Source organism: Sediminibacillus sp. JSM 1682029 (genome assembly GCF_041366435.1).
In the GTDB taxonomy this organism is placed as follows: Bacteria; Bacillota; Bacilli; order Bacillales; family Amphibacillaceae; genus Sediminibacillus; species Sediminibacillus terrae.
In genome coordinates this window covers 1-115,343 of record NZ_JBEWYY010000008.1, presented here as the reverse complement: position 1 = coordinate 115,343, position 115,343 = coordinate 1, and the positions used below count along the sequence as shown (strand labels likewise).

Genomic DNA, 115,343 nt, shown 5'->3' with positions numbered 1-115,343 from the left:
CATAAAGGGTAATATAGCTGTTACTGCTGCTTATAAAGCTATTTTGAAACATAGACACTATACGGACGAGGACAGACTGGAGTGAAACGATGTTACTCAGATTCGGCTACGTCTCAACTGCACTTTCTTTATGGGAAGCTTCTCCTTCCCGGGCCTTAACGTTCACCAATTGGAAAAAACAAGACACAGATGGCAGGAAAGAAAAGCTTCACCATCTTACCGAGGAGAATTTAATCAATACGCTTCGAGCCCTTCATTACAATATTGCCCATGGAATCGACATTTACCGTATGTCGTCTTCCCTTGTGCCGCTTGCCACCCACCCGGAGGTGAAATGGGATTTTGTCACCCCTTTCCGGCCTCTTTTCGAAGAGATTGGAGCGCTGGTTAAAAAGCATGCGTTGCGTGTCAGTTTTCATCCGAACCAATTCACCTTGTTCACCAGCCCGCAGGACCATGTGACGGACAACGCGATCATTGATATGAGCTATCATTATGAGATGCTGGAAGCGATGGGATTACATAAGGAAGCCACGATGAATATCCATGTTGGCGGTGCATATGGCAATAAACAGGGAGCCATCGAACGCTTTGACCAAAATTTCATCAAGCTTCAGCAACCTATCCGCCGGCAAACGACGCTCGAAAACGATGATAAGACGTACACCGCAGAAGAGACCTTGCAAATTTGTGAAAAGCACGGAGTTCCTTTTGTGTTCGATTATCACCATCATTGGGCGAACCCGGGAGAGGAAGATTTCCGGGAGCTTCTGCCCAGAATTTTCGCTACATGGGATGGAACGGGTAAGTCTCCCAAATTCCACTTATCCTCCCCGAAATCGGAAAAACTGTACCGGGCACATGCTGATTACGTGGAGAAAGATTTTGCGATGGATTTCATCAAGGCTTTAAAGGATTACGGAAAATCCGCAGATATCATGATCGAAGCAAAAGCGAAAGACAAAGCGAAAGACAAAGCAGCTTTGAATCTGGTGGAAGAATTAAAAAAAGTACGTGGGTTTAAGCGGGTGAAAGGAGCAGCGATAGAGATATAAACCATGTAATAAATTCCATACAGAGTGCGATCATTGGGTTACGCAATCGTTTCCGGGGAAAGTTTTTTAAAGAAAGGCCCCCTTAGTGAAATAGGATAACTATCCGGTCAATTTTCATCACTCGTTCAAGTCAATCGTTAACGAGTTTGTATCTTCTTCGGGTGTAATGTTGAGTGTTTTCAGTAGCGTTGTTGCGCTCTTTTCAGATCCGCTTAACCTATTCAAGGCCGGTTCATCTGTGTCATTGAACTCGGTCCCGAATACGTTAATTGTATATTTGGTTAGGGTATGTAGAACTTCTTTTTCTTCATCTTTCTCGTCCATCACGAAGGATTTATCTTGTGGAAACACAGCGAGATTCCCATGTTGGCTCCCGTCAGTTACAATATGGATTAAATAATGCTGCCCTTCCTTCCCGCCCTCGATTTTTAGTGATACTACCACTCCTTTGTATACAACGGTTTGTTTGTGATGACTTTCTGGAGCAGAACTGCTTAGCAAAATGGCTGTCAAGCACCAACAAATAAACAAGCTGACAAACAGTTTGATGAGGTCCACTTCCCTTTCCTTTTTCTAGCTAGTAAACAATTACTAGACAAAGCGTGCATTTTCCTCTATCCAAAGGGAAAAGTAGTATTCTTTTGTTCTGGTTCTGAACTGGGCGTATTGACTTCGCTTCGATTTCCGTGAATGATAAGGGGAGAAATGGACGAGGTGAAGAAAATGAATGATTCAACCAACATATTGGTCATAGAAGATGATGAAGATATCAATCGTCTGCTTTGTGGTATTATCCGGAAAAGCGGATATACAGCGAAATCTGCTTATTCCGGAACGGAAGCGGTCATTTATTTGGATAATCAAAAATGGGACTTGGTCCTGCTGGACTTGATGCTGCCCGGCAAGTCTGGGGAAGAAATACTGGATAAAGTAGCGCAAGAAAGTAATGTTCCGGTCATCATCATTTCCGCAAAACTGGAGAAGCAGGTGAAAATCGATGCGCTGCGGACAGGAGCAGACGATTACATAGCGAAGCCGTTCGATAATGAGGAGGTCTCCGCCCGGATCGATTCGTGTCTGAGAAGGTATCGGCGGATGGTGGATAAACCTATTGTCCAAGAGCTCCGCCATAAAGACCTTGTACTCGATACGGAGGCAAAAACAGCGTCCGTGAGCGGACACGCTTTAAAGCTGACCGCAAGGGAGTATCAGATATTGTACCTTTTGCTATCCTCTCCGAACAAAGTGTATACCAAGGCGAATTTATTTAAGAGCGTATGGAATGAGGAATATTATGGTGATGATAATACCATCAACGTCCATATGAGCAATATAAGAAGCAAGCTGTCCCAGGTGAATCCGGCCGAAGAATATATCGAAACCATTTGGGGGATGGGGTATCGGCTGAAAACTTAAGGTTTTCTTAAGATTTTCCTTAAGCCTTTCTTATGTTTTCCTCCTTATAGTAAAAGCGTGATCATGAACAGGAAAAGATAGGGAGGAAAACCGGATGAGTGACTATATATTGAAAACCAATCATTTATCAAAAAAATACCACGGCAAAATGGCACTCGACAAAGTGGATATGGCGATTGCCAAAGGATCGATTTATGGATTTATCGGGCAAAATGGAGCAGGGAAATCAACGTTTATTCGCCTGATAACAGGGCTGGCCAGTCCTACTGCGGGATCGTTCGAGTTGTTTGGCGAAAATAGTGAACAAGAGCTGATCCAAGCGAGGAAACGGATCGGCACCATCATTGAGGGACCTGCTTTGTATCCGCATATGACAGCAGCCGAAAACCTTGAAGCACACAGACTGTTGAAAGGCATCCCTGGTAAGGAATGCATCGACCAAAGCCTCAAGTTGGTAGGCTTGCAGGATACCGGCAGAAAGAAAGCCAAAAACTTCTCGTTAGGGATGAAGCAGCGTCTCGGACTGGCCATTGCTTTATTGGGCGATCCCGAGTTTTTGATTCTCGACGAACCGATTAACGGACTCGACCCAATGGGCGTCATCGAAATCAGGGAACTGTTGAAAAAACTCAACCAGGAACAGGAAATCACCATGCTGATTTCCAGCCATATTTTGAGCGAGCTTCATTTATTGGCAACCCATTATGGCATTATCCACGAGGGGAAATTACTGGAGCAGTTATCGGCAAAAGAATTGAATGAAAAATGCCAACAATACCTGCACATAAAGGTCGACCAACCGGATAAAGCGGCAACCGTGCTGGAGAACGAGCTGGGAACAAGTGAATTTGAAGTGGTTGCAGACGGATCCATCAAGCTGTTTGCTTACACGGAGATGCCAGGAAAAGTATCCAAAACACTGACAGACGAAGGACTGATTTTGGAACGGTTCATGCCAATGGGAGAAGAATTGGAAGAATACTTTACGCATCGCATCGGGGGTGTGCAGCATGGATAACTTGATGAAGACCGAGTGGTTCAAGTTGAGGAATGACCGTTCCTTATGGGTGCTTACCGGGATAATCTTTGCGTATGCTGTTCTCCAGACAATGATGGACCGCTTGGATGGAGGAGAACTAACTCCTCTGAATGATTATTATCAATATTATGCACTAAGCTTCAATGAGCAAATCGTTTCCTACATCCCTTGTATTCTAGCCGGATTTTTTATCACGAGCGAGTACTCGAGGGGAACGATGAAGTCCCTCGCATCTTCGGGAAATAACCGGATCAGGATTTACTTTGCCAAGCTGGTCATGTTCGCGGCCGGAGCGATTATCATCTCGCTCACCATGCCGGTGTTTATGACTGTCATCAGTGCCATCGTCGGTTTTCCCGGCAGTTTAGACTGGCCTTATTATCTCCAGACAATAGGACTCACAATCCTTTATGCGGCAGCTTTTGCCTCGATTATGGCGTTATTTTCCATCATGTTTACCGACAGCGGAAAGACCGTTGGATTCCTACTGCTGTTTTTCATGCTGGCAGATACCATGTTGGGGATGATCAGTTCCAAGCTGACGTTCTTGAAGCCTGTCCATGACAATTCTGTTTTTCAATTGTCAAAAAAAATCATAGAGATCAACCAAGTAGGTGGTACGGAAATGATCAAGATGATCGTGATTCCCATCGGGACATTCCTGGTATTCGGGATTGTGGGCAGCCTTATTTTTAAACATAAAGAAATCAAGTAAGAAAGGTGGCGGGTGAGTATATGTTGTATGGTGCGATCATCCTGATGGGATTGTTTGTTGTGTACCTGCTCGCCCGTCAGTACATGGTAAAAAAGGAAATCAAACGGATAGCCGGCCAGCTGCGTAAAGTCAATGAACGGGTTACGGAAAAGAAAGTGGACATCCGTTTTTTTGACAACGATGTAGAAAACCTTGCAAAGGAAATCAACCAGCAAATCGACCGGACAAAACAGGCCAATGCGGATAAGCGAAAGACGGAAAATGAGTTGAAGCAGGCTGTATCCTATATTTCGCATGACATCCGCACCCCGATGACGACGATATCGGGATATCTTCAGTTTTTGGAATCCGAACAATTAAGCGCCGAGGAAAGAAAGGAATACATCGAGACCCTCAAGAAAGGTGTAAAAAGATTGAAGGTCCTGCTGGAAGACTTTTTCGAGCTTTCTGTCATCGAACAAGCGGATTATCCGATAAAACCGGAAAGAGTAAAATTGAATCCGCTTCTTACCGAAGTATTGGTAGGTTTTTATGAAGAATTTAGTAAAAGAAAGATAGAGCCGAAAATTGAAAGGACGGGAGAAGAAGTTATGGTAATGGCAGATCCGTCTGCTATTACACGGGTGCTGGAAAACTTGGTGATCAATGCGATCAGGCATTCGAGCGGGGAGGTGGCTGTCCAACTTGAACAGACCCCTTCATCCGTCCGTTTGACTGTCAGCAATTCGGTCGACGGTTTAAGCGAAGCGGATTTGGCCCATTTATTCGACCGTTTTTATAAAGCGGACCAGACAAGAACGGGAAAAGGTACAGGGCTGGGACTGCCGATTGCCAAGAGCCTGATGGAAAAGATGAATGGCAGCCTGACTGCTGAATTAGTTGGAAAACAATTATTGATGACGTGTGAATGGGAAAGGTTGAATTGAATACATCATAAGTTTTTTTGGTATTGAAAAATCCCCTCCGAATAAAAAGGAAGGGATTTTTTGCATGTCTGTAATCATGTTTAGCTTTCTGCCATTTCTGCCTCCGGCGCTTGTTTGACACGCTTTATCCAAAAGGACAGGACAAGGCTGATCACCCCGAAGAGAAGCATAACGAAGTAGGCGTCACTGATTCCCTGGATAGAAGCTTCCATGGTCATGTGTGCCTGTGTTTCGCCGTTAGCCGCACCTTGGGCCGCAATATCCTGTAGATGGGTTTTCGTTCTGCTCGTCATAATCGTGACGATCAAGGAAGTACCGATCGCACCGGCCACTTGCCGTGCCGTATTGGAGATAGCCGTTCCGTGTGCATTCAGCCTTGACGGCAGCTGGTTCAATCCAGCCGTTTGCAGCGGCATTAAAAATAATGCCATCCCGATCCGGCGTCCTGTGTACATCAAAATGAGGAATGTATAGCTTGTTGAGTCACTCAGATTGGCGAAGCTGTAGGTGGTTGCGAGAATGATCGCTATCCCGATGATGGCCAGCCATTTCACCCCGTAGCGGTCGAAAAGCTTCCCGACAGCAGGGCTCAACAATCCCATCAAAAGCGCGCCTGGAAACATGAGCGCGCCTGCTTCCAAAGCGGTGAAGCCCCGGGCGTTTTGCAAATAAAGCGGTAGCAAAATCATATCGGCATACATCACGACCGTGATGACGCAGTTAATGATTGTCGTCAGAGAAAACATATTGTAACGGAACGCTTTTAAATCAAGGAAAGGTTTCTCTGAAATCAACTGCCGCCACGTGAATAATCCGATCGTAAGCGCGCCGACAGTAATCGAAATGATTACTTCTATATTGGACCAGCCTTCGTTTCCCGCCTCACTGAAGCCATACAATAGAGCGCCGAATCCGATGGTGGAAAGAATCAGACTCACCAAGTCAATCTTGCCCTTTTTGGTTTCCGAGACGTTTTTCAAAAAGATGAAGCCGCAAATGATGATTATCACCACAAATGGCACCATGCCGTAAAACAAGACCTGCCATGGAAAAGCATCGAGTATATAACCGGTAAGCGTCGGCCCGATGGCAGGGGCGAAAATAATCGCAAGCCCGACTGTACCCATTGCGGCTCCCCGTCTTTCCGGAGGGAAAAGCGACAGAACGACGTTCATCAACAAAGGCATCATAATTCCGGTGGATGCTGCCTGGATGAGCCGCCCGGTGAGCAGGACAGGGAAGTTCATGGCCATGGCGGAGACAAGCGTCCCGGTTAGGAAAATGATCATCGCGGTCTGGAACAGCTGGCGGGTCGAAAAACGCAGCATCAAAAATCCCGTGACTGGAATCAAGACGCCATTCACCAACATATATCCTGTCGTCAGCCATTGTCCGGTTGCTGCTTCAATGTTGAATTCTTCCATCAATGTCGGAAGTGCCACCGTCATGGTCGTTTGGTTGAAAATAGCAAAGAAAGCGCCCAAAATCATGATCGTCAAGACCGGACCCTTTCTGATTGGAATGCTGTCTGTTGTGTCGTTGGAAGTCAATGATTGTCATCCTTTCTTAGGTGTTTCAGTAATTTTATAAATTGTAGTATAATTTACAACATATAAATTAAATTATAGATAGGAAAATAGGCGGGTTCAACATACAATTTTTCGTGATCTGTCTATTAATTTACAAGTATTGATGTATTGTAGCTTAAAGCTGGGAAACTCAGCAGATTTTGAAAAATTGTTGTATAGAAAGAAAGGGGAAAAGGAGATGGAGGAAAAGAAAAAAACGGATCCACGGATCGTTCGGACACGTCGGTTGTTGAAGGATGCGTTTGTCGAACTGATTCAGGAAATCGATATCGAAAAACTGTCGGTAAACCGTCTGGCAGAACGGGCGACGATCAACCGGGTCACCTTTTACCTGCATTACCGCGATATACCGGATATGCTGGAAAAGATGGCTGATGAAATGATGAGTAATCTCATTGAAGTATGGAAGGAAGCGAAAGCAGAGCGAAACTCGGCTGAAGAAACCGAAAAGTGGCACGTAATGGAGAGCGTGCTGCATCATATAGCCGACAATGCAGCGTTTTACAAAATCGTTTTCACCTCTAAGCGGATTCCGATTTTCAGAGACAGGCTGTTGGCATTTTTGACAGAGCGGATCATATCCAGGGTGGAACGGAAAGGAGAAGAGTCCACTGTACATAAAGACATTGTGATTTGGTATGATTCCGCAGCCTACATGGGTACGATCGTGGCCTGGCTGCAAAATGATATGCCGTATACGCCGTCTTATATGGCGAAACAGATTTATCAGCTTCGCCACAGAGAGTTGGAGGAGAGATAGACGGATTAGATGTTTTTGGTAAAAAAGACGATTCCCTTTATTTGAGAATCGTCTTTTTAGTGGCTTGATCAAGTTATCTATTCGAAAAACCTATCGGCTCTTCTGCCGGCTCTTTCATTTTTCTGAACTGCGAAGGCGTGCACTTTTTATAACGTTTAAACGTACGGATGAAATAACTCTGGTTGTCGAACCCGACGTCCAACGCGATGGTCAAGATTTTTCGGCTAGTTTCCCGCAGTAATTTCGCTGCATGATTGATACGGATGGTATTGGTATATTCAATCGGGGTCATCCGGACAATGGATTTAAAGAATCGATTGAAATGCCCCTCACTCATTTGCACAAGGCAGGCTAAGTCTTTGATCTTTATTTTTTCGTGGAAATGGTCCTCTATATATAAGAGGACTTTTTTAATTTGGTCCGTTTTTTCGTTATGAACCGTTTTTTCAGGTATAGGATAGTTCCCCAACCATTCTGCCATCACCTCGAACAATAACCCTTTGATCGCCAATTCATAGGCTGGCGGCCTGTTTTGGGCATAGTGGATGATACGGGAAAGGGAGTGTAAAATTGATTGCTCCCAGTCAGTGTTCGGTTTGATGATGAGAGGCTGGGACGTTTCCAGCTGTTCCAACCGGTCCACATAATGGGACTCTATTTGGTCATACGCAAAGCTGCGGAGGAAATTAAGGTGAAAGACAATAGCGGTAATCTGAAAAGCGTTTTGTTGCAAAGGATAGGCTGCATGAAGCTGGCCGCTCGGAATCAGGACAGCTTCACCAGGCTCTAGGATGACACTGGAGGAACCAATTTGAAAAATGGCCGGTCCTTTTTCCAGCAGCGTAAATTCCATTTCATAATGCCAGTGCAAGCCAAAAATAACACCATTGGAATCAAGTTTATTTTCCGTATAGGTTCTTAAAGGAAACATTGGATCTCCATGATTTCTGTCTTCCATCAACCGATTTTTATCCATTTGTGATTCCCCCCTTATCTCTCAATATATCAGAATTGTGTTATAAATTGCGAGAATTAATAAAGAAAACGCTTTCTATTATCACTATTATTTTAATTAAGCATTTGATTCTCCCTTATTAGGCAGCTCGACAAATCAAACGCGTTCAAACCGCCAATGGACAGGGGTCTTATTTTTTTATCAAATAGTGAAAGCGATTAACTAAGTCTTGCTGCATGAGCAAAATGGGAGAGTGCTGATCTTACAAGAAAAGAAGGGGTGTTGTTGTTGAAGAAAGGATGGCTGTTGTCTTTTACTAGTTTGCTGCTTCTCTTCATGCTGAGCGCTTGCGGAGGTGGTTCCAGTATCACAGAAGAATCCGGGACGGACACGGAAACCGCGGATGGAAAACAGGAAATTCTTTTGTGGCACTATTATACCGGATCGGAGGAGTACCTGACGGAACTGTTGGACAATTTCAATCAGTCACAGGATGAAATACACGTGAAGAGTGAATACGTGCCGTTCAGCGATATTAAAAAGCAATTATCCATCGGCTCTGCCGGAGGCAATCTTCCTGACATTATTATATCGGATACTGTCGATAACGCTTCTTTGGCATCGATGGGCGTGCTGGCCGACATTACCGACAAAGTGGAGAACTGGGAGGAGACGGAAAACTTTTTAGAATCTCCTTTGCAGTCGACAGTCTATGAAGGAAAAAACTACGGCATGCCTCTGACAAGTAACGCGTTGGGTCTGTTTTACAACAAAGGCATGTTCGAGGAGGCAGGAATGGAGCCGCCTGAAACATGGGGCGAGCTGAAGGAAACTGCTGCAGAATTGACGACCGATGACCAGAAAGGACTTGGTGTCTCCGCTGTCAAATCAGAAGAAGCCACTTTTCAATTTTACCCGTTCCTTTATTCGGCGGGAGGAGATTACCAACATTTAGATTCGGCAGAAGCAAATAAAGCATTATTGCTTATCAAAGACATGCTGGACGCTGGATCGATGAGCGAGGATATACTTAGTTCGACCCAGGATGATCTAGCAACGAAATTTTCCTCTGAGCAATTGGCGATGATGGTCAACGGCCCCTGGATGATCGAACGCCTGCAGGAAGCCAACCCGGACATGGACTTTGGCATCGTGCCGATTCCGCAAGACAAACAAGTTTCCTCCGTACTTGGCGGCGACAATATCGAAATTACCAAGGAGGCCAATGTGGATGCGGCCTGGGAGTTTCTGAAGTGGCTGCTGGCTCCTGAGCAAATCGAAGGCTTTACCAAGAACACAGGGTATTTTCCGCCAAGACAGGATGTTTTGAATGAGTCGGACTACTGGAAAAACGATGACTATTTACAGGCTTTCATCCCGATTATGGAAGTGGCAGAAGCGCGCGGACCGTCACCGGATTGGCCGAAAATTTCCGAAGCGATTCAAATCGCCATCCAGGAATCACTGACCGATTCAAAATCAGTGGACGAAGCATTGTCCGATGCGGCCGCTAAGGTAGAGGAAGTAGAATAACCGATTACTGCTGAGTTGGAGGGTGCAGGAGATATGAACGATGTTTTCAGTAAACAAGGCAGCTGCCTGATAAGAGAATACGATAGTGAAAAACTTTGGATAGAACCGTGGGGAGAAAACAGCTTGCGTGTCCGCTCGACATTTCATGCTGAAATGGAGCCGCAGGATTGGGCCCTGCTTGAACCGGAAGAGGGAACAGCCGAAATTACGATCGGCGAGGAAAAAGCCGTCATTCAAAATGGCAAGATCCGGGCCGAGCTGACAAGTGCCGGCAAGCTTACTTTCTATAACCAAAAGAACGAGATACTACTGGAAGAGTATGTCCGAAACCGCAAGAACATCAAAGCGTTTTGCAGTGCGTTGAAAATCGATGCGCGTGAGTTTCAGCCCCACTTGGGCGGAGATTATCAACTGACGTTAAGATTTGAATCCAACCCGGAGGAAAAGCTTTACGGGATGGGGCAATACCAGCAGCCGATATTGGATTTGAAAAACTGCACGCTCGAACTTGCCCAGCGAAATTCACAGGCCACCGTGCCATTCGCACTATCCAGTCTCGGCTATGGATTTCTCTGGAACAATCCAGCTGTGGGGCAAGTGACGTTCGGAAAAAACATCACCGAATGGAAAGCAGAGTCGACCAAGCAGCTGGACTATTGGATAACGGCCGGTGACAATCCTGCAGAAATCGAAGAAGCCTATGCCAAAGCGACCGGGACGGTGCCGATGATGCCGGATTATGGAATGGGTTTTTGGCAGTGCAAGCTGCGCTACCAGACACAGGAGGAATTGCTGGAGGTCGCAAGGGAATATAAACGTCGCGAACTCCCGATTTCGGTGATTGTCATCGATTATTTCCATTGGCCGAAACAAGGGGATTGGCGGTTTGATAAAGATTACTGGCCAGATCCGGAAGCGATGGTCAAGGAACTGAAAGACATGGGAATCGAGCTGATGGTGTCGATTTGGCCGACTGTCGATAAGCAAAGCGAAAACTATGAAGAAATGTTGCGAAAAGGCTACTTGACGAGAACGGATCGCGGCATCCGTATAAATCACGACTTTCTGGGCAACACGCTTTATTTTGACGCCACCCATCCAGGGGCTAGAGAGTATGTCTGGAACAAAGCAAAACACAACTATTATGACTATGGGATCAAAACCTTTTGGCTTGATGAGGCAGAGCCGGAGTACAACGTCTACGATTTTGACAATTTCCGCTACCATATCGGGCCGAATCTCCAGGTCGGAAATATTTATCCAGCCATGTATTCAAAAGCATTTTACGATGGCATGACCGCCGAAGGACAGGAGAACGTGGTCAATCTTGTCCGCTGTGCCTGGGCCGGCAGCCAGCGGTACGGCGCGCTCGTATGGTCGGGAGATATCGACTCCAGTTTTGCTTCACTGCGCAATCAGTTTGCCATTGGCTTGAACATGGGACTTGCCGGCATACCATGGTGGACAACGGATATCGGCGGTTTTCATGGCGGCAATCCGGATGACCCGGCGTTCCGAGAATGCATGGTCCGCTGGTTCCAATATGGTGCGTTTTGTCCCGTTTTTCGTCTTCATGGCGATCGGGAACCACACCAGGAACCGTTGGGAACAAGCGGTGGCGGTTTATGCCCAAGCGGCGCGGACAATGAGGTGTGGAGCTACGGAGAGGAAGCTTATAAGATTTTTAAAAAATATATGGGAATACGTGAACGGCTTCGTCCGTATATAACCGAATTGATGGAAGCGGCGCACGCAAAAGGGACTCCGCCGATGCGCCCATTGTTCTACGACTTCCCGCAAGACCAGGAAGCCTGGAATGTAGAGGATGCTTATATGTTCGGACCGGACCTGCTAGTGGCACCAATATTGTATGAAGGTACGGCACGCCGTACGGTCTACCTGCCTCAAGGGGAGACTTGGAAGGATGCAAACAACGGCAACGTCTACGAAGGCGGACAGCGGATTACCTGCGAAACACCGCTTGATACCATGCCGCTGTTTGTAAGAGGAGACGCGGAACTGCCTTTATAGGGTCTGTCTATTTATCTTTTATCCGTGTAAAGTTGATGATGTTCTAACAAAAAATTGTGTTTATTTTAGGAGGACAAAAAGTGAAAAGGATTAGTGGTTTAGTATTGGCAGTCATTTCATTGGTACTCGTGTTATCTGCATGCAGTGGCGGAACTTCCATCACCGATGACGAGCAATCTGGTGGTGAGGGAGAAGCAGCGGAAGCTTCCAAGGATGTTACCATCTGGTTCCATTACACCGGAAAACAGCAGGAAGAGTTTTTAAGTCTGATAGATGAGTATAACGAGTCGCAGGATCAGTATGAGGTGGAAGGAGAATACGTTCCGTTTGCTGACGTGAAAAAGCAGCTTTCTGTCGGTGTGGCCGGCGGTACGCTGCCTGACATGGCTTTGATGGATGTAGTCGATAATGCCGCCTTTGCTGAGCAGGGGGTTTTGGAAGATATCACTTCGAAGGTTGAAGAGTGGGGTGAAATCGATAACTTTTACGAAGGGCCCGTGGAATCGGCCACATATGATGACAAATATTATGGTTTGCCTGTCGGCAGTAATGCGCTTGGACTTTTTTACAACGAAGATTTACTGAAGGAAGCTGGCATCGAAGAGCCGCCAACTACCTGGGATGAATTGAAGGAAGACGCAAAGTCGCTGACAAACGATGATACGAAAGGCTTTGCGGTTTCTGCTGTCAAATCGGAAGAAGGCGCTTTCCAATTCTATCCTTTCCTGCGTTCGGCAGGGGCTGACTATGATTCGCTCGATTCGGAAGGCGCTGTGGGAGCGATGACGCTCTTGACCGACATGATAGACGATGGTTCGATGGGCAGCGATGTGGTCAATGCAACCCAGGATGACCTGGCAAGACAATTTGCCGCAGGGAAACTGGCCATGATGGTCAACGGTCCTTGGAATATCGAGCGCCTGAAGGAAGAAAGCCCGGACATGAATTTCTCCATCAGCCAGATTCCCAAGGATGAACAATTTGCTTCCGTCTTAGGTGGGGAGAACCTGACGATTATCAAAGACGGAAATGTCGATGGCGCATTTGATTTCTTGACCTGGTTCCTGGAGCCGGATCGTCACGAAACGTTTACGTACGAAACGGGTGTCTTCCCGGCAAGAAAAGATGTGTTGGAAAATTCGGACCACTGGACGGAGGATCCGTATTTGAGCGGTTTTGTGCCGATCATGGATGGAGCCGTACCGAGAGGACCTTCTCCGCAATGGCCGGAAATTTCCGAGTCGATCCAAATTGCGATACAGGAATCGTTGACCGGAACAAAATCACCAGAAGAAGCATTGAACAAGGCAGCAGAGTCCGTCAGCGAAACGGTTGACCAGTAATGAGCAAAGCCCCTTGGCATGAGGGGCTTTGCCTTTAAACCGCAATCAAGAATACAGGGAAAAAGGAGACAATTCGGTATGAAAAAAGGCAGATGGGGAGAATATTTGTTTATTTACCCGGCAGTGATTTTCATGCTGCTGTTAATCGGATATCCCCTGATTTACAACATCATTTTAAGTTTCCAAGACGTAGACCTTAACAGCCTGGCCACCGGTGAAAAGCATTTTGTCTGGTTCGATAATTATAAAGCGTTGGCCAATCAGGACGGATTCGGGATTTCGGTCTGGAACACGATTGTGTACACGCTCGGAAGTGTCGTGTTCCAGGTCGTGATCGGCTTTTTACTTGCTTTGTTTTTCAGCATGAAATTCAAGCTTGCTTCTTTCCTGCGAGGTGTCGTGATGATCAGCTGGCTGATTCCGCTCACCATTACCGCCCTGCTTTATAAATTTATGATGGGCTCCGGAGAAGGGATCTTCAACCAGATGTTAATGGGAATCGGCTTTATCGATGATCCGATTCAATGGCTTTCCAATCCGGACATTGCCTTGTGGAGTGTCATCATCGCCAATATCTGGGTCGGAATCCCGTTCAACATGCTGCTATTGTCGACCGGATTGAGCAACCTGCCGGAGGATGTCTACGAAAGTGCCAGTCTGGATGGTGCAAATTGGTTCCAGAAACTGTTCAAAATAACGATTCCGTTATTGCGTCCGGTACTCCTCGTTGTGTTGATGCTTGGATTTATTTATACATTCAAAGTGTTCGACTTGGTGTTTGTCATGACAGGAGGCGGACCGATCAATTCGACCGAAGTGTTGTCCACCATTGCTTACCGGCTTTCCTTCAATGAGTTCCAATTCAGCCTGGGGGCCGCGGCAGCAAACATTTTGTTTATCATTTTACTGGTTGTCAGTGTCATCTACCTGTTCATGATTAACAAGGATGAGGAGGCGTAAGCATGCAAAAGCGAAAAGAATGGATGTTGAATAGTTTAGGGATCCTTTTCGTCTTGATCTTTTTATTTCCCGTTTATTGGATGATCATCACGGCTTTTAAGAGTCAATCCGAAATCTTTCAATCTACGCCGACGTTTTGGCCGAAAGACTTTCAGTTCAGCAGTTTCATCGATATTTTCAAGGACAATGTCGGTCAGTATTTCCTTAACAGCTTCATGATCGCCGGTTTGGCCACGATTCTGGTATTGGTGCTGGCGGTACCTTCGGCGTATGGATTGGCTCGTTTTAAAGTGAAAGGGAAAAATCCCATGATTCTGTTGTTCCTTGTCACGCAAATGCTGCCGGCGACCGTCATTTTGACACCGTTGTTCATCGTTTTTAACAACCTGAGTCTTCTGAACACGTATTGGGGACCGGTGCTTACATGTGCCACCTTAGGTGTGCCGTTTTCTGTCTTGATTTTGCGGACTTTTTTCCTGGGTATTCCCAAAGAACTGGAGGAAGCGGCAAGCATTGATGGCTGCGGTCGGTTCAGAACCTTTATACGTGTAATTGTGCCGATATCGTATCCAAGCATCGTAGTATGTGCTGCCATTTCCTTCTTCTTTTCCTGGGGGGATTTGATCTTCAGCATGACGTTCAACCGGAACCAGGACTTATGGCCGCTGACGGCAGGGATATACAACGCAATCGGGCGTTATGGAATCGAGTGGAATGACTTGATGGCTTTTGCTACCGTATCGGTACTGCCGGTCATCGTGATTTTTGTCATCTTGCAGAAACAACTTGTGAAAGGCTTGGTCAGCGGCTCGATTAAATAGAGCAATCAATGCAGTAAGGAGTGTAGTAACAGATGAAGTTTACCAATGGATTTTGGCTTACCAGAGAAGGGTACGACATCAACTTTCCCAGAATGGTACGTGACGTAAAAATCGAGGATGAAAGAGTGACTCTTTTTGCACCTTGCAAGGATATCAACCACCGTGGGGATACATTGAATATTCCTTCGCTGACAATCGAGTTGACCGCGCCAGTCGAAAACGTCATCCGTGTAAAAGCGTGGCATCATAAAGGAGAAGTGCATCGGGGACCCGATTTTGACGTACCCCCTGAAGAAGTATCTTTGAATACAGAATCGACCCAGGAGGAACTCCTTGTTTCCAACGGTTCCCTGCAAGTAAGGATCCAGCGCAACCCATTCCGCGTCCAATTTTTGCACGGTGATACGATGCTGACGCATATGGAATCGAAGGGGCTTGCCTGGATCCAAGGGCCGGAAAAGGAAAGCTATATGCGCGCCCAGTTAAATCTTGGTGTCGGGGAAAGTTTGTATGGGCTGGGTGAACGGTTCACGCCATTTGTGAAAAACGGGCAGGTTGTTGAAACGTGGAACAAGGATGGGGGAACCAGTTCGGAGCAGTCGTATAAAAACGTTCCATTTTACCTAAGCAGCCGCGGTTATGGCGTGTTTGTCAATCACCCGGAAAATGTCAGCTTTGAACTAGGTTCCGAAGCGGTGTCCAAAACCCAATTTAGTGTGGAAGGAGAGCTGATGGATTACTACGTGATCGACGGCCCAACACCGAAAGAAGCCCTTGGCCGTTATACTGAACTGACTGGAAAACCGGCACTGCCCCCAGCCTGGTCGTTCGGCTTATGGCTGACTACCTCGTTTACGACTGATTATAACGAGGAAACGGTCAATCATTTTGTAGACGGGATGGCAGAACGTGGTATTCCATTAAGCGTGTTCCACTTCGACTGCTTTTGGATGAAAGAATTTGAATGGTGCAATTTTGAATGGGATCGGGATTGTTTTCCGGAACCCGAGGCCATGCTGCAGCGCTTGAAAGCAAAAGGGCTGAAAATATGTGTGTGGATCAATCCGTATATTGCAGAGAAGTCTCCTTTATTCGATGAAGCGGCCGCCAATGGTTACTTGCTTAAAAAGAAGAACGGCGATGTCTGGCAATGGGATTTATGGCAGGCGGGAATGGGGATTGTCGATTTCACCAATCCGGATGCTTGTGAATGGTACTCAAGTAAATTGAAATCCTTGCTGGATATGGGAGTCGACACTTTCAAGACGGATTTCGGCGAGCGTATACCGACCGATGTGGTGTATTTTGATGGTTCAGATCCAGAGCGCATGCACAATTACTATGCATTCAAGTTCAATCAGGTGGTCTTCGATTTACTGAAACAGGAAAGAGGGGAAGGCGAGGCGGTTGTTTTTGCACGAGCAGCGACTGCCGGCGGTCAGCAATTCCCCGTCCATTGGGGCGGAGACTGTGATGCCACGTACGAATCGATGGCAGAAAGCTTGCGAGGAGGTCTTTCACTTACCCTTTCCGGCTTTGGTTACTGGAGCCATGATATCGGCGGCTTCGAAAACACGGCCACACCTGATTTGTTTAAACGCTGGACGGCATTCGGCTTGTTATCCAGCCACAGCCGCCTGCACGGCAGCAAGTCCTATCGGGTGCCATGGCTTTTTGATGAAGAAGCGGTGGAAGTGACCAGGCATTTTTCACAGTTGAAAAACCGCTTGATGCCGTATTTGTTCGCGAAAGCAGTAGAAAATCGTCAGACCGGGGTTCCGGTGATGCGGCCGATGCTGCTCGAATTTCCCGATGACCGCAACAGCCATGTGCTCGATCAGCAGTACATGCTGGGGGATTCCCTGCTTGTAGCTCCGATTTTTAATGAAGAGGGAATTGGCTCCTACTACTTGCCACATGGCAAGTGGACCCATTTGCTGACAGGTGAAGTAGTCGAGGGAGGTTCCTGGCATCAGAAACACTATGACTATATGAGCCTGCCGCTGTTCGTAAAGGAAAACACCATCCTGGCGATGGGGAAAACCAACGACCGTCCCGATTATGACTATGCGGACGATGTATCCTTTGCCATTTATCAGCTGAACGACGGGCAGAAAGCAAATGCTGCCGTTACAGATTCAACTGGCAGAAGCAAAGGGAAAATCGAGGCAACCCGTAAAGGGAGCCAAATAACCATCACAACAGACATGGAGTCACTTTCCTATTCCGTTGTCTTAAAAGGAATGGACTCTTTAACATCCGTTTCTTCTGGTGATTTGGAAAAACTAGCGGACGGTATGTGCATCCGCCTGAAAGATTCAAAGGAGGTGGTGCTCACTCTCTAATGAATGCTGAACGATCTTTATCTGACAAGAGCTAGACAACAAGAATAGCTGGCCACCGTTTTCAACGAATAAAAGACCCCCTCTTTTAGAAAATTGGAAACGGTGGTTTCTTTATTACTTTTTTTGGTAGGAAAGTAGTGTTTTGTGGAAGAAAAAGAGAGTTCTGATAAGAAATAACTGAGGAAAAGTAAAGTGATATAGTAAGAGAGTGTTAAGTTCCGATTGCAGTATCCGAATGAAAAAGCCTGATTTTTTTATAATCAGGCTTTTATGTTAGGATGGTTCAGTCTATTGTGCTGTCAATCCGCCATCGATCACAAACTCAGCACCGGTACTATAACTTGATTCCTCTGAAGCGAGGTATAGTACAAGGTTTGATACTTCCTCCGGTTTGGCAATCCTTCGATTAGGTATATGCTTAGAAAACTCTTTTATCGCATCCTTTGAATCTTCTTGTGCAATCATCGGCGTTTCAATAACACCAGGATGGACAGAATTTACACGGATTCCATAAGGAGATAATTCCAATGCTGCCGCTTTCGTCATTCCCCTGACAGCGAATTTTGTGTCCGTATACCCGATAGCTCCTCCGACCAGGCCGTTAATAGACGAGATATTTATGATGGAGCCGCTGTTACCCTTTTTCATAGCTGGGGCAACAGTTTTCATGCCCAGGAAAACGGACACCTGGTTAATATCCACAATTTTTCTGTATTCATCTTCCGAAATTTCTTCCAACGATTTATTCATCGTGATTCCTGCATTGTTCACTAATACATCAATGTGTCCAAACGTTTTTTCTGTCTCAGAGACAACGTTTTCCCAGTCTGCAGCTTTGGTGACATCAAGTCTGACAAACTTTGCATGATTCCCGAGTTCAGCTGCCAACGCTTGCCCTTCTTGTTCAAGAATATCTGCAATCACCACTTTGGCACCTTCGCTTTCGAGCAACCTTGCGTGAGCTGCGCCCATTCCCCGTGCTCCTCCTGTAATAATCGCAACCTTTCCGTTTACTCTCCCCATATGTATTTCCTCCTTATGATTGTTTTTGTTCTTTTATCCCTGTTAATAGTTTCTCCTGGATCTCCAAGTATTGAGTGATTTCCTTTTCATCCAGAACGTTAAAATGTTGTAAAAATAATTCTTGGCCAATTCCCTGGGCTTCCTCTAGAGCCTTTTCCCCTTCAGAAGTAATCTTCAACTGTGTAATCCGTCGGTCATTTAAGACGTTTACCTTCTTTGCCAGCTTTAAATTAACCAATTTAGTAGCGATGTTGGTCATTGCCCCTTTGGTATAGCCTAGTGTAGTTGCTAAATCTACTTGTTTTAGAGGACCTTTCGATTTTAATTCTGATAAAACTAGAATAGGGGAAATCCCAAGCGGATAGGAGAATGCTTTGGTGAACCGGATAATATTCTCATTGTTGATTTCCTGTATAGTGTGAATTAGTTTGAAAATATTTTTTTGTTCCAAAAATCTTCCTCCCTTAAGCGGATTTATTTTCGAAAATAGTTTAATGTTAAACTATTTTTAGTTTAGCATTAAACTATTGATATGTACAGACTTACTGCAAATTGGTTCGTCTTCTTTTTTCAATTTCTCAAGAGGTCGTGATATAGAAAAGCCTGATCCATTACAGATCAGGCTTTTTAAAGTGTTGCTAGTGTATCTTTCAGATATCCCTATCCATTCGCTTTGGGATTACCTGCTTTCATGGAATTTATGTCCACCAAAACCGAGCTTTCCTTCTTCCCGTGCATGAAATAATAAATCGCCGTCGTCACAATCACCAACAATCCCATCATAATATACAGGTTGCGGTAGCCGGATAATGGGATGATCAAACCGAGAACATACGGCCCGAAACCGAGCCCTGCATCGAGTGCGATATAGTAGGTGGAAGTCGCCAATCCGATCCGGTGTGTCGGCGTTACTTTCACTGCGATGGCTTGGGTTGTCGATTGCATGTTACCAAAGCCAAGACCGATCAGAACACCGGCCAATAGTAAAATAAAACTGTTACCTGCCGTGCTTAATAGAAGCAGTCCTGCGGCAAATAAAGCGAACGTCGGGTACATGACCCAATTGGCGCCTTTCACGTCCATCAAGCGTCCGGTGAAAGGACGGGATACCAGGATAGCCACAGCGTAAACAACAAAAAACAGACTGGCTACTTGTACCAGATCGATTTCAATCGCATAGAAATTGATGAAAGACAGCACACTGGAATAGCCAAGCGATAATAACAGTACCACCAGTGCAATCGGCAATGCTTTTGGCTCGATGAAATGCGACAGTTTGAAGCCGGTTTTTTCAGCCGTTTTTTCCGGTTTTTTCACTACCGGTACACGGACAAACAGGGCAATCAGGAAACTGATGATCCCCAGTGCGAGACAAAAACCGAATATGGTTTGGAAGCTTGTATGTTCACTCATATACAAGCCGATAAAAGGGCCGATTGCTGTTGCAAGGGTGATACTCATGCTGTAAAAACCGATTCCTTCGCCTTTGCGCTCCTTCGGAATGACCTCTGCGACGATTGTACCGGTCGCGGTGCTCGCCATTCCCAAGGCAATTCCGTGCAGCAAGCGAGTGATGAGCAGAAAGGTAATGCCGATATCAATAAAGTACAAGGCAGAAGTCAAAATAAAGAAAATCAGCCCGGCATACAACATCTTTTTGTTGCCGATTTTGGTGATCATTCTTCCTAAAAACAGCCGGCCGATCAGCGTTCCGATGATAAATACGCCGGTTACGAGCCCTGCCTGGCTTTCCGAGACGCCAAATTGTTCGACCGCATAAACAGCCATAGTCACCAATAATAAATAAAAGACTAAATATAAGAAAAAGTTAGCAGAGGATACAATGGTAAAATCTTTCGTCCATAATTTTGCTTTTGATTGAGTCACGAATTTCTATCTCCTTATTTCAACATGTTGTTTCGTATTTGTTCCATGATACGGATGGTCTCCTGTTGTTCTTCTTCAGAAATACCTTCTAAAACTTCCTGTTCAAATTGATCGATGGTGACCCGGACTTCTTCATACACACGAGTGCCCAGCTCCGTCAACTGCATGGGCTTTTCGCGTTTATCTTTGCCGGCAACCTGCTCGATATATCCTGATTCTTCCAGCCGGGCGATCGTTCTCGTCACCGTGGGTTTCTCCACGCCTTGATAGTGGGAAATCTCGACAGCGGTCGATGCGCCGTGATTGTATAAGTAGTACAATATCGTCCATTGGGACCGATGCAGCTGATGTTTGCTGAGCTGCACGTTCAATTGATTTTCAAAAGGGCGGTACAACAAAATCAGTTGATGAAAGAACTTTTGGGCAGACTTAATGGGAAAACACCTCTTTTTGAATAGTTACCAAGGGTAATGGTTATCGAGAGTAACTATATTATAATACCAAATGTTAAAAGTGCTGTCCACTGGTTATGAAATAGGGGCGAAATCCCGGCTATAGAGGGAAAGACAAAAAATGAGAAGAATACTGGTATTCTTCTCAATGCAAACATGCTAATTGATTTTTCTTGTTTCTTCGGGAAACTCTGTGAACACCAGCCCGCCCAGGCTAATAATAAGTTTATCCATTGCCTGATTACGTATTGTAAAAAGCGCTTTATCGTTATAGCCAATTTCCATGGCGGACTTATCGATCGACCAATTGTTGAAATAACGGTATTGAATGAATTCCTTTTCAATAGAGGACAACTCCGCTATTGCCCGTTCTATCGATTCCATTAATACTTCCAATTCCGTTAATTCATCCTCTAATTTTTCAAGGCGGTCGGTGGAAAAGCCGATTTTTGTGCCTTCCATACTTCTTTGTGATGATGACAAACGCTCTATCTGTTTTTTTATGTTGACGGCTGCCACCTTATAATTATGGTAGTTCTTTAGGTGTTTTTCGATGATTTTGATCATTTTTTTGCGTTCTTGTTTGTCCAAATTAATAAAAAACATTTAAAATCCCCTTTCCTTCACCCTGTTTTTGGTATATATAAATTAAAGAAGTAAGTTGTTTAATTTTGTAAACTATTTTGTGGATTTTTTTCGATAATTTTGGATATGCTTACATTAATTGTTATAGTCAAACGGAATGAAAGAGACCAAAATGAAGTATACGGTCCTACCATCTCCTTCTCCGTCTAAATGGTAATTTAAGTAATTCTGCTTATAGCTTTCTCCCCTACTTAATTGGTAAACTAAAGATATAGCAAAAATCGACCTATTCTGCAGGTAATAGAATGTTTACGACTTGCGAATAGATAGAATACCTTGGTTTATTAGGCTAGGGGACATGGGATGGGAGGAAAAATACATAATGAATAAAATGAAGTTCTCTCTGGGGATTATGATGGCAGTACTATTGCTGATTTCACTAGGAGCTTGTTCCAAAGCAAATGATGAAACATCGTCAACCCCTGATACATCCACGAAGGAAGAAAGTGTGGATTCTTCGAATTCACCTGATGAGGATTCAAATGAACAGGACAGCAAGAAACAAGAAGAGGAAGACGAACCGGACTCCGAGGTTGAAAAAAATCAAAACACCTCAGAGGCTGATCATGAGTCAGACACTGAAACTCCAGACGAACAAACGGAAGCAAATATGGATGAGTCAGATAGTAATAGAGAAGATATTGAAAATTATCTAAATGAAAAATATGCTATTGAAAACACGCATTATACAACAGAAACCTGGCAAAATGAAGACACCGGAAAAACAGAGTATATGGTTAAAATACTTCCGGATACCAAAGAAAGTGATGAAGAAATCACAGGAGCTCTTAAAAATGGGGAGACCGATGAAAGAATTGATAGGATGATGGATCTGGCAGAAAAGATAATGGATGATTTGACCGAAAAAAATAACAATATTCATGTCGATTCTGTTAATTATGTATCTTATGATGGAGAATATAGTTTGACTTTAATCCAAGACTATAAGTAACGAAGGAAGAAACAAGGACAAAAAGTGCTATGTCCTTGTTTCTTTTTTCCTGCCATTAAAGGAGAGAGTCGGCGAGATTTCTTCGTTCATCCATGGGGGTTTAACCACTAAAATCCGAACTGATGGTGAGTTAATCGGGAATATTTCCGGGATTTTTTCAAGAGAAATGTATTAGTTTATCGCGATTTTTTCCACTAATGCCCAATGTAAGATGGATTTGTAAAAGCTTTTACAAAACTATTTTACAAGGAGTGTTATGGACTATGGTAAGTATTACTAGACAAATTTCGGAGTACAATTTTTCCAGTCGTAATGGGAGCACAGTAGATTATATCGTCGTTCACGATGTGGGAATACCGGGGCAGACGGCCAAAAACAATGCAGATTACTTCGGTGGAGGTGATAGACAATCATCGGCGCACTATTTTGTCGACAGAACATCTATTTACCAAGTAGTAGAAGAATCTAATAGCGCGTGGCACTGCGGAGATGGGAACGGTATTTACGGAATTACCAATGCCAATTCCATCGGGGTCGAAATGATTGTCGAAAGCGGAGAGTATATTCATGAAGAAACCATTAGCAATGCAATTGGTCTAATCCTAGAGCTTCAGGCTAAATATAATGTGTCGTTCGACAATATAGTTCGCCATTATGATGCAAGTCGTAAAAATTGCCCGCAATTTTTGAATAAAGATGGCAACTGGACTGGTTGGTACCGTTTTAGAGAACAATTGGCTGAAGGAACTGCACCCCAGCCAAATGAACCTGCCTATCCTTCAAGAAATGGCTATACGGAAGAACAAATTGATAATGTGGAAATTATTACAGAGTATTTTAAGGAGAAGGGGTGGACCATTGCAGCAATTTCCGGTTTGCTCGGAAACATGGAACAAGAATCATATATCATGCCGGATATTTCTGAAATTTCCAATGGCCGTGGTTATGGATTGGTTCAATGGACAAGTAGTGAGGATCGATCTGAATTAGGAGTTGACTATATTCAACGACTGCTTCAAGATGCAGGGATAGAAGGCGATTACCGCAGTATTCATACGCAATTGGAGCTCCTTAATTGGCAGATGTACAGCGGTACCCAGTACTTTGAAAAACCGGAGTATCCATATTCACCGGAGGAATTCACGCAGTTGCAAGATCCTGCTTTAGCGGCAAGAGCATTTGAAAGAAACTTTGAACGACCGAGAGATCTCCATCCGGAGCGTGCTGATATGGCCATAGGTTGGTATAACTATTTAACCGGTAATGGAAATGAGGACGGCAATCCCGGTGATTCAGACGGCGGCGGTTCTAGCACTTATACGGTACAGGCTGGAGACAATCTAAGTTCGATCGCCTTGAGATTTGGCGTGACGGTCGCACAATTGCAGGAATGGAACAATATCAGCGATCCAGATGCGATTCAAATCGGGCAGGTATTACGGGTGAAAGCCCCGGCAGACGGGGGAGGCAGCGGTTCGAGTACTTATACCGTGCAGGCCGGAGACAACCTAAGTTCGATCGCCTTGAGATTTGGCGTGACAGTCGCACAATTGCAGGAATGGAACAACATCAGCGATCCAGATGCGATTCAAATCGGGCAGGTATTACGGGTGAAAGCCCCGACAGACGGGGGAGGCAGCGGTTCGAGCACCTATACCGTGCAGGCCGGAGACAACCTGAGTTCGATCGCCTTGAGATTTGGTGTGACAGTCGCGCAATTACAGGAATGGAACAACATCAGCGATCCAAATGCGATTCAGATCGGCCAAGTATTAATAGTCGGTTAAATCATAAAAAAGGAAAAAGTTTTTAATACAAGTAAAAGGCATCTCTTGCAGGTGCCTTTTTTCTATCTGTCCAGGGACTGATGTTTTTATTCAATATAACTTCACCAATTTAGTGCTAATAAAAATTCATGATGAATGAATCTCACAAATATTGACACCATTTAGGAGATGTGATATTTATTTGTTAGGCGTTAGCACTCTAATACGTCGAGTGCTAAAATAAATGAATCCATGCTAAAAATTGATCGAAAAGGGGCTGTAGAAATGGGAAAAAGAAAATTCAAGGCAGAATCCAAACGGTTGCTAGACTTAATGATTAACTCTATCTACTCGCAGCGGGAAGTGTTTTTGCGAGAGTTGATTTCCAATGCCAGCGATGCCATTGATAAAATTTACTACAAGGCGCTGACTGATGAAAATCTGTCCTTTAACCAAAGCGATTACTACATAAAAATCGAAGCGGATAAGGATGCCCGTACCTTGACGATCACCGATACAGGGATCGGCATGACCCAGGAAGAACTGGAGAAAAACTTGGGGACGATTGCGAAAAGCGGCTCGTTGAATTTCAAAAATGAAAATGAAGTGAAAGATGGCCATGATATCATCGGTCAATTCGGGGTAGGGTTTTACGCGGCATTCATGGTGGCAGATGTGGTGACCGTGACGAGTAAGGCGCTTGGCAGTGACGAAGCCTTCAAATGGGAATCAAAAGGGTCCGACGGCTATACCATTGAACCGGTGGCCAAAGAATCAACTGGCACGGTGATTACCTTGAAGCTGAAGGAGAACACAGAAGAGGAAAACTATGATGAATTCTTGGAAGAATACCGCTTAAAAGAAATCGTCAAAAAGTACTCTGATTTCATCCGCTACCCAATTAAAATGGATGTAACGAAGAGCAAAAAAGAAGATGACGGCAATGAGTATGTCGAGTATAAAGAAGAAGAAACCATCAACAGCATGGTGCCGATTTGGAAAAAGAATAAAAACGAGCTAAGTGATGAAGATTATGAGAATTTCTACCGGGAAAAGCGTTATGGATTCGACAAGCCGCTGAAGCACATCCATTTGAGTGTGGACGGTACAATCCGTTACAATGCGATGCTGTTCATTCCGGAAAATCGTCCGTTCGATTACTACACGCAAGAGTATCAAAAAGGGCTGGAGCTGTACTCAAACGGTGTGCTGATCATGGAAAAATGTGCCGACCTGATTCCGGATCATTTCAGCTTCGTCAAAGGGCTGGTGGATTCTGAAGATCTTTCGCTGAACATCTCCCGGGAAATGCTGCAGCATGACAGACAGTTGAAGCTGATTGCCAAAAACATCAACAAAAAGATCAAGTCTCAGCTTCTCACCCTGCAAAAAGACGACCGGGAGCAGTACGAGAAATTTTATAATGCCTTCGGCCGTCAGATTAAGTTTGGCGTTTATAACGAATTCGGCGCCAACAAAGATGTGCTGAAAGACCTGCTGTTGTTCTATTCTTCGAAAGAGAAGAAACTCGTTACATTGGCTGAATATGTATCGAGAATGCCGGAAGACCAAAAGTACATTTATTATGCAACCGGTGAATCAATCGACCGCATCGATAAGCTGCCGCAAACAGAGCTTGTGGCCGACAAGGGATACGAAATCCTTTACTTCACCGAAGAAATTGATGAATTCGCCATCCGCATGCTGGCAAGCTATGAAGAAAAAGAATTCAAGTCTGTTTCCAGCAATGATTTAGGATTAGAGGATGAGGAAGAAAAGACGCAAGACGATGAAAAAGAACACCAAGAACTGTTTGATTATATGAAAGAGCAGCTGAACGGGAAAATTAAACAAGTGCGGGTATCCAAGCGCTTGAAAACCCACCCGGTTTGTTTGACGGCAGACGGCGAGATTTCTATTGAAATGGAAAAAGTCATCAACGCCATGCCGGACAATCAGCATATTTCTGCGGACAAAGTGCTGGAAATCAATCCGACCCATGAGGTTTTCGAGATTCTGAAGGGTGCCTTCGACAACGATAAAGAGAAATTGAACTTGTACACCAATATTTTATATAACCAAGCCCTGTTAATCGAAGGATTGCCGGTCGATGATCCGGTTGAGTTCTCGAATAACATGTGCAAAGTGATGGTGACGGCTTAAATAATCGTGTGGTCAGAATGTGAATATGGGAAGATGCGAAACTGTGAGGTGGAATCCGTTTGGTCTCTGCTTCGCAGTTTTCGTAGTTTATTGGTAGAATGAAAGGAAACTATTGTGGAATTCGAAAAAGATAGTAAAAAGGGGGGAGTATACGATGGAAAAAAGGGAAACCAAAATCGCCAAATCACTTTTTAATTACCAACGGGCCAGAATTCTTCAAGTGGTAAAGGGGAAAGAAAAAACGGTGAAGCAAATTGCAGAAGCACTGAATGAGAAGCCATCCAGGCTATACTATCATATCAACCAGTTAGAAGAACTAGGGCTGTTAAAGATCACCAGCGAAAAACAGATAAATAATTTAACCCAAAAGTATTATACCGCCGCAAATACTGGTGCAATGTTAAACGAATACACGTTTACCGGAAAAGAAGCATCCAAAAATGCCGAATTCATCACTTCCCAGTTATACGCCTTCACAGAAGAGGCGATTACAAGAATTCAGACAGATCTTAGTATAGGGAATGAGACGGATATATCTTCGGAGGCAAGCATCATCAATGCCCATCTAACGAAAGAAGAGTGGAAAGAAGTCAACCAAAAAGTAAGAGAGATTGTTTCGAAGCGTGAAGACAAAAATGAGGACGGGAAAGGGTATGAAGCTACCTATATTTTCATGAGCTATCTAAATGAACCCGACAACCAATAACTATTCGGAAGCGAGGCGAGCATTACGCCTGCTTCGCTTCGAATAGCGTTTCCGCTTCAAATGAACTAGGAGATGGCATATTTCTCAATGTAGGAATGACTATCCAATAAAAAGAGACGAACATCGTTGCTGCGCTTCCTCCCATAAATATCATCCAGCTTCCTGTCACGGTAGCTGTCGCCCCGCCTATTAACGCCCCTAAGGGAGTGGCAAGTGCGGTTGCTCCTGCTACAAAAGAAAAAACTCTTCCAAGGTAATCAGACGGTACCACTTTTTGCAATGAAGAAAGAAACAAGACATTCGTCATTCCGATAGCAATATAACTGAAGCCATACAAGAAAACGGAAAGCAATGTAATATTCGTTATACCCGCAATCAACCAGCTAATTCCCGAAATAAAAAATCCCACAATTGTCACCCTGCCAAGAGAAATCTTATCAAAGAAACTGCTTATCAAGGAACCGACCAATAAACCTCCCGACATTGCACCTAAATACCATCCATACACATTGCTTCCTCCACGCTCGGCAGAATACTCAGGAAGGATCGCCGATACTGCCCCTATAATGAAATTGGCTAAAATCGCGGCCAGTAAAAATTTCGGAATGAAGGAGTTTTTTATAAAACGGTAACCATCCGTTAAATCGGTTTTGTAGCTTTTCCATTTGTCACTCAATGTTAGGTCGGAATCGTTTTCCGTTTCATTGAATTCTGTCTTTGGGACCTTAAGGTAAAAAAACAGCGTCATCGCCATTAAGAAAGTCGCCGAGTTTAATGTGTAAACCGATACAGCCCCCATGGCTGCGATGATAATTCCGGAAACTCCAAGCAAAATCACATCAAGTAATTGATAGGTAGCGGACATCACCGAGTTTGCTTTGGTTATATGTTCTTTATCGACAATGCTTGGCAATAAGGCTGCCTGGGTTGGATAGACAAATTGCTGAATGATCGAAACGACGGGATTAATGATCAATACAATCCACACGGAAAGAAAACCGAAAAAATAGGCCAAAGGAATGAACATTAGCAAAATAGCCTGAATCATCTGCGAATAAATAAGGATGGACTTATACTTGGCTTGATTAATGAGCGGGCCGATAAAAAATTGAAGGGCGATTGGAGCAGAAGTCAAAAAGCCTGCCAAGCCAGTGAAAAAACTATTGTGAGTAAGGTCGTAAATCAACCACATAGATGCCACAGCGTACAGACTGTCACCGATGTTCGTCAGAACCCTGCCAGAAATCAAAAACGTAAAATTTTTGTTTATCACCTTAACACCTCCATTAAAATTATTTTAACGTTAAATAAAATAAAACGCAATATTTTAATTTTTATAATATTGACATAATTTTGAAAACAGGGTAAATTATATGTAACAGAAAAATAATTAAACCGATAAAATAATTTTAATGAAAGGTGGTGAGTAATATGGCAGATAAACCAGTAACTGTTAATGTATTTTGCTAACCTTTGATTACTTATCATCCGGGGTTGTCCTGTTTTAGGACAACCTCATTGTTTAGGAGGGAAAAAATGTTTAACAGGGATTCCAAAAAAGTGAACAAAATGAAAGAATTACGCTTAAAGCCTTCAAGATTTAACGTGTTCAGTAATGGAGAAGACCATGTGAAACTGTTTAATAGCTATACAGGTGAAATCGTTAGATTTAATGGAGAGCATAAGGATTCTTTACTTAAAACTTTAAGAACGAAGGAAATTTCCTATAAAGAAAATAATCGGCTAGTAGATTTTTTGGTTGATAATAAATTCCTGGTAAATAGTGAAACGGATGAATTCAGAAAAGCCACTGCACAAAAAGTCGCTTCATTGAATAAGGATCGGACACTGAATTTAATCATCATGCCTAATGAAGACTGTAACTTCAGGTGTGTATATTGTTATGAAAGTTTCGAGAAACAAGAGATGAGTAACCATACTAAAAAAGGAATAATTAATTATTTGAAAGCCAATTTACAACGTTACGATACTTTGCTAATCTCGTGGTTTGGCGGCGAGCCATTGATATCTTTTAATGTTATACGCGAATTATCCAAAGAAATGATGAAATTATGTGAGGAATACAATGTAAGCTATCTGGCAGGTATCACTACAAATGGGTACAACTTGACTCCAGAGGTATTTAAAGAGTTGCTAAGTTATCAGGTGGTCGGATATCAAATAACATTAGACGGCACAAAAGAAACCCATGATCAATCGAGAATAGGCAAGCATGGAGAAGAAACGTATGAAACAATCATGGAAAACCTGATCAAAATGAAAGAAGTAGACAATGAAAATTTTCAGGTGATTCTACGATCGAACTTAAGCCAGGAAACCTTTCCTGTCATGTATGATTTTATTGATAACATGAAGACTCACTTTGTAGAGGATCCGCGCTTCAGTCTGCATTTTGTTTCTGTGTTGAATTTGAAAGGTGAACAAAATGCAAATATCCACTTATGTAATACGAAAGAATTGTTCCCATTTTATAATTACGCTCAAAACCAAGGGTTTAATTTTGATTTCTATAAGCAAAACTTGCAGCCCGGCGGCTCGGAGTGTTATGCATCCAATCCCAACTCCTTCGTTATAGGCTCAGATGGAATGATTTATAAATGTACCGTTGCTTTTGATAATCCATATAACCATGTCGGCGATTTAACGGAAGATGGAGAAATGAATCTTTATCACGATCGTCTCTATTTATGGTTGTCAGGTGGAGAGAACGAGGATTCATCTTGTACAAGATGCTACTTTAGACCATCCTGTCGGGGGAATGCATGTCCATTGGAAAGAATTGAATCGAATCAGACGCCATGTCCACCAATTAAAACAAATATTAAGCGATATTTAGATATCGTGGAGGAGGATATGGTCTATGAAGGATAAAAAGAAAATCCTGTTCGGTGTGACGGGAGCTATTGGTTCTATCAATGCCCCTGCGTATATTCAGCAATTGATTACGGACTTTGAAGTGGATGTGGTTTTCACAAAATCAGCAGGTTTTTTTATAAACCCTGAGGGGATGAAGCCTATTGCGAATGGGGTTTATACCGAGGCTTTTGATTTAAGCGAAAAGAAAGTCCCACACGCTAATTTACCGAAAGAAGCTGATGCATTTGTCATTCTCCCCACTTCTGCAAATTTTTTATCTAAGCTGGCAAATGGCATTGCAGATGATTTACTATCTTTATGCGCACTAAACTATGAAAAGCCTATTTTCCTGGCGCCGAATATGAATAAGGTGATGTGGGAAAAGAAGAGTGTGCAACGTAATGTGGAATTATTGAAAAATGATGGGCACATATTCATTAATGAATCCTCAGAAGGATATGAGGCTTCTACCGGAAAAAGAATCATATCTGAAGCTGCTTTACCTGCTCCAAGAACTCTCCAATATTACTTATCCCAAGAAGTTTTTGTCTGAATGATTATTTTGAATGAGAAATGGATGGTTTTCTTCCGTAATGTTGTAACCTGGTTTTCTTATTAATGAAATCCAGGTTATTTTATGTCTTTAATCAATGAATATAATGAGCCTAACAATCTTTGGAGCGAGGAGCATACTTAGTATAGTATAAAAAACGGCTGTACTATAAATAGGATATAAAACCTCAGCATTGAAAATGTCCCGAAGGAAACGGGGGTGTCCCCTGCTTACGTATGTTAAAATGTGAGTAATATTGCCTCTTCAAGGTGACGGTTTTGCCACAGAAGGCGGGGATCCGGTTTCTTTTGTAGTGGCGAGAGGGACAGCTGCTTTTGAGTTTATCCATAATCAGCGCAAGGATGACGTGGTGGTATTCATTCATTATACATATTCGCACACTTCTGCTGGAGAAAAAACAGCTGAAGAAAACGCCTGAGTGACTATCGAATGGTTATCCGGATAAAGGAATCGGCCTCATACAACATCACATTTGATAGAGCGGGAAAAACCAACATGCCAGGGAAAAAATCATAATCAAGTAGTCGGAGCCAATGCATTGTTTGATGCCATAAAGTCGTTTGACGGGGAACGTGGGGCTTTTACCTAAGAGAATTTCCATGGCATACATTTTGAAACTGTAAACACTATAGAAACGGGGCATCAGCATGAGTACGTTGAAAAAACAAAAACGCAACAAACTATTCACTCTATTAAGAGGATTAGCAGTAATCGTGGGTGGATTTATCGCAGCATACGGATTGGAAGCGGTATTGATTCCAAACAATGTTTCGGACGGGGGAGTTACGGGGCTAAGCATCGTCGGTTCGCAGCTGTTCGGAATGCCGTTGGGAATTCTCATTGGCATTTTCAATATCCCTTTCATTTGGCTGGGATACAAACAAATCGGCAAAAGCTTTGCCATCTTTTCGATTATCGGGATTGTTTCTCTGGCTGTCGGCACCAGTCTCATGCATCACATCCCGGCGATCATCGAGGGAGACACGCTATTAATCACCGTAGTCGGCGGGATTATCCTCGGGTTTGGAATGGGGCTCGCACTGCGTAACGGCGGAGCTCTGGATGGCATTGATATGCTGGCGGTGCTTTTATCGCGGAAGTTGCCGTTTGGGACCAGTGACTTTATCCTGTTCCTGAATTTATTTGTATTCATTTTCGTGTCGTTTGTATTTGGACTGCAAGGTGCAATTTTGTCTGCGATTGCTTACTTTATCGCTTCGAAAGTGATCCATATCGTCGAAGAAGGATTGAGCGGGTCCAAGACCTTCAAGATTATTACGACAGAGCCGAAAACAATGGTCGAAACGATACGGGATCGTCTGGGAAGGAGTGCCACGTACAAGGAAGCATATGGCGGTTACTCCCATGAAAAATTCATGGAAATCACCTGTGTCATCAACCGGCTGGAGGAAAGCAAGCTAAAGGAAATCATCAATGAAATCGACGACACTGCCTTTGTCACGGTATATGACGTGGTGGAAGTAAAGGGCGGAAACTTCAGAAAAAGTGATATCCATTAAAGGAACAGGAATGAACTTGGGACAAATGCATCATGACCACAACAAAAACCAACCATTCTTATCCTTCTCTCATGATTCGTGTGCCACTCCGGCATGGTACTTCGCTTTCCGCGGGCACGGCTTCAGCTAACTTGGCAAAGAATACCGCTTCGCCAAGTGGATCTTCAGCTCGCGCTCTTCCCGCAGGAGTCTATGTACCTTGCCTCCGCTGAATGAAGGTGGTTTCTCTTCTGGCGTGCTTTCCGTTTTTTCTATTGCTGTTCCGGTAGAAAGCCAATCCCCATGGAAACAAGGAGTACTTTCCTAACTATGCTGTTTATCCGCAACTTCCGATTTCTGAAGAATCTTCTGCTGATTTTTCGTCTTCGTCACTGTTTAGAAACCTAACGCAGATAGAAGAATACAGCTCTGTTTATTTTATCTTGATATGTAGAAATCAGACTACGAAAACGTAGCGATACGAAGAACGCATCAAACAACAGGAAAAAAGAAGTTTACTGAACACACAAGTTAAAAACCGAACGAATTTGATTGATACTTCCAATTCGCACGGTTTTTGCTTTGATGACCATGCTTTTGCCCCGGCCGCATTTTCCATTTATAGAGAATAATAAAAGAGCAAGGTGCCAGCGTTTAATTTGGCAGAAGAAAAATCGATGGAGATGAATCGAATGATAGACTTTAGCAACAAACCGACCATCACAGGGGAAAAGGTTATTTTGAGGCCATTCATGGTCGAAACGGACTTTCCTTATCTCGCGGAGTGTTTAAAAGATCCTGAGGTATTGAAGCTGACAGGAAGTGATGCCGGTTTTGACCAGGAAGAGGTGCTGAAATGGTACCAGACCAGAAACGGTCAGACCGACCGGCTGGACCTGGCCATTGTCGATAAACAAGAAAATCATCTGGTTGGGGAAGTGGTGGTCAATTTATATGAAGAAGCCGATCACAGCATGAACTTTCGAATCCTGATCGGTCCAAGAGGAAGAAACCGAGGTCTTGGCACCGAAACAACCCAGTTGATGGTCGATTATGTATTCGCCAATACCGATCTTAACCAACTGACGTTGAGTGTGTTCGCATTCAATCCGAGAGCAAAGAAGGTTTATGAAAAAACAGGATTTGTTTTGGACAGTATCGACAAGGATGATTTGCAATATGAAGGAGAGTGGATAGACTCGATCAATATGAAATTGACCAGAGAAGCTTGGCAGGGAACGAAATGAAAAGAATAAGAAAATGGAGACCTTTCTATACCAAAAGGTCTTTTTTTCGTCTGTATTCCCTCCTTTTAGTCAAAACGAACTATTAACATTTCCTGGTTGTCACTGAAATAATAAAAAGGTGCAACTTTTTTGAAGAGGAAAACGTTATTTGAATGAGAGGGGGAGAACATTGGATATCCAGGAGCTCTATGAACTTTATATTCACGATGTCTATCGATATCTTCTCTCCCTCTGCAAAGATAAAAACCTGGCGGAAGATCTTACGCAGGACACGTTCATGAAAGCATACGCGGCATTGGAAACCGGCCCGCCGAATCACTTGAAGGCCTGGTTGATGAAGATTGCCTATCACAACTTTGTCGATTTTGTGAGAAGAAACAAAAAAGTCACGTATGAAGAACCGGAATACTTTTCGTACTTGTCCCAGGAGGATTCCACCGAATGGCAAGTGCAAAAAAAATTGGAAAAAGAAGAACTGCATAACAAATTGGCCCAATTAAAACCGATGCAGAAGCATGCCATCCTTTTATGCGATATACAAGGATATTCATATAAGGAAGCGGCGGAAATGTTATCTGTAAAAGTAAATACATTGAAAACACATATTTTCCGAGGAAGAGGCCGGCTCAGACAGCTATATGCGAATAGGAGTGCTGAGGAATGACTGAAGAATGGAAAACCAAGTTAAAAAAATATTATCAGGGAAAGCTTTCGGACGAGGAAGCGAAAGAAGTGGAGGCAGATTTAGAGAAACTGGATGCGTACCAGTCGGTTATCGATGAGGAGCTGGACGCGGATGAGCACAGGGATGATGCTGCCCTCCCGGAAAATGATCTGCCAGATGGAAAAGCGGCAAAAATGGTCCGAAGCAGTATCCGACACGCCCGATTTTCCTTAATTGCCTATGTCGTCATGATCGTGTTGCTCATCTATCCTGTGATGACCATGGCCAGTTATCTTTATTATGGCTGGGGAAACAAAGCCAACAGGCTGATAGATGCAGCCATCGAAACCGTATATGTCACAGAGCCGAATGTCAGCCTCGAAGAAATGGAGATCGAAGAAGAGGTTGGGTTGTTTTCGCTTGATGTCAACATGGACCTCTTTAAACGGATCGGAGATAAGGATATAAAACTGGGGGATTGGGAGGTGGCCTATCAATTTGACCAGGCAGAGCCTCCTTCCAGAGATTATATTACCGAAACGCCGCCGGAAGACATTCCTTATTACGACACGAAGAAGCTTTATCATCCCGAAGCGAGCATAACCAATCATGATACGGATGCCTGGGACACGTTGGAGAAGCTTCCCGAAGGAACGGTTGCGGAAGCCTATCTCTCGTTAAACGACCTTCATCAGCCCGACAGTATGCGGGAGATTACGGAGGGCCTGGACATTGAATGGCGGTGGTATGCCATCGATACCGGGCTGGAAGCTTCCGGCAAAAGCAGTGAGGGCGGCTATCTGGCACCAATCGGCTATCCTGCCCAAACAGATCCGGATGCCTGGTCGCCCTATCACGATGGAAAACCGAATGCCGAACAATTCATGGACAATCTTCGGTTTCTGGAGGATTATGAGCAGCAGGCCGTGGATATCGCCCATGCAAAATGGCTCGATCTGGATGAACGAATCGATTATTTAGAGGGTCACGGAATCAAAGCGTATGGCGGCGTCGTTACAGGTCCGAGCAAGGAAATCCTTAAACTGCAAGACAACGAGTCGGTTCGTGCCATCTATCTTGGGGAGGTGCGATTATGGAACTAGGCAGCATCTTTAAACGGAAAAAAGCTCGGAAAGTAGCGGAAACGAGATTGGGTGTGGCTTCTTTTATTTTGGCTTTGTTCACACTTGCCTATTTTAATGTTTTTTTGATGACGAAAAGCAGCTTGGGGGCCTTTTCCAATATGTTTCTTCAAATCATTCCGGCAATAGGTCTCCTGCTGGCATTTCTCAGCTTTTTTCGCGTCCATTACAAAAAGACTTTCACCTGGTGGGCGCTGTTTGTATATGTGTTTATAGGGATAAGCTTGGTCACTATCCTTTTTGTGGAATTTATCATTTACCCGAAACCGTAACAGAAGCACATCGGAAAACATAAGAACAACCATACATCAAGGGGCAAGGAGGATTTTTTATGAAAAAACGCTGGATGATCATCATTGTCAGTATCGTGCTGCTGCTCGGCATCATGGCAGGATTGTCCTGGTATGTTTCGAAGGACGAAAACAAAGAGGACGAAGCGGCAAAACAGCCTCCTTTGAAACAAGCATACAGTGTCACCGGGGAAGGGCAGACAGCATATGTGACTTATGATGAAGAGGGAAACAATGAAATCCATCTATCTAATCCCGAATCAAATCAGAAATCGACCGTTCTATCTGTTGACGAACCGGTTGTATCGATCGATTTCAGTGCCCACGGGGAAACTTTATATTATGCGACCAATGATATTGTTTCCAACCGAACACTGTTAAGCCATATTTACAGTTATCATTTGGAAACAAAGAAAGAAACCGAATTACTCCAAAGCAGTTCGATTGTCATGGAAGTGAAAGCCGGTTCAACGGATGACAGCCTGCTGTATTATCGGGCAAATGCTTTCGAAGATATGGGAGGAATCACCGGAAAAGTCCGCAGTGACTTTCAGGCATACCGGCTTGATTTGAGCGATTTGTCGGAAGAACAGCTTACCAGCCTGGATGACAAGGAAATCAAGGGTCTTGCATATACGAAGGAAGAGGACGGTGCATTAGTTTCAGTGGGTAATACGATTATCAAAATCCCTTTCGAAAACCCTGAAGATACCGAAACGATTTTAACAGAAACGGAACAGGTCTATGATCTGGCCGTTAATCGTCAGGACGGCGGCATCATTTATTCCATGCCGGGAAAGGATGGACCGGGGACCTACAAATATGAACTGTACTACCGGGATTCCGAGGGAGAAAAAACGCAAATCACAGAGAACGAAAGCCATACAGGAAATCCGGCTTTGTTACCTAATGGTGATTTGTATTATATGATTGATGCGAATTTTGGTAAGGGCGAGCCAAGCTATGTTCTGTATAAGCAAAGTCCCTGGAAGGAAGGGGAGCCGGAAGTAGTGGACCTGCCTGACGATAAGCTAAATCAAGACGACGAATCCTAAAAAACGCCCCGTGTCCTGCAATGGACACGGGGCGTTTATTTTGCCGGCTGGATAAAGATTTTTAGTTACAGAAACCGTATTTCACTTTCTGTTCAAAGGCAAAAATAAGTCGCGACCCGCCGGCCTCGTCGGTGCCTTCTGCACAACTAATCAATTGGTAGTCGCAGTAACAGGAGCCGTACCCTCGGGAGCTGTAACACGAATCGTGTACCTTGCAGCACGCATCAAGCGGATTGACAGGATCCAGCCAGGATTTTGTACATCCGGCGCCGCAATAATTGTATGTTACCAGCTCATTCCAAGGCAGTCCGTTATAGCGAAATTGACAACACTCCGTTCCAGCTGTCGGGTAAATATCGAAACATGGAACACCCCAGAATTCGTCTGGATCGGAAGAGAGCGTAGTAAAAGAACCAGCGTCCTGCTCCTGTTCCAATAGGAACGTTTCTGCCACAAATTCGATTTGCGCCGTTTTAGCATCCACGAAGTGCTCCCTGGCAAATGCGCCATTTTCGAAAATGAGCTTTCGCTTGATAATGTTGTTGTCTTCGATATTTACAACGGTCACCAGGGCTTCAATATCTTCCCGGCCGGTTTCCAGATTGTGATAATGCGTCAATTCCACACCGAGGTTGTTCCCTTGTTTGAGGAATACGGCAGTAGTCTTCAAATCTGCTTCGTCAACGGATACCGGCTGCTCTTGCTCTTCCTTGGTGGTGATGAAAATTTCCACTGCGGATGTCTCTTCCAGGGAGTTTTCCTGTACAGGGACAAACTTATTGATCTCGTTGATGAGTTCTTGATTCAACAGCGCTTCTCTAACCAATTTGGGTGAAACCTTTCGTCCTTTAAATAACAATTCAAACACTCCTTTAATGATTTTTTTATACGGATAAAACCTTTGTTCCTCTGGAGGTATTAACTGGGCCTCCTTGTCATTTCCCTCCTTTTTACCGGTGTTAGTAGGTAAAGAAAGGGAGGGAAAAGATTTATCAACCTGCCGGAGACTATTTTTTTAATAGAAAAAGGCTTCTCCATCCGAGAGAAACCTTTTCATGATAATCCCGCTATAACAATGTGCATACCTTTACAACAAACCTTCCAGATTCTTTTTGTTGAATCCCAAGATGTGATGGTTAATCCCATTTCTACGGATCACCGTAAACGGGGTGCCTCTCACGTCATATTGAATGAATTCATCAAACGCCTGTTCATCGTTTTTAATATCCTTTTCTGTAAAATCGATTTCTTTCTCCTGCAGCCAGCTGACCAGCCGGTCGCAAAATCCACATCCCTGATTGGTGTACACGACAATTTCCTGCTTAGCGGCCATGAACTCCCTCCTTTCTATCATTTAAAGAGGAAGCGATGAAGCAGAAATCAACTTGTTTTTGCATTTTTTTGAATCAAGGCAGAAATTTCATCCCATACCGTTGACTGGCATATTCGCTGATGGAATTCACCTGGTCAGCGGACTTTAGAGCCAAGTCCTGAAAGAATGCGCGTTCCTCCTCTGAACATGACTCGTCGATGCACTGAGCATAATACAATTGACAGCATCTTGCTTCGATAAAACAGTGACATAATTTTTCGCACATCTCCACCGAATATCATCCTTTCTTGGAAAGCGTTTGGCAACGGGAACTAGGAAAGAAACTTCCCTATATGATTAAAGAGAGGGCAAGGAGGATTTTGTAAACCTGTGATGGAAAAAAGGGAAGGGAAATGGAGGAAAATTGCTTGCCATGAAAAAAAGCGCCTGGGATCATCCCAAGCGCTCTAACTCTTATAATCAATTAATCCTTATCAGTCGGAACAGCACAGCTGTCATCCGTGCAAACCGCCCCGTTCCCGCCATCAGGGGACAAATCCTGGAGATTTGGCTTCGGATTTTCTTCTTCCCAAATCTTTTCAAGCGCCCCTTTAAACGTTTCTAAAGGCTGGGCACCGGAAATGGAATATTTATTACTCACCACAAAGAAAGGGACACCCGTCGCTCCGATTTGCTGAGCGGTTCTCTCTTCAGTCCGCACTTCATCCGCAAATGCAGCTTCATCGTTCAATACTTCCAATGCTTTACTTCGGTCCATCCCTGTGGCTTCTGCAATGTCAGCCAGGGTCTCGGAATCTCCGACATTCTTCGAGTCGGTAAAGTAAGCGTGCAGCAGGTTTTCGGTAAGCTCTTTTTCTTTGCCGAGTGTCCGGGCAAACTTCGCCAGACGATGCGCATCGAAAGTGTTCGTCGGTTTCATGTCATCGTAATTGTAGGTCAAGCCTATTTCAGCAGCCTGTTCAATGAGCCCCTTGTTCATTTCGCGCACCTGCGCTTCACTGGACTGGAATTTAGCAGCCAATGCTTCGTAAATGCTTTGATCGGTATATTTAGGCGCAGTGGGATCGAGTTCGAAGCTCTTGTATTCCACCTCTACCTCGTCTTTATGCGGAAACTGTTCAAGCGCCATCTCTAAACGCCGCTTGCCAATATAACAAAACGGACAGACAAAGTCGGACCATACTTCTATTTTCAAAAGAAACACCTCTGTTCGGTTAGTTTAACGTCATTGTAGCACAGGGACTGTAAAAAACTTGATCATCCTGCTCACGGTCCGCTCATTCTGAAATTTATTGCGAAAAAACGGAGTAGGCGGAATAAATTTTGGAAAAGCTAACAGGTAGAAAATACAGAGGGGGTCAACAAATGCCTATACAAAATGATTATGAAATCCAGCAGCTGCTTGAAGTGTCTCAGAGACTGGAACAGGCCGCCAATCAGGCGAAAAACAGAGCCGACTTGGAAGCGATTGAACAACTGCAAAATCAACTGCGGGAAGTACAAGGGAAAATCCAAGATGCGCGGGGAAGAGCAATCAATGGAAGCGGAACATCAAGCGAGCCATTGTTTGAAGCCCAGCTAAGGGTAGAAGAGACGCAGCATCAGATGGAGAGGGCGATGAGTAATTTGAGTGCGGTAGAGGATGAGGTGCAGCCGTAGGGAAGTAATTAATTTTCATAATGTAAAGGAGATAAGCAGTCAAGAAAAGCTTTTGTCATTTTGTACTCTGGCACGAGAAATATAATGCTGCAAACTATATATACATAACTGAACTGATTTCAGGAAAGCAAACTAATGATATCTTTACATCAATTAAATAGACCTTATATAAACGGTCACATCTAGTGCCTGCCATTTGTCTGAAGATGTTAAAATTGGCAAGACACAAATCTATTGATTTTCCTACTTTGTGGTGAAGTGAAACAGTTCAATGACAGCATTGTAAGAAACAATTGCTTTTATAGAAACTGCTTTTAAGAATACCGTTTCCTGCTTAAGCTAATTCTTCAAAAAAGTTGTGGTGTGAAGTCCTGCCAATATGAAGCGTGTTGTTCCAGCTAAGTTGATAATACAGTGTAGGAATTCAAAAAATGAGAAAGTATAGGATTATAAAAATTCAAAATTACCATCCAAAATATCATACAAATATATTATGTAAAGTTTCATTTAATCAAAAAAGTATAAATAAATAATCATAGAATTTCAAGACAGTTAGACATAACATAAAAATATTTGTTGGTTATAATCTGTTGTTATCCAAGATTCCCTGGAGCCTTCCGATAATAAGTTAACTAGTCTTAAGAAATAAGTTATTGAGTCAAATTGAAGGGTTGAAAAGGAATTTAAGAGGGATTTAATTTAAAACTTAAAACACTAGAAAATCAGAAGAATTTTACAGTAGGTAGTTATAGAATGAATAGTTGTAGAATTTGGCACCCTACCCTTGATTAACCAATTTTAGCTCTCTCTTCATAAGAACACGCCATTTATGTTTCAAAATATTTTTTATTTGCAAATTATAACACCCCTATTTGTAAAAAAATAGAATTTGTTTTAAAATAGTAACCACGTTATATTACACGGGGGGAGACTACAATGGAGAAGGAACTTAGAGAACAAAAACTAAAAGAAATACAAAAAAGTGAACCTTACATGTCAGGGATTAGAATAAATTATGATGGGCAAAACAGAGCTTTTAACGCATATCGTATTCCATTAGAATATTTAATTTACAATAAATATAATGGAAGAGTAGGTAGTGAAGTGAAGTCTTATGAAAGACAGTACAGAGAACTAAATCCGGAAAATAAAGAAGATAAGAAAGTTATAGAAGAGTTTCTTTGGAATTCATACGAGAAAAGAAACAAAAGAACTGAAAAAAATTTAGTTGAAATGGGACAACAAGTATATGGAATAGTTACTAGTGATGGTATTATAATTGATGGGAACAGAAGAGCGAGTTTGCTAAATAGAATTTACAAAAATAGGGAAAGTTGGCAAAAGCAAAACCATAATATAGATGCCTGTAAATATTTTATAGCAATAATATTACCCGAAAATGCTGGGGAGAAAGCCGTACAGAAATTAGAAACTACATATCAATTAGGGGCAGATGAAAAGTTAGATTACAATCCTACTGAAAAATATTTAAAATGTAAAGACTTAAAGAGAATAGGGTTCTCTGAAATAGATATTGCTAATATGATGGGTGAAAATAAGTCCACCATTGAAAAGTGGTTAGGAATAATGGATTTGATGGATGATTACCTAGATTACCTTGAATACTCAGGGATATATACAAGGCTGGAAAAAAGAGAAGGACCAATGGTTGACTTATACAGTTACTTGAAATCTTATGATAAAGGTACTAAAAGTGTAACGTGGGACTATGATGAGATGGATGTAACAGACTTAAAGACTATTAGTTTTGATTACATTCGTGCTCAATATGAAGGTAAAGAATTTAGATCAATTGCAAAACCGAGTAAAAAAGACGGAATATTTTGCAATGAGAAGATTTGGGAAGATTTTCGTGAATATCATTTCAATTCTACAACCGAAATAGAAGAGGAATCCGTGGAAGATGTTATGAAAAAGAACCCTGATGCAAATATGTCTAAGCTGCTGACTACTAGGGATAAAGATTGGAAGAAAAAGGTTAAAAATCAATTAAAGAATAATTTAAAACAATCAGAGTCCAAAATTGATAATATTAAACAAGCTAATAAGCCAGTTGAGTTACTTAATAGAGCGAAGAATTCCTTGTTGGCGATTAATGGTAGTTCGCTGAAAGGAAACTCTGAAGAAGCTCTACTAGTTAAAGAGATAGAGAACATATTAAAAGATTTTAAAGATGTATTACCGGAAGGAACTAAGTCCTTATGAAATCCATCGAAATAGAAATAGATGAATTTAGGGAGAAGTTTGTTTTAGCTGGAGCTATTAGTGAGTTGATTGATATAAAAAGGGCAAAATTATATTTAACAGATTACTTAAATGCAGAATTCAATGAGGGAAAAGTTTATATTCCATATGATAACCAAAATCAATCCGAAGTTTTAACAAAAATAAGAAAATTGTTAAAAAAACATAGGTTTGAGGAAGAAAAATCAGATCAAGTAAAAATAGCGTTACAAGGTTACTTTAAAGAAGAAGAAAACTTCGAAAAATTTTCTTCGAAAGCAAATAATATCAGAAATAAAATCTTTGATAAATGGGAATTTAATACCTTCGTTTCATATGTGAAAGCTAATATGAAAAACAGGACTTTATATGAACTTCAATTACTTTCTGCTTTCCACTTAGCTTTTGCACAGAATGCCTGTAATTTTTCTGTTCCTGGGGCGGGCAAAACTAGTATAGTTTATGGAGCTTACGCATATTTGAAACATCTGAAAAATGAAAATCCCAAAAAGGTAAATCGTCTCTTAATAATAGGCCCTTTAAGCTCTTTTGGACCTTGGGAATCGGAGTTTGAGGAGTGTTTTGGATATAAGCCGTATTCCAAACGTTTATCTGGTGGAGTGGATAAAGCTGAAAAGACTAATTATTTTTATTCCGACACTCCTGCGGAAATCACACTTATTTCTTATCAGGGACTTCCCTCAGTGAAGGATGACTTAGTGTATTTTTTGAAAAAAGAAAAAGTTATGGTTGTTTTAGATGAAGCACATAAGATTAAAAACACTGATGGAGGAATAATAGCAGAAACTACTTTAGAACTAGCGAAATATTGTAAATCAAGGGTGATTTTAACAGGAACACCTGCTCCAAATGGGTACGAAGATATGTTGAATTTATTTAATTTTATATGGCCAACAAAAAATGTTATAAAATATAAAAAATATCACTTGCAAGAAATGTCCGAGTCCTACAGTGATGAACGAATTCCAAATCTTATTAACAATATTGCACCCTTTTTTATAAGGATAAAAAAGAGTGACTTAGGAATCCCTAAACCAATAGAAAATCCCCCAATAATGGTGGAAATGGACAGTCACCAACGAAAAATATATGACTTTATAGAGGATAAATACATGAACTACCTAGTTCAAGAAGACGATACACCGAATCTAAAAAGCTTTCTTGTAAGGGCTAGGTTGATTCGTCTAATGCAAGCTGCAACTAACCCAGGATTACTTAAACAACCAATACAAGATTTTTACGAAGATGATACTCTAACAGAGAATTACATTGATGATACAGAAATATTAGAAGAAATCTATGATTATTCAGACAGCATAATACCCAACAAGTTTAAAAAAATTGGGGAACTTGTACAATCAATTGTCCAAAAGGGCGAAAAAGTAATTATTTGGATGTCTTTTATCCAAAATATGCGTGATTTGAAGAAATACTTGGACACTATAAATATACAATCCAGATTACTCTATGGTGAAGTACCTGTTGAGAGTGAACAAATTGATAAAGAAGTAGAAACAAGAGAAAAAATAATAAAAGAATTTCATAATCAAAAGTCTGAGTTTGCTGTATTAATAGCAAATCCTTATGCTGTATCGGAATCTATTTCTCTTCATAAAGTCTGTCATAACGCAATATATGCAGAAAGAAACTTTAATGCTGCACAATTTATTCAATCGAAAGATAGGATACATAGGTATGGACTAAAAAGCTATGATAAAATTAATTATTACTATTTTCTGAGTTCAAAATCAATCGATGAGACCATTCACGAACGATTAGAATTTAAAGAGAAAAGAATGATGGAAGTTATGGAAAATCAACCTATACCTTTATTTAGCTTAATAGAGGATGAATATGAAGAAGATGATATTAAGGTGTTGATTAGAAATTATACTAGGAAAGTTAACTGATTATGATAGATTAGGTAATTATGAGGAAATAGAATTTATACTTTTTGATGTATTGTCACTGGAAAATAAAGACCTGTTTAATATTGAATCTTTCGTACTGAGTAACCCTAATTACAGAAAAATACCTGTAAAAGGAATATTGACATTAATGTTACATATGGATATTATTACTATCTCATCAGGGAGGAAAGTTTCCCTTACTAAAACAGGAAATATTTTATCAGAAAAGTTACGTACTTCTAAAAAACCTAACGAATTATTTTCTGCTAAATTACTTAATCTTGTGTTTAGTGAATTTTTTGATGTAGAGAAAGTGTACTTTGATTCAGTAATTGGAAAATATGCATTAAAGAATAGTGGTATTTCTTTTAAATTATCAGGGATAAGAAATTTATTGATTAATTTAGGTGTAATTGGTTTTGATTATAGAAATGAAAATATCTTGTTATTTGATAGCAATTATGAAAGTATGTTAGAAAAGATAGTATCGTCAAAAAGAAGTAAGCTATCTTTAGAAAAATTAAAAGAGATTCTTGAACATCAAAATAAAATAGGAGAAGAGGCAGAACTTTTTGTTTTAGATTATGAGAATAAAAGGCTCAACTCAGTTAATTCAAAGTTCTATGCGAAAAAGATATCTGAAGTGGACGTTTCGGCAGGTTATGATATAGTTTCTTTTACCAATCCCGAATCAAATAAATATGATCGTTTTATAGAAGTTAAGTCATATACTGGAAAGATAAATTTCTATTGGAGTAAAAATGAGCTTAAAAGTGCCTGTACTAAGGAAGAAAATTATTATTTATATTTAGTGGACAGAGATAAGATTAAAAATAAGAATTATCAGCCTGTCATAATAAGGGATCCTTATAAAAATGTATACTTAAATGAAAAACATTGGAAGAAAAATGTCACAGAATGGCATATAACGAGTGACGATATATAAGATAGGTGATTTTAATGAAAGTTGCAGATTTTTTTTGTGGCGCTGGAGGGTTTTCTGAAGGCTTTAGAATAGCGGGTTTTGATGTTGTCTTTAGTGCGGACAATTGGGGACCAGCAGTAATCACTCATACCAAAAACCACCCAGAATGGCCAACAAAAAAAGTAGATATTGAATTATTATCGAAACTACCAGATGATGAGTTTCATAATATTGTTCCGGATACTGATGTAATTATTGGTTCTCCACCGTGCGTTGCTTTTTCTAATTCAAATAAATCAGGAAAAGCAGATAAGTCTCTAGGGATAAGATTATTTGAAGCATACTTAAGAATAATAGCGAGGAAAAAGTTCAAAAAAAACTCTGTGTTAAAATACTGGATTTTGGAAAATGTACCAAATGCGAGTGAGTTTTTAAAAAGTCATTATACTGCCCAAGACTTAGAGTTAGATGGGAACTTTATACTTGAAGTGAAAAGTAATAGTTCTGGTATATATAATTCTAAATATTATGGTGTAGCACAAAATAGAAGGAGATATTTTTGTGGAGAGTTCCCGAAGCCTCAAGAAACTATCTTAAATGATGAAGAAGTTATTCCGTTAAGCTTTATTTTAAGAAGTTTAAATAAAGTTCAGGGAGAGATAAAAGATCCAAATTATCCTGAATTGAAAATGCTTGATAGAAAAATCAATGATCATTTTTATGTGAAGGAATTAGCTGATTTCGAATGGAAGAAGGCTAAAAAGGCAAAACGAGACAAAGGGTATATGGGGAAGATGGCATTTCCAGAAAGCCTTGATAAACCTTCTCGAACAATCATGGCCACTTTGTCTTATAGTTCTCGAGAATCTCATATTTATAAAATAGATAATGAAAAGGATAGATATAGAACTCCAACTATACGTGAAGCTGCAAGTATTATGAGTTTTCCCATAGATTATAAATTTTATGGTGACACTAAAGCAACCAAACATAAGTTGGTTGGAAACGCTGTTCCTCCTAAATTAGCATATGCCTTTGCAAAAGAGATAATACAGACTGAAGGAGAACAAATTCCCCCATATCCAAAAACAAGTTTTCGGCAAAAAAAGGATGAGGAATTTGTAAACTTAAATTACAATACTTTCCCTGTCAATATTGAAAAAAGGAAGAATCTAAAAAAAGCACGATATAAATACCACATTCCATATTTAATCCTTAATACTTATAGAGTAGAACTTACTAATTATAATTCTGACTTTGAAAATGAAAAAATAAAATGGACAGTTGAACTCCATAAGAGTCAGGGAGCAGCAAATAAAAGGGTTTATACGCCTGGTATCAATTATATAAGCAATTTAGACTTAATTATACGTAAAAAAATAGAAAAATTTTTAAAAAGAATTCAAAACGAAATAGTAAATCCAAATCAATTTCAGGAATTTTATTGTATGACTAGTATTGAGCGAAAAGAAAATGAATTTATGGGTCCTGATGAGTTACTTGAAGAGATAAAAAAATTTATTGAAGAAATAAATATAAATGATGAAGAATTATCAGTGAAAATTAAAGATGATGGTGATGAATTAACTGTGCCTTGGAAGATTGCCATCGGCTACTTTATATTGTTTAGAGTGGTAGAAGAGATGAATTTAAGAGCAAAATCAAATTTATTATCCAATGTATGAATCTTTTTTACCTGAGAAACAGTGACTGGCCGTTTTCAATGATGTGCGGAAATAAGTGGCTGAATTAACTGGGATTTTATTCTAGAGAGTAACTGCTGAACTAAGAGCTATTAGAATAGAGTATTGATAGACGCAGATAGTTAGCAAGCTTTTGAAGGTTATAATAAAAAATTATCCGACAGAAGAGGCCGTGATAAACAAAATGGCTATTCCTATATAGTAATTATCGACTAGTAAAAATAGAGTTTACACCTAAACTAAAGGGAATCCTAATTTATTCCCACCCATTCCGTGGAATAATAAACTTGTATAAACTATGTAAAAAGGCGGGATGACATGAAATCCGTAAAACTAAAAGGCGAAACGATACCTCCAATAGCCTTGGGTACCTGGTCCTGGGGAAATGGAGTAAATGGCGGAGACACTGTGTTTGGAAATAATCTTTCAGACGAAGATTTGAAACCTGTTTTTGATGCGGCCATGGATGCTGGTTTTAATCTATGGGACACCGCGGCAGTGTATGGAATGGGTGCTTCGGAAACCATTTTAGGAAACTTTATCAAGGAACGTGAAGATGTGTTGGTATCCACCAAATTCACCCCTGGTGCCCATGAAGCAATGGAAGACACCCTGAATGACAGCTTCGAACGACTGGGTGTGGACCATGCGGATATTTACTGGATTCACAATCCAAACGATGTCGAAAAGTGGACAGCGGAGCTGATCCCCCTAATGAAAAACGGTAAGATTAAGCATGCTGGTGTCTCCAATCATAATTTGGAGGAAGTGAAGCTGGCCGCTTCGATTTTGGAAAAGGAAGGACTGAAGCTGCCCGCAGTGCAAAACCATTACAGCTTGCTTTACCGTGCTTCAGAAGACGCGGGGATTATTGATTGGTGCAATGAGCATGATGTGTTGTTCTTTTCTTACATGGTACTTGAACAAGGAGCGCTGACAGGCAAGTACACTGCTCAGAATCCTTTTAAAGCAGATACGCGAAGAGGAAAAGCGTTCAGCCCCGATGTACTGAAAAAGTTAACCCCGCTACTAGAGAAAATGAAGAACACGGCTGAGAAGCATCAGGTTGACACAGCGCAAATTGCCATGGCGTGGGCAATCGCGAAAGGTACGGTGCCGATTATCGGCGTAACAAAGTCCAGCCATGTCGATGGAGCCATTGCTGCAGCAAATGTAGAACTGTCCGATCAGGAAGTGAAGAGTTTGGAAACAGCGGCTAAAGAAACCGGTGTGGAAGTCAAAGCCGAGTGGGAACAGGAAATGTAAGATAACGATTCTAGGATGAGGACCTTTCAAAGCGTTTGTGGAAGGTCCTTTTTTCATCGCGTGTGTACAATATAGGAACGTTGATTTCATATAAGATGGGTATTAAACTCAAGAGTAAGGAAGAATGATTGGTTCAGTATTGGAATGGAGGTTTTGAATCATGCGTGTAAAACTTTCAGACATCGTGGAAGAAATGGACATACCAACGGAAGAGGGTAACTCCTTTCTTAATCTGGAAACTGGAGAATTTGTATATGTGTCTAACGGAGCACTGAGAAGGGCGGAAGATGGGGAAGAATATGGTCATTTACCTGACTGGCAGCAAGAGGAAATGGAAATTGCGGAGGACTTGGTTGAGGCAGAAGACAAGTATGTACCGGTTCCCGACCAGTTTGATTTTAATGAATACGACATCATGGAAGATTTTTGTTACCGTCAACCCGAGCATACCCGGGGCAAGCTGTTATCCGTCATAAAAGGAAGAGGGGCATTCCGTCGTTTCAAGGATACGATCATTGACTTTGACATCAGGAATGAATGGTTTGAATTTCGGGATCAAGCCTATAGGGAAATCGCGAAAGAATTCTGCGAAAAACACAATATTGAATACATAGACTGAGCTTCCAAACCTTGAACAATCGAAATGGGTACTTCCTGACAGCTGTATGAAGCTTTTAGCGATTTTCTGAAATCCAAAACTTCTGCAGGGTGGTCAGTGACATCCTCCTCTCCTATACACGGGGTAAGAGTAGCTTTGTTTAAATCCGGGTAAAGTTATAAGTGGAAAGATGAAAAACCAATGCTCCCTTGATTCAAGCAAAAGCTGAAGGAGGAAAGTGAAATGGCAGAACATGCATCAGAAAACCAGGAAACGCTCAAAAAGATAAAAGACTTGATCAAAGACGAAAAGGTGGCAATGCTGACCACGGTTTCACCGGATGGCAAATTGATGTCCCGGCCGATGCAGACGCAGGAAGTTCAGTTTGATGAAGAAGAAATATGGTTCCTTACCGAAAAAGATACGGACAAGTACCGCGACATCAGCCAAAACGCCGAAGTCAACCTGGCATACGCAGATGGTTCCTATGTGTCCATCAGCGGTACTGCTGAATTTGTCCAGGACGAGGCCAAGAAAAAAGACTTTTGGAATCCAATCGTCGGAAAAGTGCTGAACACCTCCGCCGAGGATCCAAACGTCGTGTTGGTCAAAGTAATCCCAACTATCGCGGAATATTGGGAATCTGGCAAGAGTATGAAGACGGTAAAAGAATTTGTGAAAAAGATGACCAACAAAGATTCCATGGAAGAAGACAATGATTTGAAAGAAACCGTACACTTTGATGAAAATACGCGATAGAGAATAAAAGCCATGGGTTTTCCCCATGGCTTTTTCTAATGGATTTACAGGTCGCTCATTTGGATAGTTGTATAACGGCTAAATATTTACGTAAGCATGAAAAAAGCTTTCTGATTATTTTGCGATGATATACAATTAAATTCGGCAGTTTACTTATAAAAATGGCAAAAAATAAAGGTATAGATTACCCAATGATAGAAAGTAACAATTAAATACTTGAAAAGGAGTTGTACCTGCATGTTTGAGAGGATAGACACTGTTTGCTTAACAGTTAGTAATCTGGAAGAATCGAGTAGGTGGTATCAAAAGTTAGGTTTTAAAGTAGCATTTAAAGGTGAAGGGTATCAAGTGTTCACGATTGGTAATAGTGGAATTCCATTGACGATCGAAGAAGGCAATGTAGCTTCCCCAGATAATTCAACTTATCCTATTTTTTTCACGAATGATATTAAGACTACATATGTAAATTTAAAAGAAAAAGGTGTAGAAGTAACTGAATTAAAAGATGATGGTGACAATACGTTTTTTGACCTTTATGATTTAGATAAAAATAAATTGCAGGTTTGCTTTTGGGAGTAAATGGTGAGCAAAATTACAAATACTACAGGGGATACTTATCTAGCGGTTGGAATCGGTATAGGATTACCTTTAGGAGCAGTGCTGGGGTTACTAATATTTGATGAGCTAGCAATCGGAGCTGGTATAGGTTTGGTTTTTGGAATAACAGTTGGAACAGCAATTGACTCAAATAAGACTAAAAAAGAATAAAAAATACTTATTCGTAAGCGTGGGAGTCAGCTGAAGAAGAGAATAAATATAGGCCTACAAATCCTGGACATATCTTAAGCGTAATTCTTTTATGATCAACTGTTCCATCTAACCTAAATACGCTTTGTTTTTCTGCTTGCTAAAATCATTGCCAAATTGATTGTTACTTTTAATGCTATTTATGGTGGCAGTGTAAATATTTTGGGGATAAGATGGTGTTACCTGTGGCAGACTTCGATGGAAATTCACGATCGGATGAAAGGGACTGGTGATTAATATGAAAAGACTGAAGTATCTAGCCTTTGCGCTAGGTATAATTTTTCTGTCCGTATATCTTTATCAGCATTTTATTTATTATATGATCCCCTTCAATCCTTTAGAGGAGTATGCAACTGAATCCCCAGTTGACTTTCATCTTACCCACAATCTCTCTGACGGTGAAGAAATCAATGCAAAAACCCACGATCAGAAAACTTGTGATTTAATTTTGGAGTATCTTGGTAATCTGGAGTTAAAACCATTAAAGGATAAGGATGCACGGAACGCGCTTGCTAAGAAAGAAAATGAGGGCTATATAACAGGAATGCTAAAGTTAGATCAATCAAGAGAAATATTTATTTCAGACCTATTTATTAATGACCCTGATGTCCTTCATATTAGTTCTTCAATAGCCGGGTTCAAGGGAGAAGGTTATTATAAAATTGTAGATTCTACGTTTGATTATGACTATATCATGGAATTGATTGGTAATGAGGAGGAATAAAAGAGGAAATATCGAGCTTGATGTGCTCCTTAATCAGATACCTTTTTTCCATTTCAGAAATAGAAAAGCCCCGTCTTGTAGACGGACTATAGTGGTTAAAACCGTCTACAAGCGGGACTCGGTAATACTTCAGATCGGTTGGCTTCTTTTTACATTATTAAAGTAATATCCAACCGCCATCTGTATGAACCGCCGTGACCATTCCGTTTCCTTGAACAATTCTAAACCCTTCATCAACAAATTCGAGGAACGGTAAATCAACCCTGATAAGGTCATATTGTGGATTGTCATCGAAGAAATATTCGAGTTGTTGTAAATAATCTTCGCCATTTCGGCAAACTTCAATAACTAGAGCACGATCATTTCCTATGTTACTCATAGCCGAAATTACGCCAGCTGCCAAGGTGACAGGAGTGGGCAACATAAAGGCAAACGATAATACGGTTGCAAACGCGTTTAGTCCACTAACAAGTTTTCCCTCATCGACATAAGTGAAGCCTTGCATTCTAATTTCATATTGCGCCCTTTTAATCTTGTAAAGATTATCTCGGGACAGCGTGAGATTTCTAATATATTCTGTTCTGCGACCCATAACAACATCCCCTTTTTTCGCTTATTATTGTAAGAGAAACTTCGTTGGCCAACTTAAATTGTCTTACAATATATAAAGGGGATTTCCTACGTTAAAAATCAACCAATCCTTTTAAAAAAATCTATTAGTATCCTTTTCATTAATTACAAAGAAATCCTCCGGTAAATCTTACATTTCCCGAGGTTAGATGCTTCCATTAAAGGGGTTTTGGGGCATGAGAGTAACTACGGTTACATACATATGTCTTTAGAGCGTTTCTGAGTGTTAGAAGCAGATACAATAAAACATTTTCAACGGTTCTTTATCAGACTGTCCTGATTTTCTTAGGCAGTATGAACTAACTGCGATTTCTATCGTTTTATTTCCTGACTACAGGAATCCACATTTCTCCGAAAACGAAGCCGTTTCTTTTTCCCATTTCCACTATGGCATTTGGCCCGCCGACATAGGCAAAGTCCGTTGCTTCCGGCAATACTTGCCCAAAGGCGATTCCGGAAACATGGTTGTTCAGTTCATCAGCCGTTTTCCCTTCCCCTTTTACAACCAGGTATTCCCCTTTGGGAAATTCGATGACTCTGGCATCTTCAGGAACAGATGCCGATTCCTTTGCCATGACGCCAGCATAATGCATCATTTTGTTGTTCACTGCTTCGTTCACGGCAAAAATATAGTCATTGACAGCTATGGATTTTAACGTGTCCAGCCTTCCATCCTGGCTTGCTTCCTGCCAAAAGTCTGCTTTTTCCTTGCTCAAGCCGGCAAAGTCCCTATAATCGCTCTTCAGCTCCGTTCCTAAACCTATTACCGTAAAACCATCTTTTTGTTCTAAAGAATAATCTGCCATATTCAAAACCTTCCTTTATTTTAGATTTTCAAGTGAGTTGTCTGTATCACTTGTTACGTTTATAATAACGTTAAATAGTATCAAAAAGTGATACCTTTTGGAGGAGACAATGAAAAAAGTTGAACGGATTAATCTTATTATGCGGTATATCAACAATCGTGCCCGCTTTACCATCTCCGAACTCATGCAGGAATTTACTATATCCCGTTCGACTGCAATTAGAGATATCCGGGAAATTGAGGCTATGGGTATGCCGCTTGTCTCCGAGGCAGGAAGGGATGGCGGATATTTTGTCATGCATAACTCCGTCCTGCCCGAGGTCCGGTTTACTGACGACGAAGTCAAAGCGCTGTTCATTGCCTTTATGGCAACACGAAATCAGCAGCTTCCTTATTTGAAGAGCAGGCAGTCCATAGCAGAAAAATTACTTGGTCTTATCTCGGAAAGCCAGCAAGATGACCTTATTTTTCTAAACCGAATCCTGCTTTTTGAAGGGACCAATCCACATGATCCCGACTTGCTTGATCTTTCGGACATTCCCCATCCTATGGTGGAGAAACTCTTCCAAACGCTGCTTGTGGATAGGTATTTGTCCATTACCGTTAACGAGAAGAGCGTAAAGAAATCTTACCCAGTTTACCTATTGCATCTTTATCATGAAAAAAGCCTTTGGTTGATTGAAGGCTTTGACTTAAAAGGAGAGGAGAAGCGGATTTTTCCTGTCGACCAAATTATTTCCGTCCAACCTTGTCCGATAGAAAGTAGGACAAGTAAACAAAAGATTGCAGAAAAATTACGGGAGCAGACAGAAGCGATCAACCTTGTCTTGGAACTCGGTCCAAAAGCAATTGCACAGTTCAAAAAATATCATCCACTACATGTTTCCCTTTCCTATACAGATCCTTACCAAACAACCGCCGTACTAAAGACATTTATCGACGTTGAAAAGCCAGAAGAAGTTGCCGAATTAACAAACTGGCTGCTTTTCCTGGGCGAGGATTTCACAATCCGGGAAATGCCAGGCGAAATGTTGGAATCCCTGCAAGAGAGACTAAGGTTATACTGCCCATAATATCGATTGGTTAAAACCAACTGGATCTGCGAAAGGCGGGAGCAGGGTGATAACGAGAATAGTACAGAACAAGAGTTGGGATTTACTTTTAGATATTCCAAAAAGCTGGAGAAAAGAAAACTGCCCAGGCCAATCCGGTTAGTAGGCTATTTTTTATTTACTGGTGTCGTCTGTATGATAATTTTCGGGATAACTGGAAGTCTGTTGAACGGGTAAGAGATCATACAAGGTTATTACTGGAAAAGATGATCAATTCGACATAAAAGAAGATCATAAATCCTCTAAGAAGAGCAAATTCCCTGTAAAGAGGATCAACTCTACGCCAAAGAGGATCAACTTACATAAAAAGATGATCAATTCGCCACCAAAGATGAGCAAAGTAATACCATCCTAATGAAAGAGAGTTCCCAACCCGGAAGCTCTCCTTCATTTGTTTACCACAACGTCTTTACTCCCATATATTCCAATGCCTGATTCACTTCATCGACATCATACGTGCCGTTTTGCAAACAAAAACGGATGACGAGGTCAAAGGGATCATTGTATGAAAGGGAATAGCCGGCGGCATCTAATAAATCTTCGGTTTTTGTTTCATCTAATCGCAATCCGATTGCTAGAGCAACGGCGGTTTGCTTGCTTGTTTTGTAGTTCGGGTTCGACCTGATTTTGGAAAACAGTCTCCTGTCCATGCCGGCCCGATTATACACTTCGGAATCGGTATATCCTTTCGCATCGACAAGGCCCAAGAGTATTTCGGAAAAGGAAGGGGACTGGTTTTCCTTTATATAGTCTTCTAAAGCCGCTATATTCGTTTCGCTGTCTACGGAAAAGATACTTTCTGACTCGTATAACGGCATGTTCATACTGATTCGATGCATTTCCACGTATTCCTGCAACGCTTCCAGCGTGTTTTGATCAAGCATGATCGGGCCTCCTCATTGTCGCTTCAAAGGCGACCTGTTCCTTTGTTTTTGTTGTTATCATTATAGCATCGAAAGCATACGAAAGGATGAGGAATCGATGAAACAAAAGGTGACGGAGATTATTTTCTTACTCGATCGGAGCGGCTCGATGAGCGGTTTGGAAAGTGATACCATTGGCGGCTTCAATGCTATGATGGAAAAGCAGCGCCGTTTGGAGGGCACTACGACAGTAACCACTGTTTTATTTGACCATGAATACGATATATTGTGGGAAGGGATGGACGCGGAGCAAGCTGTGTTGACAAGCAATGAATATGTTGTCAGAGGTTCTACCGCCTTGCTGGATGCTGTTGGGAGGACGATTCTAGATGTCGATCGACGACATTTACAAGCAGGATTTGAAGACAGACCGGATGAGGTGTTGTTTGTCATCACTACCGATGGAATGGAAAATGCCAGTAAAGAATTCAGCTATGAAAAAGTGCAACGCTTGATTAAGCGGCAAAAACAGCTGCACGACTGGCAGTTTATTTTTCTGGGGGCTAACATCGATGTGGCAGTCGAAGCGAGCCGGATGGGGATCGAGGAAGAAGATGCCCATGCATTTGAAGCGTCCGCCGAGGGTATGGCAACCATGTATGATCAAGTAAATGAAATGATGATGGAGAAACGAGGCAGACGATGATCCCGTGCCTGGGCACGAATACCGTGTCCAGGCAAATATGTTTGGATAATAGCAGGGTTGGTTATGAAAAGAGTACGAGGAAGGAGTCCTACATATGAAAGTGTTTTTTCGAACGCTCTATTCTATTATCTTGTTTGGAGCAGGCATTTTGCATTTTGCGCGTGAGCGGGGCTTTCGCAGAATCGTGCCTAAAGTAATTCCCTTTCGACGCTCCATTGTACTAATCACAGGGATAGTGGAAATGATTTTTTCCGTACTGCTCTGGGTGAAAAAAGGGCAGCAGCTAACAGGGAAATTCTTGGCGCTTTTTATGATGGCAGTTTTTCCGGCAAATGTATATATGGCTGTGAAAAGAATATCGTTCCGGCCGGGAAAACCAGCAAACCCTTGGATTCTATGGTTGCGTTTACCCCTCCAGTTTCCGTTGGTTGTCGGGGCTTTGAAGCTTGGAAGAAAAGAAGGCTGAAAACTACTATGAAAAGTCGAAGTCCAATTTATCGACCAAGGGGTCTTAGAAAGAAAATAACGGTCGATACGAATGAGTAAACCCGACAGTCCAAAGAGGGCTGTCGGGTTTGCCATTTCATTCGGTCTTGTTTATTGCACCATTTGGTTGATCAACGTTTTGTTCCGCTGCTTGAAGATTTCATTATGGGAGGATACCATGCCGTACTCTTGGGCATCCGGCTCAATGTATTGCTTTGCCCGGTTGACGGCATTGGCTGCATCTTGGAAAGCACCGGCGATGAGGTGTACTTTCCCGTCATATTTGAGAATATCTCCGGCAGCAAACAGTCCGTCCACCGATGATTCGCTTGACGGGTTTCCCTCGATAAAATAATTGTCGCGTTTTTTAATGTCCATGGAGCAGTTTTTCAACAGCTCCGTGTCACGTTCGTAGCCATGGTTGATGATGACTTCATCAATGGGAAGTTCGGTTACTTCGTTTGTCAGGTGGTTGGTCAACTCCACTGATTTTATTTTCTCTTTTGTTTTACTTGCGACCAATTTGGTGATGGAAGTATGGAAGTAACATTCCGCAGGACTGTTTTTCAACTGTTCGACCTGCGCTTCATGTCCCTTGAGAGCATCCTTTCGATACGTTAAATAAACCTGTTTGGCGAATGGGATAAGTTCGTTTGCCCAGTCTACTGCAGCATTTCCGCCACCTGAAATAATGACGGTTTTATCCTTGAATTGATTCAAAGATTTCACCGTGTAATGCAGGTTGGCTACTTCGTATTTTTCCGCACCGTCGATCTCGAGCTTTTGCGGCTTCAATATACCACCGCCGACAGCGACGATGACCGTTTTTGAATAATGTTTTAGTCCGGCTGCCGTATGCAGAACAAAATGGTTTTCATCGTTCCGGGTGATTTTCACGACTTTTTCATTCAGTGCAACTGTCGGCTCAAAGGTAAGCCCTTGTGCAACCAGTTGCTCTATCAGTTTTTCACCAGAAACGGGGGTCAGGCCCCCGACATCCCATATCATTTTTTCCGGATAGACATGGATTTTGCCGCCGAGATGCGGCTGATATTCGATCAGTTTCGTTTTCATCGCCCGCAGTCCACTGTAAAAAGCGGAATATAATCCGGCAGGACCGCCTCCTATGATGGTCACATCGTACAATTCTTCTTCGTTCATTTTCTTCTCCTCCTTGGTTGAAAAGTATTGATGCGGTGGATGTAAGTAGCGACTTCTCGAGCTGTATGTAATGAATCATCGTTTAAATGATAATGATTTTCAATATCAATTAAATCTTACCACAAGCAAAGAAGTAACTCAATAACATGTGATAGAAGTATCGAAAAGAGAATTGGAAACGAAACTCCGTATTTCTTGAGATTTACGGTATTTTCTTCAAGCGGTATGTGATTACAAGCTGTTTAAAACAGGGACAGACGTGGAACGACATGAAAATACAACCCAAATGAAAAAAGGAGGAAGAGCATGGGCAAGTTAAACGATAAAGTGGCAGTCATCACAGGCGGTGCGACCGGCATCGGAGAAGCGACTGCAAAAGTTTTTGCGAACGAAGGTGCGACGGTAGTGATAGCGGATATCAAGCAGGAAGAACTGGAAGGTACTGCGAAAGAAATCCGGGATAATGGAGGCACTGTGAAAACATACCGGGTTGATGTATCCAAGGAGGAAGAAGTGGAAGGCTTTGCTGATCAGGTAAAAGAAGAATTTGGACGGATTGATGCTTTGTTCAACAACGCAGGGACGGATCAAGAGGGCGGAAAAGTACATGAATACCCAGTTGAACTGTTTGATGAGATTCAACAAACGGACCTGCGCGGTACTTTTTTGATGAGCAGGTATTTTATCCCGCTGATGCTCGATAAAGGAGGCGCGATCGTCAACAACGCGTCGATGTCGGGCAGCTTTGCCGATTTAGATCGTTCTGGCTACAATGCGGCAAAAGGGGCGATCATTAATTTTACGAAATCCATCGCGATTGACTACGGAAGGCAGGGGATCCGGGCCAATTCCGTTTCGCCGGGTACGATTGAGACGCCACTGATTGACAAGCTTGCTGGCACGAAGGAAGAGAAAAGCGGTCGGCAGTTCAGAGAATCGAATAAATGGCTCGCACCGCTAGGTCGTCTTGGTGATCCAGAAGAAATCGCAACGGCTGTTCTGTTTCTGGTTTCTGATGATAGCTCTTATATGACCGGACAGGACATGATTGTCGACGGTGGAATAACGGCGTACACTTGGCCGGGAAAAATGGTCATGGACGATAGCTGGAAAAACACCACAGAATAAAAGGAGAGTGTTCATCCCCGTATGCAGGATGAACACTCTTTTTTTCAATACTCTTCGTAAACGGCAGGATCCTGGTCGTTGATGCGTCCGTCCGGTTTGGTCATGGAGGAGATACTGTTCATTTCCGCGTCGTCCAGTGAGAAATCAAAAATCGAAATGTTTTCCCGTTGCCTGTCCGGATTTGCAGATTTCGGGATAGAGATAGCCCCTAATTGATAATGCCAGCGTAACACGACTTGTGCTGCAGATTTTTGATGGCGTTCTGCGATTTGCTGGATCGTAACTTGCTGTAGGATGTTGTTGCCATGTCCAAGCGGACTCCACGATTCTGTCTTAATGCTGTTTTCTTCATGCCACTTTCTTTGTTGTCCTTGGTTGAAGTAAGGATGCAGTTCGACTTGGTTGATGCTTGGCATTTCTCCTGTTTCTTTTTCAAGCCGCTCTAAATGGTCGGGAAGGAAATTGCATACGCCAATCGAGCGGATCAGGCCTTGTTTTTTTGCATCGATCAATGCTTGCCATGCTTCTACGTAGTGATCCTGTTTCGGATTGGGCCAATGAATCAGGTAGAGGTCATAATAATCCAGGCTGGCACGATACAAGGATTCCTGGACTGTTTTGATTGCTTTCTCATAAGTTTGATAACGTCCCGGCAATTTGGATGTGATGCGCAGTTTTTCCCGGGGAACAGCACTGCGTTTCACCGCTTCGCCAACCGTACCCTCGTTTTCATAATTGTAAGCGGAGTCGATCAGCCGATAGCCGTTTTCTTCGATAGCACGCTGGATCGCAGCAGCGCCTTCATTGCCGTTAAGGGCAAAAGTACCCAAGCCGATTACCGGGAGTTCCAAACCATCATGCAGGGTCACTTCTGGAATTTGGTTGTTCATTCTATTCGCTCCTTTCTATCATTGATTTATAAGATTATCATAATTCGGACTATTTTTCCTGATTGCTGTTTTCGATGGCGTTGTGGGTTTCCCATAAAATTGGGGCTTCGGGCTATTCTTCTTACTGGAATTCAGATGGAAGTATCTACAAAGCTTGTAAACAATAGGATAGAAATCAATCCCCGCGGTATTTTGTCTTGATTATATAAAATTAGCCCCCGTAAACGCAGCGGAGGCAAGAAATGGAGACTCCAACGGGAACAGCACGAGCTGAAAAAACCGCAAGAAAGCGTTTTGTGCTTTCTGAGGAAGTGGAAGCCGTACCCGTGGAAAGCGTAGTAATCTTGCATAGCGATACGAACTACTCATCAACTAACAGGATAATAAGAAGTCTATCTAAGGAATACAAATATTAAAAAACGAGCGAATTTGATTGATTGTTCAAACTCGCTCGTTTTTTGTTTTGGTGGCCATGCTTTTGTCCCGGCCGCCTACTGTTTTCATTAGGTTTTCATCAACAAATAGATAAAGTAACTACCGCCGATGATGGATACGATGAGACCGACTGGAATTTCTGATGGTGCGAGGATGTTTCTTCCAATTGTATCTGCCACGACTAACAACAAAGCTCCCATCAATGCGGCGATCGGCAAGAATCGTTCGTGGGTAGGGCCGACTAGTTTTTTCGACAAGTGTGGGACGACCAGTCCGAGAAAGGCAATCCCTCCGCCGACTGCCACGCTGGCACCTGCCAGAGCAACTGCGATGAACAGCACGGTCATTCGTTCCCGTTCCACTTTTGTTCCGAGTCCCTGGGCGACGTCTTCCCCCAGATAAAGGGTGTTCAGTGATTTCCCCTTATATATCGCCAGCGGGACAAAGAGGAGGATCCATGGCAATAACGCGAGCACGTAACTCCAGTCTGTACCGGAAATATTGCCGGACAGCCAGACGGTTGCCCGGGTGAAATCATCTGGGTCCATCTTCAATTGGAAAATGATGATCAGCGCGGCGAAGGCACTGTTGATTCCGATTCCAACCAATACAAGCCGGATAGGAGATACACCGTTTTTCCAGGAAATTGCGTAAATCAGAACCGCTGCAGTTATTGCTCCGATTAAAGCAGATAAGGGCATCATGTAAATCGACAAAGAGTCGGAGACAACAGTGCTGCCTTCAAACAGGAAAATGTACAACACAACGGCGAAGCCTGCTCCTGCATTGATGCCGATGATACCGGGATCCGCCAATTCATTGCGCGCCACACTTTGCAGCAGGGCGCCGGAGACAGCCATCCCAGCTCCGATTAATAACGCGATAGTCATTCGCGGCAACCGGAATTGAAATAATACCATTTCGTTCTGGGCGTCACCGTTTCCGGTCACTGTCCGAAAAATCTCCAGCGGAGAAATCCGGATAACGCCGAGATTAAGACTTAACACCAATGTCGCGATGATGGCCAGGAATAAAGCAAGGCCGATCAGCCACGTTTTTTTCTTTGTTTGCTTGCTCATTATAACGATCTCCCTTCACGACGTGCTAAATAAAGAAAGAAGGGAACACCTATTAAAGCGGTAACCGTTCCGACCGGTGTTTCGAAAGGCGGATTGATCATTCGCGATACGGTGTCGGCGGCTACAAGCAGGATCGCGCCCAAAATGGCCGAACAGGGAATGATCCAGCGGTAATTGATTCCTACCAGGAAGCGGGTGATGTGTGGAATCACAAGACCAATAAAACCGATGGTGCCTGCGACCGATACTGCCGCACCTGTAAGCAAAAGGACGACGATCGTGCCTGCGAATTTAATTAGGCCTGTTCGCTGGCCGAGCCCTCTGGCCACATCTTCCCCTAAATTCATGACGGTGATCGAACGGGCGAGCAGCAGAGCCAGAATGATACCGATGATGACGATGGGAGCGAGTAATTTTACATGCACCCACTGTACGCTGGATACGCCTCCTGCGTACCAGAAACTCATATCCTTCGCGATATTGAAATGAATCGAGATACCTGATGAGAGCGAATTAAGCATCGCAGTAACCGCAGTACCTGCCAATGCCAGTTTGACCGGTGTAAGTCCGGTTTTGGAAATCGAGCCGACGGCAAAAACGATTCCGGTACCCAATCCTGCGCCGGCGAACGCCCACAGCATCATGGTTATGCTGGATGCTGACGGGGTGACTACCAGTGCGACTGCCATCATGAATGCCGCTCCGGAAGTTACTCCCATAATCGAGGGAGAAGCAAGGGGATTTCGTGTCATCCCTTGCATGATCGCCCCGGACATAGCTAAGGCGGCACCGATCAGAGCAGCTGCCAAGGCTCTGGGAATCCGTAAATTCCGGATGATTTGGTGCGAAGTGGAGGAAGCATCGAATTGGTAGATGCTTTGCCAAATCGTTGCATATTTCACGTCTGCGGCTCCATATAAAATAGACAGTCCCATCGTCAACAGTAGAACTGCCAGTCCGCCTATTAAAATAACCGTAGCAAGGAGAGGGCGGGGTCCTTTGTCTGCAGCTGTAATGTTTGCCATATGTAATACTCCTCATGGATAATCGGTAGTGAGAATACCTATCATTATAATATACTGCCAATATAAAATAAAGCTTGTCATTGATAATGAGAATTGTTATCATTTAAGATGTCAATTAGATAATCAGGAGGATAAAGACATGAAAAAGAAAAGTTATCTTTACATATTTACCAGCTTGCTAGTCTGTTTCTTTGTTTTATCTGCTTGTGGAAATAATCAGGATGAGGATAATGCCTCTGATAGCGATAATGAGAATAAACAAACCGAAACGGAAAACGAATCCGGTGAACGGACGTTGACCGATGCAATGGGAAACGAAGTCACTATTCCCGAAAATCCAGAGCGGGTGATTGCTTCCTATTTGGAAGATTATCTGGTGGCTTTGGATATTACACCTGTCGCACAGTGGTCTGTACAGGATGGAGCAAGCATCCAGGATTACTTGCAGGACTCGCTGGGCGATGTCCCGACCATTCCGCATGACCTTCCGTATGAAACGGTCGCAAGCCATGATCCCGATTTGATTATCATGGATTCCGCAGAAATGGTGGAAGGCAACAAATATGAGCAATACAGCAGCATTGCCCCGACGTATGTCGTCGGAACCGAACAAAACAATGACTGGCGGGAAGAGTTTAAGCAAATCGGCGAGATCTTCGGCAGGGAAGATGATGTTCAGAAAGAGTTGGATGAATATAAACAAAAAGCAGAAGAAGCCGGCGAGAAAATCCAAACAGCGATTGGCGACGAATCTGTAGCCGCTATCTGGCTGGTAGGAGGAACTTTCTATATCGTGAGTGATAACCTTTCCAGCGGTGACGTCCTATACAATGATCTTGGTCTGGCACTGCCGAATGTTGTGAAAGAGATATCTGAAAGCTCTGAAGCGAACTGGTCGGAAATTTCCCTGGAGAAGTTGGCTGAGCTTGACGCTGATCATATCTTCCTGATCAACAGTGACGGGGAAGGTGCTGAAGCGCTGCAGGATGACATCTGGCAGAACATCCCAGCTGTCAAAAACGACAACATTTACGAGTATGGACCAGAATCCAGCTGGCTATATACCGGACCGGTTGCGAATGAACAAATGATTGATGTTGCAGTGGAGAGTTTGACAGAATAATAACCAGTAGAGACTGGAAGAGCCTATCCGTGCAGGATAGGCTCTTTTTGCGTTAAAAACAGTGGACTTTAGTTGCTTTCATGTTTTTTTCGTTTGAAAATCAGTTCGAAAAAGGAAGCCAATCCATAGCTTTTTGTTGGTGGGGCGAAAATTTGAACCAATTCCCATCCCTCTTTTTCATGTTCGGAAACAATGCTATAGTAATCCTCTTTAGGCTTTTGTTTGTAATCCAATTCGATTTTTATAAATTTATGTTCATACAAAGCAATTACCTCCTTTTTAAGTGAATACGCTTTAAAAAGGAGGAAGGTTTCAATTTCTAGGAAACATGAGTGTATGGCTTTGAAATCATAGGGCGACAGCCAATCCACTTAAGCTATCATTTATATTTTTATTCTATCTCTGAGAAATCACTTGGCAGTTCTTCCTCATAGTTCCCGTAAATGTCTATGACTTCAAAAAACTGGTCGTCTTGATAATGTATGCCATATATATTTTTGATGATATCTTCAGCGTCTAGATCTTCATCATATTTGCTTTCAAGCTGGAAATAATCTATGTAATCGATTTTCCCATGTGGCGGAACTGTCATTGTAGAATCGAATGCATCGTCATGTAAGTCGGCTTCAGAATATTCTTCCCCGGTATCGAAGACAAAGCATCTTGTTGCATCATAGTGAACTTCCTCATCCGACAAGTTTTCGACCCGGATATAGGCTTTTGCGAGCTGATTGTTTCTGGCTTCCATTTGATAAGCGGTAACCTTGAGTCTGTCTTCGGGGATGAAACCGTTGATGCTTTCTGGCGTGCTTTCAGCTTGTTCATCAGCTGGCTGCTCAATACTCTCGCTTGCAGCTATCTCATCAGTTGCATCAATCGGTGCTTCTGCTTCCTGTTTTTGTTCTTTCAAAATACCTGCATAAGATTCTGGCACTTCCTGGTGTAAGTTTATCGTCACAGGCACATCCAGATACTCCCCTTCGTACTTCAAGTTGAAATCCTCTGCTAGAAGTGGCTTTTGGGTCGCTTGTAAATCAGTGATCATGTCAGTATAAAGATAACCTTCAGATTGACGTTCAATAGTTTCCGTACGGATATCATTATCGGCGGTTAGCTGATAGCCGTGTTGCTCTCCATCGATCTCTGTCCAAATCGAAAAATCATCTTCCCCAATTTCGATTTTCTCATCCGTGTTGTTTTTGGCTGCAATCAGTACTGGGATTTGCCCATCGTCGCTTAGCTGGTCACTTGCGAGGTAAGCTTCAAACATAATGTCCTGGGGAACTGTTTCTCTTTGACTCGTTTGAGAGTTCTCGCTTTTTGCTTGGGTTTTTTCTTCGTTCTTGGCAGTATTGCAAGCAGCTAAAGCAACCAGTGCAGCTACTGCCAGTAAAAAATATAAATTTTTCATGTTGAATTCCTTCCTGATAAATAGATTCTGAACAAAAATATTCTACACCTTATTGGTGCGATTTGGTAGATGCAAATATTCGAAGCTTCGGTGGTTGGTGAAATGCCATGATAAAAAAAGATAAGAAGCCGCAGTCTATTACGTGCGGAAATCAGACCACGAAAACTAGCGGATGCAAGATTCGGAGACTCCGAGGGGAACAGCAGGAGCTGAAAATCCCGCGAAACAGCGGTTGCTGCTTTCTGAGGGAGTTGAAGGAACGCGCAGTATCTTGCCGCAGCGATACGAAGCACGCATCAAACAACAGGATAATAAGAAGTCTATCTATGGCACACAAAAATTAAAAAACGAACGGATTTGATTTATATATCATATCCGTTCGTTTTTTCTTTTGTGGCCATGATTATGTCCCGGCCACTTTATTTATGCTCATACTCTGTTTCATAGATTTCCAGCATTTCCATTTGGTAGTCTTTCGCGGCAGCGGCAACCTGTTTGTCGATTGTGAGCTTGCCTTCATTGGCCAGCCACTTGGTCAGCGCTTTTACCGTTGTGACCATATCCTTGATCATCGACTTGCTGACTTCTTCATTTAAAGCGAAGAAATCGACCAATAATAGATCACGCCAGAATGCCAAATCACACGCTTCCCAGCTTTGCTTCTCCCTTGCTTCCAAAGCCTCTCTTATATCAAACAGACTGTTACGGTATTTACGTTCCGTTCCTTCCGATTTTCCAACTGTTTTTTCTTTGTAAAAAGCAACGATGTCTTTAACGTAAAATGCATTTACCGTTTCCGCCGTGAATCCGAGTTTTTCATAAATTGGAATATCGGCTTCGGACACCACGTGTTCCCGAGGCTCGGGAGAAACTGGTCGGATGCTGGTATGACGGTTTTCTCCTCCAGTCACAAATGGTGACAGCGGCAGGCCGAGTTCTTTCCTGACGGTATTGAAGTCGGGAGTGATATCGACAGCTCCGTATCTTTCATGAACCATTCGATGCATATCATTTTCGGCCTGCTTCAGCCATTGTTCGGCAAGTTCCACTTGTCCGGCCGAGACGAGTTCCCGTAAAGATTGGTTGTCATAAACCGGGATTTTCTTATCCACATCGGTATGCAAGGAATGATGGGCGTATAAAGCGATATATTCCGGCACTCCTTCATCAGAGGAAATAGCCAATTGCTTACTGTCTATCTGTACGGGAAGCATGAAGCGCTGTTCAAAGTTTTCCGCATAAGAAATCGCACCGTTGGTCTTTTCCACTTTTCGCAAGAAGGCGTCGACGGTTTCCCGGTCGGTTGTCGTGAAGGTCAATGACTTGTTTTCGATTTCCAAGGTGGCGTTCACTTCCGACAAATGGACCTTTCCATTTATTTCGCTGTCGCTATATTCCTGGACGTTGCTCAACCAAGTCAGTCTCTTATGGGTAACTCCCCATTCATCGATGCCGAAATCCTCATCGTTATACAAAAACTTCTCCGCTTCGTCTTTGTCGTTCAACAGGAACATGTACGTGTAAGTCACTTTTTCCTGTTTGGCGCGTTCTTCGGTTTCCGGACCGTTCACCATCGCTCCCAGAATCTCTGGATAGTATTCCAGCAAAACTTGCTCCAGGTCAGCACCGTTTTCCGTTTTTAAATCCCTGATGTAATTTACTGCGTGATAAAATTGCTTGGGTGAAACCAACGACCTCACTCCGTTGAAATAGTAAGAATCATCGACAGGCTCAAGCAGCGCCAATGTTCCGTGCCAAGGAAAAACTTGTGGAAGGTTTTCCTTCGTGATGGGAAGGTTGAATGTTTCTCCGCTGAACTGTTCTCGGAAAATAGCCTCTTTCTCGTTACTGTCGATTGCTTCAATCATTTTCGGCTTCATCCGCACCCAACGTTCCGCCATTTGTTTTTCTTCTGGGGAAAGCCGCTGTTCGTTTTCGGCCAGGAACCATTCAATTCCGCGCAAGCCATTGTCATATCGATGGAAGAAATAGAGCCAGAAATTGAAAAATCCCCGTTGATTGCCTCCAAGTCCGCTGTTTGCCCGCTTTTTAAACTCAGCTTCCAACGGATGATAAGCATTGATGGACAGCTTGTCCAGGATAAAATCGTTCAACTGGTTGACCATGTTGAGCTTTTGCTGGGCAAACCGTTCTTCTTTCACCTCTTGCAGTTGAACGACATAGTCTTTCTTCATACAGCATTTTTTATATTTTTTCCCGCTGCCGCAAGGGCACAGGTCATTTCTGCCAACTTTCGTAATCATCTGTATTCTCCTTTGCGTTAGGTTTTTCTATTAATGTTTCGTTTGCCTGCCCGGATGGACAGAAAGCATTTCAATCTATGTAGGAGCTAGCACACCAAAAAGGCTGCCGTAAGCAGCCTTGCCATTGTAACATTATTCGTCTGAGGAAACGGTTTTAAGAGCTTTGTAGTTGTTTTTCTGTTGCTTGTGGAGGGTATGCCGGGTTCCCCATTCATGCATCGCCTCCAGAATCGGTTGTAAGCTCATGCCGTATTCCGTGATCGAATATTCCACTTTCGGCGGTACTTGCGGATAAACGACACGCTTAATAATATCCTCTTCTTCCAGTTCACGCAACTGTTTTGTCAGCATTTTTTGCGTAATTCCCGGCACACTACGTTTAAGATCGCTGAAACGTTTCGTGCCGTCCTTCAGCAAATGAAGCAGGATAATCGGCTTCCATTTACCAACCAGGATGCCCAACGCATCTTCTACTTTGCACAAATCCGGTTCGATCGTCATGAAGTTCACCTTCTCATGGTATCTTTTAGTATACTATAGCACTTCTAAGTGGGTACTTACATTATTTGTTTATATCTTTTACAATAACAGTGCACAGGGAAAAAAGAAAGGCGGAAATTTTGTGGAAGCTTTTCCTATCATCCAAAACAAAGGAATGGAATTAGGTTTGTAGACAGAGAAGAGTTTTACCTTACGGACATCAAAACAAAGAAGGTAATAATTATTTACTTAAAAGATATTGGAAAGTTTGACTTATATTTTCGACGATAATTTTATCTTTATTTTTGCTGAATAAACTTCTCTTTCCTTTGGAAATAGTGAGTTATTTTGTAATAGCGTTAATTATTTTATTACCGTTTATTTTCTATGTGTGTGTCAATAAAAAAGAAAGAAACAAGCATATGACCGAAGAATAATAGGTTGGTGAACAGGAACGATTAGCCAAACTCATTGTAAATGGCGAAGCTGACCGAGAATGCAGGACTAGCGGCCAGCGGGGGCGGGGAAAGCTGTTAAAAGCAGTTTGTTTCATCATTAGCCTCAACTATCCTGGCAACAAAGAAACGGTCAGGAAGTCAAGTTTGCTGAAAGGTGGAAGGAACATGGAAAAATATCGAATCGATAAAAACAAAGGATTGGAATTTGGGATTTATACATTGGGCGATCATTTGCCGAACCCATTGACAGGAGAGAGGATTTCAGCAGAACAGCGGCTGCATGAAATCATTGAATACGCAAAACTGGCCGACCAGGCAGGAATCGATTTCTTCAGTGTCGGGGAGAGCCACCAAGAGTATTTCGCGACCCAGGCACATGCTGTGGTGCTTTCGGCAATTGCTCAGGCGACGGAAAACATCAAAATAGCCAGTTCATCGACGATTATCAGTACCTCTGATCCGGTGCGTGTTTACGAAAACTTTGCCACCCTCGACTTGATTTCCAAAGGAAGAGCGGAAATCATCGCCGGCCGAGCCTCCCGGATTGGATTATTTGATTTATTGGGCTATAATATCCGCGACTATGAAGAACTGTTTGAAGAGAAGTTCGATTTGCTGCGGCAAATCAATGAACAGGAAACAGTCAACTGGAGCGGAGAGTTCCGGGCGCCATTGAAAAATGCGCGTGTCCTGCCTCGTCCGCAATCTGGTTCCATGCCGATTTGGCGTGCGGTGGGCGGTTCTCCTGCCAGCGCGATCAAAGCCGGTTATGCAGGGGTTCCGATGTTCCTTGCGCATTTGGGAGGGCCGGCAACGGTGTTCAAACGTTCGGTCGATGCATACCGGGAGGCAGCGCGCAGCAGAGGTTTCGATACGGACGAACTGCCGGTCGCGACTGCAGGCTTTTTCTATGCAGCTGAATCTTCTCAGCAGGCACTCAAAGACATGTACCCATTCATCAACGAGGGCATGAAGAAAACAAACGGACAGGGCTTTCCAAAGCAGCATTTTGCACAAGGGGTCGATCCGCATAATATCATGAACATAGGCAGTCCGCAGGAAATCATCGAAAAGATTTTGTATCAGCACGAGTTGTTCGGTCATCAGCGGTATATTGCCCAAATCGACTTCGGAGGCATGCCGTTTGATAAATTGCAGAAAAATATCAAGTTGATCGGTACGGAAATTTTACCAGCGATCAGAAAATATACAGCAAAGGATTAGGAGGAAGCGGAAGTGAAAATTGTCGGATTATCCGGTTCAAAGGTAGGCAGCAAGACGAGAACAGCCATGAACTATACCGTCCAAGCGCTCCAGGAAAAATATCCGGATACAGAAGTGACGTTAATCGATTTGGCTGAGTATGATGTCCAGTTCAGTGATGGGCGGAATTACATGGAATACGATGGAGATACAAAATATGTAGCGGAGACAATCATGGAAGCTGATGCGATTGTCATCGGTACTCCTGTATTTCAGGCGTCGATTCCGGCTACGTTGAAAAATGTTTTTGACCTGCTTCCGGTCAATGCGTTCCGTGACAAGGTCGTCAGCATATTGGTGACAGCAGGTTCGCCGAAGCATTATTTGATGGTCGAGCAGCAATTGAAACCGATTCTTGCTTATATGAAAGCACAAATGGTGCAAACGTATGTGTTTATCGAGGAAGAAGATTTTTACCGCAAAGAAATCGTCAATGATGACGTATTGTTCCGCATCGGACGGCTGGCAGAGGACACTGTTGTGTTAACCGAGACATTCAGCCAGATTCGGGAAGCGAAAGAAGCGGAATACGATTTTTAAAAGAAGTGAAACAGGGACAAAAGCATAGTGACCAAAACAAAAACCGAACGAATTCGACTCGTTCGGTTTTCGTACTTACATATATACAGAGCAAATCTCCACGCCGACAAGGTCCCTTGCTTTTCAATAGACTATCTTTTTCTGTTTTTCACTCATTCATCTTAGGAAATTTGCTGACGCTTTACCAGCTTTATTTGGCATGGGTTATGAAGTTATATCGGTATTCCGAAGTCTTAAGACGAAACAAATGCACGAGTGTTTTCGTAGTAATCAATATAATGCCAACTTTGACCAGGATATAAGCGGTTGAAGGAAGGAGAGGAATATGGACGATAGAATGAAAGCATTGGTGGATTTGACGAAAAAGAAATTTGGTCTGCACAACTACTATTTGGGGAGACATGCTTTTAATCGCCATGTAGACATGTTTAAACAAACGAAATATACCTTGAGCATGGAATGGTTTCCAATCCATGCTCAAGTGCCCGACGAAAATGGGTTAAATCCAGAGGGGACGGCAGTAATTGAAATGGATATCAATCAACATGTTTTCTCGAGTGCCATATTTGTCGGTGGGAAATCATTTGCGGAAAACGGCATCGCTTTTTCTCCTTCATCAAGGGAGGCTGTCATCAGTTGGGTGGAGAAAGAAACCGGGCTGGTATTTGGTAATCAATTCTCCGCACAGAAAGCTTCCTGTCAAGAATTTCGGTTTCAATCCTGTGTGGACGGAATGCCCACTTCTCCCGGTGGTCAAATAGAAATAAAGCAGGATGATGAAGGAAAACTAATCTTCTTTTCGATTACCGGAGAGTTTCCGACGACGGAAGTGGTGGAGAAAGCTGTCTATCAACTGAGTATTGACACCATAGAAGAGTTGGCGAAGAAACAAGTGCAGTCGGTTGAGTTTCCGGTTTTTGAGCAAGAGAAGCTGACTTCCGTTTACGCGTTGGAAGAAATATACGTGAAAAACGATCGAAAAGCGATACCTTTTGAAGTGAACGCTTCCTCCGGGACTATTGTATTAGTAGACACCCCCCTCTTCTGGGGGAAACAGGTTGATTCAGTAAGTTCTTTTACTCCGCTAGAGATGAGCTGGCAGGAAAATATAACAATGGATCAGGCATTTGCTATGGAGCCATCGCCGGATGTATTGCCAATTACCTGTGAGCAAGAAGCTGGATGTAAGGAGGCAGTAAGAGAAGTGCTGCAGCAAGAATACCCGGATGATTCAGGAAAGTGGATCATGAAGACAGTCCACCGTGAAAATGGAAAACTGGTTGCAACGCTAAAGCCCAATAATCATAGTCAGAGGGTGTTTAGTAGAAAGCTGCTTGTATTTATCGATGCTGATCGTTTAATCCCGGAAAATTTTATCGATAACCAAGACTTGTGGAAAATGTTTGAGTCCTGGGAAGCCCCTGAATCTGTAACCATCCCTAAAGAAATGGCATTTGAGAAAATGAAGGACCTGTTGAAGCTGGAACCGGTATATGTATATGATTCTACTGAAAACAAGTACATCCTCTGCGGCAAACTTGATTGCCACTATGGCGTTTCTGGAGCTGATGGAGAAGTTTTTTCGCTAAAAGATTTATAGGGGTATAAAAGGCTGATCATGACCTGGTTTTTAGCTGGTTGTTTGTTATACTCAGGGATAAGAGAATGAAAAAATGTCAAGAAGGGCGGGAAGCAACGTGTACGAGCTGAAGACGAAAGAGAACGAGCATAGTGTCATCGCGTTTATCGAAGCGGTCGACCATCCGAAAAAAAGGGAGGATGCCTATCAATTGTTGGACATCTTTACCGAAACGACTGGATATCAGGCAAAAATGTGGGGAGCGAGTATCATCGGTTTTGGCTCCTATCATTACAAATATGCTTCCGGTCACGAGGGAGATGCTCCGCTCGTCGGTTTTTCTCCGCGCAAGGCCCGCATCAGCCTGTATATGGCAACCGGTGATCCAAATCGTGAAAAGCTGCTTCCTGAGCTGGGGAAACATAAGGCCGGGAAAGGCTGTATTTATATCAATAAGCTTGCGGATATCAATCCAGCTGTTCTAAAAAAGATGATCATCCAGTCCGTGACGTTTTTGCAGGAAGCTTATCCGTCCTCCAAAAAATGATTGGCCGTTATCGCCGCACCTGGCAAACAGGGAGCGGTATTTTTTTGGAAATTTTATGTTCAAATGAACAAAATAAAACTTGTTTATGAGCATTATTTTGTTACAGGTAACATTGAAAGCGGTTTTTCGGTTTGATAGAATGTAACAATCAAAGCTGAGGAGGCGAACAACATGGAAATAAACAAGAAAACGCTTCACGCTATGGAAGAGAAGTTGCAATCCATTTATGAACAGCAGGACGCTGCCTACTTACTGACAAATATACAACGATTGCTGGATGAGTATGAGTCGACTATTCCAACTCAAAACAGGAAGCACGAGTTTGTATCGGAGAAGGATACGATTTTGATTACGTATGGCGATACCATCAAGGAAGACGGCAAAGCTCCTTTACAAAGTCTCCACGAATTTCTGAACGGTCATGTGAAGGATACCGTGTCCGGTGTCCATGTACTGCCTTTTTATCCTTTCAGTTCGGATGATGGCTTTTCTGTAATCGATTACTTTTCGGTCGATTCAAAGCTGGGCAGTTGGGATGAAGTTGAAATCCTTTCAGACGATTATGAATTGATGTTCGACGCTGTTATCAATCATATTTCCGCCAAAAGTGATTGGTTCCAGGAGTACCTGAAAGGGAATCCTGCATATCAGGATTTCTTTATCGAAGCCGATCCGGAAGCTGATTACAGCAAGGTTACTCGTCCAAGGGCATTGCCGCTGCTGACGAAATTTGAAACCGCTAACGGACCGAAATACATTTGGACAACGTTCAGTGAAGATCAGATTGACCTGAATTATAAAAATCCGGATCTCGTTCTGAAGATCATTGAATTGCTTTTATTTTATATCGCCAAGGGAGCCAAGTTGATCCGTCTCGATGCCATCGGATTTCTATGGAAAGAGATGGGCACGAGCTGCATCCATTTGGATCAGACCCATCGAATGATTCAATTGTTCCGGCATATCGTCGAGACGATTGCGCCTGATACGATTTTGATAACGGAAACCAATGTCCCGCATAAGGACAATATCAGTTATTTTGGAAATGGATATAACGAAGCGCGCATGGTGTACCAGTTCCCGCTGCCTCCATTGACGCTTCACACCTTTTTGACCGGGGATGCGAGTCACCTTGCTGACTGGGCAAGCAGCCTGGAAGAAACAACGGAAGAGACCACCTTTTTTAATTTTCTGGCTTCGCATGACGGGATCGGCGTCCGTCCTGTGGAGGGAATCTTGACCGATGAGGAAGTCGAGGGAATGATCGACCAGGTTCAGTCCCACGGCGGCTATGTTTCTTACAAAGATAATGGGGACGGAACCAAAAGTCCATATGAGCTGAACATCAATTACTTTGATGCATTGTCACACCCAGATGATGAATTGGAAAAGAAGGTGAAGCGGTTTGCGGCTGCACAGTCGGTTTTGCTTTCTGTAACCGGTGTTCCCGGCATCTATATTCACAGTATGCTTGGTTCGCAGAATGATCAGGAAGGAGTCGAGGCGACTGGACGTTACCGTTCCATCAATCGAGAGAAGCTTAATCGGAGCAAGCTTGAAAAAGAGCTTGCAGATCCATCGTCAATACGCAGCCAGGTACTGGATAACCTGAAACAATTGATCAAGATAAGAACCGCTGAACGGGCATTCCATCCAAACAGCCCACAGCAAGTACTCAAGTTGAACAACCATGTCTTTTCAATCGTCCGGACGAATAAAGACAATGCAGAAGAAAAAGTATTTGTCCTGATCAATGTATCCGATAATCAGCAAAGCCTGATTCTTGATAGTGGCAGCCAAACAGCACGCGATCTTATTTCAGGAAAAACCTATCGCCCCCAAACGGATAAGCTGTCGGTTTCCCTCGAGCCGTATCAAGTTATCTGGTTGAAGGCCTAGGGGGTATCAACATGAAGTATGTAATTGCCCCTGATTCTTTCAAAGGTTCCATCACGAGCATCGATGCAGCCAAAGCGATCAGCCGTGCTGTCAGGGAAGCGGATGAACAGGCTGAAGTAGTAGAGTTGCCGATGGCTGACGGTGGTGAAGGGACGGTCGATGCCGTTCTGCTTAGCAGAGGCGGAGACAAAGTAACGTGCCAGGTAGAGGATCCGCTTGGCAGGATGATTGCGGCAAGCTATGGCTGGGTGGAATCAGAAAAAACGGCGGTCATTGAGACGGCTGCTGCTTCCGGACTGCCGTTGCTGACGGAAGAGGAGCTGGATCCTTGGAAAGCGTCCAGCTATGGAACCGGCCAGCTGCTCAAGGATGCATTGGAAAAAGGGGCGGAAACAGTCATTCTCGGACTTGGCGGAAGTGCAACCGTGGATGCAGGTGTCGGATTGTTCCAGGCATTGGGACTGAAGGTCTACGGGCAAGACGGCCGTGAAATGGGGCGGCTCGGCGGGCGGCTCGACCGGATAGGGAAAGTAGACGCCTCCGACCTCCACCCTAATCTGAAGCAAGTCAAATTTATCGTCGCCTCCGATGTGACCAATCCGTTGCTCGGCAAAGACGGAGCTGTCGCGGTGTTCGGCCCGCAAAAAGGCATATCGGAGGAGGATCTTGAAAATTTCGAAGCAGGAATGGCCTCCTTTGCTAAAGTAACAGGCAAAGCAGTAAAGCGGAACATGACCGAAGAACCGGGCAGCGGTGCTGCTGGCGGAATCGGATTTTTGCTTTATTCGTTGTTGACGGTCGAATTCCGCAGCGGCCTGGAGCTGATGGTCGAATTGACCAAACTGGATGAACACTTGGACCGAGCGGACGTTGTGTTCACCGGAGAAGGAAAAGTGGACGGGCAGTCGTTGTTCGGCAAAGTGCCGGTAGGTGTCGCCCGGACTGCCAGGAAGAAAGGGATACCGGTTGTGGCGTTTGCTGGCATGATCGGCGATGGTCTCGACCGGCTCTACGAGGAAGGGCTCACGGCTGTCGTACCGATTGTAGATCAGCCGATGAAGCTGAAGGACGCAATGGCTGAAGGGAAAGCGTTGTTATATAAAGCAGCCAAGCGGACGATGCAGCTGATTTTACTAGATAAAAGGGAGATTGGGAGGGGAACAAAATGAATAACTTTACAACGATCGATTTTATCGTTTTGATTGTTTATGTATTGGGGATAGCATTTTTCGGTGCATTTTTCGGAAAAAATCAAAAATCCACGAAGGACTATTTTTTAGGCGGACGCAGCATTCCCTGGTGGGCAATCGGATTGTCGGTAATGGCGACACAGGCCAGTGCGATTACATTTATCGGTGCGCCAGGCTGGGGATATTCCGGCGGACTGGAACGGATAAACACCTATATCAATGTTCCGCTGGTCATGGCATTTTTGATGGTGACCATCGTGCCGTTCTTTTACCGGACGGAAGTATATACGGCATATGAATATCTGGAAAGGCGGTTCGATGCGAAAACAAGGTCGCTGACAGCCGGTTTATTCCTGGTGGCTCGCGGGCTGGCCACAGGAGTGGTCTTGTATGCCCCTGCGTTGGTCTTATCCGTTGTGACCGGCTGGGATGTAAACGTTACAATTATCATCATGGCGATCATCGCGGTTGCCTATACCGTTCTGGGCGGAATTTCCGCTGTCATATGGACAGATGTCATTCAAATGTTTGTCTTGTGGCTGGGAGCCGCATTAGCCATCATTAAAATCATCAGTACCATGCCGGACGGTTTTTCCGGTGCCATGGATATCGGTGCTGAGGCAGGTTTGCTGCAGTCGCTCGATTTCCGGTTCGACTTGTCTGTGGAGTATAGTATTTGGGCCGGTGTCATCGGTGGTTTCTTCATGCATGCCGCTTATTTCGGCACAGATCAAAGCCAGATTCAACGGGTATTGACGAGTAAGTCCATCAAGGAAAGTAAAATGTCTTTGATTGTCAGCGGATTGTTCATTTTTCCGCAAATGATGCTGTTCCTGATTATTGGAATTATGCTGTATGCATTCTACTCGCAGGCTGGCAGCCCCGGAGTTGAAAACTTGAATGAACTGTTCCCGCTGTTTGTGGTCAACAACTTTCCCGTAGGTATCACCGGGTTGATCATTGCCGGCGTCTTCGCAGCAGCGATGTCGAGCCTTGATTCGGCTTTGAACTCACTGTCAGCGGTGTCGATTCGTGACTTTTACGCAAAATATTTCAAAAAAGACGCCTCGGAAGGCCATTACTTAAAAGCTTCCCGTTGGGCCACGATTTTCTGGGGAGTATACGCGACGGTTTTTGCCTTTTTTGCAGGGAACCTCGGCCCGGTCATCGAAGTGGTGAATGAAATCGGCTCTTACTTCTATGGTGCTCTGCTTGGTGTTTTCATACTGGCTATCTTTTTCCGGCGAGCGAACGGTACCGGAGCATTTGCCGGAGTCATTGCCGGAATGCTCGCTGTCTGGGCAGTGGTTACGTTTGCCGATATCTCGTTTTTGTATAATAATGTTGTCGGAGCTGTCGTAGCAGTAGCTGTTGGATATGCCGTCAGCCTGTTTGGCAAAGCACCGGTGAAGGAGAAACTTGCCGGCCTGGTATTCGGTGACACGGAGCCGGTGCAGGAAGTATTGAAAAGGCGTCAGTCGGAAGCTGATAAAATAAAAGAAATCGAAGAGGAAAAATCGATGAAAAAATGGCCGTACATTTTGGTTGGCTACTTCTTCGTCACCTTGCTGATTTTATATATCATTCAAACAACAACGATGTAGGTGAAAGCACATGGATAGCTATGTATTGCAACAGGCCGTTGGGCATGAGGAAGCCGTACGGTCGATTAGACAACATCAAAACAACCTGATTGCCAAATGGCAGCGGTTGTTCCGCTCGGGACGTCAATTGACCTCCATTGAGTTGGTCCATCTTCCTTACTGGTGCTTTACCTATCAGTATCACAGCAAGCAGATGAAAGATCCGATCCGGGGGAAGGTTGCAGTGGAAACATATCGTCACCATACGGCCATTCTTCCAGAATCAGCTCAATACGACCCGGCGGAAAACGAACAGACATTGCTCCTGCCATGCGGTGTGCCTGTTCCGGAGGTCGCCCGGGATGAAATTTACTGGGAGGCTTTCAGCCGCGAAAAGAAGCGCAAAGACATCACCGTGGATATCCTGGAAACGTCCTTGTTGTATGTACCATACTGGATTGGCTACCTTCAGGGGGAAACCATCGATATTATAGCGGTAGATGCTGCAAATGGAAAAATTGACTTAGGAATCAAAGATTCACTGCTGGAAGCTGTCATGGCTTCCAGCAAATAAAGGGCTGCCTCGACGGCAGTCCTTGCTGTATTTCAAAACAACATGCGGGGGATGGCAAATGGCACTTTTATCTGAAGCAATCGCACAGCAAATCGTTTTGGAAATGGAAAAAATCATTGAACGTAATATCAATATCATGAATGAGACAGGCGTCATCATTGCAAGTAAAGATACAGAGCGGATCGGCAGCTTTCATGAAGGAGCTTTGAAAGCGATTCAGGAAGGGGAGACGGTTCCGATTTATTCAGATCAGAGCCACCAAGGGGCAAAGGCAGGAATGAACATGCCGATTTTATTCAAAGGAGCGCTGATTGGCGTGATCGGTATTACCGGGCATCCGGACGAAATCAGCGACTATGCCAAAATCATTCACAAAATGACCGAGGTGATGGTAAAAGAAGCGTATGTAAGCCAGGAACTTGAACTGGAAAAGAGCGCGAGAGAGCGGTTTGTGCATGAATGGATGCAACGACAATGGACCGACCGGCGTGATTTTATGCTGCGTGCAAAAACATTGCGCATCGATATGTCGACATCAAGACAGGTTCTACTGTTTGATCTTGTCCATGTAAAGAGAAAACAGGATTCAGAAGTGACCAGGCAGGAACGCTTACGCTCGATCATGAAAGAAGTTGGCGACATGCTTGGTGTCGGGGAGCAGGATATCCTGGTGATGTGGCAATCCAACCAGTTTGTTTTGTTGAAGCAAAACGCGCCTGCTTTCTTTCCTTCCCGGGTAAAGGAGAGCCTCCGGCGTCTGAGCAGTAATCAAGTCAAAATTTATTGCGGTTTGGGCAGACAGCATCACGGCATGGATGGCACAGTGAAATCATTCGAAGAGGCACAACAAGCGGTGTTTTTCGCCAGGCAAAAACAACAGTCCGTTGTTGTATTTCAAGAGTTGGGTATCGAGTCGGTTGTTTTCCAGATTCCCGAAACGGTAAAAGAAGATTTTGTCGAGCGGTTTTTCCCTGTTTTTCATGATGAAAAGCAGCATCAACTGGTGGAGTCTGTCAAAGTGTTCCTCGAACATGATCAAAGCATTGCGTCGGCCAGTGATGCGTTGTTCATTCATAAGAACACCTTGCAGTACCGTTTGAAAAAAATGGAGCAGTTGACGGGTCTTGATCCCCGGAAATTTCAGGACGCGGCATTATATTGGCTGGGCTTGGCATTCCTGGAAAAACACTGAAACGAGCTCGGGACAAAAGCATCGTGGCCAAAATAAAAATCGGACTTCTAACCTTCTCTTTTGAAATGTGCTACTCTCCACCCCGGCAAGGCACTTCGCTTTCAGCTCGTGCAGTTCCCGTCGGAGTCTCCGTATCTTGCCTTCACTTCGTTTTCACGGTCTGAGTTTCAAGACAAGAGGAATAGAACCGAATTTTGTGGACATGCTTTTGTCCCGGCTTCGTTTTTTAAAGTGATTCCTTTCTTAGGACTGGGTGTAGTGTACTAACAAACGTAATCCTTCGTCGTTACGAAAAACACATTGTCTTATTAATTAAATCTCCGCTATCGAGCGGGTAAGCCCGGTGATTTATTGTTCGAAAATACGAAAGCCAAATGGCGGCAATTCCATTTCGACAGGTAATGTTGCCGGCTGTTTTTTCAGAATGCCTTCAGCTGAAAGTCGCCATTCCCGTGAGTCAGGTGTTCCCACGAAATCTCCAGTCGATAGCAGTTCAGCTTCGGGGCTATTGTTGAGGACAAATAACAGCCTGCCGGTTTTGCCGGATTTTTCATAAACCAGACACTTTTCATTGCTGGTTTCATGAAAGCGGAAGTCGGCATGATTGCCGAAAAGCGGCTCGTTTTTCCGAAGTTCGATCAGGGAACGGACAAAGGCGAACAGCTCCCGGTCCTGTTTGTCTTCTTCCCACTCCATGCATGCGCGGCACCCTGGATCTTCTCCCCCGGCCATGCCTATTTCGTCCCCATAGTAAAGACAAGGCGTACCAATAAAGGACAATTGGAACAAATAAAGTAATTTGATTTTATTTTTGTCGTGGTCGGCTAGTGTCGCTATCCTTGGCGTATCATGGCTGTCGAGCAGGTTGAATGCCGATTCGTTGACGTTGGCTGGATACATATGCAAGACCTTTGTGATTGATTGTGCGAACTTCGATGCAGGGATCTTCTGTTTCGCAAAGAAGTCCACCGTTCTATTGGTGAATGGATAATTCATCACCGCATCGAATTGGTCTCCCCTCAGCCAAGGCATGGAATCATGCCAGATTTCTCCCAATATATATACATCGGGCTTGACACGCTTAACCGTTTTCCGAAACTCCCTCCAAAAGCTATGGTCGACTTCGTTGGCGACATCGAGCCGCCAGCCGTCGATATTGAATTCTTCCACCCAGTATTTAGCTGTCCGAAGTAAATAGTCTTTTACTTCCGGGTTGTTTGTGTTCAGTTTCGGCATGGAACCGACAAAGCCGAAAGTGTCGTAATTTGGTTGGCCGTCCGCTTTGACAGGAAATTCCCGCAGGTGGAACCAATCTTTGTAGCGCGAACGTTCCTGATTTTCCATGACATCCTGAAACGGCGGGAAATAATAGCCGCTGTGATTGAAAACCGCGTCGAGCATGACCCGGATGCCGCGTTTGTGACAAGCATCGACCAAACGGCGAAAGGTTTCTTTGTCGCCAAATTGCGGGTCGATCTCCATGTAATCGATCGTGTCATATTTATGATTGGAATAGGCGGTGAAAACAGGGGTGAGATAAATACCGTTGATTCCTAGTTCCTCCAGATAATCCAAGTGATCCATCACACCTTGGAAATCTCCACCGAAGAAGTTCTCCGGTGTCGGTTTGGCACGTCCCCATTCCACCGTCCCGGGCGGATTGAGGGCAGCATCGCCATTAGCGAAGCGTTCTGGGAAAATTTGATACCAGACCGTGTCCTTCACCCAGGCTGGCGGTGAAAATAAATCCACGGCATGCAAGTAAGGAAAGCAAAAATAATTGGCGATATCACTTGGTTTGGAATGGAAAAATCCACCCTCGGTGAAATAGCAGACTTCCTCTTCAGATTCACAGTGAAAACCGTAACGGAGCCGGCGGAAAGGCGGTTTGATTGCAGCAAACCAGTAGTCATGCAAATCCGTGGAGCCGGTTTTTTTCATCGGTTTACTGTCTGTTTGCCATTTTTCCTCCTTCCAATCATATGGGTCTCCATGGATGAGGGAGACACTGTTGATATCATCTTTTTTTGTTTGAAGCAAGATGTGCAGCGTTTCCTGATCATACATGTAGGCGAAGTTATCCTTCGGCCGGTGATAGACTGCTTCTTTTATCATCCTTAAACTCCTCCCGGGAGAGCGGGCCTGTTGGCACCCATTTAAAAAACCCCGTTTTCCAAATGGAAAACGGGGTTGTGGCCAGAGCCAGGCATTGCCCTCAGATTATTGTCGATCAATTGCTACCAATATACAGAAAGCGCTTCAACTCGTCAACCCATGGATTTGTGTTTTTTTTGGGGTCAGGCCCCACTTAAAAAAATAAGTGAAAACGGTTGCACAAATGAAACGTGCGGTGTAGAATGTAATCATATTAGTGCAAACGTTTGCGCAAAAGAAAAGGGGAGAAGAAAATGAACAAAAGTCTTAGAATGTCGATCAAATTCATCCTGCTGTTGAGTTTTTGTTTTTTACTGGCGGCGTGTGCGCCAGAGCGTGAAGAACCGGCAGGCGGAGAGGATTCTGACCAAGCATCCGCTGAAAAACCGGAAGAGCTGACGATTTGGGCAAATGACGAAGAAGCCCAGTTGGAAGCAATCGAAGACATAGCAGCTGATTATGAAGAGCAGGAAGGAATCAAAGTCAACGTGGTTGCAAAATCGATGCTGGATCAGGAACAGGAATTGGCACTTGCCGGGCCGGAAGGAAAAGGGCCTGATTTATTTTTCCAGCCTCATGACCGTATAGGGAACATCGTGGCACAAGGACTTGCCGAGCCGCTCGAATTGTCGGATGAGCAAATCAGCGGTTACAGCGAAGCTGCGATGGAAGCAGTCTCCTACAATTATGACGGGCAAACCGATTGGTATGGAGCGCCGATGGTCTTTGAAACGTATGGTATTTTTTACAATACGGATATCATTCCGGAAGCTCCTGAGACAATAGAAGATTTGCAGAATGTGGTCAGCGAGCACACCAATCCTGAACAAGAACAGTATGGTTTTCTGATGAAACCGAATGATCTTTACTTTGCTTATCCGTTCTTCAAAAACTTCGGTGCCTATATTTTTGGAGGGGATACCGGTGAATATGATACATCCGATATCGGCCTGAATAACGATGGTGCTGTGGAAGGCGGAGAGCTTTATCAATCATTCTTCGGACAGGAAAAAATCCCTGCATCCACGACCTCCGACGTAATCGACGGATTGTTTACAGAAGGCAAGGTCGGTGCCGTTATAAACGGGCCATGGGCCATTCCTGGATACAGAGAAGCGCTTGGTGACAGTCTTGCTTTTGCTCCGTTCCCTACGATTAACGGAGAGCCGGGAGAAACGTTGGTCGGTGTAAAATCCTGGATGGTTTCTTATTACTCGGAAAATAAAGATTGGGCAACCGACCTTGCGTTGTTTTTAACGAATAATGAAAGCTTACAGCATTACTATGAAATAGCAGGCGAACTGCCGCCGAACACGGAAGCCCTGGAAGCGATTGAAGATCCGATTCATGCTGCGTTCGCGGACCAAATCCAACATGGCGTTCCGATGCCAAGCACCCCGCAGATGTCACAAGTATGGGAACCCATGAACAATGCGTTGCAGTTCTTGGCGGATGGAGAAGATGTCCAGCCTGTATTGGATGAAGCAGTCGAACAAATCAAGGCAAATATAGAGGCTTCGGGACAGTAAGTATTTTAGGGGTAATGGGAAGGAGCATCTTCCCATTATCTTTATGAAATAGCTAAAAAAGGGGTGAATCAAATGGCCTTGCCTGATTACCAGCAAGAAGACAACAAGGATACAAGGGGAAGCAAGAAAAAGAAACATAGTCCGGCACTGGCGGTTTGTCTATCAATATTGTTTGCGGGTCTTGGACAGTTGTACAACCGCCGCTATGTAAAGGGGATTTGTTTCCTTATCATTGAAGCTGCATTTCTGGCGACAATGTTGCAATCAATCAATTATGGACTTTGGGGACTCCGGACACTCGGTACGATTCCGGGAACAGACCATTCCATCCGGCTGTTGGTGTTTGGCGTGCTTTCCTTAATTGGCGTGTTTTTTGCTCTTGCTTTGTACATTGCCAATGTCCTTGACGCCAGAAACCAGGCACGGAAGATACAGAATGGGTGGAAGCCTTCATCGTTCCGGGATGCCATCAGCTCGTTTTATGAGTATGCGTTCCCTTATTTGATGACTTTTCCCGGTCTGCTGCTCATGGTTTTTGTGGTTATTTTTCCTTTGTTATTCTCTGTGCTTTTGGCCTTTACCAACTATAATCTATATAATTCGCCGCCACGTAATTTGGTAGACTGGGTAGGTTTTGACAACTTTGTCAACCTGGTAACAGTTCCGCTGTGGCAGGATACATTTTTGAGTGTGTTTTCCTGGACCATTGTCTGGACGGTCGTCGCGACTACACTGCAAATCGCTTTGGGATTGTTTCTCGCCTTGATCGTGAATGATCCCCGCATTAAATTTAAAAAACTGATCCGCACGGTCTTGATTTTACCTTGGGCTGTCCCAGCCTTCGTGACAATCTTGATTTTCTCCGCCATGTTCAATGATGACTTCGGAGCCATCAACAGAGACATTATCATTCCGCTGCTTGGAGGCGGTGGTTTGCCATGGCTTAGTGATCCATTTTATGCCCGGATTGCCATTATCCTGATTCAAACATGGCTGGGATTTCCGTTTATTTTCGCTTTGTTTACCGGGGTACTGCAAAGTATCTCGAAGGACTGGTATGAAGCGGCGGATGTGGATGGTGGCTCCAGGCTGCAAAAGTTCCGTCATATCACATTGCCGCATGTCATGTTTGCTACTGCGCCTTTGCTGATCATGCAGTATGCGCAAAACTTCAACAATTTCAATATCATTTATTTATTCAATGAAGGTGGACCACCTGTGAGAGGGCAAAATGCCGGCGGGACCGACATCCTGATTTCCTGGGTTTATAAATTGACCTTCGATACCAATAATTACAGCATGGCTGCAGTTATTTCCATCATCATGGGAGTGATCGTCTCCTGTTTCGCTTTTTATCAATTCAGAAAAACTCGATCATTCAAAGAAGAGGGTGAAATTTGATGAACCAGAAGAAAAAATCAAGAATCGAAGTCGCAGCCATGTATTTGGTACTGACGGCTGTCGCCGTGGCGATATTTTATCCACTGGTTTGGACGATCGGCATTTCTTTCAACCAGGGTAACAGCCTTTACTCATCCTCCATCATTCCGGAAAATTTCTCTTTGGATCATTATAAATGGTTGTTCAGTTCGGAGAGTGACTACCTGCTCTGGTACAAGAATTCTCTGATTGTGTCTGGTGTAACAGCTGTCGGCAGCGTTATTTTCACTTCGCTAGTAGCCTATGCATTTTCACGCTATCAATTTGTCGGCAGAAAAAACGGTTTGTACATCTTTTTGCTGCTGCAAATGTTTCCGGTCATGATGGCGATGGTCGCTCTGTATATTTTCCTTAACATGATCGGCCTGTTGGACACGCTGACAGGGTTGATATTGATCTACTTAGGAGGACAAATTCCGTTCAATGCCTGGCTGGTGAAGGGTTACTTTGATACGATTCCACGTGAACTGGATCAAGCCGCACGGATTGACGGCGCTGGGCACTTGCGGGTGTTTTGGAGCATTATGCTGCCGCTGGCCAAGCCGATACTGGCTGTCGTCGCCTTATTCAATTTCATGATGCCGTTGTTCGATTTTCTCTTGCCTTCGATTGTCTTGTCCAGTGCTGACAATTACACGCTGGCGGTGGGACTCTACAACTTTATCAATGACCAGTTCGCCAACAATTTTACCAGATTCGCAGCAGGGTCGATTCTGGTGGCAGTGCCGATTGCCGCTGTTTATCTATACTTGCAACGCTATTTGATTTCCGGATTGACAGCAGGCGGCACAAAAGGCTGAGAATGTTGCGCCTTTTACTTTGAATCTCATATGAAAACGTTACAATAAAATAGATACTTACAGCTTGATGAACAGGAGGTACGACATGTTAGAAGATACTAGTTTTGCGATTCATCCAGGTGCGGAGCAGCAGAGGAATACGGCTGTCTATCACGACATCGGCAATGTGAAATACCAGGAGAAAGGGAACGATTCGTTTCATTTCATCTGTGAAAACGGACAGGTCGCTATCCGCTTTTATACGGAAGCCATTGTCCGCATCACCATGAATCCAAAGGGCGAACCGAGTTGGGGTCAATCACGCTCCGTAGTTGCAGAAGCAAAGAAAGTCGACGTCGAGGAGGATGGCACTGCGGAGGTTTATGAATTGAAAACAACGGAGCTTCATTTGTCGATTTCCAAGACTCCTTTCCGAATCCGCATTTATGACCGGCAAGGAAGGGAATTGGTAACGGAAGCGGAACAAGGGATGGCATGGCAGGAAAACGGTGAGGTAGCCGTCTTTAAACAGATGCATGAGAATGATCACTTTTACGGATTTGGAGAGAAGGCCGGTTTTCTCGATAAACGCGGTGAAATGTATGAGATGTGGAATACGGACGTGTATGCCCCGCATAATCCGGAAACAGACCCGCTCTACGAGTCGATACCGTATTTCATGACGCTGAGAGACGGAAAAGCGCACGGCATCTTTTTTGATAATACGTTCCGTTCCTGGTTTGATATGCGTTCTTTCGCAGAGCGTTATGCTTACCGAGCAGAAGGAGGACAGCTTGATTATTATGTAATGGCAGGTCCTGAACCAAAGCACGTATTGGAGCAATACACATACCTGACAGGGAGAATGCCGCTGCCTCCGAAATGGGCGATCGGTTACCATCAGTCACGTTACAGCTATCAGACGGAAGAAGAAGTGCGGGAAGTTGCTCAACATTTTATCGACCGGGATATCCCGCTCGATGTGCTGCATCTCGATATTCATTATATGAACGGGTACCGTGTTTTCACTTTTGATGAAGGACGGTTTCCAAATCCGGAAAAACTTGTTCGCGATTTGCGCGAAATGGGGATAAGGGTCGTGCCGATTGTGGATCCCGGTGTCAAAAAAGACCCGGAATACCCGACTTATCAGGAAGGGGTCACCGGTGATTTGTTTTGCAAGTATCTCGAAGGAGATATTTATTTCGGTGATGTCTGGCCGGGGACAAGTGCATTTCCCGACTTCACCGAAGAAAAAGCCCGGAAATGGTGGGGGGAAAAGCATCGTTTTTACACGGAAATCGGTGTCGAGGGTATCTGGAATGATATGAATGAACCGGCTGTTTTCAATGAAACGAAAACGATGGATGTACAGGTCATGCACCGGAACGATGGAAGTCCTGCCACCCATCGCGAGCTTCACAACCTGTATGGGATGTTGATGGGAAAAGCGACTTATGAAGGATTGAAAGATCAGCTCGACGGTAAGCGTCCATTCCTGCTGACCAGAGCCGGATTTGCCGGGATTCAGCGTTATGCTGCAGTCTGGACGGGAGATAACCGCAGCTTCTGGGAGCACCTGCAAATGTCCCTGCCGATGGTGATGAACCTTGGACTGTCCGGAATTTCTTTCACGGGACCGGATGTCGGTGGATTTGCACACCATTCGAACGGAGAACTATTGACACGTTGGACACAGGTGGGGGCGTTTACGCCTTTTTTCCGTAACCATTCGGCCATCGGTTTTTTGTATCAGGAGCCATGGCGTTTTGGAGAAAAGTATGAAGCAGTGATCAAGGAATATATCGAGATGCGGTACCGCTGGATGCCGCAGCTGTATTCGCTGTTTGCCAAAGCAAGCAGTCAGGGATTGCCGGTGATGCGGCCATTGTTCATGGAATTCCCCGAGGATGAGAAAACGTACAATCTGAATGATCAATTCATGATCGGCGATAATGTGATCATTGCCCCGATTCTCGCTCCGTCAGTCGTGGACCGTGCCGTTTACCTTCCGGAAGGGGAATGGGTCGAGGCATCCAGCGGCGTGGCGTATCAAGGGGAAAACACCTATTTGATCCATGCTGAACTGGAAGACCTGCCGTTGTTTATTAAAAAAGGGACGGCGGTGGCGCAGACAGATTGGACGTCCAACAAAGACAAGTCATGGAAAAGGGTGCGGATGGATATTTATGCCGGTGATCAGGGAGAGGATTACCGTTTTACGTTCTATGATGATGACGGGGAAACTTTTGCTTATCAGCATGGAAGCTATTTGGAACTGGAAGTGGAGGTTGTGTCGACCGAAGAAGCTGTCAAGGTGGATATCGTTGATCGTCGAGGCGATTATGTACCGGCATATCAGCAAATCGATATCCATGTAATTGGTCGGAAGGACGGCCAGGATGTTATACTGAATGGAGAAAAAGAAAACGGAGACAGTTACCTGTCGTTGACAGATTGAACGAATAACAAAAAAGTAGAGGGTGGACTTGGCTGATGGTGACAATAAAGGATGTAGCAAAGGAAACAGGTGTATCCCCCTCTACTGTGTCACGCGTGATTGCGGACAATCCGCGGATCAGTCCGGATACAAAGCAAAAAGTGCGCGAAGCAATGGAACGGCTCGGCTACCATACCAATATCCATGCACGTAACCTGGTGGCTAAGTCGACTAAAGCAATCGGTGCCATCATGCCGTCGTCTGCTAATAAAGCGTTACAGAATCCGTTTTTTCCCGAGGTTCTTCGGGGAATCGGTTCTGTCATTCATGAACGACAGTATTCGTTGACCCTTTCCAGTGGCGAGACAGAACAAGAAATTCTGGAAGAAGTACAGCGGATGGTGTATGGCAGTTATGTCGATGGACTGATTTTGTTGTATTCCCGTGTGGAAGATCCGGTCGTGGCCTTTCTCGAGGAGCGGGATTTTCCGTATGTCATGATCGGCAAGCCCTTTGCCAGGCTGGAAGAAATCACCCATGTCGACAATGACAATTTTATGGCTGGAAAGCAAATCACCAATCATCTTATTGCAAGAGGCCATGAGAAAATCGCCTTCATCGGGGGTTCCAAGGACCTTTTCGTTACGAGGGACCGGGAGTCCGGCTACCTGGCGGCGTTGACAGATGCAGACTTGCCGCATGACGAAGACTATGTCATCCATACGGAATTTTTAAAATCAGGAGGAAAGGAAGCGGTCGAACAGTTGCTTTCTCTTCCTATACGTCCAACCGGGATTGTCGTGACAGATGACTTAATGAGCCTTGGTGTACTGAGCACTCTCGAGGAATCCGGCGTCCAGGTGCCTCATGATATCTCGTTGGTCAGTTTCAATAATGCTTATTTGTCTGAGATAACAAAGCCGGCGTTGACAACCGTCGATATCAATATTCATGAGTTAGGCGCCCAATCAGCCAGGGCGCTAATTGAAAGGACGATCGACAACAAAATCCCTCCGAAGCGGATCATTGTGCCATATACCATTATTTACCGTGGTTCGGTGAAGGAGCAAAAATGAGTAAAGGAATTTTCGGTGGCCGGGACAAAAGTATGGCTATCAAAACAAAAACCGAGCGAATGAGGGAATCGTTCGGTTCTAGTTTTGAGCACGATGCTTTTGTCCCGGACTCTTTTTTATTTGAAAAGTGACTTTGGGGTATAGTCCTTCTGGGAATTCAAAGATAGCGCATTTAATTTTTGGATTGGAAGACAATAGGGAGTGGATCAAGTCCAACTATACTTATTGGAGGTATTACGATGAATGCACCAGCTCACGAGCTTCTAGAAACACAGGAAGCACTTAGAACCAAAGCAGCAGAAATTGAACAGCATGGCTTTTTTGCCAATCAATGTAATGACCAGCAGCTAAAGGGCATGCTGACAAGACACCAGCAGCAAATGATAACGGCCTATCAGCAAGGGGTCAATTTAATGCAAGGCAAGAATGTACAACTTGCCCACCAATACCCGAATTTCCAGGCAGTCAACACTATGCCGGGGATGCAGCAGAACAATTCTTCGGCACCGTCGGTGAATACTCAGTCGCTTTCGGATCAGACAATGGCGACATTGGCATTGAATGCTCATAAAGCAGGTGCCATGATGGGAATGCAGTGGGCAAATGAATGTGTGGACCCGCAGCTTCGCAGTTATCACGTGAACGGCGCTAATTTGTGCCAGGAAATGGCGTATGAAATGTGGAGCTGGATGAACCAAAAAGGTTACTACCAGCCAGCACAATTCAACTCCCAGCAAACTTCGACCATGGCCGCTTCTTTTCAGCCGATGCCCAACCAAATGGGCGGTCAGACCAACCAGTTCCAATCCGGACAAATGCAATGACCGAAAAACAGTACCGCTACCTACAAAGGTCCGGTACTGTTTATTTTTAGGAGATAAGCAAGAGATGTGCAGCTCCAGCGGCCCCCCTCGAAGATTTAAGCAAAGCCTCTGTGTGTGACAATAGACCGCCGCTTCGAGGCCTTGGTTGAGCTTGTCGATGGGTGTTGATGAAGGTGTTGTCACAGGATGTGGAAAATTAGCCTGTACTCATTTAAACAGGCCTTTGCGCTTTTCTTTCTAGAAAACCCTTGTTAAGGTGTCAGCAAAAAGGCAACACGGAAATGCAGCTTCGTTTTTTCTTCTGCCATCGCTTGCGCTCCGTTCGTTTCGTAATACCCTTACCCAGCTTATGCATCTAGATGCTCTAAAAAGGCAGCTGCCGCAAGTGTTGGTTGGTCAATCATGGAGTAATGGCTTGCGTTCGGAATGATCTTAAACACGGACCCGGGAATCGTTTGATGAAGGATCATCCCCCAGTACGGAACCAGGAATCGATCATGCTGCCCCCAGAGCAGGGTGACAGGTTTGCTGATGTTTGGTAAGTAGGGGACAAGGTCTTCTGTTTGATGGTGATTAAGGGCCAAGGATGCTTGACGGAGCTCCTCCGGTCCAGATGGCGTATTAAATGGAGAGGTGAATTTTTGAAGCAAACCAGGCGTCAGCATGGAAGGGAAGTACACTCCTTCTCTAAGCATCCGTTCAATGAATAAAGGAGACGGCATGAATTCTTCTGCAGTTGGATATCTGATTGATTCAACGATAGGCAACGGCCAGTTGGCATACGTAACGCCATCAATGACAATCATGCTTTTCATCCGTTCGGGATGATGGACTGCAATGATTTGAACAACTCCCCCGCCCAAATCGTGACCGATAAAGTGAGCTTTTTCAATTTGAAGCTGATCCATTGCGGTAAGAATATATTGGCTTTGTTTTGGCAAGGTCAAGTCTTCGCAAGGTCCCCGATCTGATTTTCCGTATCCGATCATGTCCACAGCCAATACGGTATAGTTTTGCTTGAGGTAAGGTATCACATAGTCCCATAAGTGGGAATTAGTCGGAATTCCGTGGTTTAAAACAACAACATCCTTACCGTCTCCTTGATTGAAAAGGCGGACATTCATATTATATTTCCCTACATTTATTTTCCGTTCGTCAACCACTTTATCTGCCCCTTTCGATATCCCTTGTTAATTTATGCAATCCAACGAATCGGTTGCCTGTCTGAGCAGCAATCTGCAATGAAATCGTTTAGATTATGCTGAAAAAGGATATAGATTACTAGCACAATTATTCATTACGGCTAATTAAACGGAGGGGATTCACATGAAAAAATCAACAATGGGAATGATTGCCGGATCTACAGCTTTGGTCTCAGCAGGTACGGTTATGGCTGTGAAGAAATATCAGGAAAAATCGGGAAATGGAAGCGTAAACGCCAATGAGATGATGGAAAAGGTCAAAACAGGGGCGGGCAAAACCATGCAAAAGGCCAAAACGGCCATCGATAAGCAAATGGATATGATGAATAAAGAAAAACAAATGATCGATCAAGCGGACGCAAAATTACAAGATGGCAAAGGTTCTTCCAACCTTGATCCAACCATCCAAAAAAAAGATGAAATCGAAAGCCCCGATGCCCCCGAGGATGAGGCAGAAAAAGGTTTGACAGGGCTGGATCACGAGTATCGTTCAGAATGGGTTGCCAACGGCTTCCCGCAAACCCATCGGGAAATGGAAAAGCTGGAAGAGGAAGATGATAGTAAATAAAGAAAGCAAACCGGACCTTCTAACGGGTCCGGTTTTTTGCCGCCCAAATAATGGATAGGTAGTATGTCTTACGGAGTCTATGAAGTGAAACGAAGGGACGGCGTAAATTTTCGATCATACTAACGGGCAGTATCCGGATAGCCCGCGGCTTTTCTGTCAATCTCGAACCACCTGATGTGTTTGGTCACTCGCATTTAAAGTTTTTGTAAAGTATCGACGATTGCATAGCAATCCCCTCCAGGTTCTTTTAAAATTTGCTACAGATAGACAAGAAAAATAAAAAGGTGGTAGGGGGAAATGGGGATAAAGTTTTGGGCAGGCAGTAAAAACAAGAAGCATGCAACAAGACGGACAGCCTTAAGGAGTTACTTTTTGAAAAAAAGCAAGTGGAACAATATCACGATAAGTCGCAAACTGTTGTTGCAGGCTTTTTTGACAATTGGGCTTTATCTTGCTGCCGCCGTTATCATTGGCAGTTTGCTGGTCAGTTTAGTGAAGGATATACATCGTATTAAGATTCAGGAAGAACGGGCGGTGCAGATGACGGAAATTGGTTCATTAATAAGGTCGAAGGACATCCGCATCGCCGATTATATAACGTTTTTGCGAAGTGAAGACCAGCAGGAATACCGTCAGCTTCGGAACAGTCTGAATGAAAAAATAAAAGAAGTATCTGCCGCTGTAACTGATACTCCAGCGGCTGGAACGTTCCGGGAAATCGAAAATAACAACCGGGAAATCGATAAACTGTTTGTCGACAATGTCGTCCCGTCAGTGGTTCGAGGAGACACGGAAATATATACCGATGCACGTTTGCAGATTTCTGCGCTTCGTAATCAGAATGTCGAACTGCTTGATCAACTTAAAACGGATGTTCAAGCTGACAGTAACCAATTGATCACTGCAGCCGAAAACAATATCAGGACAGCCATGATTTCCATGGCGGCGGTAATAATGATTGTCAGTATTATCAGTGCCGGAATGGCCGTTTTGATTGCCCGCACCCTTAGACAAGGGTTGAAGCAACTAGTGGAAGTCAGTCATCGAATTGCGGACGGAGATTTGACCAACGAAGAAATTGATTATGAAGGGGAGGATGAAATCGGACAGCTGACCAAAGCGGTGAACAAGATGAATCGGAAAATCAAGGAGATGGTCGGCCATATTCAGCAAACATCCCGTCAAGTCTCCGGGCAGAGCGACTTTTTATACCGGCATTCCAATGAAGTACAACAGGCGAGTGAAAATATAGCAGCCACCATGCAGCAATTATCGGCAAGCTCCCAGGAACAAGCCGGTTTTTCACAAAGCATTCACGGGATAGTCAGCGGTTTCTATCAGGATATTGAACGGGCAGATGCAAAGGGAGCTGAATTGGCTGCCTCTTCCAAACAGGTCCTGTCTGCCACCCAGGCCGGGAGTGAATCGATGAACAGCACAACCAGCCAGATGAAAGAAGTGTATGCTATTTTTGAAAGTGCTGTGGAAAAAATGCGCAATTTGGACGAGAGTTCCAAGGAGATTTCTCATTTGGTGGAAGTGATCAAGGGAATTGCCGCACAAACGAATTTGCTTGCACTCAATGCTTCGATTGAAGCAGCCAGGGCGGGCACTGCCGGAAAAGGGTTTGCCGTGGTGGCCGAAGAAGTCCGGAAGCTTGCAACACAGGTCGAGCTTTCTGTCAGTGAAATCACCAGAATGATTTCGGGAATACAGGCCGATACAGCGAATGTTTCCTCATCCCTGACCGATGGTTATCAGCAAATCGCAGAAGGAAAACAGAAATCTTTGGAGACAGAGACAAGTTTTCATTACATACAGGAAGAGATGGCAGGAATGGCCGATGGAATCCAAACCATCTCTCAGACAATCCGACAGCTGAGCTTGAACAGCAAAGATATCAACCAATCGGTCGATAAAATCGCAGATATCACCAATCAATTTTCAATCGGTTTTGAGCAAGCGTCTGGTTCGGTTCTTGAACAGAAGCAGGAAATCAGAGGTGTTTCCGACAGCGCCGCCACCCTAGCAGATTACGCAAGACAACTTGATAAGGCGGTCGCACGCTTTACCATATGAGGCCGGGCGTGCCGGAACACCAGCACTGTAGCTATGTAAAGGCAAGAGGTCATTTTTTTAGCTGATTGAGCAGTTTTTTCGTGTGCTTAGGGGTCTTTAAATGGTAGATGGTAATGTCGTTCGTGTTCCTCAGCTTGTCTTTGATAGCAGGGGCCCTCCGTTTCTTGAACCTGGCCACCCAAAGGAAAAATTCAAGGTCGAGTTTTTCCCGGCAATCTACTCCCATGTCGGGACGGGTTTTCCCTTGGTACTGAATGCGTCGTTTGACTATGCCATATAAGCATCTCAAGGTGGAATAATCGAGAAAAATCACAGTGTCTGCAGCCTGCAGCCGTAATTCCATGGTGGACCCGTAGTTGCCATCAATGATCCAGGCGTCCTGCTGGATGATCTCCTGCTGCAGCGTTTGCAGTTCCTTTTTGCTGATCGGCTGCCAGCCGGGCTTCCAAAAGTAAGCATCCAAGTGGTAGACGGGTAAATGGAGAATCTCGCCCAATTGTCTGGCCAATGTTGATTTTCCGGCACCGCCGCTACCGATAATCGCGATTTTTTTCAAGGATTAGTCCCTCCCGGTAACCATATTTTGTCTGAGCGTATGTGTTTGTTTGTGGGTTTGTTCGATGATGAAGCAAAACAACAAGGTGAATGGAAGATTTTGTTTTGTTTTTCTGGTGACAGATTTTTAATCATACCATTATTTTTAGAAAAATCAATAACTTTTTAGAAGAAAGCTGAATCGTGGTTCGTTCCGAAGGAAAACCAAAAGAGCCTGGGAGAAAAGCATCGTGACCTAGTAAAAAGCAAACCGTTCTACCCTTCTCATGAAAAGTGCAATTTTCCACTCCGGCAAGGTACTTCGCTTTCCGCGGGCACGGCTTCAGCTAACTTGGCAAAGAATACCGCTTTGCCAAGTGGATCTTCAGCTCGCGCTTATCCCGCTGGAGTCTACGCACCTTGCCTCCGTTGATGGAGAAGTTTTCTCTCTTGGTGTTATATCCGCTTTGCCTATTGCCGTTACGGATAGAGAGCGAAGCTGCGTGGAAACCAGGAGTACTTCTTTATCCTTTTTATGCTATTGTCCAATTCCGAAGAATAAAGGAACCCAGATGCTGATTTTTCGTCTTTGTCACTGTTTAGATATCTATCATCCAATAGAAGAATACGGTTCATCTTGTCTTTATCGTGTGGAAATCAGAGCACAAAAACGTAGCGAAGGCAAGATACGGAGACTCCAACGGGAACAGCACGAGCTGAAAATCCCGCAAGAAAGCGGTTGGTGCTTTCGGAGGAAGTTGAAGCCGTGCCCGTGGAACGCGTAGTAACTTGCCGTAGCGATTCGAAGCACACATCAAACAACAGGATAAAAAGAGAATATACAAATACAAACCGAACGAATTTGATTGGCAGCTAGAATTCGTTCGGTTTGTACTTTAGTGGTCTTGCTTTTGTCCCGACCTCTTACGTTATCTTACTTGTGCGAATATAGATGCAGTCAGACCGGCGTCTTCTTCATACGCCTTTTGCAGTTTTTTCGTAACAGTTCCGGGTTCTCCTGAGTGAACTTTATTCCCGTCGATTTTCACAATCGGCATGATTTCAGCTGTACTGCTCGACAGGAACACCTCATCTGCCTGCTGCAAATCATCGGTCGAGAATGCTTTTTCCAGTAAAGGGATATCCAGTTGTCGAGCGAGCACCTTTACTCGGGAACGGACACATCCATGCAGAATGTTGTTCGTTTCCGGGTGGGTACGAATTTCCCCGTCCTTTACAAGATAGACGTTGGAGGAACTGCATTCTGTCACCGTTTCATCACGATGGAGGATCGCTTCAAATGCTCCCTGTTCTTTTGCCTCTTGTTTGGCAAGCACATTCGGAAGCAAGTTCAGGCTTTTGATGTAACAGTTTTGCCAGCGCACATCCGGCTGGGTGATCGCGGCTACACCGTTGGTCAATTTTTGAATCGGCCGAGGCAATCCTTGTGCGTATGCATAAAAGTTTGCATCGACATCCGGAAAGACATGGTCCCGTAAAGCCGAACCCCTGGTTGCCTGGAGGTAGACTTTGGCATCTCCTTTTATCTGATTGACTTTAAGCAGATCACCAAGCAGCTGAAATAGTCGTTCTTTCGTGAAAGGCAAGGTTAGTTTGACAGCCTCTGCCGAGCGGAAAAGCCGGTCGATATGTTCGGTTATTAAATAAAAATGTCCTTGATAAACGCGGATGACTTCATATATACCATCCCCGAACTGCAGTCCGCGTTCCTGGAACGGGTACATTAACTCGTCTTCGTTCACGAAATTTGTTTGGGACAAAACCTGTGAATAAATCATGGAAGGAATCCTCCTTTTTCGAAGTTGACAGTTATAAAAAATTATAGCACAGAATAACCTTGTATTATATGGTGGAATGGCTGTAGATGCTGGTTTTCATAGAGCTAGCTGCGCGTTTTTCCGGGATACCCATCTTCTTTTCCGAAAAACAGTCATTTTTTTCGACAAAAAATGATATATACCTATTGCAACACCGGAATCCGGTTGTTATAATGATAAACATCACTTAAAGGAAATATTCTTTTCAAGCCTTTGCCGAAGCTTTCGGACCAAAGGAAAAACTGGCAAATGCAGGTGATGATTTGTCTACTTAAGATGCGGGTGTAGTTTAGTGGTAAAACCTCAGCCTTCCAAGCTGATGATGAGGGTTCGATTCCCTTCACCCGCTCCAATGAACTCATGAGCCAACGCAGTGTTTCGTTTTTAAAGCAACGAGGCATTGCGTTTTTAATTTGGTTAAAATTAACTGGATGTCTCGGAAGATGCTCGCTTGATAGGAAGTCATGGAAGATTGTATCCTAGAACTAGTCAGTGTTTAAAAGAGGTGTCTTATGATGAAAGAACTGCAAAGAAAGCTGCAGCAAATCGATGGGAAAAGCTATAAAGGGTATAAAGGGATTCAAGGACGTTATTCCTTTCACCGTTATGAGCTAGTCGTCGATTATGTACAAGGAGATCCGTTTGCTTCTCCTTCAAAGATCCGCTTGATAGTGCCGGACGCTTATCGACGGATAAAGCCGGACTGGAAGGGGAACCGCCAGCGGAAAATATATAGCGAAGATCGAATTGCAAGAGCGGTTGCCAAGGCAATCAAGGATAATACCGTGTACAGCAAAGGTTCCGGAAAAAGCGGTCTGATCGCTATCGACAATCCTGGTCAGGAAATACTGGAACGAAGTGCTGTTCAGCTTGACCCTGGTTTTACAACGATTTGTTTATCAATCGGTCTGCCGGCAAATGGCAGGAGGATTAATGGAAGAGAAGCAGAGAAACTGTTTTTTGACATAATCCCCGCGATTATGGAAAAGTCGGTTTTTTCTATTTCCGATGAAGATATCGAAGCAAGCGTTCAGCTAGCCGATCAACATCAGGCAATTAGACAAAAAATGGAGGAACATGGCTGGATTTCCTTTATCGCAGACGGAGCAATCCTTCCCAGGGAAAGTGGAATCAGCAATCGACCGATGAGACAGGCAGTCCCTTTTCAAAGTACCAAGGAGAACCGGGTATCGATAGAAGTGCCTCATCGGAAAGAGCCGCTTACGGGAATGGCCCTTTCAAAAGGGATCGTCTTGATTGTCGGTGGTGGATACCATGGGAAAAGCACCCTGCTCCAGGCAATTGAGCGCGGGGTGTATCACCATGTCAAAGGTGATGGACGGGAATATGTATTGACCGATCCGACTGCGGTGAAAGTGCGTGCCGAAGACGGACGCCAGGTAAGCACCGTCAACATTTCACCTTTTATCAACGATTTGCCCCACATGAAGGATACGAGCGGTTTTTCCACAGAGAACGCCAGTGGAAGTACTTCGCAGGCAGCCAATGTCGTAGAAGCATTGGAAGCTGGTGCTGCTTCGGTGTTAATCGATGAGGATACGAGTGCTACCAACTTTATGATCCGTGATCAGCGGATGCAGGAATTGGTCGTGAAAGAAAAAGAACCGATTACGCCGTTTATTGATAAAATACGGCAAATGCGCGATCAGCTCGATGTGTCCACGATACTTGTGATGGGTGGTTCGGGTGATTATTTTGATGCTGCCGATCAAGTGATCATGATGGATCGTTATCAACCTTACAATGTTACGGAAAAAGCCCGGGAAATTGCAGAAAGATATCCTTTTAACCGTCAGCGTCCTGCGAGTGAACCATTTGGCAGTCTGCCTGATCGGCGCTTTTTGCCTGGCAGCTTACAAACCAGCCAGGGAAAAAAGCATAAAGTCCAGGCGAAAGGGCTCACGACGATTATCATGGGACGGACCGATATCAATCTGCACTATGTCGAGCAATTAGTCGATGCTTCACAAACGAGAATGATAGCCGAAATCATTCGGCATCTGGACCAGAAAAAGTGGCTGGCAAACGACCGTTCACTGACAGAAATACTGGATGAAATAGAAGCGCAAATCGATCAAAAAGGACTCGGATCCTTCGCGCCGTTTCCGGACCAGCATCCTGGTGACCTGGCCAGACCACGCCGGTTCGAAATAGCAGCCACCCTGAACCGCATACGCACAGCCAAAGTCAAAGATATCAGCAACCGTTAAGCCGGGGGTCAGTCCCTGAATCGATCGAGGGACAGTCCCCACCCTGTTTTGGGGTCAGTCCCTGTTCTGGATGAAATTCCGGTATGACGGGGTTCTTGGTCGGCATGGAAGATGTTTTGGATTTTTGGGGTCAGTCCCCCGATCCATCGGGGGACTGGCCCCCTTCAGTTAGAAAGGAGGGAAAGTGGATGGCTTATGAGGAGTTGAAGCAGGAGATTATAGACTACAGCAAGTCCATTGGCATCGATAAGGTTGGTTTTGCTTCTGTGGATGTATTTACCGAGTTGAAGTCACGGTTGGAACGGCAGCAGGATCTTGGCTATCAGTCTGGCTTTGAAAAAGGGTCGATAGAGGAGCGGACGAATCCTGTCAAGCTGATGCCGGAGGCGCAGTCGCTAATTTCGATTGCCCTTGCCTATCCCTCCAGACTGAAGGATGCCCCAAAGAGCAAGAAAGGGGAGCGGAGAGGGCTGTTCTGTCGTGCTTCCTGGGGAAAAGATTATCATGATATTTTACGAGATAAATTGGAGAAACTGGCTGCGTTCATTTCGGAGAAGGTGTACGGTTTTAGCTATCGATCGATGGTCGACACTGGAGAACTGTCAGACCGTGCCGTCGCTGAACGGGCGGGCATCGGATTCAGCGGAAAAAATACCACGTTGATTACTCCTGAATTTGGTTCCTACGTGTATTTAGGAGAAATGATCACCAATGTTCCATTCACACCGGATGAACCGGTTGAAGACAGCTGCGGGGAGTGCACCAAGTGCATCGACGCTTGTCCGACAGGCGCGTTGGTCCAGGGCGGGCAATTGAACGCCCAGAAGTGCATTGCTTTTTTAACCCAGACAAAAGACTTTTTGCCGGATGAATACAGGGGCAAATTGGGAAACCGGATCTATGGCTGTGATACGTGTCAGCTGGTTTGTCCGAAGAATCATAAGAAAGATTTCCACCTTCATCCGGAAATGGAGCCGGATCCGGAGGTTGTGAAACCGAAACTAGTGCCGCTGCTTTCCATGTCCAATCGGGAATTCAAAGAAAAATTCGGAGATATCGCCGGCTCGTGGCGCGGAAAAAAACCGATTCAACGCAATGCGATCATCGCCCTTGGCCACTATAAGGAAGAAAGTGCCGTCGAGGAGTTGATCCGGTTGATGAAGGAAGACCCCCGACCGGTCATCCGTGGGACTGCGGCTTGGTCTTTAGGAAAAATAGGCACGGAAGCTGCTTTTGCAGCTATTGAAAAAGCTAAACAAAAAGAAACGGATGAACAAGTGCAATTCGAGATGGACAAAGGACTTGAATTTAAAGAGAATGCGAGACAGCACGCATGATATGCAAAGTCATATGGCGCTCTGTCTGATATGTGGTCCGATTACAAAAAGAACCCCCTTGCCGTTCCTGCCTATCCCATCAGGCTGGAGCGGTTTTTTTGTTCAGAGAAGCTGGTTCCTCTCATATATGTGTATTAGGAGGGATGCGCGCATGGATGATAAACAACTATTGACGGCGTATTGGCAGCATCTATTGGAGCAGAGAAACGAGGGGGATCCGGAGAGTTGGATTGCACGGAAAAAACGCCTGCATGAGGAGCGCGGAAATAAGGTGCCGAGAATCAGAGGGGAGGGGAAACTCCAGCGGAAAAGTCGGGGGAAACAGGATAAGTACACGATCGAGTATGATTTACTGACAGTATTTTTCGTCAAGCAGGGAAACTCTTTTTATCATGAAGAGGAACAGCGCCGTCATACTGCCGTCATCCAGGAAGGACAGGTGATCAGTGATGAACTGCTTCTTCCTCCCGAGCCGGAAACACAACTGCCGGCCATCGAGATATTTGGCAAAGAGGAAACGCGAGTGCAACGCTTTGACTATGACAGGCGTGCTGCAGTCCAATATGCGGAGCGATGGTGGAACGATTACAACCCTGAGTTTCGGAAATTTGCCGTGGACTGTACCAGTTACGTGTCCCAATGTCTCCATGCCGGCGGCGCACCGATGTGGGGAATGCCCGACAAAGGGCGGGGATGGTGGTATCAGGGAGACAGTTGGAGTTACAGTTGGGCTGTTGCCCACTCCTTGCGCTGGTATTTGAGCGGGTCGACACAAGGGTTGAAAGGAAAAGAAGTAGAAAGGGCCAGCGATTTATTGCCGGGGGATGTAATTTGTTACGATTTTCAAGGAGACGGAAGATGGGACCATAATACAATCGTAGTATCGAAGGATACAAACGGCGAGCCGCTTGTCAACGCCCATACAGACAACAGTCGGCACCGCTATTGGGAGTACCGGGATTCGATGGCCTGGACGGAAGACTGCCAGTACAAGTTTTTCCGGATCGGTGAATGATTTTGTGACCTCCCATTCATCCCCCGGCAGGTGTTCACGTAACTTCTGTTAACTGTGGTATAATAAGCGGGTTACTAACTATTTGGGGTGAGAAAAAGTGGCAATACACGTAGTTTTATTTCAGCCAGAAATACCCGCCAATACGGGTAATATTTCGCGCACCTGCCTGGCCACCGGTGCGACATTGCATCTGATCAGACCACTTGGTTTTTCCACTGATGACAGGATGGTTCGCAGAGCTGGTCTGGATTATTGGAAGGATGTCAAAATCCATTATTATGATTCCTTGGATGAATTGTACCAAACTTATCCAGATGGGGATTTTTACTATATTGAAAACTTCGGTTCCAAACATTATACCGACTTTGACTTCAATCAGCCTGAAGAAGATTTGTTTTTTGTATTCGGCAGGGAAACGAACGGAATTCCGAAAGAATTGTTGGTAGGAAAAGAGGATAAGTGTTTACGGATCCATATGAATGACATGGTCCGCTCCCTTAATTTATCCAATACGGCGGCAATTATTGTTTATGAAGCACTGCGGCAACAGGGGTTTCCCGGCTTGCATTAAAGATATAAGTGAAAATGCCAGCCTGGCGGTTGTTTATTTGTAGCGATTGTCGCGTCCGCGGCTTTTCTCTTAGAATCGTTGTTGTGGAAGAAAAGTAGAAAGTCCGTTATCTGTGTATATGATTTGGTCTTCTTTTTCTTACGCCTATATCCATTATATTGGATTTTCTCGCTTGATACACAGCAGGCATTAAACATATTTTAGTGTCTTTTTCAAATTTTCTCTTTTCATCAAGTGGGTAATTCATCTAAACCGGAAAATAAAAAAACAGAACGCCTGGTTCTAAATCCTGGCGTTCTGTTTTTTATTTTTATGTTATTTCTTGTCCTCTTTTTGTCGACTGCATTTCATAGCAAGCAGGTGGAAAGAAGGAACTACTTATCGTTTTGGGGATTGCTTTGATTCCTTGCCGGCTGTGAAAATGGAAGTAAGGAATACAATGGTTACGCCCAAAATCAATGCAATATTCATACTCATGGAAGGCATCCTCCTTTATGTTCTGTGGCCACACCAGGCAGCAATTGTTTATGTAGCTGTATCTTTCCTCCATTATAACGAATTATGAGAAGCTTGTGAACTCCGAAACTGCGAGTCCTTTCAAGACAAGGGGAGTATCATTATCATCAGGTTACCTGTTGCTATCATTCATCTTCACAAGGGTGGCTACATAGATTAAAGTAACCATCTTTTCTTATGGGAACCAAGAAGGGAACAGGGGTAGAGGAAACCTGTGCTCAACATACGGCTGGGTAGTTTTGCTAAATTCTTCAGGGAGGGCGTAGAGATGGATATATTGAAAAAAATCCAGGATCATAGAGAAGATCAGGAAAAGTTGAAATGGGAAGGAACTTTCGCGGATTATCTGGACCTGTTAAAGGAACGGCCTTATTTAGCTCAATCTGCCCACTCAAGGGTCTATAACATGATCAAGCATAAGGGAGTCACGGAACGGGAAGACGGGGTGAAAACATACCGCTTTTTTTCCGATGCGCTCTATGGATTGGATGAAGCACTCGAACGGCTGGTAGAGGAGTATTTTCATCCGGCAGCAAGACGACTTGATGTAAAAAAGCGGATCTTGCTTTTGATGGGTCCGGTAAGTGGAGGGAAGTCTACATTGGTGGCTTTGTTGAAACGCGGCTTGGAACAGTACACACTGACCGATGAAGGAGCTGTTTATGCAATCAAGGGCTGCCCGATGCATGAAGATCCACTCCATTTGATCCCGGCACATCTGCGACCGGATTTTGAAGAACAATATGGTGTGAAAATTGAAGGAAGTTTGTCTCCGCTGAATACCATGCGACTCGAACAGGAATATGAAGGGCGGATCGAAGATGTCATGGTGGAGCGGATTTTCTTTTCTGAAGATAAACGAACAGGAATCGGCACGTTCAGTCCTTCCGATCCGAAGTCCCAAGACATAGCGGACTTAACCGGATCGATAGATTTTTCCACCATTGCTGAATACGGTTCTGAATCCGATCCCCGCGCTTATCGTTTTGATGGCGAACTCAATAAAGCCAATCGGGGAATCATGGAGTTCCAGGAAATGCTGAAATGTGACGAGAAGTTTCTTTGGCATTTACTTTCTCTCACCCAGGAAGGGAATTTCAAGGCGGGCAGATTTGCACTTATTTCCGCTGATGAACTGATTGTGGCCCATACAAACGAATCCGAATATCGATCATTCATCGCAAATAAAAAGAACGAAGCACTTCATTCCCGGATGATCGTCATGCCGGTTCCATACAATTTGCGGTTGAGCGAAGAAGAACGCATTTATGAAAAGATGATCAAAGAGAGTGATATAAAAGATGTCCATATCGCACCGCATACGCTCCGGGTTGCAGCCATGTTCACCGTCTTGAGCAGGCTGAAAGAATCCAACCGCGGCAGCATCAGCCTGCTTAAAAAAATGTATCTTTATGACGGACAGAATGTGGAAGGGTATAGTGATGCTGATGTCCTTGAAATGAAAAAGGAATTTGCCGATGAGGGAATGAGCGGCATCGACCCGCGTTATGTCATCAACCGGATTTCCTCGACAATCATCAAGAAGGAAATGACTTCGATCAATGCACTGGATGTCCTGCGTTCACTGAAGGATGGCCTGGACAGCCACGCCTCCATTTCCAAAGATGATAAGGAGAGGTACTTGAATTTCATTTCAATTGCCCGGAAGGAATATGATGAAATCGCCAAAAAAGAAGTCCAAAAAGCGTTCGTTTATTCGTATGAAGAATCGGCGCGGACATTGATGGAAAACTATCTTGATAATGTAGAAGCTTATTGCAACAAAACAAAACTCCACGATCCTCTGACAGGAGAAGAAATGCATCCGGATGAGAAATTGATGCGTTCGATCGAGGAACAGATCGGCATTTCGGAAAATGCCAAAAAAGCGTTCCGGGAAGAGATCTTGATCCGGATTTCCGCCTATGCACGGAAAGGGAAAAAGTTCAATTATCAATCACACGAACGCTTGCGTGAAGCTATTCAGAAAAAATTGTTTGCCGATTTGAAGGATGTTGTCAAAATTACGACTTCGAGCAAGACACCGGATGAACAGCAGCTCAAGAAAATCAATGAAGTGGTGGCCACACTGATCGATGAGTATGGCTATAACTCTACTTCTGCAAATGAACTGCTCCGTTATGTCGGCAGTTTGTTGAATCGATGATGGTTGCATGATTCCTTTTTAGTGGGCACTTGAAACAGTAACAGTCCTTTCTATCTATATTTGCTTGTCGGTCGCGGGCAAGTGCATGCTCCTCTGGCGCTGTTTTCGAACGTAAGCACATTGCATGTTCCACGCCTGGCTTGTGATACCTGCCGATTTTTCATAACATTCTTCTTATAACCTTGGCTCCATGATAACGGAGCCAAGGCTTTTTACATATAATTATTTTATATTTCGATTATTTTGATAGATGCTGTCGGTAGGTTATTGTTTCCTTGTATAAAATAGGGTATATTAGTTGATGTAGAAAGAGGTCAGTTCTATAATGGTCATTGAATGTTCAATGACGTCTAATTGATGGAGAAAGTGAACTTCTAATGGGGGTATAAGTCGTGACACAGCAAGAATCTAGTGGAAGATTCTGGGAAAATTTTCATGGTCCAAACATGGGGTACATTGAAGAACAGTATGAATTGTACAAACAAGACCCCTCGACAATCGATGCATCTTTGAAAGAAATGTTCGATCAGCACGGGGCACCTGAATGGTTGACACAAACAGGGGGATTGCAGCAAACCGATTCAGCGACAACTTCAGCCAGTGATATCAAGAAATTAACCTCGGCAATGAAACTTGTGGAGGCTATTCGCCGTTACGGACATTTAGAAGCGGACATATATCCTGTCGGAAAAGAGAAGGATCGCAACTCAGAGTTGGTCAATCCGGCTTATTATAATTTGACGAACGAAGATTTGGAAGCGATTCCTGCGAGCTGGATTTGGGACGATGCGCCCGGTAATGTGACCAATGCGCTGGAAGTGGTCACATTGTTGAAAAAGAATTATGCGGGTACCACTTCTTTTGAATATGATCATGTGAACAATGACGATGAGCGGAAATGGCTGCAGGATAAAATCGATACCGGCGCCTTTGCATTGTCATTGAGTAAAGAGGAAAAAAAGCAGCTGTTGAAACGGCTGACAGATGTAGAAGGATTTGAAAGTTTTCTTGCCAAGACCTTTGTCGGCCAGAAGCGTTTTTCCATCGAGGGATTGGAAATGATGGTACCGATGCTTGATAAAGCGGTCAACAATTCATTTACCGATGAAACCGAGGAAATCTTGATGGGGATGGCGCACAGAGGTCGTTTAAGCGTGTTGACCCACGTGCTTGGCAAGCCATATGACAAGATATTTTCTGAATTTCATTATTCATCAGATAAAGAATTAATGCCGTCGGCCGGTTCCAAAGGAATCAATTATGGCTGGACCGGCGATGTGAAATATCATTTCGGTGCAGTGAAAAGTTTGGGTGAAGACAAGGTATCTCCTACTAAAATCACCTTGGCCCACAACCCTTCCCATCTTGAATTTGTGAACCCGGTTGTGGAAGGCTTTACAAGAGCTGCGCAGGAAGATATCGATCAATCAGGCGAGCCTGTTCAAAGTCAGGACCGGGCTTTCAGCATTTTGATTCATGGAGATGCTGCTTTTATCGGGGAAGGTGTTGTAGCCGAAACGTTGAACATGAGCGATTTGCCAGGTTATCGTACAGGTGGCACTCTGCATTTGATCGCCAATAATCTGGTCGGCTTCACTACCAGTCAGGATCAAGGCAGATCGACCAGATATGCAAGTGACTTGGCGAAAGGATTCGAAATTCCGATCGTCCATGTCAATGCGGATGACCCGGAGGCATGTGTGTCCGCTATGGCGCTTGCATATGAATACCGGCAGACCTTCCATAAAGACTTTTTGATCGATTTAGTCGGCTATCGCCGTTACGGTCATAATGAAATGGATGAACCGCGTGCGACACAGCCGCAGCTATACAAAGAAATAGATAAACATGATTCTGTTGCTGTCATTTATGCGAAACGCCTGCAACAAGAAGGGGTCATCGGCGAGAGCGATTACGAAAAACTGAAAAATGACCGGGAACAGGAGCTTAAGGGTATTTTCGATAATATGATGGAAAATGAAACAGATGAACCGGAACCGAAGCCGGCTCCAGAGGCTTTGTCAAATGGTCTTGACGGTATCAAAACAGCTGTCCCGCTCGACCAGCTGAAGCAGCTGAATGAAGGTCTTCTCAAACGTCCGGAAGGTTTCCAAGGTTTTAAGAAACTGGAAAAAATCCTTAAAAAACGTGGAGAATCGTTGGAAGAAGGAAACAAGGCGGATTGGGCCACGGCAGAAACGCTTGCATATGCGTCCATTTTGCAAGATGGTGTCTCCATACGTCTGACCGGCCAGGACTCGGAACGCGGAACCTTCGCCCATCGCCATCTGGTGCTTCATGACGTGGAGACAGGGGATACCTACTGTCCTATGCACGGATTGGACCAGGCAAGAGCTTCGTTTGCCATCCATAACAGTCCATTGTCGGAGGCGGGTGTGCTAGGTTTTGAGTATGGGTACAGCGTTCAATCACCGAACACACTGGTTCTTTGGGAAGCGCAATTCGGTGATTTCGCCAACGCTGGCCAAGTGATTTTTGACCAGTTCATAGCTGCCGGACGTGCCAAGTGGGGGGAAAAGTCGAACATGGTGCTGTTGCTTCCACATGGCTACGAAGGCCAGGGACCGGAGCACTCCAGCGCCAGACTCGAACGTTTCTTGCAGCTTGCTGCTGAAAACAACTGGATTATCGCCAACGTGACCACCAGCGCACAATACTTCCATTTGTTACGCCGTCAGGCAGCTTTGAGAGGGAAAGATGCAGCCCGTCCGCTTGTTGTCATGACGCCGAAAAGTTTGTTGCGCAATCAGCGTGTAGCTTCTACGGCAAGAGAGTTCAGTGAGCAGAACTTCGAAAAAGTCATCACACAACCAGGTTTGCCGAAGACGACGAAAAAAGCGAAAAGACTGGTCATCGGCAGTGGTAAAGTGATGGTGGATATCGCTGAAACGATGAGCCAGAATGAAGATAAAGTGAAGGATACCCATGTGATCCGATTGGAGCAAATTTATCCATTCCCTGCCAAAGAATTGGAAAAGGTACTGAAAGATTGTCCAAATGTGGAAGAAGTGATCTGGGTTCAGGAAGAGCCGAGAAATATGGGCAGCTGGAACTTTGTCAAAGAACTTCTATACAATCTGCTGGGTAAACATCAACAGCTGCGTTATGTCGGTCGTCCTGATCGGTCGTCACCAGCGGTTGGAGAGCCAAACATACACAAAACAGAACAAAAACGAATCGTGCAGGAAGCCTTAAAGCTGTCTAAAGGAGGAGATTCCAGTGAAGGAAATTAAAGTCCCGGAATTAGCAGAATCGATTACAGAAGGTACTATCGCCGAGTGGCTCGTCAAGAAGGGTGACAAAGTGGAGAAGGGCGATCCGGTATTGGAGTTGGAAACCGACAAAGTCAACGTCGAAGTGAACGCTGATTATGCAGGCGTTGTAGTGGAGATTACGAAAGAAGAAGGCGAAGACGTCGAAGTCGGCGACGTCATCGCCAAAGTGGATGAAAACGGGGAAGCCGGCGATGCCGGAAGTAACGGCCAGGAAGAGTCTGCAGATGCGGAAGCGCCAGCTGAGGAAAGCAAGCAGGAATCGGCACCGGAAGAAAAACCGGCAGCTGCCAGCCAAAGCGAAGGGCAAACCACTTCCAACAGCAAAGAAACGGTTGCTTCACCTGCTGCGCGGAAGCGTGCTCGTGAGTTAGGCATTGATCTTAGCGATGTTTACCCTCGTGATCCACTAGGCCGTATCCGTCCGGAAGACGTAGAGCAAGCGGCAAAAGGCGGTCAAAAGCAAACAGAAGCACCAAAACAAGACAAGCAGTCGGCGGCAAAATCTTCCGAGAAGACAGAATTCGACAAGCCGGTAGAGCGGGTGAAAATGAGTCGCCGCCGTCAGACAATCGCCAATCGGTTGGTGGAAGCGCAGCATAACGCAGCGATGTTGACCACGTTCAATGAAGTCGACATGACCGCAATCATAAAACTGCGCAGCGAGCGCAAGGATAAGTTCCTGGAAAAACATGATGTCAAGCTTGGATTCATGTCCTTCTTTACGAAAGCTGTCGTCGGTGCTTTGAAGGAATTTCCGCTGATCAACGCAGAAATCCAAGGCAATGAACTTGTCTTGAAAAAATTCTATGATATTGGTATTGCTGTATCGACAGATGACGGACTCGTCGTTCCCGTCGTCCGTGATGCCGATCGTCTCGATTTTGCCGGTGTGGAATGGGAAATCGCCCATCTTGGCAAGAAAGCGCGTGATAAACAGTTGCAAATGGCTGATTTGCAAGGCGGCTCGTTCACGATTACAAACGGCGGCATTTTCGGATCCCTATTATCGACACCGATTTTAAATGCGCCTCAGGTCGGTATTCTCGGAATGCATTCCATCCAGAAACGGCCGATTGTCATGCCGGATGATTCCATCGAAGTCCGTCCGATGATGTATGTGGCAATGTCTTATGATCATAGAATCGTAGACGGAAAAGACGCGGTCCAGTTCCTGGTTCGGATTAAACAAATGCTCGAAGATCCATACGATTTGTTGTTGGAAGGATAAAATCAGTAAGCTAAAGAGGCCCGGTATAACAAAAACGCCCAGGAGTTGTCTCCTGGGCGTTTTTTCTAATCCTTCCCGTCGATTGGACAAAAACCTTACCATCGCTATAGCGAATATTGCAACGAGGATAAACATTTTCACTTTATTTTTCTTCCCTATGTCCATCCACTTCTATCAAAATAGCCTCTATCCTAAAGGAAACTCCAGGCAACAGGCGAGTTCAATATATTTCAACAGGCCAACCTACAATAAGACCAATGGCATCCTTTCAAGCATTTTTTTCATCTTACTCATTACTAAATAGCATGATAGCAAATGTAGTCCACTGGGGTGGAAGATTCACTTTTACTGATTCGATTTCCTTCAACTGATTATAAAAGTGCTGCTCATAGAATAAAAAAATCAGCGGTTAACAGAAACGTAAAAAAAATCCCCTCCCATGTGCAGAAAGTCAAAAGGGGTCAGGATCGCTAAAACGGTGGAAAGCCACAAAAATGCTTGTCATTTCACCCAAAGTTTCCGGAAGTCTACCTGGCCAAATGATTTAAAACGGATATCTTGGATCATCGGATGGAAGACTCTGCTTTTAATAGGATGATGTTGAAAAAGAATAAGGTGGTTGTCTTTCAAGTAATCTTCCATCACATCGATAATCTTTTCCCTCTCCTGTTTGGCTGTGGATTGTTTGAAGGCCTCCAGCCAGTCGTCGATTTTTTCGAGCTGGTCTGGCGTCATAAATCGTCTGAACAACAGGATTTCATTGTAAAAGGCGCCTAAAAAGGATAAGTGAAAGTCAGAAGTCGAAACTTCCCCCATGAATACCATATCCGCGTGATCATCGAACGTAAACGCGTAAAAGTCTTCCAAACTGAAACTGTGCAACTCCACTACAATGCCATACTGGGATGCTTGGCGTTGAAACCATGCGGCTTCCTCTTTTGCTTTCGGAAAGTCGAGGCAGTACAGCTGCAATGGTTCTCCTTGGTATCCGGATAACTGCAGTAATCCGGGTACTTGTGATTCATCTCTGCTACGTTGTCCTGATTTCCAGGGAAAGAAGCTGGTGGCTTCCACCGGTGCTTCCAGTCCCAAATCTTCGTGCATTCTAAACGGATCAAGGAGGTGAAACAATGCTGTCCGGAAATGGGGATTTTGAACAGCTGTTTGTTTGGTGAAATTGAAAGCGAGAAAGCGAAATCCGGTTTCCACTTCTTTTTTCTGGATGCCTTCCTCGAATTCTTCAACGGCACTGATATTATAGGTGACGGTTTTCACCGTATCCATCGGTATCTTCCAAAATTCAATCCGGTCCAGGAAGGGGCGCTCGAGAAAGTATTGGTCAAAGGCTTCCAAAACAATCCGCTTTTTACTGCGTTCCTTCAGACGGAAAGGCCCGGTGCCGATCCATTGATTTTCATCAAAAGGTACATCCTTGGGCAGGATGGATAAATTCGTGCTGCTTAAGTAGCGGAGAAAAAAGGGATTAGGGCTTTTTAGTTCAATAGTGACTTGGTACCTGTTCGGACAGTCGATTTCCGAAATATCGCTGACAAGCCAGTAAAACGGCGTACCGGGTTTAAACCGTTCCAGTGTGTGTTTGACATCGGCGCTTGAGAAAACGCCTTGATGGTGGAAGCGCACCCCTTTTCGCAAGTAAAAAGTCCATATCGTGTTGCTTTCATCCACCTGCCAATGATGAGCGAGGCGAGAACGGATTTCATCTCTTTTTTCGTTATAAGTGACGAGCGTATCACCGAGTTGCTGGATCATATGATTTTCCACAGTTATCGAACTATAGACAGGATCAAGCGTACTTAAATCCCGCGAGATAATCGTGCGGAGGACGTCCTTCTCTTGCTTGGACTCCTGCATGCCGAACATTTTCTGCAACTGTGGCGAGATGGATGCAACCCATGCTCTTGGGATGGGCAGCTGCAGCAAGTGGACCAGATCATCCAGTTTGTCGGTGCGGATTGCTTCTTGAACGAACTGTTCCACTTCTTGCTGAAATGGCCGCCGGAAGGTTAAGCGGGAGGGATTTCCCCTGCCGATTCCAGGCGTGTAGCTTAATTTGTTTTCTTCTTCGTATTTCCTCAGTTTTCGTTTGACATTTTTACGCGTGCAAAACCAAAGCGTCTCCAGTTCCTCGAATTTAAATGGGACCTGTTTATTTTGTTCTTTGCTGTATAAATGGGCACGCAATGTATAATACGATAAATCTTTGATACACTTCATCTCCGGAAAAGGGGACATTAATAGATTGATTATACCCTTTTTACCCCTTTTAAGAAAAGGCAAAATGGAAAGCAGAAGGAGGGAATGCTGCATGTTCAAGTCACTGCACCCGAATATCCGTGTTCGTATTTATACTTCTTTCCTCAGCCGGATTATCGGTTCGATGATTTTTCCGTTTATGGCGATTTACTTTACCGACAAAATCAATGCGACGGCGGCAGGGATATTATTGCTGGTGAATGTCGTGATTCAATTTTTAGCTGGTTTGTATGGCGGCTTTCTTGCGGACATACTTGGCAGAAAACGATTGATGGTCGTAGGGGAAACGATGAAACTGATTGCCTTTACCGGGATGTTAATGGTCAACGCTCCTTGGGGGACATCAGCGATTGCGACCTTCGCTATGATGCTGGTGATTAGTATCGCCACGGGTTTTATCAACCCGGCCGCTGAAGCGATGCTGATCGATGTCAGCACGAAGGAAACGAGGGCATTCATGTACTCGGTTAACTACTGGGCTGTCAACCTTTCCTTGATGCTGGGATTGATGATAGGGGGATGGTTGTTTAAAACGCATTTTTTTGAATTGCTGATCGGACTCGTGATGATGAGTGTGGTCACTCTCTGGATGACATCTGCCTTAATCACAGAAACGTTGCAAACTGAAAAGAACAGGGTTCAAATACAATATGGGTTGCTTCCCTTGATGCGCAGCTATCAGACTGTCATAAAAGATATCCCTTTCGTACTGTTCACCCTTGGAGGAATTGCAATTCTGACGTTGGAATTCCAGCGAAACAACTTTGTTGCCGTCCGGTTGGAACAGGAGATTGTTCCTCGCGCTTTTGCTTGGATGGAAGGACACGAAGTGATGGTAGACGGCGTTAGACTGCTTAGTATACTGACAGTTGTTAATACGATCATGATTGTTTTATTCACGGCTGTCATTTCCAAGTGGATCAAAAATAAACCAGAGCAGCCGATTATGTATGCAGGGTTTATCCTGTTTGGATGCGGTTATGCATTCATGGCCTTTTCCAACCATATTCCAGGTTTGTTTTTGGCAGTAGTCATCCTTTCTGTCGGTGAACTGCTGTATGTACCGACAAGGCAGTCGATGCTGGCCGATATCGTTGATGATAGGAAGCGGGGAGCCTACATGGCGTTCAACGGGTTTGTCTTCCAATTCGGGAAAATGTTCGGAGCCGTTGGAATTATCGTCGGAGAAGCAATCGGCGGTACAAGCATGGCAGTCCTGTATATCGTTTTCGTCATGTTGGGAATAGCATTCACCCGTGTCGCCATCATCAAGAAATCCGTAGCCGTTCCAGCCAGCAGCCATTTACATTCCTGATCATGTGAAAACCGGGGACAGACCCCCACCATGCTGCAGTGTTAGCGCGACGCAGTGTTTACTTGGGTGGGGGTCTGTCCCCTCCTGCTCGTTTTTTGAGTAACATTGGCATGTATGGTACATACTATCTGTATATTTTCAGAGCGGTGAGGGTGGCTGGTTATGAAATCTTTCAGGTCTTCGGGGGGAAGGCAGAAGGAAGAAAAGCGAAAACAGGAGACTGTACCGAATTCGACTTCATTAGAGGATAATATCACGTATTTTATAGAGGCCTTCCACCAATCCGATGATTTAAAGCTTCGGATTTTGGAGGAAGGCAGGACTGTCCTCTTATATGTAGAGTCACTGGTTGACCAGGAAAAAATCCAGAACGAATTTTTCAAGCCATACATGCAAATGGGCGACCAGGAAATCATGAAGGTTTCCAGTGGCAAAAAGGTACATGACCGGAAAAAGATCATAAAAATGCTGTTAAAAGGTCATTGCGCTTTTGCCACCGATGGAAGTGCTGACATGCTTCTCTTTCATACAACTTCGGCATTTAACCGCAGTGTGGAAGAACCGGACAATGAAAAAGTAGTCCGCGGTTCCCATGAAGGGTTTGTCGACAATTTGATGATCAACATCAATTTGATCCGCAAACGGATTGAAAATGAAAACCTTGTGGTCACCTTTGACAAACTGGGAAAAATGACAAATACAAAGGTTGCTGTTGTCTATCTGGAAGGGGTAGCCAATCCAGAATTGGTTGATAAAGTGAAAACAAGACTGAAGGATATTTCCATTGACTTTGTCATCAGTCCGGGATTTATCGAAGAGTTTATCGAGGATCACACTTATTCTCCCTTTCCCCAAATGATCAATACAGAACGTCCTGACAAAACTGTGGCTAACTTGATGGAAGGGAGAGTCGCGGTTTTGTCGGAGGGAAGCTCGACTTGTTTGATGGCGCCGGCGACTTTTTTTGCCTTTTATCAGTCTCCGGATGATTATAATTCCCGCTGGTTTACCGGTACGTTCATCCGCTTGATTCGTTTGTTCAGCTTCATCATCGCCATCGGACTGCCGGCCTTTTATATTTCGATTGTCGGGTTTCATTTCGAAGTGATTCCTAAGGATTTGGTCATTCCGGTAAAAAGCTCCATCAATGAAATCGCCTACCCGCCGATCATCGAAGCACTGGTGATGGTCATTATCATCGAGCTGATCAGAGAAGCCGGTATCCGGCTGCCGACGCCAGTGGGCCAGACCATCGGCATTGTCGGCGGTTTGGTCATCGGGGATGCCATTGTCCGCGCCGGGCTTGTATCCAATTTTATGATCATCGTCGTTGCACTGACAGCGATTGCTTCTTTCGTCGTTCCCTCCAACGAAATGAGTACGACTCTGCGGCTGCTGACGTTTCCGCTGATCATTTTATCGGCGACCCTTGGTTTTGTCGGAATCGTCTTCGGCATGCTGCTTTTGTTGATCCATTTAAGCAGAATGGAATCTTTCGGTACACCTTATTTTGCACCACTTGCCCCATTGCATGTGAAGGATTTAAAGGATACTTTTATTCGTCTTCCGTTGTTCAAAATGAATACGAGGCCGAAAAACGCCAAGCCGATCAAGAAAAAAACACAGACCACATCGAGGGAGTGGAGGCGGGATGACAAAAACAGCAAATAAAAAAATTTCACGGCGTCAGTTTTTTTTTATCATCGTCCAGACACAAATGGGGGTAGGTGTCCTGTCTCTTCCATTTGACTTGCATCAGGCGGCCAAACAGGACGGTTGGATATCCCTGCTGCTGGCAAGTATGGCCATCCAATTGATTATAGTGGCTATGTGGTTGACGGCATCCACCTTTCCGGACGATGATCTTATCGCCTTCCTTCCGAAGCTGTTCGGCACCATAATCGGCAACCTGTTGAGTGTGGCTTATTATTTATATTTCATCTGCATCTGTGTGTTGATATTGATTTTGTACGGTCGTATGCTCCACCTCTGGATTCTGCCCAACACCCCTTTTTGGTTGTTGGCGATTTTGCTTGCATTTACAGGTTTCTACTTGATTTCAAGCGGACTGCTCGTCATGGCAAGAATTTACACCTTTGTTTCGATATTGCTTGTCATCATTTTTTTCCTGTTGGTGTTTGCGCTGCGTGACATTCAGCTGGTTTATTTACTCCCGGTCGGCCAGACCCCTGTCCCGCAAATATTCAAGGGGGCACAAGCTGCAATCCTGGCGATGCTCGGTTACATTTCTTTTTTCTTTCTCTATCCGCATACGAAGGGGACCCCGACCGAGCGGTTGAAAACAATGTCCTACGCAAACTTGTTCGTTACCCTCTTTTACTTGTTTGTCGTGTTTGTCTCGTTCACTTACTTCAGTACAAGTGAAATTGCTTTTGTGCCTCAGCCGGTATTGTATTTGTTGAAAGCTATTGAACTGCACATAATCAGCAGGGTCGACTTGTTTCTGCTATCGATGTGGATTGTATCGGTTGCCACCTCTTTTTCCACTTATTTGTTCATGGCAAGCAAAGGAGTGACTGACATGTTCCACTCCAAAAAACCATCCCGATTCGCTTTGTTCTCTACCATAACCATTGTCATCGCATCCTTGATTGTGGGAATCGATGAACAGCCGATCGACTCGTTCACTCAATTTGTCACACACGTCTCGATGGTATTTTCGACTGCAATGCCGCTGTGTCTCATGCTGTACACAGTCACTATTCACCGGTTTGTAAGGAGGAAGCGAGATGGCAAAATTTAAGTGGAGCCCGCTAGTCTTAAGCCTGCTATTGTTGACTGGTTGTTGGGATCAGCGGCAGTTTAAAAATGTAAAACTTGTACTGGCTGCAGGAATCGATGCGGCGGACGAAGGACAAGTGGAAAGTACCGTGGTGATTACCAATGTCCAAAGCTCATCCGAAGGACCAGGCACCGAACAAACGCAAATAATCTCTGCAGCCGGTCACTCTCCGTTGAATACCAGAACCAATATCGATCAGAAAATTTCCAAACGTTATGATCAGTCCAAGCTCCATGTATTGCTGCTGGGAGAAGAATTGGCCAAACAAGATATATATCCTTCTTTGGACATGTTTTACCGTGATCCGAAAAGCAACCTTCATGCACAGCTGGCTGTTGTAGGAGGAAAGGTTAAAGATGCACTTTCTCTAAGTGTCTCAGGTGAGCCCCGGATCAGCGAATACATCACTGGCATGTTGACCGGCGAAAGACGATCGACCCATTTACCCAATACAAACATTCAGTTGATTTGTTCGGAGTTGCTGGAGCATGGCCAGGATTTTGTCCTGCCCTACCTGGTTGTTAATCAAGAAGAAAGCGTTTTGGAATATCGGGGGCTTGCGCTTTTTAGCGGGCAATCGTACAGTGGCAGGTATTTGCCGGCAGAAAAGGCGGTATTGTTTCTTCTTATGAAAGGGATAAGGGGAGCAGATGCACAAATGACACGCAAAATAGGCGGAGATGACCATCCTGATGTAAATGATTTTATTACAGTGGATGTTAAGGAAATTCACCGGAAATTGTCCTTCGATACAAAAGGAAGCCTTCCCAAAGTCGAAATGAAGCTGAAAATGGAAGCAGATGTCCTGGAATATCCGCCCAACCATTTGCAAAGCGCAAAGAAAATCAACGAGCTGGAAAAACGGATTGAAAAAGATCTCACCAAGGAAGCAAAGGAAATCATCGGGCTGTTACAGGAAACGAATTCCGATGCCTTCGGTCTTGGACGCAGACTTCAGGCATATCATCCCAAGGTCTGGAAAAAACTCAATTGGAACGAGGAATATGCCGATATCGAGATCGACCCTACAATCACTTTTGAAATCCAGTCACACGGCATCACCAACTAGGGAGACCGTCCAATTATCAAAATCTTTAATCAAATAAACCTGTCTTGCATACTATAGAAATAATAAAACGAAGGAGGGTAATAGATGGCTGATTCGAAGAGTTATGTGATTTCAGAAGAAGATTGGTCCCTCCATAGAAAAGGGTTCGATGACCAGAAACGCCACCAGGATAAAGTCCAGGATGTATTACGGAAACAACTGCCCGATTTAATAACGGAAGAGAATATCATTATGTCCAGGGGGAAGGATATGGTGCGGATTCCGATCCGTTCCCTCGATGAATATAAGATCCGATACAGCCAGGATAAAAACAAGCATGCAGGACAGGGAGACGGCGACAGCAACGTTGGAGATGTCGTGGCAAGCGACGGCAGGCCGCAAAAAGCCGCCGGAAACGACTCGGGTGCCGGTGATCAGGCCGGGCATGACTATTATGAAGCAGAGGTTTCTTTTGAAGAGTTGGAAGAAGCCTTTTTTCATCAACTGGAGCTGCCTAATCTGCAAGAAAAGGAAAAAGATAACATCGTTACTTCTCATATCGAATTCAGAGATATACGAAAAAAGGGACTGACCGGCAATATCGACAAAAAGCGATCGATGCTGGAAGCATATAAACGGAATGCGATGGCAGGCAAATCAGGATTCAATCCGATATATCCGGAAGACCTTCGCTTCAAAACGTGGGACGATATCGAGAAACCGGAATCCAAGGCGGTTGTATTGGCGATGATGGATACGAGTGGATCGATGGGATTGTTTGAAAAATACGTGGCCAGAAGTTTCTTTTTCTGGATGGCCAAATTCCTGCGTTCCAAATATGAAACAGTAGACATCGAATTTATCGCCCATCATACCGAAGCAAAAGTGGTCGATGAAGAATCATTTTTCAGCAAAGGGGAGAGTGGAGGAACGATTTGCTCCTCGGCCTATCGAAAAGCATTGGAAATCATCGATTCCAAGTATCCGCCGGAACAATATAACATTTATCCTTTTCATTTCTCAGACGGCGATAATCTGACATCGGATAACCGCAGATGCGTGACGCTTGTCGAGGAATTAATCGAAAAATCGAGTATGTTCGGCTATGGGGAGGTCAACCAGTATAATCGCCACTCTACTTTGATGCAGGTTTACAATAAAATTGAATCACCGAAATTCCGCTATTATATTCTCCGGAAAAAAGCAGATGTATTTTACGCAATGAAACGTTTTTTTAACAACCAGCAGGAAGAAGTTATTTCTTAGAAAAGTCTTAAGAGAATCACACGAGATAACATTCTTATTAGCAGGCCGGATTGTAAATGATCCGGTCTTTTGTTTTTTTGCTTTTGTTCAATGGATGTTGAGTGTTGGACCAGCAGCCCAAACTATGGCAACCGTTTCACTTTGGGTCTCGGAAGCAGTCTGGTTAAATCGATTTTCGCATGTGGAAAAGATGCCGTTTTACAGGATTCATCGTTGTTCGGGAAAATCGTGATATTTCGTCAAAACCATTTAGCTGTTATGGAATAAATGGTAAAATGGTGGAAAAAAGGAGGATTAATTATTGCGGCAATTCTATTTTTTTCTACCACGAATAATGTTATATACAACTTTGTTGCTGTTTCTGACAGCGTGCCAGCAGTCTTCCTCCATTCCCGAAGGGTTTTATGATTACCAAAAAGAAAAGGCGGAAAATGCGGCGGCCGAGCTTTCGTTTTCACCAAATTTGCCGGAGTACGTGCCGATGGAAGTCGCTTTTCTAGTATCGGACCGCTATTATCTTAATGACAGTGAGAAGGAGGCACTTGATATCAGCCTCTATACCCAGGAAAATGACTTACTGTCCATCCAATTCATCCAGGGGAACATAGAGACGGGACTGATTGATGCGGAAACGGTTATGATCGATGAACAGCTGGAGGGTGAATATGTCGACAATTCTTTTGCGAAAATCCTAAGCTGGAAGAAGGATGGAATTACTTATAAAATGTCTTATCGAGAGAACACTTTAGGGACTACCCAGGAAAAAAACAACAATGTGTCCAAGCAGGATCTAGTCCAGGTTGCCCGTTCCTTTCATTCGTAAAAAAGAAATCATCCGATGATTTCTTTTTTTTATGTCTGGGGTCAGTGTCGGGGGGTCAGTCCCATTGGCATTGCATCAATGGGTCACCCTCCCTTATTAGTTAAAATTTTACATTGTGGTCTTGATGTAAGATAAAAAAAGAGAATCCGGTCTTAAAGTAGACCTAGTTCCCATTATTTTACATGTAT

At 44.1% G+C, this 115,343-nt stretch carries 100 protein-coding genes and 1 tRNA gene; 73 read left to right on the top strand and 28 right to left on the bottom strand.

Annotated elements, in window-relative coordinates; genetic code table 11:
- The first annotated feature begins 89 nt into the window (after positions 1-89).
- The gene (uvsE, locus tag ABVF09_RS14315) at positions 90-1,055 is read left to right on the top strand and encodes a UV DNA damage repair endonuclease UvsE (RefSeq protein ID WP_371069474.1); all 966 of its coding nucleotides are present in this window, start codon (positions 90-92) and stop codon (positions 1,053-1,055) included.
- Positions 1,056-1,172: 117 nt separating this feature from the next.
- Here the strand turns inward: uvsE and ABVF09_RS14310 are convergent, their stop codons facing one another.
- Entirely contained in the window at positions 1,173-1,613 is a 441-nt protein-coding gene (locus ABVF09_RS14310) for a hypothetical protein (RefSeq protein WP_371069473.1), read from the bottom strand.
- Between the two features lie 165 nt (positions 1,614-1,778).
- On the opposite strand from ABVF09_RS14310, the gene ABVF09_RS14305 reads away from it, so the two are divergent.
- The 4 genes from ABVF09_RS14305 to ABVF09_RS14290 all read left to right on the top strand — a co-directional run bounded on the left by ABVF09_RS14305 (position 1,779) and on the right by ABVF09_RS14290 (position 5,151).
- A complete protein-coding gene (locus ABVF09_RS14305; protein ID WP_153465565.1) occupies positions 1,779-2,471 on the top strand; it encodes a response regulator transcription factor in 693 nt (230 codons plus the stop codon).
- A gap of 94 nt (positions 2,472-2,565) precedes the next feature.
- Positions 2,566-3,489: an ATP-binding cassette domain-containing protein gene (locus ABVF09_RS14300; RefSeq protein ID WP_371069472.1), complete on the top strand. Its 924-nt coding sequence runs from the start codon at positions 2,566-2,568 to the stop codon at positions 3,487-3,489.
- Positions 3,482-4,225, top strand: a complete 744-nt coding sequence (locus ABVF09_RS14295) for an ABC transporter permease (RefSeq protein WP_153465427.1) — start codon at positions 3,482-3,484, stop codon at positions 4,223-4,225. The genes ABVF09_RS14300 and ABVF09_RS14295 overlap by 8 nt, the downstream gene beginning before the upstream one ends.
- A 20-nt stretch (positions 4,226-4,245) precedes the next feature.
- A complete protein-coding gene (locus ABVF09_RS14290) occupies positions 4,246-5,151 on the top strand; it encodes a sensor histidine kinase (RefSeq protein ID WP_371069471.1) in 906 nt (301 codons plus the stop codon).
- Between the two features lie 80 nt (positions 5,152-5,231).
- Here the strand turns inward: ABVF09_RS14290 and ABVF09_RS14285 are convergent, their stop codons facing one another.
- A complete protein-coding gene (locus ABVF09_RS14285; protein ID WP_051382254.1) occupies positions 5,232-6,641 on the bottom strand; it encodes a DHA2 family efflux MFS transporter permease subunit in 1,410 nt (469 codons plus the stop codon).
- 277 nt (positions 6,642-6,918) lie between these two features.
- Here ABVF09_RS14285 and ABVF09_RS14280 point away from each other — a divergent pair, with 277 nt between their 5' ends.
- Positions 6,919-7,500: a TetR/AcrR family transcriptional regulator gene (locus ABVF09_RS14280; RefSeq protein ID WP_153465431.1), complete on the top strand. Its 582-nt coding sequence runs from the start codon at positions 6,919-6,921 to the stop codon at positions 7,498-7,500.
- 73 nt (positions 7,501-7,573) lie between these two features.
- Here the strand turns inward: ABVF09_RS14280 and ABVF09_RS14275 are convergent, their stop codons facing one another.
- Complete coding sequence (locus ABVF09_RS14275) at positions 7,574-8,476, bottom strand: helix-turn-helix transcriptional regulator (RefSeq protein WP_371069470.1); 903 nt, start codon at positions 8,474-8,476, stop codon at positions 7,574-7,576.
- 267 nt (positions 8,477-8,743) lie between these two features.
- On the opposite strand from ABVF09_RS14275, the gene ABVF09_RS14270 reads away from it, so the two are divergent.
- The 6 genes from ABVF09_RS14270 to yicI all read left to right on the top strand — a co-directional run bounded on the left by ABVF09_RS14270 (position 8,744) and on the right by yicI (position 17,488).
- Positions 8,744-9,988 carry an ABC transporter substrate-binding protein gene (locus ABVF09_RS14270; RefSeq protein WP_371069469.1) on the top strand — a complete coding sequence of 415 codons (1,245 nt, stop codon included), beginning with the start codon at positions 8,744-8,746 and terminating at the stop codon, positions 9,986-9,988.
- 33 nt (positions 9,989-10,021) lie between these two features.
- Positions 10,022-12,019 carry a glycoside hydrolase family 31 protein gene (locus ABVF09_RS14265; protein WP_371069468.1) on the top strand — a complete coding sequence of 666 codons (1,998 nt, stop codon included), beginning with the start codon at positions 10,022-10,024 and terminating at the stop codon, positions 12,017-12,019.
- 80 nt (positions 12,020-12,099) lie between these two features.
- Positions 12,100-13,362 (top strand): ABC transporter substrate-binding protein, encoded by a 1,263-nt coding sequence (locus tag ABVF09_RS14260; protein ID WP_371069467.1) that lies wholly within the window; start codon positions 12,100-12,102, stop codon positions 13,360-13,362.
- Between the two features lie 78 nt (positions 13,363-13,440).
- The gene (locus tag ABVF09_RS14255; protein WP_026569438.1) at positions 13,441-14,322 is read left to right on the top strand and encodes a carbohydrate ABC transporter permease; all 882 of its coding nucleotides are present in this window, start codon (positions 13,441-13,443) and stop codon (positions 14,320-14,322) included.
- 2 nt (positions 14,323-14,324) lie between these two features.
- A complete protein-coding gene (locus ABVF09_RS14250; protein ID WP_026569439.1) occupies positions 14,325-15,143 on the top strand; it encodes a carbohydrate ABC transporter permease in 819 nt (272 codons plus the stop codon).
- Between the two features lie 32 nt (positions 15,144-15,175).
- Positions 15,176-17,488 carry an alpha-xylosidase gene (gene yicI, locus ABVF09_RS14245; protein ID WP_371069466.1) on the top strand — a complete coding sequence of 771 codons (2,313 nt, stop codon included), beginning with the start codon at positions 15,176-15,178 and terminating at the stop codon, positions 17,486-17,488.
- A gap of 288 nt (positions 17,489-17,776) precedes the next feature.
- On the opposite strand, the gene ABVF09_RS14240 is transcribed toward yicI, so the two are convergent.
- From ABVF09_RS14240 to ABVF09_RS14220, 5 genes are all read right to left on the bottom strand, one after another.
- Positions 17,777-18,511, bottom strand: coding sequence for a glucose 1-dehydrogenase (locus ABVF09_RS14240; RefSeq protein WP_153465443.1), 735 nt, complete (start codon positions 18,509-18,511; stop codon positions 17,777-17,779).
- A gap of 13 nt (positions 18,512-18,524) precedes the next feature.
- Entirely contained in the window at positions 18,525-18,962 is a 438-nt protein-coding gene (locus ABVF09_RS14235; protein WP_026569442.1) for a MarR family winged helix-turn-helix transcriptional regulator, read from the bottom strand.
- A 209-nt stretch (positions 18,963-19,171) separates the two neighbouring features.
- A complete protein-coding gene (locus tag ABVF09_RS14230) occupies positions 19,172-20,398 on the bottom strand; it encodes an MFS transporter (protein ID WP_371069465.1) in 1,227 nt (408 codons plus the stop codon).
- A 14-nt stretch (positions 20,399-20,412) separates the two neighbouring features.
- The gene (locus ABVF09_RS14225; protein WP_371069464.1) at positions 20,413-20,763 is read right to left on the bottom strand and encodes a MarR family winged helix-turn-helix transcriptional regulator; all 351 of its coding nucleotides are present in this window, start codon (positions 20,761-20,763) and stop codon (positions 20,413-20,415) included.
- 246 nt (positions 20,764-21,009) lie between these two features.
- A complete protein-coding gene (locus ABVF09_RS14220) occupies positions 21,010-21,456 on the bottom strand; it encodes a hypothetical protein (RefSeq protein WP_051382248.1) in 447 nt (148 codons plus the stop codon).
- A gap of 361 nt (positions 21,457-21,817) precedes the next feature.
- On the opposite strand from ABVF09_RS14220, the gene ABVF09_RS14215 reads away from it, so the two are divergent.
- The 4 genes from ABVF09_RS14215 to ABVF09_RS14200 all read left to right on the top strand — a co-directional run bounded on the left by ABVF09_RS14215 (position 21,818) and on the right by ABVF09_RS14200 (position 27,082).
- Entirely contained in the window at positions 21,818-22,447 is a 630-nt protein-coding gene (locus ABVF09_RS14215; RefSeq protein ID WP_153465449.1) for a hypothetical protein, read from the top strand.
- Positions 22,448-22,710: 263 nt separating this feature from the next.
- Positions 22,711-24,234 (top strand): phage tail tip lysozyme, encoded by a 1,524-nt coding sequence (locus ABVF09_RS14210; RefSeq protein ID WP_371069463.1) that lies wholly within the window; start codon positions 22,711-22,713, stop codon positions 24,232-24,234.
- 264 nt (positions 24,235-24,498) lie between these two features.
- Positions 24,499-26,376, top strand: a complete 1,878-nt coding sequence (htpG, locus tag ABVF09_RS14205; protein WP_153465453.1) for a molecular chaperone HtpG — start codon at positions 24,499-24,501, stop codon at positions 26,374-26,376.
- Between the two features lie 154 nt (positions 26,377-26,530).
- Positions 26,531-27,082: a winged helix-turn-helix domain-containing protein gene (locus ABVF09_RS14200; protein ID WP_026569446.1), complete on the top strand. Its 552-nt coding sequence runs from the start codon at positions 26,531-26,533 to the stop codon at positions 27,080-27,082.
- A 22-nt stretch (positions 27,083-27,104) separates the two neighbouring features.
- Here ABVF09_RS14200 and ABVF09_RS14195 read toward each other — a convergent pair whose 3' ends face one another.
- Entirely contained in the window at positions 27,105-28,355 is a 1,251-nt protein-coding gene (locus tag ABVF09_RS14195) for an MFS transporter (RefSeq protein WP_153465455.1), read from the bottom strand.
- Positions 28,356-28,618: 263 nt separating this feature from the next.
- On the opposite strand from ABVF09_RS14195, the gene ABVF09_RS14190 reads away from it, so the two are divergent.
- The 9 genes from ABVF09_RS14190 (at position 28,619) to ABVF09_RS14150 (ending at position 36,430) form a co-directional block, all read left to right on the top strand.
- Positions 28,619-29,974 carry a radical SAM protein gene (locus tag ABVF09_RS14190; protein WP_371069462.1) on the top strand — a complete coding sequence of 452 codons (1,356 nt, stop codon included), beginning with the start codon at positions 28,619-28,621 and terminating at the stop codon, positions 29,972-29,974.
- Positions 29,964-30,512 (top strand): flavoprotein, encoded by a 549-nt coding sequence (locus tag ABVF09_RS14185; protein WP_035426551.1) that lies wholly within the window; start codon positions 29,964-29,966, stop codon positions 30,510-30,512. The genes ABVF09_RS14190 and ABVF09_RS14185 overlap by 11 nt, the downstream gene beginning before the upstream one ends.
- 256 nt (positions 30,513-30,768) lie before the next feature.
- A complete protein-coding gene (locus ABVF09_RS14180; RefSeq protein WP_153465459.1) occupies positions 30,769-30,951 on the top strand; it encodes a hypothetical protein in 183 nt (60 codons plus the stop codon).
- Between the two features lie 229 nt (positions 30,952-31,180).
- Positions 31,181-32,053 (top strand): YitT family protein, encoded by an 873-nt coding sequence (locus ABVF09_RS14175; protein WP_026772471.1) that lies wholly within the window; start codon positions 31,181-31,183, stop codon positions 32,051-32,053.
- A gap of 656 nt (positions 32,054-32,709) precedes the next feature.
- Positions 32,710-33,279: a GNAT family N-acetyltransferase gene (locus ABVF09_RS14170; RefSeq protein WP_371069461.1), complete on the top strand. Its 570-nt coding sequence runs from the start codon at positions 32,710-32,712 to the stop codon at positions 33,277-33,279.
- 169 nt (positions 33,280-33,448) lie between these two features.
- Positions 33,449-33,943 carry a sigma-70 family RNA polymerase sigma factor gene (locus ABVF09_RS14165; protein WP_026569451.1) on the top strand — a complete coding sequence of 165 codons (495 nt, stop codon included), beginning with the start codon at positions 33,449-33,451 and terminating at the stop codon, positions 33,941-33,943.
- Positions 33,940-35,046, top strand: a complete 1,107-nt coding sequence (locus tag ABVF09_RS14160; protein WP_371069460.1) for an anti-sigma factor — start codon at positions 33,940-33,942, stop codon at positions 35,044-35,046. Before ABVF09_RS14165 ends, ABVF09_RS14160 begins: the two co-directional genes overlap by 4 nt.
- Positions 35,037-35,357, top strand: coding sequence for a hypothetical protein (locus ABVF09_RS14155; RefSeq protein ID WP_371069459.1), 321 nt, complete (start codon positions 35,037-35,039; stop codon positions 35,355-35,357). Before ABVF09_RS14160 ends, ABVF09_RS14155 begins: the two co-directional genes overlap by 10 nt.
- Before the next feature lie 59 nt (positions 35,358-35,416).
- Positions 35,417-36,430 (top strand): hypothetical protein, encoded by a 1,014-nt coding sequence (locus tag ABVF09_RS14150; RefSeq protein ID WP_371069458.1) that lies wholly within the window; start codon positions 35,417-35,419, stop codon positions 36,428-36,430.
- A gap of 61 nt (positions 36,431-36,491) precedes the next feature.
- Here the strand turns inward: ABVF09_RS14150 and ABVF09_RS14145 are convergent, their stop codons facing one another.
- The 3 genes from ABVF09_RS14145 to ABVF09_RS14135 form a co-directional block, all read right to left on the bottom strand.
- Positions 36,492-37,289 (bottom strand): hypothetical protein, encoded by a 798-nt coding sequence (locus tag ABVF09_RS14145; RefSeq protein ID WP_371069457.1) that lies wholly within the window; start codon positions 37,287-37,289, stop codon positions 36,492-36,494.
- 228 nt (positions 37,290-37,517) lie between these two features.
- Complete coding sequence (locus ABVF09_RS14140) at positions 37,518-37,763, bottom strand: glutaredoxin family protein (RefSeq protein ID WP_371069456.1); 246 nt, start codon at positions 37,761-37,763, stop codon at positions 37,518-37,520.
- 463 nt (positions 37,764-38,226) lie between these two features.
- Positions 38,227-38,958 (bottom strand): DsbA family oxidoreductase, encoded by a 732-nt coding sequence (locus ABVF09_RS14135; RefSeq protein ID WP_371069455.1) that lies wholly within the window; start codon positions 38,956-38,958, stop codon positions 38,227-38,229.
- A 170-nt stretch (positions 38,959-39,128) separates the two neighbouring features.
- Here ABVF09_RS14135 and ABVF09_RS14130 point away from each other — a divergent pair, with 170 nt between their 5' ends.
- The 11 genes from ABVF09_RS14130 (at position 39,129) to ABVF09_RS14080 (ending at position 50,379) form a co-directional block, all read left to right on the top strand.
- Entirely contained in the window at positions 39,129-39,422 is a 294-nt protein-coding gene (locus tag ABVF09_RS14130) for a hypothetical protein (protein ID WP_026772464.1), read from the top strand.
- 936 nt (positions 39,423-40,358) lie between these two features.
- Positions 40,359-41,648, top strand: a complete 1,290-nt coding sequence (locus tag ABVF09_RS14125) for a hypothetical protein (RefSeq protein ID WP_371069454.1) — start codon at positions 40,359-40,361, stop codon at positions 41,646-41,648.
- Complete coding sequence (locus ABVF09_RS14120) at positions 41,645-43,597, top strand: DEAD/DEAH box helicase (RefSeq protein ID WP_371069453.1); 1,953 nt, start codon at positions 41,645-41,647, stop codon at positions 43,595-43,597. The genes ABVF09_RS14125 and ABVF09_RS14120 overlap by 4 nt, the downstream gene beginning before the upstream one ends.
- Before the next feature lie 148 nt (positions 43,598-43,745).
- The gene (locus tag ABVF09_RS14115) at positions 43,746-44,543 is read left to right on the top strand and encodes a protein NO VEIN domain-containing protein (protein WP_371069452.1); all 798 of its coding nucleotides are present in this window, start codon (positions 43,746-43,748) and stop codon (positions 44,541-44,543) included.
- 14 nt (positions 44,544-44,557) lie between these two features.
- Positions 44,558-46,207, top strand: coding sequence for a DNA cytosine methyltransferase (locus ABVF09_RS14110; protein WP_371069451.1), 1,650 nt, complete (start codon positions 44,558-44,560; stop codon positions 46,205-46,207).
- A 336-nt stretch (positions 46,208-46,543) separates the two neighbouring features.
- Positions 46,544-47,491 carry an aldo/keto reductase gene (locus tag ABVF09_RS14105; protein WP_371069450.1) on the top strand — a complete coding sequence of 316 codons (948 nt, stop codon included), beginning with the start codon at positions 46,544-46,546 and terminating at the stop codon, positions 47,489-47,491.
- 160 nt (positions 47,492-47,651) lie between these two features.
- A complete protein-coding gene (locus ABVF09_RS14100; RefSeq protein ID WP_371069449.1) occupies positions 47,652-48,110 on the top strand; it encodes a UPF0158 family protein in 459 nt (152 codons plus the stop codon).
- Positions 48,111-48,332: 222 nt separating this feature from the next.
- Positions 48,333-48,848, top strand: coding sequence for a pyridoxamine 5'-phosphate oxidase family protein (locus ABVF09_RS14095; protein WP_371069448.1), 516 nt, complete (start codon positions 48,333-48,335; stop codon positions 48,846-48,848).
- Between the two features lie 237 nt (positions 48,849-49,085).
- Entirely contained in the window at positions 49,086-49,427 is a 342-nt protein-coding gene (locus ABVF09_RS14090; protein ID WP_371069447.1) for a VOC family protein, read from the top strand.
- 3 nt (positions 49,428-49,430) lie between these two features.
- On the top strand, positions 49,431-49,616 hold the full coding sequence (locus ABVF09_RS14085) for a glycine zipper domain-containing protein (RefSeq protein ID WP_371069446.1): 186 nt from the start codon (positions 49,431-49,433) through the stop codon (positions 49,614-49,616).
- Between the two features lie 277 nt (positions 49,617-49,893).
- Positions 49,894-50,379: a hypothetical protein gene (locus ABVF09_RS14080; RefSeq protein WP_371069445.1), complete on the top strand. Its 486-nt coding sequence runs from the start codon at positions 49,894-49,896 to the stop codon at positions 50,377-50,379.
- Positions 50,380-50,536: 157 nt separating this feature from the next.
- Here the strand turns inward: ABVF09_RS14080 and ABVF09_RS14075 are convergent, their stop codons facing one another.
- The gene (locus ABVF09_RS14075; protein WP_371069444.1) at positions 50,537-50,971 is read right to left on the bottom strand and encodes a hypothetical protein; all 435 of its coding nucleotides are present in this window, start codon (positions 50,969-50,971) and stop codon (positions 50,537-50,539) included.
- Positions 50,972-51,329: 358 nt separating this feature from the next.
- Complete coding sequence (locus tag ABVF09_RS14070) at positions 51,330-51,815, bottom strand: GyrI-like domain-containing protein (RefSeq protein WP_371069443.1); 486 nt, start codon at positions 51,813-51,815, stop codon at positions 51,330-51,332.
- Between the two features lie 109 nt (positions 51,816-51,924).
- Between ABVF09_RS14070 and ABVF09_RS14065 the strand changes: the two genes are divergently transcribed.
- On the top strand, positions 51,925-52,887 hold the full coding sequence (locus tag ABVF09_RS14065) for a helix-turn-helix transcriptional regulator (RefSeq protein WP_371069442.1): 963 nt from the start codon (positions 51,925-51,927) through the stop codon (positions 52,885-52,887).
- A gap of 434 nt (positions 52,888-53,321) precedes the next feature.
- Here the strand turns inward: ABVF09_RS14065 and ABVF09_RS14060 are convergent, their stop codons facing one another.
- On the bottom strand, positions 53,322-53,810 hold the full coding sequence (locus ABVF09_RS14060; protein WP_371069441.1) for a hypothetical protein: 489 nt from the start codon (positions 53,808-53,810) through the stop codon (positions 53,322-53,324).
- 97 nt (positions 53,811-53,907) lie between these two features.
- On the opposite strand from ABVF09_RS14060, the gene ABVF09_RS14055 reads away from it, so the two are divergent.
- Together ABVF09_RS14055 and ABVF09_RS14050 are read left to right on the top strand one after the other, a co-directional pair.
- On the top strand, positions 53,908-54,495 hold the full coding sequence (locus ABVF09_RS14055; RefSeq protein ID WP_153465493.1) for a vWA domain-containing protein: 588 nt from the start codon (positions 53,908-53,910) through the stop codon (positions 54,493-54,495).
- A gap of 94 nt (positions 54,496-54,589) precedes the next feature.
- Positions 54,590-54,961: a DoxX family protein gene (locus ABVF09_RS14050; protein ID WP_026569469.1), complete on the top strand. Its 372-nt coding sequence runs from the start codon at positions 54,590-54,592 to the stop codon at positions 54,959-54,961.
- Between the two features lie 131 nt (positions 54,962-55,092).
- Here ABVF09_RS14050 and ABVF09_RS14045 read toward each other — a convergent pair whose 3' ends face one another.
- The gene (locus ABVF09_RS14045; protein WP_371069440.1) at positions 55,093-56,142 is read right to left on the bottom strand and encodes an NAD(P)/FAD-dependent oxidoreductase; all 1,050 of its coding nucleotides are present in this window, start codon (positions 56,140-56,142) and stop codon (positions 55,093-55,095) included.
- A gap of 306 nt (positions 56,143-56,448) precedes the next feature.
- Here ABVF09_RS14045 and ABVF09_RS14040 point away from each other — a divergent pair, with 306 nt between their 5' ends.
- The gene (locus ABVF09_RS14040) at positions 56,449-57,270 is read left to right on the top strand and encodes an SDR family oxidoreductase (protein WP_371069439.1); all 822 of its coding nucleotides are present in this window, start codon (positions 56,449-56,451) and stop codon (positions 57,268-57,270) included.
- A 44-nt stretch (positions 57,271-57,314) separates the two neighbouring features.
- On the opposite strand, the gene ABVF09_RS14035 is transcribed toward ABVF09_RS14040, so the two are convergent.
- The 3 genes from ABVF09_RS14035 to ABVF09_RS14025 form a co-directional block, all read right to left on the bottom strand.
- Complete coding sequence (locus ABVF09_RS14035; protein WP_371069438.1) at positions 57,315-58,160, bottom strand: aldo/keto reductase; 846 nt, start codon at positions 58,158-58,160, stop codon at positions 57,315-57,317.
- Between the two features lie 503 nt (positions 58,161-58,663).
- Positions 58,664-59,674, bottom strand: a complete 1,011-nt coding sequence (locus ABVF09_RS14030; protein WP_371069437.1) for a FecCD family ABC transporter permease — start codon at positions 59,672-59,674, stop codon at positions 58,664-58,666.
- A complete protein-coding gene (locus ABVF09_RS14025) occupies positions 59,674-60,699 on the bottom strand; it encodes a FecCD family ABC transporter permease (protein ID WP_153465506.1) in 1,026 nt (341 codons plus the stop codon). The genes ABVF09_RS14030 and ABVF09_RS14025 overlap by 1 nt, the downstream gene beginning before the upstream one ends.
- Before the next feature lie 139 nt (positions 60,700-60,838).
- On the opposite strand from ABVF09_RS14025, the gene ABVF09_RS14020 reads away from it, so the two are divergent.
- Entirely contained in the window at positions 60,839-61,822 is a 984-nt protein-coding gene (locus ABVF09_RS14020; protein ID WP_153465508.1) for an iron-hydroxamate ABC transporter substrate-binding protein, read from the top strand.
- A gap of 68 nt (positions 61,823-61,890) precedes the next feature.
- On the opposite strand, the gene ABVF09_RS14015 is transcribed toward ABVF09_RS14020, so the two are convergent.
- The 4 genes from ABVF09_RS14015 to ABVF09_RS14000 all read right to left on the bottom strand — a co-directional run bounded on the left by ABVF09_RS14015 (position 61,891) and on the right by ABVF09_RS14000 (position 65,998).
- Positions 61,891-62,085: a DUF4177 domain-containing protein gene (locus ABVF09_RS14015; protein WP_153465510.1), complete on the bottom strand. Its 195-nt coding sequence runs from the start codon at positions 62,083-62,085 to the stop codon at positions 61,891-61,893.
- A 128-nt stretch (positions 62,086-62,213) separates the two neighbouring features.
- Positions 62,214-63,233, bottom strand: a complete 1,020-nt coding sequence (locus ABVF09_RS14010) for a hypothetical protein (RefSeq protein WP_026772450.1) — start codon at positions 63,231-63,233, stop codon at positions 62,214-62,216.
- A gap of 419 nt (positions 63,234-63,652) precedes the next feature.
- On the bottom strand, positions 63,653-65,497 hold the full coding sequence (locus ABVF09_RS14005) for a YecA family protein (protein ID WP_371069436.1): 1,845 nt from the start codon (positions 65,495-65,497) through the stop codon (positions 63,653-63,655).
- 132 nt (positions 65,498-65,629) lie between these two features.
- Positions 65,630-65,998, bottom strand: a complete 369-nt coding sequence (locus tag ABVF09_RS14000; RefSeq protein WP_026571815.1) for a winged helix-turn-helix transcriptional regulator — start codon at positions 65,996-65,998, stop codon at positions 65,630-65,632.
- A 602-nt stretch (positions 65,999-66,600) separates the two neighbouring features.
- Here ABVF09_RS14000 and ABVF09_RS13995 point away from each other — a divergent pair.
- The 9 genes from ABVF09_RS13995 to ABVF09_RS13955 all read left to right on the top strand — a co-directional run bounded on the left by ABVF09_RS13995 (position 66,601) and on the right by ABVF09_RS13955 (position 76,802).
- Positions 66,601-67,659 carry an LLM class flavin-dependent oxidoreductase gene (locus tag ABVF09_RS13995; protein ID WP_371069435.1) on the top strand — a complete coding sequence of 353 codons (1,059 nt, stop codon included), beginning with the start codon at positions 66,601-66,603 and terminating at the stop codon, positions 67,657-67,659.
- Positions 67,660-67,671: 12 nt separating this feature from the next.
- A complete protein-coding gene (locus ABVF09_RS13990; protein ID WP_026571817.1) occupies positions 67,672-68,238 on the top strand; it encodes an NADPH-dependent FMN reductase in 567 nt (188 codons plus the stop codon).
- A 325-nt stretch (positions 68,239-68,563) separates the two neighbouring features.
- On the top strand, positions 68,564-69,838 hold the full coding sequence (locus ABVF09_RS13985) for a hypothetical protein (RefSeq protein ID WP_371069434.1): 1,275 nt from the start codon (positions 68,564-68,566) through the stop codon (positions 69,836-69,838).
- 97 nt (positions 69,839-69,935) lie between these two features.
- On the top strand, positions 69,936-70,364 hold the full coding sequence (locus ABVF09_RS13980) for a DUF1801 domain-containing protein (RefSeq protein ID WP_371069517.1): 429 nt from the start codon (positions 69,936-69,938) through the stop codon (positions 70,362-70,364).
- Between the two features lie 171 nt (positions 70,365-70,535).
- On the top strand, positions 70,536-72,263 hold the full coding sequence (locus ABVF09_RS13975; RefSeq protein ID WP_371069433.1) for an alpha-amylase family glycosyl hydrolase: 1,728 nt from the start codon (positions 70,536-70,538) through the stop codon (positions 72,261-72,263).
- Between the two features lie 11 nt (positions 72,264-72,274).
- The gene (locus tag ABVF09_RS13970) at positions 72,275-73,432 is read left to right on the top strand and encodes a glycerate kinase (RefSeq protein ID WP_237648725.1); all 1,158 of its coding nucleotides are present in this window, start codon (positions 72,275-72,277) and stop codon (positions 73,430-73,432) included.
- Positions 73,429-75,057: a sodium:solute symporter family protein gene (locus ABVF09_RS13965; RefSeq protein ID WP_371069432.1), complete on the top strand. Its 1,629-nt coding sequence runs from the start codon at positions 73,429-73,431 to the stop codon at positions 75,055-75,057. The genes ABVF09_RS13970 and ABVF09_RS13965 overlap by 4 nt, the downstream gene beginning before the upstream one ends.
- Positions 75,058-75,067: 10 nt before the next feature.
- Complete coding sequence (locus ABVF09_RS13960) at positions 75,068-75,610, top strand: hypothetical protein (protein ID WP_371069431.1); 543 nt, start codon at positions 75,068-75,070, stop codon at positions 75,608-75,610.
- Positions 75,611-75,668: 58 nt separating this feature from the next.
- On the top strand, positions 75,669-76,802 hold the full coding sequence (locus ABVF09_RS13955) for a CdaR family transcriptional regulator (protein ID WP_371069430.1): 1,134 nt from the start codon (positions 75,669-75,671) through the stop codon (positions 76,800-76,802).
- A 348-nt stretch (positions 76,803-77,150) separates the two neighbouring features.
- Here the strand turns inward: ABVF09_RS13955 and ABVF09_RS13950 are convergent, their stop codons facing one another.
- The gene (locus tag ABVF09_RS13950; RefSeq protein WP_371069429.1) at positions 77,151-78,917 is read right to left on the bottom strand and encodes a glycoside hydrolase family 13 protein; all 1,767 of its coding nucleotides are present in this window, start codon (positions 78,915-78,917) and stop codon (positions 77,151-77,153) included.
- Between the two features lie 293 nt (positions 78,918-79,210).
- Between ABVF09_RS13950 and ABVF09_RS13945 the strand changes: the two genes are divergently transcribed.
- From ABVF09_RS13945 to ABVF09_RS13915, 7 genes are all read left to right on the top strand, one after another.
- Positions 79,211-80,485 carry a sugar ABC transporter substrate-binding protein gene (locus ABVF09_RS13945; RefSeq protein WP_026571826.1) on the top strand — a complete coding sequence of 425 codons (1,275 nt, stop codon included), beginning with the start codon at positions 79,211-79,213 and terminating at the stop codon, positions 80,483-80,485.
- Between the two features lie 72 nt (positions 80,486-80,557).
- Positions 80,558-81,886, top strand: a complete 1,329-nt coding sequence (locus ABVF09_RS13940) for a carbohydrate ABC transporter permease (RefSeq protein WP_026772447.1) — start codon at positions 80,558-80,560, stop codon at positions 81,884-81,886.
- Positions 81,886-82,725 (top strand): sugar ABC transporter permease, encoded by an 840-nt coding sequence (locus ABVF09_RS13935; protein WP_026571828.1) that lies wholly within the window; start codon positions 81,886-81,888, stop codon positions 82,723-82,725. Before ABVF09_RS13940 ends, ABVF09_RS13935 begins: the two co-directional genes overlap by 1 nt.
- An 85-nt stretch (positions 82,726-82,810) precedes the next feature.
- Positions 82,811-85,165 (top strand): glycoside hydrolase family 31 protein, encoded by a 2,355-nt coding sequence (locus ABVF09_RS13930; RefSeq protein WP_371069428.1) that lies wholly within the window; start codon positions 82,811-82,813, stop codon positions 85,163-85,165.
- A gap of 35 nt (positions 85,166-85,200) precedes the next feature.
- Positions 85,201-86,220: a LacI family DNA-binding transcriptional regulator gene (locus tag ABVF09_RS13925; RefSeq protein ID WP_272914959.1), complete on the top strand. Its 1,020-nt coding sequence runs from the start codon at positions 85,201-85,203 to the stop codon at positions 86,218-86,220.
- Positions 86,217-86,351 (top strand): hypothetical protein, encoded by a 135-nt coding sequence (locus ABVF09_RS13920; RefSeq protein WP_371069427.1) that lies wholly within the window; start codon positions 86,217-86,219, stop codon positions 86,349-86,351. Before ABVF09_RS13925 ends, ABVF09_RS13920 begins: the two co-directional genes overlap by 4 nt.
- Positions 86,352-86,459: 108 nt before the next feature.
- Positions 86,460-87,044, top strand: a complete 585-nt coding sequence (locus ABVF09_RS13915; protein WP_051382242.1) for a spore coat protein — start codon at positions 86,460-86,462, stop codon at positions 87,042-87,044.
- Between the two features lie 347 nt (positions 87,045-87,391).
- Here the strand turns inward: ABVF09_RS13915 and ABVF09_RS13910 are convergent, their stop codons facing one another.
- Complete coding sequence (locus tag ABVF09_RS13910; protein ID WP_371069426.1) at positions 87,392-88,207, bottom strand: alpha/beta fold hydrolase; 816 nt, start codon at positions 88,205-88,207, stop codon at positions 87,392-87,394.
- Positions 88,208-88,370: 163 nt separating this feature from the next.
- Here ABVF09_RS13910 and ABVF09_RS13905 point away from each other — a divergent pair, with 163 nt between their 5' ends.
- Both ABVF09_RS13905 and ABVF09_RS13900 read left to right on the top strand, forming a co-directional pair.
- Complete coding sequence (locus ABVF09_RS13905) at positions 88,371-88,814, top strand: hypothetical protein (protein ID WP_051382241.1); 444 nt, start codon at positions 88,371-88,373, stop codon at positions 88,812-88,814.
- A 297-nt stretch (positions 88,815-89,111) separates the two neighbouring features.
- On the top strand, positions 89,112-90,893 hold the full coding sequence (locus ABVF09_RS13900) for a methyl-accepting chemotaxis protein (RefSeq protein ID WP_371069425.1): 1,782 nt from the start codon (positions 89,112-89,114) through the stop codon (positions 90,891-90,893).
- 49 nt (positions 90,894-90,942) lie between these two features.
- Here the strand turns inward: ABVF09_RS13900 and ABVF09_RS13895 are convergent, their stop codons facing one another.
- Both ABVF09_RS13895 and dat read right to left on the bottom strand, forming a co-directional pair.
- Entirely contained in the window at positions 90,943-91,449 is a 507-nt protein-coding gene (locus ABVF09_RS13895; protein ID WP_026571832.1) for a DNA topology modulation protein, read from the bottom strand.
- 907 nt (positions 91,450-92,356) lie between these two features.
- On the bottom strand, positions 92,357-93,226 hold the full coding sequence (dat, locus tag ABVF09_RS13890; protein ID WP_371069424.1) for a D-amino-acid transaminase: 870 nt from the start codon (positions 93,224-93,226) through the stop codon (positions 92,357-92,359).
- Positions 93,227-93,543: 317 nt separating this feature from the next.
- Between dat and ABVF09_RS13885 the strand changes: the two genes are divergently transcribed.
- The 8 genes from ABVF09_RS13885 (at position 93,544) to odhB (ending at position 105,626) form a co-directional block, all read left to right on the top strand.
- Positions 93,544-93,617 (top strand) — tRNA-Gly (locus ABVF09_RS13885).
- Positions 93,618-93,780: 163 nt separating this feature from the next.
- Positions 93,781-95,496, top strand: coding sequence for an ABC-ATPase domain-containing protein (locus ABVF09_RS13880; RefSeq protein WP_371069423.1), 1,716 nt, complete (start codon positions 93,781-93,783; stop codon positions 95,494-95,496).
- A 188-nt stretch (positions 95,497-95,684) separates the two neighbouring features.
- Complete coding sequence (queG, locus tag ABVF09_RS13875) at positions 95,685-96,833, top strand: tRNA epoxyqueuosine(34) reductase QueG (RefSeq protein ID WP_026571835.1); 1,149 nt, start codon at positions 95,685-95,687, stop codon at positions 96,831-96,833.
- A 151-nt stretch (positions 96,834-96,984) separates the two neighbouring features.
- Positions 96,985-97,848 (top strand): amidase domain-containing protein, encoded by an 864-nt coding sequence (locus ABVF09_RS13870; protein WP_371069422.1) that lies wholly within the window; start codon positions 96,985-96,987, stop codon positions 97,846-97,848.
- A 97-nt stretch (positions 97,849-97,945) separates the two neighbouring features.
- A complete protein-coding gene (trmL, locus tag ABVF09_RS13865; RefSeq protein WP_026571837.1) occupies positions 97,946-98,419 on the top strand; it encodes a tRNA (uridine(34)/cytosine(34)/5-carboxymethylaminomethyluridine(34)-2'-O)-methyltransferase TrmL in 474 nt (157 codons plus the stop codon).
- A gap of 784 nt (positions 98,420-99,203) precedes the next feature.
- Positions 99,204-101,102 (top strand): PrkA family serine protein kinase, encoded by a 1,899-nt coding sequence (locus tag ABVF09_RS13860; protein ID WP_026571838.1) that lies wholly within the window; start codon positions 99,204-99,206, stop codon positions 101,100-101,102.
- A 392-nt stretch (positions 101,103-101,494) separates the two neighbouring features.
- Positions 101,495-104,356, top strand: coding sequence for a 2-oxoglutarate dehydrogenase E1 component (locus tag ABVF09_RS13855; protein ID WP_371069421.1), 2,862 nt, complete (start codon positions 101,495-101,497; stop codon positions 104,354-104,356).
- Entirely contained in the window at positions 104,343-105,626 is a 1,284-nt protein-coding gene (gene odhB / locus ABVF09_RS13850; RefSeq protein WP_371069420.1) for a 2-oxoglutarate dehydrogenase complex dihydrolipoyllysine-residue succinyltransferase, read from the top strand. The genes ABVF09_RS13855 and odhB overlap by 14 nt, the downstream gene beginning before the upstream one ends.
- Positions 105,627-106,127: 501 nt before the next feature.
- On the opposite strand, the gene ABVF09_RS13845 is transcribed toward odhB, so the two are convergent.
- Positions 106,128-107,954 (bottom strand): SgrR family transcriptional regulator, encoded by a 1,827-nt coding sequence (locus ABVF09_RS13845; RefSeq protein WP_371069516.1) that lies wholly within the window; start codon positions 107,952-107,954, stop codon positions 106,128-106,130.
- On the opposite strand from ABVF09_RS13845, the gene ABVF09_RS13840 reads away from it, so the two are divergent.
- From ABVF09_RS13840 to ABVF09_RS13815, 6 genes are all read left to right on the top strand, one after another.
- Positions 107,953-109,215 (top strand): MDR family MFS transporter, encoded by a 1,263-nt coding sequence (locus tag ABVF09_RS13840; RefSeq protein WP_026772439.1) that lies wholly within the window; start codon positions 107,953-107,955, stop codon positions 109,213-109,215. The genes ABVF09_RS13845 and ABVF09_RS13840 overlap by 2 nt on opposite strands.
- 162 nt (positions 109,216-109,377) lie before the next feature.
- The gene (locus ABVF09_RS13835) at positions 109,378-110,886 is read left to right on the top strand and encodes a spore germination protein (protein WP_371069419.1); all 1,509 of its coding nucleotides are present in this window, start codon (positions 109,378-109,380) and stop codon (positions 110,884-110,886) included.
- The gene (locus ABVF09_RS13830; protein WP_371069418.1) at positions 110,867-111,979 is read left to right on the top strand and encodes a GerAB/ArcD/ProY family transporter; all 1,113 of its coding nucleotides are present in this window, start codon (positions 110,867-110,869) and stop codon (positions 111,977-111,979) included. The genes ABVF09_RS13835 and ABVF09_RS13830 overlap by 20 nt, the downstream gene beginning before the upstream one ends.
- Complete coding sequence (locus ABVF09_RS13825; protein WP_371069417.1) at positions 111,966-113,087, top strand: Ger(x)C family spore germination protein; 1,122 nt, start codon at positions 111,966-111,968, stop codon at positions 113,085-113,087. The genes ABVF09_RS13830 and ABVF09_RS13825 overlap by 14 nt, the downstream gene beginning before the upstream one ends.
- Positions 113,088-113,171: 84 nt before the next feature.
- Entirely contained in the window at positions 113,172-114,332 is a 1,161-nt protein-coding gene (gene yhbH, locus ABVF09_RS13820; protein WP_153465553.1) for a sporulation protein YhbH, read from the top strand.
- A 301-nt stretch (positions 114,333-114,633) separates the two neighbouring features.
- On the top strand, positions 114,634-115,155 hold the full coding sequence (locus tag ABVF09_RS13815) for a hypothetical protein (RefSeq protein ID WP_026772436.1): 522 nt from the start codon (positions 114,634-114,636) through the stop codon (positions 115,153-115,155).
- Positions 115,156-115,343: the final 188 nt, after the last annotated feature.

Bases quoted from the DNA above. Each gene is read 5' to 3' on its own strand.
- uvsE (WP_371069474.1), top strand. From the start codon at position 90: ATGTTACTCAGATTCGGCTACGTCTCAACTGCACTTTCTTTATGGGAA.
- ABVF09_RS14305 (WP_153465565.1), top strand. From the start codon at position 1,779: ATGAATGATTCAACCAACATATTGGTCATAGAAGATGATGAAGATATC.
- ABVF09_RS14300 (WP_371069472.1), top strand. From the start codon at position 2,566: ATGAGTGACTATATATTGAAAACCAATCATTTATCAAAAAAATACCAC.
- ABVF09_RS14295 (WP_153465427.1), top strand. From the start codon at position 3,482: ATGGATAACTTGATGAAGACCGAGTGGTTCAAGTTGAGGAATGACCGT.
- ABVF09_RS14290 (WP_371069471.1), top strand. From the start codon at position 4,246: ATGTTGTATGGTGCGATCATCCTGATGGGATTGTTTGTTGTGTACCTG.
- ABVF09_RS14285 (WP_051382254.1), bottom strand. From the start codon at position 6,641: ATGATTTTGGGCGCTTTCTTTGCTATTTTCAACCAAACGACCATGACG.
- ABVF09_RS14280 (WP_153465431.1), top strand. From the start codon at position 6,919: ATGGAGGAAAAGAAAAAAACGGATCCACGGATCGTTCGGACACGTCGG.
- ABVF09_RS14275 (WP_371069470.1), bottom strand. From the start codon at position 8,476: ATGGATAAAAATCGGTTGATGGAAGACAGAAATCATGGAGATCCAATG.
- ABVF09_RS14265 (WP_371069468.1), top strand. From the start codon at position 10,022: ATGAACGATGTTTTCAGTAAACAAGGCAGCTGCCTGATAAGAGAATAC.
- ABVF09_RS14255 (WP_026569438.1), top strand. From the start codon at position 13,441: ATGAAAAAAGGCAGATGGGGAGAATATTTGTTTATTTACCCGGCAGTG.
- ABVF09_RS14250 (WP_026569439.1), top strand. From the start codon at position 14,325: ATGCAAAAGCGAAAAGAATGGATGTTGAATAGTTTAGGGATCCTTTTC.
- yicI (WP_371069466.1), top strand. From the start codon at position 15,176: ATGAAGTTTACCAATGGATTTTGGCTTACCAGAGAAGGGTACGACATC.
- ABVF09_RS14240 (WP_153465443.1), bottom strand. From the start codon at position 18,511: ATGGGGAGAGTAAACGGAAAGGTTGCGATTATTACAGGAGGAGCACGG.
- ABVF09_RS14220 (WP_051382248.1), bottom strand. From the start codon at position 21,456: ATGTTTTTTATTAATTTGGACAAACAAGAACGCAAAAAAATGATCAAA.
- ABVF09_RS14215 (WP_153465449.1), top strand. From the start codon at position 21,818: ATGAATAAAATGAAGTTCTCTCTGGGGATTATGATGGCAGTACTATTG.
- ABVF09_RS14210 (WP_371069463.1), top strand. From the start codon at position 22,711: ATGGTAAGTATTACTAGACAAATTTCGGAGTACAATTTTTCCAGTCGT.
- htpG (WP_153465453.1), top strand. From the start codon at position 24,499: ATGGGAAAAAGAAAATTCAAGGCAGAATCCAAACGGTTGCTAGACTTA.
- ABVF09_RS14200 (WP_026569446.1), top strand. From the start codon at position 26,531: ATGGAAAAAAGGGAAACCAAAATCGCCAAATCACTTTTTAATTACCAA.
- ABVF09_RS14190 (WP_371069462.1), top strand. From the start codon at position 28,619: ATGTTTAACAGGGATTCCAAAAAAGTGAACAAAATGAAAGAATTACGC.
- ABVF09_RS14185 (WP_035426551.1), top strand. From the start codon at position 29,964: ATGAAGGATAAAAAGAAAATCCTGTTCGGTGTGACGGGAGCTATTGGT.
- ABVF09_RS14175 (WP_026772471.1), top strand. From the start codon at position 31,181: ATGAGTACGTTGAAAAAACAAAAACGCAACAAACTATTCACTCTATTA.
- ABVF09_RS14170 (WP_371069461.1), top strand. From the start codon at position 32,710: ATGGAGATGAATCGAATGATAGACTTTAGCAACAAACCGACCATCACA.
- ABVF09_RS14160 (WP_371069460.1), top strand. From the start codon at position 33,940: ATGACTGAAGAATGGAAAACCAAGTTAAAAAAATATTATCAGGGAAAG.
- ABVF09_RS14155 (WP_371069459.1), top strand. From the start codon at position 35,037: ATGGAACTAGGCAGCATCTTTAAACGGAAAAAAGCTCGGAAAGTAGCG.
- ABVF09_RS14150 (WP_371069458.1), top strand. From the start codon at position 35,417: ATGAAAAAACGCTGGATGATCATCATTGTCAGTATCGTGCTGCTGCTC.
- ABVF09_RS14140 (WP_371069456.1), bottom strand. From the start codon at position 37,763: ATGGCCGCTAAGCAGGAAATTGTCGTGTACACCAATCAGGGATGTGGA.
- ABVF09_RS14130 (WP_026772464.1), top strand. From the start codon at position 39,129: ATGCCTATACAAAATGATTATGAAATCCAGCAGCTGCTTGAAGTGTCT.
- ABVF09_RS14125 (WP_371069454.1), top strand. From the start codon at position 40,359: ATGGAGAAGGAACTTAGAGAACAAAAACTAAAAGAAATACAAAAAAGT.
- ABVF09_RS14120 (WP_371069453.1), top strand. From the start codon at position 41,645: ATGAAATCCATCGAAATAGAAATAGATGAATTTAGGGAGAAGTTTGTT.
- ABVF09_RS14115 (WP_371069452.1), top strand. From the start codon at position 43,746: ATGTTACATATGGATATTATTACTATCTCATCAGGGAGGAAAGTTTCC.
- ABVF09_RS14110 (WP_371069451.1), top strand. From the start codon at position 44,558: ATGAAAGTTGCAGATTTTTTTTGTGGCGCTGGAGGGTTTTCTGAAGGC.
- ABVF09_RS14105 (WP_371069450.1), top strand. From the start codon at position 46,544: ATGAAATCCGTAAAACTAAAAGGCGAAACGATACCTCCAATAGCCTTG.
- ABVF09_RS14100 (WP_371069449.1), top strand. From the start codon at position 47,652: ATGCGTGTAAAACTTTCAGACATCGTGGAAGAAATGGACATACCAACG.
- ABVF09_RS14095 (WP_371069448.1), top strand. From the start codon at position 48,333: ATGGCAGAACATGCATCAGAAAACCAGGAAACGCTCAAAAAGATAAAA.
- ABVF09_RS14090 (WP_371069447.1), top strand. From the start codon at position 49,086: ATGTTTGAGAGGATAGACACTGTTTGCTTAACAGTTAGTAATCTGGAA.
- ABVF09_RS14080 (WP_371069445.1), top strand. From the start codon at position 49,894: ATGAAAAGACTGAAGTATCTAGCCTTTGCGCTAGGTATAATTTTTCTG.
- ABVF09_RS14075 (WP_371069444.1), bottom strand. From the start codon at position 50,971: ATGGGTCGCAGAACAGAATATATTAGAAATCTCACGCTGTCCCGAGAT.
- ABVF09_RS14070 (WP_371069443.1), bottom strand. From the start codon at position 51,815: ATGGCAGATTATTCTTTAGAACAAAAAGATGGTTTTACGGTAATAGGT.
- ABVF09_RS14065 (WP_371069442.1), top strand. From the start codon at position 51,925: ATGAAAAAAGTTGAACGGATTAATCTTATTATGCGGTATATCAACAAT.
- ABVF09_RS14060 (WP_371069441.1), bottom strand. From the start codon at position 53,810: ATGCTTGATCAAAACACGCTGGAAGCGTTGCAGGAATACGTGGAAATG.
- ABVF09_RS14055 (WP_153465493.1), top strand. From the start codon at position 53,908: ATGAAACAAAAGGTGACGGAGATTATTTTCTTACTCGATCGGAGCGGC.
- ABVF09_RS14050 (WP_026569469.1), top strand. From the start codon at position 54,590: ATGAAAGTGTTTTTTCGAACGCTCTATTCTATTATCTTGTTTGGAGCA.
- ABVF09_RS14045 (WP_371069440.1), bottom strand. From the start codon at position 56,142: ATGAACGAAGAAGAATTGTACGATGTGACCATCATAGGAGGCGGTCCT.
- ABVF09_RS14040 (WP_371069439.1), top strand. From the start codon at position 56,449: ATGGGCAAGTTAAACGATAAAGTGGCAGTCATCACAGGCGGTGCGACC.
- ABVF09_RS14035 (WP_371069438.1), bottom strand. From the start codon at position 58,160: ATGAACAACCAAATTCCAGAAGTGACCCTGCATGATGGTTTGGAACTC.
- ABVF09_RS14030 (WP_371069437.1), bottom strand. From the start codon at position 59,674: ATGAGCAAGCAAACAAAGAAAAAAACGTGGCTGATCGGCCTTGCTTTA.
- ABVF09_RS14025 (WP_153465506.1), bottom strand. From the start codon at position 60,699: ATGGCAAACATTACAGCTGCAGACAAAGGACCCCGCCCTCTCCTTGCT.
- ABVF09_RS14020 (WP_153465508.1), top strand. From the start codon at position 60,839: ATGAAAAAGAAAAGTTATCTTTACATATTTACCAGCTTGCTAGTCTGT.
- ABVF09_RS14010 (WP_026772450.1), bottom strand. From the start codon at position 63,233: ATGAAAAATTTATATTTTTTACTGGCAGTAGCTGCACTGGTTGCTTTA.
- ABVF09_RS14005 (WP_371069436.1), bottom strand. From the start codon at position 65,497: ATGATTACGAAAGTTGGCAGAAATGACCTGTGCCCTTGCGGCAGCGGG.
- ABVF09_RS14000 (WP_026571815.1), bottom strand. From the start codon at position 65,998: ATGACGATCGAACCGGATTTGTGCAAAGTAGAAGATGCGTTGGGCATC.
- ABVF09_RS13995 (WP_371069435.1), top strand. From the start codon at position 66,601: ATGGAAAAATATCGAATCGATAAAAACAAAGGATTGGAATTTGGGATT.
- ABVF09_RS13985 (WP_371069434.1), top strand. From the start codon at position 68,564: ATGGACGATAGAATGAAAGCATTGGTGGATTTGACGAAAAAGAAATTT.
- ABVF09_RS13975 (WP_371069433.1), top strand. From the start codon at position 70,536: ATGGAAATAAACAAGAAAACGCTTCACGCTATGGAAGAGAAGTTGCAA.
- ABVF09_RS13970 (WP_237648725.1), top strand. From the start codon at position 72,275: ATGAAGTATGTAATTGCCCCTGATTCTTTCAAAGGTTCCATCACGAGC.
- ABVF09_RS13965 (WP_371069432.1), top strand. From the start codon at position 73,429: ATGAATAACTTTACAACGATCGATTTTATCGTTTTGATTGTTTATGTA.
- ABVF09_RS13960 (WP_371069431.1), top strand. From the start codon at position 75,068: ATGGATAGCTATGTATTGCAACAGGCCGTTGGGCATGAGGAAGCCGTA.
- ABVF09_RS13955 (WP_371069430.1), top strand. From the start codon at position 75,669: ATGGCACTTTTATCTGAAGCAATCGCACAGCAAATCGTTTTGGAAATG.
- ABVF09_RS13950 (WP_371069429.1), bottom strand. From the start codon at position 78,917: ATGATAAAAGAAGCAGTCTATCACCGGCCGAAGGATAACTTCGCCTAC.
- ABVF09_RS13945 (WP_026571826.1), top strand. From the start codon at position 79,211: ATGAACAAAAGTCTTAGAATGTCGATCAAATTCATCCTGCTGTTGAGT.
- ABVF09_RS13940 (WP_026772447.1), top strand. From the start codon at position 80,558: ATGGCCTTGCCTGATTACCAGCAAGAAGACAACAAGGATACAAGGGGA.
- ABVF09_RS13935 (WP_026571828.1), top strand. From the start codon at position 81,886: ATGAACCAGAAGAAAAAATCAAGAATCGAAGTCGCAGCCATGTATTTG.
- ABVF09_RS13930 (WP_371069428.1), top strand. From the start codon at position 82,811: ATGTTAGAAGATACTAGTTTTGCGATTCATCCAGGTGCGGAGCAGCAG.
- ABVF09_RS13925 (WP_272914959.1), top strand. From the start codon at position 85,201: ATGGTGACAATAAAGGATGTAGCAAAGGAAACAGGTGTATCCCCCTCT.
- ABVF09_RS13920 (WP_371069427.1), top strand. From the start codon at position 86,217: ATGAGTAAAGGAATTTTCGGTGGCCGGGACAAAAGTATGGCTATCAAA.
- ABVF09_RS13915 (WP_051382242.1), top strand. From the start codon at position 86,460: ATGAATGCACCAGCTCACGAGCTTCTAGAAACACAGGAAGCACTTAGA.
- ABVF09_RS13905 (WP_051382241.1), top strand. From the start codon at position 88,371: ATGAAAAAATCAACAATGGGAATGATTGCCGGATCTACAGCTTTGGTC.
- ABVF09_RS13900 (WP_371069425.1), top strand. From the start codon at position 89,112: ATGGGGATAAAGTTTTGGGCAGGCAGTAAAAACAAGAAGCATGCAACA.
- dat (WP_371069424.1), bottom strand. From the start codon at position 93,226: ATGATTTATTCACAGGTTTTGTCCCAAACAAATTTCGTGAACGAAGAC.
- ABVF09_RS13880 (WP_371069423.1), top strand. From the start codon at position 93,781: ATGAAAGAACTGCAAAGAAAGCTGCAGCAAATCGATGGGAAAAGCTAT.
- queG (WP_026571835.1), top strand. From the start codon at position 95,685: ATGGCTTATGAGGAGTTGAAGCAGGAGATTATAGACTACAGCAAGTCC.
- ABVF09_RS13870 (WP_371069422.1), top strand. From the start codon at position 96,985: ATGGATGATAAACAACTATTGACGGCGTATTGGCAGCATCTATTGGAG.
- ABVF09_RS13860 (WP_026571838.1), top strand. From the start codon at position 99,204: ATGGATATATTGAAAAAAATCCAGGATCATAGAGAAGATCAGGAAAAG.
- ABVF09_RS13840 (WP_026772439.1), top strand. From the start codon at position 107,953: ATGTTCAAGTCACTGCACCCGAATATCCGTGTTCGTATTTATACTTCT.
- ABVF09_RS13845 (WP_371069516.1), bottom strand. From the start codon at position 107,954: ATGCAGCATTCCCTCCTTCTGCTTTCCATTTTGCCTTTTCTTAAAAGG.
- ABVF09_RS13835 (WP_371069419.1), top strand. From the start codon at position 109,378: ATGAAATCTTTCAGGTCTTCGGGGGGAAGGCAGAAGGAAGAAAAGCGA.
- ABVF09_RS13830 (WP_371069418.1), top strand. From the start codon at position 110,867: ATGACAAAAACAGCAAATAAAAAAATTTCACGGCGTCAGTTTTTTTTT.
- ABVF09_RS13825 (WP_371069417.1), top strand. From the start codon at position 111,966: ATGGCAAAATTTAAGTGGAGCCCGCTAGTCTTAAGCCTGCTATTGTTG.
- yhbH (WP_153465553.1), top strand. From the start codon at position 113,172: ATGGCTGATTCGAAGAGTTATGTGATTTCAGAAGAAGATTGGTCCCTC.